Consider the following 115,343-nt stretch of genomic DNA (forward strand, 5'->3'; position numbering starts at 1 on the left):
CTGTTCGAGACGGGCATCATCGACCCGGCCAAGGTGACGCGTTCGGCGCTGCAGAACGCGGCGTCCATCGCGGCGCTGTTCCTCACCACCGAGGCCGTCATCGCCGAGAAGCCCGAGAAGGCCGGAGCCGCCCCCGCCATGCCCGGCGGCGGCGACATGGACTTCTAAGTCCACGCGCTTTCGAAAAAGAGGCGACCCCGAAGTGCCGGGGCCGCCTCTTTTTGTTTCCGCGCTCAGCCCTGTTTCCGTGCTCCTTGTCGTCGCACTCCGGGTTGTCGTACTCCGGCGCCCTGCGCGGTGGCCCGCACGCGGCCCCGGGGCTAGCCGAGCTGCGCGGGCAGCGGCCTGGAGTGCAGGACGGTCAGGGAGGTGACCGCGCGGGTCAGCACCACGTAGAGGCGGGCCAGGCCGCGGGGTTCGGCGTCGACGATGTCGGCGGGTTCGGCCACGATCACGTGGTCGTACTCCAGGCCCTTGGCCAGGGAGGCCGGGATGACCAGGAGGCGGTGGTCCTCGACCGTGTCGGGGCTCAGCACCCGATGCTCCAGGTGGGCCAGGGCCTCGGACACGGCGCCCACCGAGGCGTCGGGGACGATGACGCCGATCGACCCCTCGCGGGCGAGCGCCTCCTCGGCGGCGCGGGCCAGCGACGCGGCCAGGTCGGGCGCCGGGCGCACCGACAGGGAGCCCGCGCCGGGCCGCAGCGACCGGGGCGCGGCCAGGTCGGGGGCGACGGAGGGCAGCAGCCTGGCCGCGTAGTCGAGGACCTCCCGGGGCACCCGGAAGCCGAGGGTGAGCTCGGTGACCGCGCCGTCCTCGAAGCCGAGATGGGTGAGGACCTCCGTCCAGGAGCGGGCCGACCAGGGCGTGGTGCCCTGCGCGAGGTCGCCCAGCACGGTGGCCGAGCCGGTGCGGCAGCGCCGCCCCAGGGCCCGCAGCTGCATGGCCGACAGGTCCTGGGCCTCGTCCACGACCAGGTGGCCCAGCGGGACGGTCCGCTCGATCATGTCGGCCAGCTCGTCCATCAGCGCGCCGTCGGCCGCCGACCACTTGGCCGAGCGGAAGGACTTGGCGGGCTTCGCCCACAGCAGCAGCGACTGCTCCTCGGCCGTGAGGTCGTCCTTGGCCGCGGCGGCGAGGAAGGCGGGGTCGCTGAACAACCGGTGGAGCACCTGCTGCGGGGTCAGCTTGGGCCAGACCAGGTCCACGAGCTGCCTGACCGGCTTGGACCTGGCCACCGCGTCCTGCACCCGGTCGTCGGGCGACTCGCCGCGCTGCTCCATCCGGACGAGCACCAGGTGGGCGAGACGCTGGGCGAGCGTGGCGCGCCCCGGGCCGTAGCGGGTGGTGCCGCGCAGCGCGGCGACGATCTCGCGGACCTCGTGGTCGGCCACCCGGTAGCGGTTGATCCCCTTGGTGAACAGCACGCCCTCGGTGGGCTTGACGACGTGCATCCACAGGGCGCGCCCGAGTACGGGGACGATCCTCGCGTCCCCCTTGATCGTGCTGGTGGCGGGGTCCTCGGGGGCGGAGTGGTCGCCGAGGATCCCGGCGGCCGTGGTCTGGTCGACCTTGACCTCGCCCAGGGCGGGGAGCACGGAGGAGATGTAGGAGAGGAAGGCCCGGTTCGGGCCGACGATCATCACGCCGGACCTGGCGAGCCGCTCGCGGTGGGTGAAGAGCAGGTAGGCCGCCCGGTGCAGGCCGACGGCGGTCTTCCCGGTGCCGGGGGCGCCCTGGACGCACACCGTCTGTCCCAGGTCCGAGCGGACGATCTCGTCCTGGTCGGGCTGGATCGTCGCGACGATGTCGCGCATCGGCCCCGAGCGCGGGCGCTCGATCTCCTCGGTGAGGATCCTGCTCTGGGCGAGGGCGGGGCCGCCCTGGTCGAGGCGCTCGTCCTCGTAGGCGGTCAGGTCGCCGCCCCGGTAACCGAACCTGCGGCGCAGCGCGACGCGCATCGGGTCGGACGGGCTGGCCTGGTAGAAGGCCCGCGAGACCGGGGCCCGCCAGTCGATGACCAGGGGGCGGCTGCTGTCGTCGTGGACGTGCCTGCGCCCGACGTAGACCGTGCCGGGAAGGTCGTCTCCCGCCTGGCGGTCGAGGCGGCCGAAGAACAGCGGCGTGCCGGAGTGGTCGGCGAGCGCCTCGACGCGCTGGTCCAGCAGCGCCTGCAGGATCTGCTGGGAGACCCAGTCTCCGGCGGCGTCGGAGGAGAGGGAAAGGGCGTGCTCGCGCATCGCGCGGAGCGCCTCCCTGGAGGTGGCCAGGTGCTCGCGCTCGGCGGCGAGGATCAGGGCGGGGTCGTCGGTTATATCGGGGGCCAATTGGTGTGCGGGCACGCTGAAGCGCCTCCCATTCGATAAACGGAGGTGGTGGTCATCGGGCAGCGAATCGACCAGCTTAGCGGCGACTCACCCGTGTCTCAAAAGGATTAACGCCGGACCGGGAGGCGGCGGTCGCGGTCTGTTGCACGGAGGTCGCCCTGCCGGCGCCGGGGAGGCGCGGCGCCGGAAGTCGTTTCACCGTGTTGACGACCGCCGAGGTGGCCGCCCGGGTGGTCGCGGAGGGCGTTCTCCTCGCGGGCGGCCTGATCGTCCGGTCGTCACTTTGATCACCCGGTCGTCAGGTCGCCGTCCCGGTCTTTCGGTAGTCGCCCTGCCACTCTCCGTCATTCTCCGCTGAAATAGCGAAAAAGCGCGGCAAACATGGTGACTCCCTCAGATCATGGGGGTATGTCGCCATTGGCCGCCAGGCCTAGCGAGGGGGTGGTTTGTTTGTCGAAAGCCCGCGGGATTTCGTGGACCTGACACAAAATGACGGCGTGTTCGCCAGGTGGGGTCAATCTCCGGCGAGCACGTCGTCCGCGTCGATGATCTGGTACGCGTACCCCTGCTCGGCCAGGAACCGCTGCCGGTGGGCGGCGAAGTCCTGGTCCACCGTGTCACGGCTGACCACCGAGTAGAACCGGGCCCCGCCCCCGTCTGCCTTCGGCCGCAGCACCCGGCCCAGCCGCTGCGCCTCCTCCTGCCGGGACCCGAAGGTGCCCGACACCTGGATGGCCACGGCCGCCTCCGGCAGGTCGATGGAGAAATTGGCGACCTTGGAGACGACCAGGACCTGGATCTCCTTGTCGCGGAACGCCTGGAAGAGCCGCTCCCGCTCCTTGACCTTCGTCTCCCCCTTGATCACCGGCGCGTTCAGGTGCTCGCCGAGCTCGTCGAGCTGGTCGATGTACTGCCCGATGACCAGCACCTGCTCGTCCAGGTGCCGGCGGACCAGCGCCTCGGTCACCCGGGTCTTGGACGGCGTGGTCGCGCAGAACCGGTAGCGCTCCTCGGACTCGGCCATCGCGTAGGCCAGCCGCTCCTCGTCGGTCAGCGTGACCCGCACCTCGACGCAGTCGGCCGGGGCGATCCAGCCCTGGTTCTCCATCTCCTTCCACGGCGCGTCGTACCGCTTGGGGCCGATCAGGGAGAACACGTCGCCCTCCCTGCCGTCCTCGCGCACGAGCGTCGCGGTCAGGCCCACCCGCCGCCTGGCCTGCAGGTCGGCGGTCATCCGGAAGATCGGCGCGGGCAGCAGGTGCACCTCGTCGTAGACGACCAGACCCCAGTCGCGGGCGTCGAACAGCTCCAGGTGCCGGTAGACGCCCTGCCTGCGGGTCGTCATCACCTGGTACGTGGCGATGGTGACGGGCCGGATCTCCTTCTTTGTGCCGGTGTACTCGCCGATCTCGTCCTCGGTCAGCGAGGTCCGCTTGAGCAGTTCCTGCTTCCACTGGTGCGCGGAGACCGTGTTGGTCACCAGGATCAGCGTCGTCGCCTTGGCCTGCGCCATCGCCGCCGCGCCCACGATCGTCTTGCCCGCCCCGCAGGGGAGCACGACCACGCCGGAGCCGCCGTGCCAGAACGCCTCGGCGGCCTCCCGCTGGTAGGCGCGCAGCTCCCAGCCGTCCTCGGTGAGCGCGATCGGGTGGTGCTCGCCGTCGACGTATCCGGCCAGGTCCTCGGCGGGCCAGCCCAGCTTGAGCAGGTGCTGCTTGATGTTGCCGCGCTCGCTCGGGTGCACCACCACGCCGTCGTCGCCCAGGCGCTCGCCCAGCAGCGGCTGGATCTTCTTGGCGCGCAGGACCTCTTCCAGCACCGCCTTGTCGGTGCTGGTCAGGGCGAGCCCGTGGACCGGGTGCTTCTCCAGGCGGAGCCTGCCGTAGCGCGACATCGTCTCGGCGACGTCGACCAGTAGCGCGTGCGGCACGGGGTAGCGGCTGTGCGCGATCAGCGCGTCGATCACCTGCTCGGCGTCGTGCCCGGCGGCCCGCGCGTTCCACAGCGCCAGGGGGGTGATCCGGTAGGTGTGCACGTGCTCGGGGGCGCGCTCCAGCTCCGCGAACGGGGCGATCGCCTTGCGGCACTCCCCGGCCCGCTCATGATCGACTTCAAGGAGCAGGGTTTTGTCCGATTGGACGATCAATGGCCCGTCAGTCACAGACTTCTCCCTTGGTCACCGCAGGTTACGGCGGATCAGCTCATGGTCGCACTCGTGGACGCCCGCAGGGTCGTCCCGCGCTCCCTGTATGCAACAGACGGGAACGTCCGGGCAGTCCCGTCCGACCCACGCGATCTCCCGGGCCGGTCCTTCACCTGCCCGTATGTCGCGTGTCCGGCCCTCGCGCGCCCGCCTGTCGCGTGTCCGCCCGTCGGGCGTCCGTACGTCGTGTACCCGGTTCGCGCGCGCCCGCCCATCAGGTGTCGTCCGCTCGTCCGGACGGCCGGTCCTCGCGTGTCCGATGCCGCGCGTACGGCTCCGGCGGGCGGTCCTCGGCATGGTCAGCTCGGGCCGAAGGCGCCGTTGAGGCCGGCGATGATGAAGAAGGCCACGCCCAGGACGAGCAGCACGATGTTGGCGCCGTTGCTGATCCAGGCCCACTTGAGCAGGTTCCGCGCGCTTCGCGGGTCGGTGTCGACCCTGCCCAGCGCGAGGCCCGACAGGATGGTGCCGATGAGGCCGCCGGGGCTCACGAAGCAGCTCAGCGCGAGCACGAGGCTGATGACCAGGGCGACGATCGCGTGCGTCCTGACGCTCTCGACCTCGCGGGACGGCGGCGCCCCGTAGCCCTGCCCGTAGGGCTGCTCGCCGTAGCCCTGCCCGTAGCCCTGCCCGTAGGGCTGGTCGGGATGGCCGGGGGTCTGGCCGTAGCCGGGGGCCTGACCGTACTCGGGCTGACCGTATTCGGGCTGACCGTACGCGGGCTGGACGTACTCCGGCTGGTGACCCTGCTGGGTCTGCTCGTAGCCGTACGGCTGCCGGTCGTGGCCCGGGGTCTGGCCCGGCCCCGTGGCGTAGGGGCTCTTCCAGTCGTCCGGGTTGGTGCTGGGGCCTTCGGAGTGACCGCTGCTCACTGGGGATCTCTCGCTTCTATGGAGCTCAGAACGTCAACTGTTATCACGATATGGGTCGTGAGCCGGGTATCAGGGGCGAATGGACTCGGTCGCGTCCCGGCGGCCGGAGCCCGGAGGAGGACCCCCGCGCCTTGGCGAGTGTCCCGATGAACGACGCGGCGGGCGGTGCGCCGCCACCGGACCGTCGGCCGGGCTCGTGGCGGCCCCGTTCCGGAATCTGAGACTACCTCGTGCTCCCGCCCGGCACACCGTGGCCGTACGGGCTTTCCGGCCCTCGGCGGAACCCGGCAGGGGGTGTCTCACACGATGTCGGCTATGCCGGTGATGCGGTGCAGGGCGAAGCGGTGCACCGCCGCCCGCGTCTCGTCGTAGGCGGTGAGATAGCCGCCCTCCATCCGGGCGGGTTCGAGGATCCGGCTGGTGGCGTTGCCCTGGGAGTCGAGGTAGCCGATCCAGACCTGCGATCCCTGCCGGATGGCCTCGCGAAGGGCGGTGATCGTGGCGGTGGCGGGGGAGCGCGGCACCTGGCCGCCGGGGGCGGCCACCGGGGCGCGGCGAGCCTGGTGCGCGGCGTCGCCCGCGCGCACGGCGCGCACGGCGGCCGCCACCACGTCGGCCTCGTGGCCGCTGAACGTGACCGGGGAACGGCCCGCGGAGGTGCCCTCGGTCCGGCGGACGTCGAGCTGGGTGACGATCACGTCACCGTCGAGCGACTCCGCCGCCGGGGCGTAGCCCATCGCGCGCAGCGAGTCGACCAGCGCCGGCCGGGAGGACTTGGAGGCGATCACCGTGGGAGCGAGCCGCCGCAACCGCAGCGGGATCGCCCGCTTGTCGGCCATCACCTCGTCGAGCAGGGAGGGGTCGTCGCACCGCACGTACGCGCTCGCCGTGCCGACGCGCATCCGGCCGTGCCGCCTGGCCACGTCGGTGACCAGGTAGCTGAGCGGCTGCGGCACGGGTGTGGTCGAGTGGCGCTCCAGCATGGCCAGCAGCTCGTCGGCGCCCTGCCCGGCGTCCAGTGCCCGCCGGATCGACCGCTCGTCGAAGCGGTAGACCGTCGCGCCGCCGGTCGACTCCACCTCCGCCGCCATCGCCAGCCATCGCCGCAGGTCGCCGGTGAGCGGCCCGGGGGCGACCGCGGTCAGGTCGGCCTGAAGGAGCACGTGGTCGAGCGGCTCGGGAAGCAGCGGGAGCAGCAGGTGGGCGGCGGACACCGGGCGGCCGCCACCGCCCGGACAGGTCGGGACGGCCGAACCGCCGGCGCCGCCGGAGGGGTCGGGGAGCAGGGCGCGACCGTGGGCCGCGAGCGCCCCGAGCCCGGTGACGCCGATCTGCTCGGCCTCGCGCAACGTGAACTCCACCAGCTGGTCGCGGTGACCTCCGCGACGGCGGGGCTGCTCCCAGGCCAGGCGCTCGCGCACCGCGTCGAGGGTCGGCGCCACCCCCGGCGTCGAGGCGAGCATGCCCAGGGTCGTGGCGCGGACCTCGGCGGCGGCCGGGCGCCGCAGGTCGGGATGGAGGGCGTTGAGCAGCCGGTCGCGCTCGTCGCGCTCGCCGATGACCCCCGGCACCCGGTCCATGGTGAGCCAGGCCGTGGCCAGCATCACCCAGCGGTCCTCCGTGGACTTCACCCGCCAGCCGTCGTAGACGGGGGTGGGCATCCAGTCGCCGTCGACGGTGCCGCTGGACGCGATCAGCCCCGCCGCGTACGACACCTCGATGATCAGCCCTGTCACCCACTCGGGCAGGTCGAGCAGGCCCGCGGTCCGCTTGAGGTCGCGCACGGCCAGGCCGCCGCTGCGGAGCACGCCGGGCGGGTCGACGCTCCAGCGCTCGCACAGCTCCTCCACCGCGCGGGTGAACGTGAACGCCTGCCCGGCGGCCGTGCGGTCGGCGAGCCTCCGGTCGCGCTCGGTGCCCTCGGTCGCGGGCGGGAAGGGGGACAGGTCCCGGTGGACGCGGCCGCCGCGCAGGAACAGGGCGACCTCGCGGGGCAGCACCACGGTCTCCTCGCCGGTGGCGGCGAGCAGGGCACGGGAGAGGAGCTGCTCGATCGGCGACTGCGCGGTGGCGGCGCGCACCTCACGGCGGGCGTTGGGCACCCGGCCGCTGGCCGGGCCCCAGACCAGCTCGTTCAGCGCGGACCGCGCCTGCGGCGAGACCTCCTCGACCAGCCGTCCGACGATTTCCCCGTCGCCGAGCAGCGCGGCGAGTGTCTCCTTGGTGGCGCTCCCGGTGTCGCCGGTGGCGCCGCCCTCGCCCGTGACGTCCTGGACCAGCTCGGCCAGCCGCTCGGCGGGGTGGTGCCTGAACGCCTCCACGGCGGGCGGGCCGAGCCCCGCGGGAGCGTCGAGAACCTCCCGCACCCCGGGCGCCGGAGCCAGGGCGCGGTCGGGCCCGTAGATCAGGGCCATGGTGCGCAGCCGCTCGACCGTCTCCTTGAGGGCGCTCTGGAACTCCGGATCGGCCGTTCCAGGAAGGGCGCGGGCCATCTGGGCACGCAGTGACCTGTAGGCGACCGGGCCGGGCAGCACGGCCAGCGTCTCCACGACCGCGAGCGTGAACCGGTCGAGCCGGTCGAGTGCCCTGCCCACCGCCGACGGGCTGCTCGCCCGCCCGGCCAGCCCTTCCAGGTGGGCGGGCACGGGGGTGATGAGCTCGGGTCGCGCGGAGACGAGAGCCCGCAACCGGTCATCGCTCCGGCCGCGCAGCCACTCGGTGAACTCCGTGCTCATTCCGCCAATGGTAGGAGGCTTGACCGACATCGCGCGGCCTGGGGGATTTCCGGGATCCCGCGAAGAGGGCCGGCCGATCACGTGACGGACGGTGAATGGGGGAAGAAGCTCACGAGCGAGACGATGTCGAGAGAGGATGGCCAGTGTGATCGAGCGTGCGGACCAGCTCGTCCTGGACTACGTCAGCAGGGCGGCCGACGCGGCCCACGGCGTGCTGCCGCCGAGGCAGCGGATCGACTTCGTCGCGGTGCTGCGCAGGCGGATCGACGCCGAGCGGGCCGGAGTGGACGACCCCGCCGCCGTGGAGAGGGTGCTGGCCAGGTTCGGCGACCCGGCCGCGCTGGTCCACCGCGAGTTGCGCCGCCTGGGGAGGGAGGCGCCCTCCCGGGCTTCGGAGAATCCACCGGGGCACCCCGAGCCGCGGGTTTCCGAAAAGGGTTCTCGAGCTTCCCGGGGTTCTCGTGGTTCACAGGGCTCCGGGGGTTCCGGGGGCTCGCGTGAGGACTCCGGCACGGTTCCCCGGCCCCGGGAGGACCCCGTGGGGACCGCCGGTGGCACCGGCCGCTCCGGCCGTGCCGCGGATCCCACCGTCACCTCGGCCGTCGATCCGGTGGCCGCCGTGCCTCTCGCCGCCCCCACCCCGGAAGGTTCCGTCCCCGAGGACCGTCACCCCCCTCGGGGAGGGCACGTCCCCGAGGACCGCGACCCCGTCTCCAAGGGGGCCGACCCCGGGGGTCCCGCTCCCACGCCGCAGGAAGCGGTCTCCGGCCCGGGCGGCCCCGGTCGCACGCCGGAGGGTCCGCCGTCTCCGGCCACCCCCGATCCGGCTGCGCCCTCGCCCACGCCTTCACCCTCGCCCACGCCTTCACCCTCGCCCACGCCTTCACCCTCGCCCAGGCCCTCGCCCTCGCCCTCCTCCGCGCCGGGTGAGGCGGAGACGGCCGGACGTGCCTCGTCGGCCGCCCGCGAGAGCACGCCGGGGGATCCCGGTCCCCCGCCCTCCCGCCGCCCCGTTCGGGGGCATCCGTACGCCTCGACGGGTGCTCGCCCGGATGCCGGCGAACCCGCGCAGGGCCATCGCGCCCCGGACCGTCCCGAGCCGGAGCGCCCGGAGCCGGGTGCTCCCGGGTCCTCGGCCTCGCGCGGGTCCAGGTGGGTGGAGCGGATCTTCCCGGGCCGCGCACGGTCGTCGTCGGCCGCTCCGGAAGAGGACGAGCCCGACATTCCCCTCGGTAGTCGCCCGGAAAGCGGGGGAGACGCCGCGGACGAGTGGGAGGACGCGGTGGAGAGCGACCCGCCGACCGAGGAGATCCCGTCCGTACAGGACCCTCTCCCGCCGCCGGTGGCACGGGGGGAGACACCGGAGCAGCCTCAGGATCCGCGGGAATCGCGGGAATCGCGGGAAGCACGGGAATCGCGGGAATCGCGAGGTGAGCGTGTGGAGGGGCCGAAGGGAGATCGAGCGAAGGCGCCGCTCGGGAAGCCGGGAGGCGCGGAGAGCCGCCCGGGGCTTCCGCCCGGCGTGGCCAGGGGGATGCGGGAGGCCGAGGAGCGGCTGGCCAGGAAGCAGGCGCGAAACCGGCCCGACTGGCTGCGCCGGCGGCGCCCGGTCCGGTCGAGGGAGGACGTCGTCCCCGGCACCCAGGACGCCCGGACGATCCTGCTGGGCCACCGGCGCGAGATGGTCGGTCTGGCCCTGCTCGCCCTGGCCGGTCTGCTGATCCCCTTCCCGCTCGCCCCGATCGCGATCTTCAGGATCCCGGTGCTGGTCTGGGCCGTCGCGGCGCTCGTCGTGATCGCCTGCGAGAACTGGCACACCTCCGACAAGGCGCTCGGGCTGGCCGCTCCGATCGTCAGTTACTCCCTCGGCGGCGGGCTGGTCGCTCTGGTGAGGGCCAGGAACGACCTCGGCACGGTGGTGGACGAGTTCTTCACCATCAGCGGGCTCATGTTCATGCTCGGTACGGCGTGGGCCGTCTTCTGGCTGGCCTACCGCCTGCTCAATCCCCCGGTGCCCGTGGGAAGGGGATTCCGCCGGCCCGGGTGACACCGGTGGAGTCCTCCCGGTCCCCGAAGGGCCGCCGGGTCTGTCAGCCGATGGCCTGGACCGCCGGCCGGGGCAGCAGGCCGAGGGCGAGGCGCACCCAGGAGGCGACGAAGCGGTCGCGCTCCACGCGGCCGGGAGGCTCGCCCACGGTCTCCTCGAACAGCTGGTAATTGATCACCGCTCCGCCGAGCACGGCGCCGATGGCGGGCCAGTCGGCGGCGGCTCCGGCGTACTCGGGCTGGGCGCGGAACCACATGGTGATCGCGTCGAACATGGGCTGCAGCAGACCTTCGCGCACGGTCACGACCAGCTCGGGGAACTGGCTCAGGTCGCGGAAGAAGACGCGCGTCAGCTGCCTCTCCTCACGCACCTTGGCCAGCCCCAGACCGCACAGGTGGGCCAGCCGTTCCTCGACGCCGGTCGAGGTGTCGACGACGCTGAGCTCGGTCAGGGTCTCGGTGATCTGTGCCCGCGTCCTGGCGGCGTGCTCGTTCATCGCCGCGGCCAGCACCTCGTACTTGGACTTGAAGTGCCGGTAGAGGCCGCCGGCGCCGGGAGACAGCCCGGAGGCGGCCTCGATCTCGGCCACCGAGGTCGCCGCGTAACCCCGTTCGGCGAACAGGCGCAGTGCCTCGTCGATGATCCGTTCGCGCGTCGATCTGGTCATTCTCTGCCGATACCTCCTCCGTGACCTTATCCAGTGCCGCCCGGGCCGGGCCGCACCGCACCGCGGCGCGTCGCCTCCCGCCCGTGCCGAGGCGGTTGCGGGTCCACCCGCGAGACGGCCCGCCGCCCGATCTCACCGCCCGATCTCACCGCCCGGAGAAGCGCAGGAGAGGGACGCGCACTCACCTTCCGGATAAGGAAATCTTTTCGCGAAGGCTTCCACGGCGGAGGGTCTCATGTACAACGCTTAGGATTAGCCATGTTTAGGGTGATTTGGCATTCTTTGAGGGCTTCTCGGAGAATCCTCTTCGCGAAGCCGACAAGGAGCGGTGAGTGACCTGATGAACTCCGTGGGATTCGACCTCGATCTGACGCTCGCCGACACGCGCGCGGGCATCGCCGCCGTTTACGACGAGGTGGCGCTGCGTACCGGCGTCTTCATCGACAGCGTCGCCGTCGTGGCCAGGCTGGGGCCGCCGCTGGAATGGGAGCTGGCCAACTGGATGCCCGCCGAGGAGGTCCCCGCGGCCGCCGACGTCTACCGGGAGCTGTACCCGTCGATCGCGATCCCCGTCACCACCCTCATGCCCGGCGCGCGCGAGGCCGTCGAGGCCGTACGGCGGGCGGGGGGCCGGGTCGCCGTCGTGACGGGGAAGAACGCCCGTGACGCGGCGAGCACGGTCGAGTTCCTCGGCCTGGAAGTGGACGAGGTCGCCGGGTCGGTTTTCGGGGCGGCCAAGGGTCCGGCCCTCGCGGCTTTCGGCGCCGCCGCATATGTTGGAGATCATGTCGCGGACATCGACGCGGCACGAGCGGGGGGAGTCGTCAGCGTGGCGGTGGCGACGGGCGTCTATCCGGCGGGAGAACTACGTGATCACGGAGCCGATGTGATCCTGGGTGATCTGACCGAGTTCGTCGAATGGTTCGACGGCTGGCGAACCCCCGCCGCTCTCGTGTAATTCGGGCCCCAATACACGGTCGCCCTCGGCGCCCGCTGGGCATAACCTACATCCATTCCTTTTCACGACAGTCTGAACGAGGTCACCCCTGTGCCGAGTGGCAAGGTCAAGTGGTACGACGCCGACAAGGGATTCGGCTTCCTCACCCGCGACGACGGCGGTGAGGTCTTCGTGCATTCTTCCGCGCTACCCTCCGGCGTGGATTCCCTCAAGCCGGGCCAGAAGGTCGAATTCGGCGTGGCCGAGGGGCGCCGTGGCCAGCAGGCGCTCTCGGTCCGAGTGATCGATCAGCCCCCCACCCTCGCCAAGACCGCCAAGCCCAAGGGCAAGCGCAAGAAGCCCGACGAGATGGTCGTCATCGTGGAGGACCTGATCAAGCTCCTGGACGCGGTCTCCACGTCGTACCAGAGGGGCAAACAGCCCGAGGCCGCGCACGCGAAGAAGATCGCCGCCGTGCTCCGGGCCGTCGCCGACGACCTGGACGACTGACCCCCGCCGAACGCCGAACGCCCGGAGACCCGCGCGGCTCAGCCGTGGGGGTTGGTGAGCGGTCTGGTCCGCTTCTCCGTCGGGGGGTCCCCGTGGTGCACGACCGCGGTGGTCGTCCCGGCGGGTCGCGGCCTGGCCCGCTCCTCCGGCGTCGCGTCCCGTGAGGGCCGTTCCCCGTTCGTCGCGGGGTGCGGCCCGGACGGGGCGGGACGCGAGTCCCTGGCGGCCTCGACCCTGGCGTCCACCTCGCGGACCCGCCTGCGGCGGCGTACCAGCAGCCAGCCGAGTGAGCCCGCCAGCACCGCGGCCATCACGGCCAGCCCCGCCGACCCGCCCGCGAACAGCGAGAGCCAGAGCCCGACCATGCCGCCCAGCACCCAGGCGATCTGCAGGAAGGCCTCCACCACCCCGAACGTGGACGAGCGCACCTCCTCGCCGATCTCCCGCTGCACGATCGCGTCCAGTGCGAGCTTGCCCAGCCCCTGGGCGAACGCGGCGACCAGGGCGACCGCCACCGCGCTCCACAGCTGGAAGACGACGGCCGCGAGTATCGTGATCGCGGTCGTCATGGCGAGCGTGCCCAGCACGATGACCTGCGGGGAGTGGTTGCGCACCCACGAGGCCACGGCGGTGCCCGCCAGCCCTCCGACCCCGGCGGCCACCGCCAGCACGCCGATGGCGACCACCGGCGGCAGGCCGGGCAGGTTCTTGTCCTGGACGAGGAAGAGCAGATAGAAGAGCAGGAACCCGGAGTAGAGGCGGATGGCCACGTTGGCGTGCATCGCCTCGGCCACCACCGGGCCCACGTTCAGCATCGTGCGCCAGCGGGGCGGCCGTTCCTCCCCCTCCTCGTCCAGCCCCTCCAGATCGGGGGAGTCGATGTGGCGCGGGAGCCGTACGGCCAGCACGCCCTGGAGCAGGAAGAGCACCGTCGCCCCGCGCAGCACCCACTCGGCGCCCAGCCAGGCGCTGGCGCCCGCGCCGATCGGCACCGCGACGCCCGCGGTGACCAGCGCGAACAGGGCGACCCGCGCGTTGGCCGTGACCAGCGCGATGTCGGCGGGCAGCACGCTCGGCATGATCGCCGCGCGGGAGACGTTGTAGGCCTTCGACAGCACCAGCACGGCCAGCGCCGCCGGGAAGATCGTGAACACGTCGCCGGGGACGATCGCCGCCGCCATCGCGAAGCAGAGCAGCCCGCGGCCGAAGAGGGTCCCGGCCATCACGAAACGCCGCCCGGAGCGGAACCGGTCGAGGACCGGGCCGACGAACGGCGCGACCACCACGAACGGGATCATCGTGATCAGCAGGTAGAGGGCGACCTGGCCGCGTGCCTCGTTCACCGGAAGCTTGAAGAGGGTGCCGGCCAGGGCGGCGGTGACCAGGGCGTCGCCCGCGCTGTGCGCGGCGGTCAACTCGATCAGCTGGCCCAGCCCGGTGCGGCCCGCGCCCTGCGCGTGGGTCAGCCGTCGCGCGGCCCGGCCCGCCCGCTGGGTGCCGCTGACCGCTCCCCGGCCCGCCCGCGCCGTCGCCCGGCCGGCTCCCTTACCGGCTCGCGCCGTCACCCGGCTCGTGCCGCGGCCCGCGCGCACGGCGGCCCGGCCCGCGGCGGCGGCGGCCCCGCCGACCCGCCGAGAGGCCTCGCCCACCGTCTTCCGCGCCCGTTCCCACCCAGCTGCCACGTATCCAGTCATACCCGAAGGGCGGGTGAGTTGTCCGGTGCGCTAGGTCACTCGGTGGACGATGGGATGTCCACGGTGCCGTTCGCTCCGGTCATGGGCGAGAATGAACTGTGAGCGCAGTGAGCGAGCGAGCCAGTAGGGACAGCAGCCGTCGTGCTGCGAGGCTGACGGGAGACGACTCGTGAGCCGGACTCGATCCCGCGCCGTGGTCCTTGACCAGGCGTGCGTCGCGGCCGTCGACCTGGCCAGAGCCGCGGTCGAGGAGAACGTCAGGCCCGGAGAGGTGGGCGACCACCTCGGGGTCGAGGGCGAGGGAGACCGCGTCGTCACCCATTACTTCGCCTGTCTCGACCGTGCCTACCGGGGTTGGCGCTGGGCCGTCACGGTCGCCCGGGCCTCGCGGGCGCGCAACGTGACGGTCAGCGAGGTCGTCCTCCTGCCCGGCGCGGGGGCCCTGATGCCGCCGCAGTGGGTGCCGTGGAGCGAGCGGCTCCTGCCCGGCGACCTCGGCGTGGGCGATCTGCTGCCCACCTCCGACGACGACGACAGGCTCGCGCCCGGTTTCACCGAGACCGACGACGACTCCGACCACCAGATGATCTTCGAGTACGGCCTCGGACGGGCCCGGGTGCTCTCCCCGATCGGCCGCGACCGCGCCGTGCGGCGCTGGCACTCCGGCGAGTCGGGGCCGCACACCCCGCTCGCGCACGCCGCGCCCGCCCAGTGCTCCACCTGCGGCTTCTACTGGCCGCTCGCGGGCGCGCTGCGCACCGGCTTCGGGGTCTGCGCGAACGAGTACGCCCCCGACGACGGGCGGGTGGTCGCCGCCGACCACGGCTGCGGGGCGCACTCCGAGGCGGCCGTGCTGCCGCACCAGGTCGAGCCGACCTCTCCGATCCTCGACGACCTCTCCTACGACACCGCGGAGAACGGCGCGGAGCCGGATCTGGCCGGATCGGTGGACGACACCGCCTCCGAGCCGCTCGGTCACTCCTGACCCGGCGCCGCAGGGCCGTTCCCAACCCGGGGCACCGGGTCCATCCCGCCCCGCCGCCGTCCCGGCGGCACACCCGGCCTTCGCGGCCGGGCGCCGCTCCCGTGGAGTCCCGGCCGCCTCGGCCGTCCAGGCCGTTCCGGCCGGGACGCCCGGCCGTTCGGGGCATCGACCTTTGGAAGCATCGCCTTGACTGACATCTTCGGCACCGAACGACTGCGCTCCGCCGTCCTGGCCGCCTGGACCGCCTCGCCGGCCCGTTTCCGCGAGGACGCCAACGCGGAGGAGGACTTCGCGCTCGGCGGCTACCGTGACCGGCTGATCGTCGAGCTGGCCCAGAACGCCGCCGACGCCGCGCTCCGCGCCGGGGTGCCCGGGCGGCTCCGTCTCTCGCTGCGCGAGGGCGTGCTGTCGGCGGCCAACACCGGCGCCCCGGTCGACGGGGCCGGGATCGAGGGTCTGTCCACGCTGCGCGTCTCCGCCAAGCGCGACGACACCCACGCGGCCGGCCGGTTCGGCGTCGGGTTCGCGGCCGTGGTGTCGGTCTGCGACGAGCCGGTGATCGGCTCGCTCGGTTCCGGGGTCGTCCGCTGGTCCCGCGACCAGACCGCCGCCCTGGTGGCCGCCGAGCCCGAGCTGGCCAAGGAGCTGGCCGAGCGCGGCGGGCACGTCCCGCTGCTGCGCCTGCCCTTCCCCGCGGGCCCGGTCGAGATCCCCGCCGGGTTCGACACGCTCGTGCGGCTGCCGCTCCGTGACGAGGCGGCCGAGGAGGCCGTACGGGGGATGCTGAGGGAGACCAGCCCCGCCCTGCTGCTCGGCCTGCCCGCCCTGGAGTCGATCGAGGTCGACGTGGACGGCGAGACGCGGACCGTCACCTCCGAGGGCTGGAAGGTCGTCTCGGCCTCCGGCCGGTTCACCCCCGAGCAGGTGGCCGAGCTGTTCGCCGACCGTCCGACCGAGGAGCGCTCCCGGCCGCACTGGCTGGTCCGCTGGGCCGTACCCGTCACCGGTCCCGGGTCCGCCGGTTCCGTCACCGGGTCCGGGTCCGTCACCGGTTCTGGATCCGCCGGGTTCGCGCCCGCCGCCGGTTCCGCGTCCGCCGGTTCCACGGGCGGCGCCCCGGGCGGGACCGCGGCCGCTTCGCGCCAGGCGACGCCGGTCGGGGAGCCCCGGCCGCTGCCCGCCCTGGTGCCGCCCGTGGTGCACGCGCCCACGCCGAGCGACGAGCCGCTGGACCTGCCCGCGCTGCTGATCGCCTCGTTCCCGATGGCCACCGACCGGCGGCACGTCGCGCCGGGTCCGCTGGCCGACTTCCTGGTCGAGCGGGCCGCCGACACCTATCTGGAGCTGCTCGCCGGGCTGCCCCGCACGCCCCGGCTCCTCGACCTCGTCCCCGGCATGATGGGCAAGGGCGAACTCGACGCCCGCATCCGCCGGGCGATCCTGCGCAGGCTCCCCGACGCCCCGCTGCTCCCCGCGCTCTCCCCGCCCGCCGACCCGGCCTCGACGGGCAGGGCGGGCGGTTCCGGTGCCTCGCTCCTGCTTCCCGACCCCTCCGAGGCGGCCGCCGGAGCCGGCGGGGCCGGTGGCGCCTCCCCGGCCCCGCTCTCCGACGGCGAGGAACCGGTCGTCTCCGGGCGGCAGGCCTCCGTGGTCGCGGCCCCGGCCGAGCTGCTGGAGCGGGTCGCCCCCATGATCCCCGGGCTGCTGCCCGCGGGGTGGCCGTCCCGGCATCCGGCGATCACCGCGCTCGGTGTCAGCCGGGTGCAACTCTCCGAGATCGTGGATATGCTCTCCGGCGACGCCGTCAAGGACAGGGACCCGGCCTGGTGGCGGTCGTTGTACGAGGTGCTGCCCGCCGACGACCCCGAGGCCCTCGGCGCGCTGCCGGTGCCGCTGGCCGACGGCCGCCTGGTCAGGGGGCCGCGCGGCACGCTGCTGCTCACCGACGGCTCCGCGCTGGACCCGGCCGTCCTCGGCCCGCTCGGGCTGCGCGTGGTGCACCCGGACGCGGCCCACCCCCTCCTGCTCAGGCTCGGCGCGGGCGAGGCCACTCCCCGCACCGTCCTGGAGGACCCGCTGACGCGTTCCGCCGTCTCGGAGTCGCTCGACAGCCCCGACTCCGAGCCGGTGGCCCAGGCGGTGCTCGCGCTGGTCGACGCCGCAGGGCTGACCGCGGGCGACGCCCCCTGGCTGTCCGAGTTGGCGCTGCGCGGCGCCGACGGCGAGCTGTACCCGGCGGGCGAGCTGCTCCTCGCCGACGGGTCGCTGGCCGGGCTGCTCGACACGGAGACGCACTTCGGCACGGCCGCTCCCGAGCTGGTGGAGCGGTACGGCCCCCGGGTGCTCGCCGCGGCGGGGGTGCTCGACGGCTTCGCCGTGGTCAACGACTCCGACGTCATGATCGACCCGGACGAGTGCGACCACGACCTGGATCGCGAGGACGAGTGGCTGGAGACCGTCCTCGACCTGCTGCCCGAGATGGACGTGCCGCCGGTCGCCCGGGAGTTCTCCGCCGTACGCGACCTGGAGTACGTCGCCGACTGGCCCGCCGCCCTCGCCCTGCTGTCGCGCCCGCCGCTCCGCTCGGTGCTGCACCCGCTGCGGATCCTGGTGGCGGGGGAGGTCGTGGAGGTGCCGTCCTACACCGCCTGGTGGCTCTCCACGCACCCTGTGCTCGCCGGCAGGCGTCCCACGGAGCTGCGGCTCCCCGCGGGCGACCCGCTGCTGTTCGGCCTGTACGGCGACGCTCCGGCCGTCGTCGACGAGGCCGCGCTGGCGATGATCGGCGTCCGGAGCACGCTGGCCGACCTGCTCGCCTCCCACGGCGGTCCCGACGAGCTGCTCGACCTGCTGGGCGACCCCGCGGTGGAGGTCGACCGTGCCCAGCTCCGCTCCCTGTGGGTGGCCCTCGCCGGTGTCGACCCCGCCCGCGTCGGGCCCCCGCGCGCCGTGCGCGCCGTCCTCGGTGACGCGGTCGTCGCCGTCGACGCGGAGGACGGCCGGGTGCTGTCCACCGGCACCGAGGTCGAAGGCGCGGGCGAGCCGGTCGTGGTCGAGGCGCCGGACCTGCTGCCGCTCGTCGCGGGCCGGCCGCTGATCCTGGCCCCGTTCGACCTGGCCGAGGCGCTGTCGGAGCTGCTCGACCTGCCGCTGGCGGGGGAGGAGGCCGCGGGTGAGGTGACGTCCTCGGGCGAGACGCGCGACGTCCCGCCCGCCGTACGGTCGCTGCTGCCGACCGCGCCCGCGACCTACGTGGAGCACGAGAGGCTGCTGGTGGACGGCGTCCCCGCGGCCTGGCGGTTCTTCGAGGGCACGGTGCACGCCTCGGGGGTGGAGGGACTGGCGCGCGGGCTCGCCTGGGCGTCCGGCCAGTGGGGTGACCGGCTCGCGGTGGCGGCGCTGCTGCGCGATCCGGCGGCGGTGCCGCTGCTGCTCGCCGAGGCCGACCTGGACAGCTGGACCGCCTCGACCTAGACGATCGCCCGGCCGCGCCCGGGACTCACAGGATCGCGGTGGTCGGCTCGATCGGCTCTTCGGGCGGGGGCGGTGGGCGGCGGTTGCGGCGGCGTACGTACCAGAGGCCGAAAAGGCCGCCGCAGATGCCCGACACGCAGGTCCAGATCCACCAGCGGTACTCGGGATCCGGCTGCGCGACCAGGAGCACGACCAGGGCGATGACCCACAGGCCCGTACCCGTGAGGATCGTGAGCGTGTCGTTGGTCTTCAACGGCTGCAGATCCGGACGTCGTGGCTGGTTCACGCGCTCCAGACTAGGCGACGACGTCTCACTGTTCGCAAAACGGATTACGTCAAGACGCGAATCCATCTCGAAAGCATCACCATCACCAGCCGGGTCTTCCGAGACGGGAGGCCCGCTGTCACTCTGCGTGAGTGAAAGATGTTAAAACCACCCAAATAAGTGGAATTGACCGTTTCTTCTTCATCTCTGACCGTGGCTCGTCCGTGGGCCGGGAGGTGCGCGGCGGGTTCGCCACGTTCTTCACGATGGCCTACATCGTGGTGCTCAATCCCTTGATCATCGCTACCGTCAAGGACGCCGAGGGCCAGTTCATCGGCGACGGGAGCACGCCCAACATCCCGCTCGTCGCGGCCGGCACCGCCCTCGTGGCCGGACTGCTCAGCATCCTGATGGGGGTCATCGGCAAGGTCCCCTTCGCGATGGCCGCGGGTCTCGGCCTGAACGCCTTCGTCACCTACGGCATCGCCTCGCAGATGTCCTGGGAGTCGGCGATGGGCCTGGTGTTCCTGGAGGGCGTGATCATCGCGCTCCTGGTGCTGACCGGGTTCAGAACCGCCGTGTTCAACGCCATCCCACCCCAGCTGAAGACGGCGATCAGCGTCGGCATCGGCCTGTTCATCGCGCTGATCGGTTTCGTGGACGCCGGCTTCGTCCGCCGGGTGGCGGCCGGGCCGCCGCTGGAACTCGGCATCGCGGGCTCGCTGACCAGCTGGCCGATCTTCGTCTTCGTGGCCGGTCTGCTGCTGATCGTGCTGCTGGTGGCGCGCCAGACCAAGGGCGCCATCCTGATCGGCATCATCGCCACCACCGTCCTCGCGATCATCGTCGAGGCCGTCGCCAAGGTCGGAGCCTCGGTGACGCCGGGCCAGCCGCCGAACCCCGCGGGCTGGCAGCTCGTCGTCCCCCGGCTGCCCGAGCAGATCTTCGGCTTCAACAACCCGCTGGTGCTGTTCAGGGAGTTCGACCCGATCGGCGCCTTCGGCTCCGTCTCGGTCGTCCTGGCCCTGCTGCTCGTCTTCACCCTGCTGATCACCGACTTCTTCGACACCATGGGCACGATCGTGGGCGTCGGCGGACAGGCCGGGCTGATCAAGGAGGACGGCACCCTGCCCAGGACCCGCGAGATCCTCCTCGTCGACTCGATCGGCGCGGCGGCCGGAGGCGCTGCCTCCGTCTCCTCCAACACGACCTACATCGAGTCGGCGGCGGGTGTCGGCGAGGGCGCCCGCACCGGTCTCGCCAGCGTCGTGACCGGCGTGCTGTTCCTGCTGGCCATCTTCGTCTCGCCGCTCGTCGCCGTCGTCCCCTACGAGGCCGCCGCCCCCGCCCTGGTCGTGGTCGGCTTCCTGATGATGACCGCCATCCGCGAGATCGACTTCACCGACTACGAGATCTCCATCCCGGCGTTCCTCACGATCGTCCTGATGCCGTTCACGTACTCGATCGCGACCGGTATCGGCGCCGGCTTCGTCACCTTCGTGCTGATCAAGGCGATCAAGGGCAAGGCCCGTGAGGTCCACCCGCTGATGTGGACGGTCGCGGGGCTGTTCGTGATCTATTTCGCGCTCGGCCCGATCAAGGCGCTGCTGAACCTCTGAGCAGCGAGCCCGAGGCCGTCATGGTGATGGTGGAACCGATCGCCATGACGGCCTCCGACGGGGGATCGGGTCAGTGGATGAACCATTCCCCGGTGGGCCTCAGTCCTTGCAGGGGGGATCGGTGATGCGGGAGAGATCCACGACCGTGTAGCGCCCGCCTCCGCTCTTCCAGAACACGATCGGCCGGTCCGTCACCGTCGCGCCCAATCTGATCTCGTTCCAGTCCTCCGGAGCCTTGGTCCGGTCGGGGAAGCCGAGCAGCGCGGCCCTCCGGCTGCACCGGTCGTACAACTGGGCCGAGGTCCCGAGTTGACTGCCGCCCCACCTGCCGTCACCGGGGACGGTCGGAGGCCAGAGGAAGACGAACCTATCTCGAATCGTCGGCACGAGGGTCAAAGGTTCCCCGGGAACGGTCGTACGTCCGGAGCCGTCCACCCGCTGGATGGTGGCCTTTCCCGCCTCATGGGGCCGGGGCGTGACCTGTCCCACGCACCATACGGGCCCGCAGTTCAGAAACTCGACGTCGTCTCCGCGCTGCGCCTTCCTCTCCTGGCGAGTGACCAGATTGACGACGGTCCGTTGTCGCCTGTCGTACGCCCAGGGCCAGGAAGTGACATTGAGATCGCGATCGGGAAAGATCTGCCTGATCTCGTCTCCGGCGAGGGAAGCACTCCAGATACCCTTGAAATCCCGCCAGATCACAAGATCATCGATGATCTCGAAGTTGTTAACATGGCCCTGCCCGGTGGTCGGCAGCCGGGCCGTCATCTTCATCGGACCGCCTGATCGAGGAATGCTCCAAAGCTCCACGCGGGGTTTCCCCCCGTACTGCGAGCCTGGTCTGTAGCGATTGATCAGCAAGATTATGTGCGTGGCGTTGATGGTCATGGGCGAGAGGTGGATGTCGAAGCACTCGTCGCAGGACGCCCACTTCGGTGTTGTGGCCAGGACACGCTGGCGTCCTGTGCGGACGTCGAGGCTCAGGAACGCCGTACGACGTTCTCCGGCCATTACGAGGATCTCGTCGGCGCTCAACATCGCGACAGGCCGTACGGTGCGGCCGTCCTTGAGCTTGTGGGGCACGGTGAGGAGCGCTTCCGGCCACACGTCCTCGATGGGGGCGAGCGCCGGCACCGTGGGAAGCGGTTCGGGCCGTTCGGGGGGTTGGTGTGACGTGCAGGCGGTTCCCGCACCGGCAAGCAGTGCCAGCGCCAGGACGAACCGTCTCATGCCACGCTGAGGCTTCACCTGGTGTCAGACGGATCAAGGCCGATGATGGTTCCGAAGATGCTCTCGGACACATCGATAGCGACCGGTATCGGCGAGGGATTCGTCACCTTCGTGCTGATCAAAGCTGTCAAGGGCAGGGCCCGTGAGGTTCATCCGCTGAGGTGGACGGTCGCGGGGCTGTTCGTCGTCCACATCGCGCTGGGGCCGGCCAAGATTCTGCTCAACCTGGGCTGAGCAGCAACCCGAAAGTCGTCATGGCGGTCCAGGAAAGTGATGACCATGACGGCCTTCTCGCGTTCTCGTCCACCGTGTCGAAGAGCGGAACCGCAGCGGGCGGATCGTGGTCGCTGAGTGGCGGTCGCGTCAGGAATTCCGTCTGTGGCCCGAGGCCCGTGATTTCCTGGTTCCAGCTCATGCCGGCAGGACGGTGGGTTCCGTTTTTCCGAAGAGGGTTGGCAGGTCCACGAGGAGGACGTCACCACGGCGGCGTGCGATCGTCACGAGGTCGGGGTGGAAGCCCTCCAAGGAGAAGATCGCCAGCCGGGTGGAGGTGACGTCATGCCCCTGGCTTCGGAGGATCTCCTTCAGTCGGTCGAGCCGTTCCAGGTCTACGGGGCCTCGCCTTACAAGAGTGGCCTCCGCCTCCCCGATGAGTCCCACCGTGGCGCGGCCGGACCTCCGGTCCAGGGCGATGACGTCGATCTCGTGTTTGGCCCGGCCGCCTTGATCGTTGATCACTGTCGAGGCGATCGTGCTCGTTCCCGCGCGGAGGGAGGGGTCGGTGTGACGGCGGAGCCATTCGCGTGAGCATTCCTCGAAATGAGGGCCCAGGATGCGAGAGATGAAGGTGGGCTGGGATTCGCGCCATGCCTGGGCGGAACCGCCCGTCTCGATCAGGTCCCGTTTCGGAACGGTGATCAGGTTGTGGAAGCGGATGATGGGATCCGCGACGGTGATCACCGGACGGCGCTCCCAGAGCGGGTCGGTCGAGTAGTCGAGGTATCCCGAACTCGTCAGCATCTCAAGCGGACGGGTCAGGGACGTGCGATCACGTTCGACCAGTCCGCCGATCTTTGTTGGGCTGGTGGCGCCGGTGGCGACCGCGTTGATGATCGCGTAATGGAGTGAGCTCCCGGTGAACCGCGGGTCCTCCCGCAGCAGGTACTCGGCCTCGCTGCGGGAGAAGAGCGCCTGGCCGGGATTGAGAACCGTCGCCGGGATCCAGGTGTCGAACTCCTGCGGGGTCTGAGGCGAAGGTGACGAGGTCAGGTTGCGGTATCCGGGAGATCCGCCGAGCGTGGCGTGCAGTCGCAGGGCCGTCGCCGGATCGTCGACGCCCCAGTGCCGGGCGGTGGTAGCCAGATCGAACGGCTGGAGACGCATGTCGACGGCCGCCCGCCCGCGCAGTGCCTTCGTACCGGAGAGGAGGTCGTTCATCACGGACATGGCCGATCCGCAGACGATCACTCGTCCGCCCTCGTGGCCGTGACCGGTCTGTGAACGGTCGTAGAGCAGTTGGAGCAGGCCGGGAAGCTCCGGAGAGTGCGTCATCCAGTAGGGCAACTCATCGATGACCAGCAGTCCGGAGGCGCCGCGTCGTCGCATGGTCAGGCTGATCGCCGAGTCGAGGAGAGACTCCCAGCCGGCGTCGTCGCGGAAGAGGCCGGAGCTCACTCCCGTATACCGCGCGAGGTCGTCGGCGAATCGCCGCCGCGCGGTCACCGTGCCCTCTTCGGCGACGGCGGAGACATAGAGGCCGTCCATCGCGTCGGCCAGTGTGCGGAGGAGATAGCTCTTGCCGACCCGCCGCCGTCCTGACAGGACCCCCAGCCGCAGATGGGGGTCGGGATGCGTGACGAACTCGGTGAGCATGGACCACTCGGAGTCGCGGGCAAGCAGACGGGACGGCTTGAGCACTAAGGTCTCCTAAACTGTAGGCTTTGAAGCCTACAGTTTAGGAAGCGGTCATGCGTGGATCGTTGAAACGATCTTTCTTGGGAGTGTCTTCCAGTACTTGCTGGGGAGTGTCTTCCCGTACTTGACGGCCATCGGGTCGATGCTCGTCTCTCTGCCTTCGTGCTGGTCAAGGCCGTTAAGGATGGGGCATGTGAGGTTCACCCGCTGATGTGGAGGGGCGTGGAGGTGTTCGTGATCTACTTCGCGATCGACCTGCCACCTGATCTGACGGTGAAATCGATCATCGTTCGCCGGGACAGGCCCCCGCGTCCTCCGGCCGGGTGGTCGCCGCGCCGGGGGCTTTCCCGGCCGGCGGGTGGCTCTCAGTGCCTCGTCCAGATCCAGGCCGTGCTGTTCTCGTCGGCCGCGGGCTCGCCGCCGACCCCGATCACCTGGTTGCTGCCCGGAACCAGCGCGAGGTCGAAGACGGCGGGGGCCTTCTGGGTGCCGGGGTTTTTTTCGTACGTCCAGCTCTCGCCGTCGTAGTGGAGCAGGATCCGGTCGTCCGTGTAGTCCCAGTAGTGGGCGGCGACCCAGGCTCCGTCGTGCCCGTCGGGGGCCACAGCGGAGAAGTGGACGAACCTCGCCGGCCCGTCGACCACGTTCCACCGCCGTCCGTCCCAGCGGACAACGACCGCCGCCGCCCTGTCGCGGCCGATCGCCCACGCCTCGTCCGCGGAGACCACCGCGATGTCCTCCAGCTCGGCCTTCCTCTCCACCAATGGCAGCGGCATCGGCACGGTGTTCCAGCGGTCACCGTCCCAGCGCATGACGACCCCGCCGCCGTCCGGCTCTCGCCCCAGCGCCCACACGTCGCGTGGTCCCACGGCGCCGAACGCGTGGATCCCGACACCGGGTGGCAGGGAGAAGTCCGACCAGCCGGTCCCCGACCATCGTCTGAGGAAGGGGCGCCGGGACTCGGGGTTCGTGGCGTCGGTGCCCTTGGTCGTCCCGGAGATCCACACGTCGCGCGGCCCGGCGACGACGGCCGCTTCCAGCAGGTGCCGGCGGGAACCGCGCAGCCCGCCCATGTTCGCCCACCCGCCACCGGTCCGGCGCCACGCGCCCGCGGCGCCGAAGACCCAGACGTTGTCTCCGGACGAGGCGGACACCGCCTTCACGGGGAACAGCCCCTCGGGAGGGGTGACAGGGCGCCAGGTACGGCCGTTCCAGTGCACGAGGTGCGCGACCGGGTCACCCTCGCCGACGTTGCCCACCGCCCAGGCGTCATCGGGGGAGAGCGCGACCACCCCGTCCATCGTGGCACCCGCTCCGGGCAGTGTGGTCTCCCTCCAGACGCCCATGGTCGGGGCGGGTGTCGGATGGTTCACCCCGGGTATCCACGGCGACGGTTTCACGCCGGACGGCTCCGTCGCCGTGGGCGGGCGTCCGGATGCGCCGGCCGGGCCGGATGCGCCTGCCGGACTGGATGTTCCGGCCTGGTCGGCCGTGCCGGACGCGCCGCACGCCGTCACGGAGAGCGCCAGCAATGCCGACACCAGCGATCGCCTCATGAGAAGAAGATCCCATGGACGGCGGTCGTTATCAGGCGGTCCGGCCGGACGGCGTTATCTGGCGGTCCGGCCGGACGGCGTTATCTGGCGGTCCGGCCGGACGGCGACCTCGCGGCCTTCCCGAATGCCGTCCCGCTCGACGGCCCCTTCCCGTGCGCCGTCTGCTCAACGCCCCCTGCCCGCGCCATTGCCCGCGCCGTCGTGCTCAGCGCCCTCTGGGGCCACGGCCCACGTGCCGCCCCGCTCAAGGTTCTCCGGCCGGACCCGTGTGCCCGTCGTGCTGCTAACGCCCTCTGGGGCCACCGGGGAGCAACCCCGCGGGGCCGACGGGGAGCAATCCCGCGCGGTACGCCTTGAGGACGGCGTCGGATTCGGCCTGGGTGAGCGTGCCGGCGGTGACGGCCGCCTTCAGCCGCTCGGCAATGGCCGCCTCGGCCTCGGCGCCGCGTTGCCGGTGGAGCGTCTCCAGCGCGGCGGTGACCTTGTCCGCCGTGAGACCGAGCTTGGCGGCCAGAGCCTCGGCCTTGTCCCGTACGGCGGCCCGCCCGGCCTCCTTCGGTGGGGCGGCCCGCTCGGCGTCCTTGGGCGGGCGGCCCGGTCCGCCTTCCTCGCGGAGCTCCTCCAGGGCCGCGGTGACCTTGGCCTCGTCGACACCGAGGGCCTCGGCGAGCTTGGCGGCCAGTTCCCCGTGGTCGCCGCGGACGTCGTGGCCGCCAGGGCCGCCGTGGCCACCGTGGCCACCGCGCGGGCCGTGCTCGGCGCCGTCGTGGCCGGTACCGGGGGTCGCCGGGGAGGAGAGCGACGGCGTGGGGGTGGGGCTGGTCGCCCAGGCCGCCACGGGGACGGCCAGCCCGCCGACCAGAGCGGTGCCGGCGCCGACGACGATGATCATGCGCTTGGTGCGGTTCATACGACTCCTAGTCCGATGTGAAGCACCTACCGAACCGATGGTCGGGCGACCAGATGAGACCCCCGTCATCCCTGTCTGAGAATCCGATGAGATCCGGGGCCCGCGCGTCGGCCGACCGCTCCGGCGGGCGGAATCCCGTCCGGCCGGTCGCCCCGGTCGTCCCGGTCACCTCGGTCGCCCCGGTCACCGGGAGCGCGGGGCGGCCGGTCCCCCGCCGGAGCGCGGGAGCACGAAGAGATAAAATGGCGATCCTGGTGTACGAGGCGCCCCGTTGAGGGCCTTCCCGTCGAGGGACCTCGGCCCGTCGAGGGACCTCGGCTTTCGCAAGGGGGAGTACGGCCAGACCCGCCGGTGCTTCCGGCGGGCACCCGCGCGCGGCGAACCCCTGGGTTTCCGGGGGAGGCGCTCGGGGCGGGGTTGGCGATCCCCCATCCGTCTGGCACGCTGTACGGCCCGCGCCGAGAAGGAAACCCGCTGGAGGGAATCACGTGCACACGTATATAGTTAGCAAAGGTAATGACCTACGCTAATGAACAACCCCAGGAAGGACCACGTCGCGAACCTGCGCAGCGACGCCGGTCTGGCTTCGGCTCTGCGCGTGTCGCTGGCACGGCTGAACAGACGCCTGCGCAGGCAGGCCGCGGTGCACTCGCTGACGCCCACCCAGCTCGCGACGCTCGCCGCCGTAGAACGGCATTCCGGGATAACCCCCGGCGAATTGGCCGAGCTGGAGAAGGTCCAGCCGCCCTCGATGACCCGCGTGATCGCCGTGCTGGCCGAGCGGGAGCTGGTGTCACGTACACCGCACCCGACCGATCGGCGCCAGGTGACCGTGGGCGTGACCGAGCAGGGCTCAACCCTGCTGAGGGAGGAGCGTCGCCTCAAGGAGGCGTGGCTGACGCAGCGGCTGAAGGAGCTGACACCCGAGGAGAGGGCCACGCTCCGGCAGGCGGCTCCGATACTGGAGAAGCTCAGCCGGATCTAGCCGACCCCGAGGAACCCGAGGCCCCGGCGGCCCCGCGCGGCGCCGGGGCATCCGCCGCGCCAGGCGGAGAACCGGGGACGAAGTCGCGGGAGAACCCGGGCCGCGAGCCCGGCCGGAAGACCGGGCTGAGGGCGAGGGTCCGGCGGCGGCGGGCCGCGAGGGCCGCGAGAGCCACAGCCACCGCGAACGAGTTCCAGGCCACGGAGAGCGGGACGGCCCAGCCCGTGCCCGAGACGCGGAGCGGGATGTTCCGGTCCCTGCGCGTCTACAACTACCGGCTGTTCGCGGCCGGAGGCGTGGTCTCCAACGTCGGCTCGTGGATGCAGCGCACCGCGCAGGACCTGCTGGTGCTCGACCTGACGAACGGCAGCGCCTTCGCGCTGGGCGTGACCGTCATGCTGCAGTTCCTGCCGTTGCTGCTCTTCGGCCTCTGGGGCGGCATGCTCGCCGACCGCTATCCCAAGCGGCGACTGCTGATCGTCGCCCAGTCGCTCATGGGCCTGCTGGCGCTCACCATGGGCGTGCTCGTCGTGACCGGCTCGGCCCAGGTCTGGCAGGTGTTCGTGATGGCGTTCCTGCTCGGCCTCATCGCCTGTGTCGAGGTGCCGACCCGGCAGTCGTTCGTCGTGGAGATGGTCGGCCGCAAGGACCTGTCCAACGCGATCGCGCTGAACGCGTCGAGCTTCAACCTGGCCCGCGTGGTCGGCCCGGCCGTCGCGGGTGTCCTGATCTACGCGCTCGGCGGCACCGGCCCGATCTTCCTGATCAACGCGCTCTCCTTCGCGGGCGTGCTCGGCGGCCTGATGCTCATGCGCACCTCCGAGCTGACCACTCCGGAACCGGTGCCGAGGGCCAAGGGGCAGCTCCGCGAGGGCCTGCGCTACGTGATGGTGCGGCCCGAGCTGCTCATGCCGATACTGCTGATCGCCTTCGTCTCGCTGTTCACGCAGTCGTTCTCGATGTCGATCGCGCTCATGGCGCGCCAGGTCTTCGGGGCGGGCGCGGCCTCGTTCGGGCTGGCCTCCAGCATGTTCGCGGTCGGCGCGCTGGCGGGCGCGCTCATGGCGGCGCGGCGGGTACGGCCCAGCAGGCGGCTGCTGGTCGGCGGCGCGGTGGCGTTCGGACTGTTCCAGATCGTCAGCGGCCTGGCGCCGTGGTACCCCCTCTACCTGGTCTCCCTCGTGCCCGCCGGCATCGCGTTGATCTCGGTGAACACCGCGGCCAACGCCAGCGTGCAGCTCGCCACCTCGCCGGAGATGCGCGGCCGGGTGATGGGCATCTACGTGCTCGTGTTCACCGGGGGAGCCCCCTTCGGCGCGCTGCTGCTCGGCTGGATCTCGGATCTGGGCGGCCCGCGCGCGGGGGTCATGGTGGGCGGTACGCTCACGCTGATCGGCTCCGGTGTGGCCATAATGCTGACAAAGATGATCAGCAGGAGGTCGCATGCGGCTGTTCGTGGGGTTGCTGCCGCCACCACCGGTGCGCGATGAGCTCATCCTCGCCCTCGAAGCCCACCGGCCGCGCTGGCCGGGGCTCCGCTGGCTGGAACCGGCGAGCTGGCATGTGACGCTGTCGTTCCTCGGGGAGGTGCCCGACCGGGTGCTGCCCGAGCTGCGGGCGCGCCTCGCCGACGCCGCCACGCGCCACCCGCCGCTGACGCTGTCCCTCACCGGTGCCGGGGCGTTTCCCTCGGCGGGTCGGGCGCGGGTCTTCCTGACCGGTCTGGGGGGCGACCGCCCCGGCCTCGCCCGCCTGGCCGACCAGGTGGGGGCCGGGGCGCTGGAGGCCGGAGCCGGGCAGACGGACCGCCGGCGGTTCACGCCGCACCTGAGCCTGGCCCGGTGCCGCGCCGACACGGACGTGAGCGCTCTGGTCGAGGCGTTCGGGGCGTTCTCCGGCGCCGCCTGGGAGGCGGGAACGGTGGACCTGATCCGGAGCGACTTCGGGGGCGGGACCACCGGCGGGGGCGGGGCTCGCTACGAGACGGTCGAGGAATGGCCTCTGACGGCCCGGGCACCCCGTGGACAGAGCTAGGCTCCAGGACGTGGATCGTCCCCGTCGCTGGCTGCTGCCCACGGTGCTCGCACTGCTCGTGCTCCTCGTGGTGATCGGCGCCCTCGTGTCCTAGCCGCCGGGCGGCCGTCTTCCAGCCGCCCGGCGACACCGTTCACCAGGCGTAGTGCTCGGGCGCCGTCTTGAAGCCGGGGAAGATCTCGTCCAGGCGGGTCAGGGCCTTCTCGTCCAGCACGATCTCCAGCGCCCTGGTGACGCCGTCGAGCTGGTCGAGCGTGCGCGGCCCGATGATCGGCGCGGTGACGACCTTCTGGTGGAGCAGCCACGCCAGGCCGACGTTCGCCGGGTCCTCGCCCAGCTCGTCGCAGAACTCCTCGTAACGCTCGATCTTGTCGCGGTGCTTGTCCAGCTGCTTGGTGATCTGCTCCGAGGCCGAACGCCCCTTGTCGATCTTCCGAAGGATGCCGCCGAGCAGGCCGCCCGCGAGCGGGCTCCACGGGATCAGGCCCACACCGTAGTCCTCGGCCGCCGGGATCACCTCGAGTTCCGGTGCGCGGACGACCAGGTTGTAGTGGGACTGCTCGGAGACCAGGCCGACGCTGTTGCGGCGCCGCGCGCTCTCCTGGGCCTTGGCGATGTGCCAGCCCGCGAAGTTGGACGACCCGACGTACAGGATCTTGCCCTGCTGCTTGAGGATGTCCATCGCCTCCCAGAACTCGTCGAACGGGGTGTTCCGGTCGACGTGATGCGCCTGGTAGAGGTCGATGTGGTCGGTCTGCATCCGCTTCAGCGACGCGTCGGCGGCGCGGCGGATGTTGAGCGCGGACAGCTGTCCCTCGTTGGGCCAGTCACCCATCGAGCCGTAGAGCTTCGTGGCGATCACCGTCTTCTCGCGGCGCCCGCCCCCCTTGGCGAACCAGCGGCCGATGATCTGCTCGGTGACGCCCTCGCCCTTCTTCCAGCCGTAGACGTTGGCGGTGTCGAAGAAGTTGATCCCCAGCTCGTGGGCGTGGTCCATGATCGCGAAAGAGTCTTCCTCCGTGGTCAAGGGGCCGAAGTTCATCGTGCCCAGGCAAAGGCGGCTGACCTTCAGGCCGGTACGGCCAAGCTGCGTGTAATCCATACCTTCACACTAGGTACCTGGAGCGCACTCCAGGCGAGCGGAATCGCGGGGAAATCCGTGTCGGCCGGACCCGCCACGTCTGTGACGCCCGCGCGTACCGCCGGGGCATGATGGCTGAATGCTGAGTAAGGCGGGGGAAGTCCTGGTTCGCGGGTTCGCGGTGGCCGGTCTGGCCACGGCCGCGGTCCTCGCGGGACAGGGCGCGTGGGCGGGCGGGGGGCAGGACGTCCGGGGGGACGCGGGACACGGTACGCGGGCGGGGGCGGCGCGAGAGGCGGAGCGCGGCGCACCGGCGGGTACCGGGCGGGCGGACGGCGGGGAGCGGATCCTCTTCCGCTTCAAGGACAGCCGGATCACCGAGTCGAGCGGGCTGGCGGTCTCACCGACCGGCAAGGACGTCTACTACACCCACAACGACAGCTCCGCGGGGCCGGTCTTCTTCGCGGTCGGCCCCGACGGGCGGACCCGCGCCACCTTCACCCTGCGGGGGGCGGCCTCCCGCGACTGGGAGGGCATGGCGGCCTCCACCGACCCTCGGACCGGGCGGGGCGTGCTCTGGTTCGCCGACATCGGCGACAACCTCGAAGGGGCCTGGCCCGACATCTCCGTGTACAAGGTGGCGGAGCCCGCCACGCTGAGCGACGCCGTCGTCCCCGCCGTGCGCTACCGGTTCCGCTACGAGGACGGCGGGCACAACGCCGAGGGCATCATGGTGCACCCCCGGACCGGCCGCCTCTCCATCGTGACCAAGCAGTTCGCCGGTGCCGTCTACCAGGCTCCGAAGCGGCTGCGCGCCGACCGGGTCAACGTGCTCCGCAAGGTCGGCTCCGCGCCCATCATGGCCACCGACGCCGCCTACGCCCCCGACGGGTCGAGCTTCGTGATCCGTACCTACTTCTCCGCCACGGTCTACCACGCGCCGGGGGAGCAGGTCGCCCGGGTGACGATGCCGGAGTTGCAGCAGGCCGAGTCGATCGCCTACACGCGCGACGGCAGGTACCTGCTCACCGGCAGCGAGGGAAGTCGCAGCCCGGTCTACCGGGTGCCGCTGCCCGAGAAGGTTCTGGCGGCTCCCGAGCCCACGTCCGCCCGGCGCCAGGCGGCTCCCACCCCGGCCTCCGGTGCCACCGGCGCTCCGGAGCCCACGCCGGTCGCCGGGGTGAAGGCCGACGAGGACGGCGCCGGCGCGGACACGGGGGTGCCGACCTCGGCCGTGCTCCTCTGGCTGGCCATCGCCGCGGGCGCCATCGGCGTCATCACCCTGATCGCCCGCAGAACCCGCTGAGGTACTCAGAGCCGCCGAGGTACTCAGACCCGGTTGAGTGATCCGACGCAAGCGGACGGCAAGCCGCTTGCACCATCCTTCGGACCATGCATGACGAGAACCCGGCGTCGAGCCCCCGCTCCTCCTCGCCGGTGGGCTGCCCTGAGTGCTCGGCCCCCATCGCGGGGACGTACGAGCGCTGCCCGCGCTGCGCGCTGCCTCTGCGGGGACCGGTGGCGGCCGAGCTGTGGCGGCTCGACGGTGCCCTCGCGGGGCTCCGCGCCCGCGAGGCGGAGCTTCTCATCCGGCGCGGTCGCCTGCTCGGCCTGCTCAGGCAGGAACGAGCCGAACAGGAACCGGCCGAACAGGAACCGGCCGGATGGGAACGAGCTGGACGGGAGCCGGCCGGACGGGAGCCGGCCGGGGATGAGCGGGCCGGGGATGAGCGGGCCGGGGGCGAGCGGGAACCCCTGACCGATGGCGGACCCGCCGGGCGGCCGGAGACGGTGCCCGAGCCCGCCGGGCGGGCGAAGGCGATGTCGGAGCCGGGGAAGGACTTCTCGCCCCGGGCGGTGCAGAACCTGCTGCTCGGCCTCGGCGGGCTCCTGCTGGCCGTCGCGGCCGTGGTGTTCACGGTGGTCAGCTGGGGGAGCATGGGCCTCGGCGGCCGGGCGGCGATCCTGGCCGCCGTCACCGGGCTGACCTTCGCCGCGCCGACGCTCCTGGTGAGGCGCGGGCTCGTCACCACCGCCGAGACCATCGCGATGCTCGGCGCGGCGCTGCTCTTCCTGGACGGCTACGCGGTCCGGCGGACGGGGCTGGCCGGGGCCGACGGCATGGCCGTACTCCATTACGCCGCCCTGCTGTTCGCCCTGGTCGCGCTCGTCATGGCGGGCTACTCGCGGTTCCTCCCGCTGCGACTGCCGCTGCCCGTCGCGATCGTCCTCGCCCAGTTCCCGCTCCCGCTGCTCGCTCTCGGCGAGACGACGCCGTGGATCACCGTCGCGCTCGCCGCGACGGCAGCCGCCGACGCCGCCTTCCTGGTGTTCCACATGGCGGGCCGGAGTCCCGAGCCCGGCATCGGAGCGGCGGCGCCCGCGGGCACGCCCGGCGGCCGCGGACCGCTGACGACGGTCGCGGCCTGTTTCGGCGTGGTGTGGGGGCTGGGGGTGTGCCACGGCTTCCTGGAATCACTCCCGAGGAAGACGTCGAGCCCGTTCCCCGGCGAGGTTCCGGCGATCGCCTCGCTCAGGGACGCCCTGTTGCTGGTCACGCTGGCGGTGATCGGGCTCGCGGTCGCGCGGAGGGTGCGGAACACGGACCGCCTCTTGGTCGTCACCGCGGCCTCGGCGCTCACGCTGACGGCGGGACTGGCGGCCCCCGCCTGGCCGTTGCCGCTCACCTGGTGGGCCGTGCCGTACACGGTGGCGGCCCTGGTCACCGTGGCGGTCATGCTGTACGCGCCCGGTCTGGACGAGCCGCGGGTCCGCTCGGCCGGTGCCGTCTCCGCCGGGGTGCTGGCGGTGCTCACCGCACTGCCCTTCGCGAACGATGTGATCTTCGCCCTGTTCGCCCCGTTCAACCGGATCGGCGATGTGTGGTCGGGATCTCCGGGCTTCGCCGATGCCCGCCTGATCGCGCCGTTCCCGCAGTTCCCGGTCGTGTCGGGGCTGCTGGCCGTCGCCGCGGCACTGGCGGCCGCCCGGGGGCGGGCCTCCATGGGGTTCGCCGCGCTCGCCGCCGGGACGCTCGCGACGGCCGTCGCCCCCGTCGCCTTCGGCTGGGGGCACGGGGTGGACCTCGTGGTCCTGTCGGCGCTGGCCGTCGTCCTCGTGACCGGTATGGCCCTGGCCGGTCGGCCGCGGTGGGCGGGGGCCCTCGCGATCGCCGCCGGTGCGGTGTCCGCGGTGGCGACGGTCACCGCGCTCGCCGAGCGGTCCGGCACGTACGCGACACTCGGCGTCCTGCTCGTCGCGTGGGGCGCGGCGGCGTTCGCGGCCCGGGTACGCGAGGCGGCGGCGGTCTCGCTGGTCGCCGGTGTGCTCTCGGCGACCGGCCTGATGTGGGCGGTCTCCGCCGGGACCCGGTGGCTTCCAGCGGGTGACGGCCTGTCCCTGTCCCTGGCCGCCGGTGCGGTGCTCGCGGCACTCCTCGCTCCGCGCGGCGGCTCACCGGCCAGGCCCTCGTCCGAGGGCGCGCCGGGGAAGAGCGGCGACCTCCGGCGCTCCGCCGGGCTGGTGCTGAGCGCCGTGCTGGCGGTGCTCGCGGTCGTCTCCGCGCACGCCGCCGTCACCGCGGTCCTCGGTTTCCACCGCCCCCTCGTACGGCCGTGGACGGCCGTGCCAGGCCCCGCGGGCGGCCATCCGCTGCTCGCGGTGGTGGTTTGTCTCGTCGCCGCGGCGGCGGTGCTGGTCTCCTGGCAGGTCGCGCGGCGCCGGGGCGCGACCAGGGCGGCGCTGCTCGCCTGGCCCGCGGTGGTGGTGGCACTGCCGGTGTCGGTCGCCCTGCCGTACGGGGTGGAGCTGGGGCTGTTCGTCGCCGGTACCGTCCCGACGGCGTGGACGGCGGCGCGGAGCCGCGCGAACGCGGTCTTCGGCGGGGTGGCGGCGCTGTGGACCGCCTTCGTCGCGATCTCCTGGGCCCTCATGAGCGAGCCCGCGACCCTGCTCGTCCTTCCCTCCGTGGCGGCGGTCGCCGTGGCGGTCGTGCTGGGTGACCGGGCGAGGGCGAGGGGAAGGACCGGCGCGAAGACGGCGGTCGCGTTCGGGGAACGGGCGGTGGCGCCGGTCGCGGCGGGGCTGGCGGCGCTGCTGGCGGGCGGGGAGGCGCTGGCGGCCGGGCTGGCGCTGGACTGGCCGGTACGGCACGCGGCGTTCGGCCCGCTCGCCGTGGCCTGCGCGGCGGCGGCCGTGGCGGGCCGGTTCAGGAGGGCGACGTTCGCAGTGGGCGTGGAGGCGGCGGGGTACGTCCTCGTGGGAGCGGGCCTGCCGCTCGCCTCGGCCGACCTGCCGCTGGCGAGCCTGGCGTGCGCCGTGACGGGTTTGCTGATGGCCGGTACGGCGCTGCGGCCCGATCGCCGATGGGCCGGATACGCCGGAACGGGCTTCCTGCTGCTGGCCTCATGGCTACGGCTGCTCGCCTCCGACATCAGCGTGGTCGAGGCGTACACGGTCCCGTTCTCGCTGGTGCTGCTGGCGTTCGGCTGGTGGCGGGCGCGCGGAGGGGAGAGGTCGTCCTGGGTCGCCTACGGTCCCGGGCTCGTCTCCAGCCTGGTGCCCAGCATGCTCGCGCTGCTCGCCGGCTCGGGCTGGCTCCGGCCGCTGCTGCTCGGCGTGGTCTCGCTGGCCGTGCTGCTGGCCGGTGCCCGGTTGCGGCTCCAGGCCCCGGCGGTCCTCGGCGGGCTGGCCCTGGCCGTCGTCGCCCTGCACGAGCTGGCGCCGTGGATCGCCGAGGTGGTCGTGCTGGTGCCCCGGTGGGTGCCGATGGCGCTGGGCGGGGTGCTGCTCCTGGTCGTCGGCGCGACCTACGAGGCGCGCCTGCGGGACGTGCGACGCCTGCGGGGCGCGGTCGGCCGGATGCGCTGACCGTTCCCAGGGCCGCTTCCCAGGGCCGCTTCTCAGGGCCGGCTTCCTCGGGCCGCTTCCCGAGTCCGCTCGGGGCTCAGCCGGGGGACTGCAGGTCGCGGCGGGCGGCGTGATCGAGGGAGGCCGCCACGTCGGGGTCGACGGGAAACCAGGTGAAGAGACCGGTCACCTGCAGAAGGCGTTTGAGGACATCCGATACCCCGGCGAGGCGCAGCCACCCGCCCGCCTCCGCGGTCAGCCGCGCGCCGCTGAGAAGTATCCGCAGCCCTGTGGAGTCGCAGAAGGTGATGCCTCCGGCGTCGATGACGATCCGCGGGCGGTAGTCGAAGACCAGTTGTTCGATGGTCTCTCTGAGCAGCTCGCTGGAATTACGGTCGATGTCACCCACGACAGTGATCACGGTGCAGTCGACGTGCCCGTGGTGGCCGACGCCGATGGAGAGTTCTCTGCTCATCGCCTCGTATCTCCACCCGGTGACGCGGTCGGTTTCGGCCGCCATCCGGCCTGATCAAGGTATACCCCTCCGTGACACCGGGGTGGGCGACGGACGGGAGACATGTGCGTAACGGCTGCGGACACCCGCCGTTCGCCGCCCGCTCCGGGAGCAGGTGCGGACGGCGATCTCAGATGCGATCTCAGATGCAATCTCATACGTGGTCCCGAGCGCGATCTCATGCCGAAAATGAATGACCGCATCACTCTTTACTGCCCCGACATATTCACGTATTCCTCGACCGGCCTGGACGTATTTCCCGCATAGGCAATGACGGTTAAGAACCAGGCCGGTTATCCCTTCTCTTGTGGTGATGATTGCCGCTAACTTTCGAGCATGCGCGTTCTGATAACCGGGGCATCAGGTTTCGTCGGCTCGCATGCGGTCGCCGCGCTCCTCGCAGACGGGCATGAGCCGCTTCTTCTCATACGCAATCCAGAGAAAACACGCGAGGTGCTGGCCGCCGTCGGGGTGACGGGGGCGATTCCCCTGCACAGGGCCGATATCCGCGACGCGGCGGCCGTGCGGGAGGGGCTCGAACAGTGCGACGCCGTCATTCACGCCGCCGCGGAAATCGGGGTGATCGGCCGGGCCGATGACCTAAACGGTACGAATGTGACCGGGGTCAAGAACGTCCTGGGGCAGGCCGTGGAACTCGGTCTCGACCCCATAGTGCATGTCTCCAGCGTCGGCGTCTTCGTGCCCCCGGCCGGACCGGTGATCACGACCGAGAGCCCGCTCTCCACGCCCAGGAACGGCTACGGCAGAAGCAAGATCTCCGCCGAGCGCTACGCCAGGCGGCTCCAGGAGCAGGGGATGCCGATCACGATCGTCTATCCGGCCGGGGTCACCGGGCCGTACCAGCCCTCGCTGGACGCGATGGTGGAAGGGCTGCGTGCCGGCCTGGAACAGGGTTGGCCGATCACCGCGGGCGGCGTCAACATCGTCGACGTACGGGACCTGGCCGTCGTGCTCGCCCGCTGCCTCGAACCTGGGCGCGGACCACGCCGGTTCATGCTGGGCGGCCACTACCTCACCTGGGCGCAGCTCGCCGACGTCTGCGACGAGTTGACGGGCAACCGCGGCCGGAGGTTCAGGATCCACCGGTCGGTGTTGCGCGGCGCGGCGGCCGTGGGCGACGTGATGAAGCTGATCAAGGAGATCGACTACCCGCTGACCAGGGACGCCGTCGAGATGATGGTCACGATGGTCCGCACGTACGACACCCCGACCCTGGAGGCGCTCGGCGTGGGCCTGCGGCCGGTCCAGGAGACCATCGCCGACTCGCTGCGCTGGCTGGCACAGGAAGGACATCTCACCACCGGCAAGGCCGGGAGACTGGCGGGATGACGTCACGCGGTGGCACGCTTTCCCCCTGGCGGAAGCGATCATCTCGGACCACCCCATGATCACCTTCTGGGAAAGAAACCTCGCGGGAGAGCGGTCTCGCAGGAAAGCGACCTCGCGGGAGAGCGACCTCGCAGGCAGGCGGTCCGGTGAGGCAGCCTCGTAAGAGGCAGGGGAACGAGCAGGGAGGAGCCGGCGATGAAGGTCGGGATCGTCGGTGCGGGGATCGTCGGGCTGGCCGTGGCCAGGGAGACGGCGCTGACCCACGGGGCCACGGTGACCGTCCTCGACAAGGAGGACCGCGTCGGGGCCCACCAGACCGGGCACAACAGCGGTGTCGTCCACGCCGGGATCTACTACCGGCCGGGCTCGCTCAAGGCCACCCTCTGCAGGGAGGGCGTGGCGATGCTCAGGCAGTACTGCGCCGAGCACCGCATCCCGTACGACGAGGTCGGCAAGCTCGTTGTCGCCTCCACCGGATCCGAGCGGCCCGAGCTGCGCGGGATCGCCGAGCGGGCCCGCGCGAACGGGGTTCCCGGCATCGCCGAGCTCGACGCGCTGGCCCTGCGCGAGATCGAGCCGCACGCCGTCGGCGTGGGCGCCGTGCACTCCCCGCACACCGCGATCGCCGACTTCCCCGCCGTCGCCCGGCGCCTCGCCCTGGACGTGGAGGAGAGCGGCGGCTCGGTGCTGCTGTCCCACCCGGTGCGCGCCGTAAGGGAGACCGCGGGCGGGGTGAGCGTCCTGGCGGGGGAGCGGACGCTGAGGTTCGACCGGGTGATCGTCTGTGCCGGGCTCGGCACCGACACCGTCGCGCGGATGGCGGGGATCCCCGGCGACGTACGGATCGTCCCCTTCCGCGGCGAGTACTACGCGCTGGCCGGGGAGGCGAAGGACCTGGTCCGCGGGCTCATCTACCCGGTTCCCGACCCCCGCTACCCGTTCCTCGGCGTGCACCTGACCCGCAGGATCGACGGCGAGGTGCTGGTCGGCCCCAACGCGGTCATGGCGCTGGCGCTGGAGGGCTATTCCTGGCGGGACGTCGACCTCGCCGACCTGGGCCGGATTTTGGCCTGGCGGGGCACCCGGCGGCTGGCCGCCAGGCACTGGCGGACCGGGATCAGGGAGGTGGCCGGTTCGATGGGTAAAGGATCCTTCCTGCGGGCCGCGCGCCGTTACGTCCCGGCCCTGACCGCAACCGACCTGGTCAGGACCGCCGGAGGCGTCCGCGCGCAGGCTGTGGACGGGCGGGGCGGCATGCTGGACGACTTCGCGATCGACGTGCACGGCCGCGTCGCCCTCGTGCGCAACGCCCCCTCACCGGCGGCCACGTCAAGTTTGGCGATTGCCAGGCATATTGTGGGGTTAGCCTCAGTGTTGACCAGTTAACTGCTTTCTCATGTGGGCCGGTGAAAATAAACCAGTGACCGACTCACCCGAGGCCCGCCTGCTGATCGTCGAGGACGAGCCCAACATCCTCGAACTTCTGGCCGCGAGCCTGAGGTTCGCCGGGTTCGGTGTCAACACGGCCGGCAACGGCACGGACGCCGTCGCCGCCGTCCAACGGCACCGGCCCGACCTCATCGTGCTCGACGTGATGCTCCCCGACATGGACGGCTTCGACGTCGTACGGCGCCTGCGCGGCGGCGGCAGCGACACGCCGGTGGTCTTCCTCACCGCGCGTGACGCCACCGAGGACAAGATCCGCGGGCTGACCGTGGGCGGGGACGACTACGTGACCAAGCCGTTCAGCCTGGAGGAGGTCGTGGCCCGCATCCGGGCCGTGCTGCGCCGTACCGGCTCCGGCGACCTCGCGCCCCGGCCGCCCCGGCTCACCTTCGCCGACCTCGAGCTCGACGAGGAGAGCCACGAGGTGTGGCGCGGGGGCAGGGCGGTGGCGCTGTCGCCGACGGAGTTCAAGCTGCTGCGCTACTTCATGGCGAACGCGGGGCGGGTGCTGTCCAAGACCCAGATCCTCGACCACGTGTGGGACTACGACTTCAGGGGCGACGTCGGGATCGTGGAGTCCTATGTCTCCGTGCTCCGCCGCAAGATCGACAATGTCGATCCGAGATTGATCCACACCCTGCGCGGCGTGGGATACGTGCTGCGCTTACCACCGGGCACATGATGCTCGACGCGACCCCCCTGCGGGTGAAGCTGATCGGCGTCATCCTGGTCCTGCTGACGATCGCGCTCGCCCTCATCGGCATCGGCAGCGTCTCGATCATGCGCGGTTACCTGATCGACCGCGTCGACGGCCAGATCGACCTGACCACCGACTCCGCGCTGCGCCGCATGAACAACCGGGGGTCCGTCGCGCTGGTCGGCAAGTCGATGCCGTCCGACGCCAGGCTGGAACTCCGCGGCAGGAACGGCAAGACCCTCGTCCTGCTCAGCGGCATCGACGTGGAGGGCAAGCCGGGGCCGGAGGTGTCCCCGGGACAGGGCGGCCGCTCGTTCGAGAGCGGCGACTGGCGGGTCCGGGTGACCTCGCTGGACACCGGCGGAATCCTCATCGTGGCCGTGGACATGGGCGAGGTACGGCAGATCGTCGGCCAGCTCGCGCTGGTGGAGCTGCTCGGCGGGAGCGGCCTGGTGCTGATGCTCGCCGGGGCCGGCGTGGTGATCATCCGTAGGAGCCTGCGCCCGCTGGAGGAGATCGAGCGCACCGCGGAGGCCATCGCCGCCGGAGACCTGGGCCGCCGCGTCCCCGACGCCGACCCGCGCACCGAGGTGGGCCGCCTCGGCCGGTCGCTGAACGGCATGCTCGCCCAGATCGAGACGGCCTTCCGCGCCCGTTCGGAGTCGGAGTCCTCGGCCCGCAGCTCGGAGGAGCGCATGCGCAGGTTCGTCGCGGACGCCTCGCACGAGCTGCGCACGCCGCTCACCTCGATCCGGGGTTTCGCCGAGTTCTACCGGCAGGCGCCCGGCATCGACGCCGCGCCGCTGATGCGCCGGGTCGAGTCCGAGGCGGTCAGGATGGGCCTGCTCGTCGACGACCTGCTGATGCTGGCCCGGCTCGACCAGCAGCGGCCGATGGTCATGCGACCGGTCGACCTGCTCGCCATCGCCGCCGACGCCGTCCACGACGCCCGCATCCTCGCCTCGGAACGCGAGGTCACGCTCTCGGTGGACGGCTCCGCGCTCATCGTCTCCGGCGACGAGGTACGGCTCCGCCAGGTCGTGGGCAACCTCATGACCAACGCGCTCACCCACACCCCCGAGCGCACCCCCGTACGGGTGGCCCTCTCCGGCGACGACGGCATGGCCGTCATCGAGGTCGCCGACGACGGGCCCGGCCTCACCACCGAGCAGCGCGAGCGCGTCTTCGAGCGGTTCTACCGCGCCGACTCCGCCCGGGGCCGGCGCGCCCCCGAGGACGGCGGCAGCGGTCTCGGCCTGGCCATCGTCGCCGCGATGGTCGAGGCGCACGGCGGCCGCGTCGCCGTGGAGTCGGAGCCCGGCAAGGGCTCGACGTTCCGGGTGATCCTCCCGCTCGCCCCCGAATCCGACTGAACCACGCCTGCGGATCCGGACGGATCGCACCCTCGGGTCGGGGCGGATCGAGCCCTCGAACCCGGACGGATCGCACCCTCGGGTCCGGACGGATCAGGCCCCCGAATCCGGCTGAACCGCGTCTTCGGACCTGGCCTGACAGTGAGGATGGAGGTGAACGCCTCCCGGACCCGGCCGAACCCCACCGGAATCCGCCGGTCCAGCCGGTCCAGCCGGTTCAACCGGTCACCGTCACCGCCCGGTTCAGGGGGCGCCGGTGCCGGGCTCCGGCCAGCTGCTGTCGGGGAACTCCCCTCCGGCCGCGCCGCCGGGCAGTACCACCCGGTCGTTCTCGGACAGCCCGGAGGTGATCTCGACGTACCGGTCGCCGCGGACCCCGGTCTCCACGACCCGCTCGGCGCCTCCCCGCACGGTGACCCTGGAGACCCCGTCCCTGGTCCGTACGGCCTGCGCCGGGACGTAGAGCGTTTCGGCGGACTCGGCGACGGTCACGGTGACCGAGGCGGTCTGGCCCACCAGGAGGTTCGCCGGGGGCTCGTCGAACGCGATCGTGACGCCGTACCTCACCAGCCGGTCGCTGGTGGTCGCGGTGGGGGCGATCCCCGTCACGGTGCCCGTGTACCTCTCCCCCTGCCGGGTGGCCAGGGTGATCGCCGCCTGCTGCCCCGGCCTCAGGCTGCCGATGTCGGATTCGGTGAACAGCGCCTCCACCTGGAGTTCGTCCAGGTCCCCGAGGGTGAGGAAGGTGCCGGTGCCCGCGCTGTCGCCGACCGCCCCGGCCACGGACATGACGGTGCCGTCGGCGGGGGCGACGATCCGCACGCCCGCGAGTTCCTCCGTGGCGTCGGTCAGCTCCGCCCGGGCCTGCTTCACGCGAGCCTCGGCCTGCTCAACGGTGAGCGCCCCCCGCCCGGCTCCGCCGTTCTGCTGAGGGCCCTGCTGAGGGCCCTGCCGGGTGTTCCTGTTCGGGGAGGCACCCCTGTCCGCTCCCGTCCCCGTGCTCGCGCTCGGCTTCGGGGTAGGACATCCGGTGGTGGTGGGCCTGGCGGTGGCGGTCGGTACCGCCGTGCCCGTGGGACCGATGGGACCGATGGGATCGGTGGGAGCAGCGGGATCCGTCGTCGGTTCGGGGTGCTCGCCGGGGCCGGTCGACGGGCCCGAGGGCGGGCCTGTGGGACCGGGGCCGGTGGTCGCGGGCGGCTCGCCCCCGTGCGGCCTCGCGGTCACGGTGACCGTCGCGGTGGCCGTCACGGTCACCGTCGGAGCGGCCGTCACGGTGACGGTGACCGTCGGCGCGGGCTGGGGAGAGCCGTCACCCGTCCGCGCGGCCTCCGGCTCCACGACCGCCGGTGTCGCGGTCGGTGCCGGTACGGACGCGAAGTCCCGCGCCGGGATGGGGGTGGGGGTGGGGGCCGCCGCGAAGCGGTACCCGGCGGGGACGATCCCGCCCGCGGGGACGACCTGTGCCGTGCGCGCCGATCCGGCCGGTGTGGATGGCGAGGGTGGCGAGAGCGTGCGCGCGGGCCCCGGCCTCTGCGTGGGGGCACCCGTCCCGGTGGGGGCGGGCGTGGGGGTGGCGTCCGCCCCCGGAGGTCGTGTCGCCGTGGGCTCGCAGCCCGCCTGCCTGCCGGGACCCGTCCGGTCCCCGGTTCGATCTCCTGTCCGGTCCGGCCCTGTCCGGCCCCCTGTCCGGTCCCCGGTTCGGCCACCCGTCCGGTCCCCGTCCTGCTGCCCGGCCTCGGTCGTCCCCGTGCTCCCCGGCGTGCTCCCCGCCGTGCTCCCCGCCGTGTCCAGCGCCTCCTCGGCCGCCGCGAGCCGCGCCCTCGCCGCGTCGTAGCGCTCGCGTGCGGGGGCGGAACCGATTCTGGCGAGCACGTCCCCCTTGCCGACCCTGTCCCCGGCCTTGACGTAGACCTTCGTGACCGTCCCCGAACCGCCGAAGGCCAGGTCGCGGGTGCCGTCGTCCACGGTGCTGCCCGCGGCCGACACCGCGGCGGTCACCGTCCCGCGCCTGGCGGACGCCAGCTCCACCCGGGGAGCCCGGCCGGAGCCGCCGTCGAACACGACGATCGCCCCCGCGCCCACCAGGACGAGGGCGGCCAGGGCGAGTCCTCCCGCGCGCAGCTTCTTCGGGAGATGGGTCGGTCTCATGGCGGACATCCTGGACCGCCTGATTCACAGCATGCTCACAGGTCCCTGAAGGTTTGCTGTGCATCACGGGCGGTACGACCAGGTCTGCAGGAAATCTTCAGCCTTCGTCGGGGTGAGTCCAAGCCTGATGCGCCAGGGTCAGGCGCTGTGAAGCTGTCGACCAAGCGCGGAGCGCTGATCGTGAACGGGACCCTGGGGGTCCTGTTACTGGGCGGGGTGGTGATCGCCTACTCCTCCCTCGGCGGCGAGGCCACATCAGCCGACGCCGCGGTGCGGACCGTGCCGGTGACCCGTGCCACGGTCTCGGCCTCCGTCTCCGCCTCGGGAACCGTGGCCAGCGCCCGAGCCCGGTCCCTCTCCTTCGGATCGAACGGCACCGTCGAGAAGATCTACGTCAAGGCCGGTGACAAGGTCACCGCGGGGCAGATCCTCGCCCGGCTGGACGACGACTCGGCGCAGGAGAGCCTGGACGCGGCCGCCGCCGCCCTCGACACCGCGGACGACGACACCTCCACCGCCGCGGCCTACGCCGAGTACGTCACGGCCAGGAACACCTACCGGTCCGCGAAGCGCGCGGTGGACGGCACCGTCATCAAGGCGCCGTTCGCCGGTACGGTCACCGCCGTCAACGGCACGGTCGGCGGCTCCTCGGGCACCGCCGCCAAGGCCGCGACCAACGCGAAGAACTCGGCCGGCTCCGGGGCCTCCGCGAACTCGGACGGCGCGGCGAACGCCTCGGGCGGGTTCGTCGACCTCGCCGACACCCGCAAGCTCGAACTCGTCGGCACCTTCACCGAGACCGACGTCACCAAGCTCAAGATCGGCCAGATGGCCTCCATCGGGTTCGACGCGCTCACCGGGGTCACCGCCTCCGGCAAGGTCACCCGGATCCAGCCGACCGCCACCACCAGCAACAACGTGGTCCAGTATCCGGTGACGATCTCCTTCACCGAGGTGCCGGAGCAGGTCAGGCTCGGCCAGACGGCCACGGTCGGGGTCGTCGTCGAGCGTGCCGAGGACGTGCTCGCCGTCTCCTCCGCGGTGATCTCCACGGCGGGCGGGCGGAGCACGGTGACCGTGCTGCGGGACGGACGCCAGGTACCCGTCCAGGTGGAGACCGGGATCAAGGGCGACGCGCTCACCGAGATCAGGTCCGGGCTCGCCGAGGGAGACCAGGTGGTCCGCCCGGTGACCATCGAGACCACCCGGCAGGGCGGCGGGTTCCCCGGCCTCGGTGGCGGGGGCGGCGGTCGCAACGGCGGGGGTGGAGGCGGAGGCATGCGCCCCGCCGGTGGAGGGAACGGCCGATGACCGTCCCCGTCCTGTCCCTCACGGACATCACCAAGGTGTACGGCAAGGGAGACGCCGAGGTCCGGGCGCTGCGCGGGGTGTCGCTCAGCGTCGACCGGGGTGACTACGTCGCCGTCATGGGAGCCTCGGGCTCCGGCAAGTCCACGCTCATGAACATCCTGGGCTGCCTGGACGTGCCCACCTCCGGCGACTACCGCATCGACGGCACCGACGTCGGCTCGCTGGACGAGCGCAGGCTCGCCGTCCTCCGCAACCGGAAGATCGGATTCGTCTTCCAGTCGTTCAACCTCATCCCCCGGATGAGCGCGCTCGCCAACGTCGAGCTGCCCATGGCGTACGGCGGGGTCGGCGCCGCCGACCGGCGGGCCCGCGCCCTGGCGGCCCTGGAGCAGGTCGGCCTGTCCGACCGGGTCCGCCACGAGCCGAACGAGCTCTCCGGCGGCCAGCAGCAGCGGGTGGCCGTGGCCAGGGCGCTGGTCACCGCGCCCGCCCTCCTGCTCGCCGACGAGCCGACCGGCAACCTCGACACCGCCTCCACCGGGGACGTGCTGGGCATCCTCGACCGGCTGAGCGTCGCGGGCCGGACGATCGTGATCATCACCCACGAGGACGACGTGGCCGCCCACGCCAAGCGGGTCATCCGCCTGGTGGACGGCCGGATCGTCGAGGACCGCCGCCAGGCCCCCGTCGACGGTCTCCCGCCCCGCACGCCGGAGGTCACCGCGTGAGCCGGCTCGAGATCCTGAGGTTCGCGCTCCGCGGGCTGGCCGCCAACAAGCTGCGCAGCTTCCTGACCACCCTCGGCATCCTCATCGGGGTGGCGGCCGTGATCCTGCTGGTCGCCTTCGGCGAGGGGGCCTCGCAGAGCATCCAGCAGTCCATCCAGCGGCTCGGCGCCAACACCCTCACCATCTCGGCGTCCTTCGCCGGAGGCGGCGGTGGCGGAGGCTTCGGCGGCGGGGGCCGGGCGGCCGGGGGCCGGAACGAGGGCCCGCGTACCCAGGCCAGGCCGCTCACCCTGGAGGACGCCAGGGCGCTGACCGACCGCGAGCAGGTTCCCTCGGTGCGGAGCGTGTCGCCCGTGGTGACCGCGAACGCGGCCACCGCCGTTCACGAGGGCGCCAGCCACACGATCGCGCAACTCGTGGGCACCTACCCCAGTTACTTCGAAGCCACTAACAGGCCCGTCGAGAGCGGCACCTACTTCGTCAACGACGACGTGCTCGCCGCCAGGAAGGTCATGGTCATCGGGCGGACGGTGGCCGAGGAGCTGTTCGGCACGGCCGACCCGGTCGGCAGGCCGGTCAGCGTCTCCGGGGTGCCGTTCACGGTGATCGGGGTGCTCAGGGAGTCGGGCTCGGCGGGCATGCAGGACGCCGATGACGTGGCCGTCGTGCCGCTGCCCGCCGTGCAGCAGAGCCTGACGGGGTTCGGCGCGCTCGGCTCGATCATCGTGCAGGCGACCGGCGCCGACACGACCGACTCCGCCCAGGCCGAGGTGACCGCGGTGCTCGACCAGCGGCACGGCATCACCCCGGCGGGCGTCGCGGACTACCGGATCCTGAACCAGGCCACCCTGCAGGAGACCGTCAGCTCGACCGTCGGGATCTTCACTGCCCTGCTCGGCGCGGTCGCCGCCATCTCCCTGCTGGTCGGCGGCATCGGCATCACCAACATCATGCTCGTCACCGTCACCGAACGGACCAGGGAGATCGGCATCAGGAAGGCCATCGGCGCGCCCAGGAGCGCCATCCTCGGCCAGTTCCTGCTGGAGGCGACGGTGCTGAGCCTGGTGGGCGGCCTGTCGGGGGTCGCGATCGCGTTCGCCGGCACCCGCTTCACGATCGCCGGGATCTCACCGGTGCTCGTACCGTCCTCGATCGCGCTGGCCCTCGGCGTCTCCGTGGGCATCGGACTGTTCTTCGGGGGCTACCCGGCCAACCGCGCGGCCAGGCTCCGGCCCATCGAGGCCCTGCGTCACGAGTGACCCGTACGGCTTACCCGGCTCAGGCGGCTTAGGCAAGGAGAGACACATGGGCGGCAACGCCGACGAGACGGTCCCGGCGGGGAGAGCGCTGGAGAGTTCCCCGTTCCGGGGGGACCTGGACGGAGAGCTGGCGGCCCGGCCGCCGCGCCGCCTGTCGACGCTCACCCTCGTGCTGGGTGCCGGGGTGATGCTCGTGGCGGGGGTGATCGTGGGCATCCAGGCGCAGAAGGCGATGGGCGGCTCCTCCGGCGTCCCCGCGGGGGCGCGGCAGGGCGGCGCGGACTTCGGCGGCCCCGGCGGTCCCGGCGACCGGCAGGGCGGCCAGGGCCGTCAAGGGGGCCAGGGGCGCCAGGGCGGGCAGAGAGGCGAGGAAGCCGGTCGGGGCGGTGGCGGCCGGGGCGGCATGACCGTCGGCACGGTGCAGCGGGTCGAGGGCGGCAAGGTCTACGTCCAGACGGCGGACGGCTCGGTCGTGACCGTGAACACCACGGACGAGACGTCCGTACGCGTCACGAAGGAGGGCAAGGTCACCGACCTCGAGCCCGGAGGCGCGGTGGTCGTACGCGGGGCGGCGGCCGAGGACGGCTCGGTGACCGCGACCGCGATCAACGAGGGCGCCGGGCGCAGGTGAACCGGCCGAGCCCGGAGGGCGGGCCGTTTCCTGGCAGCGTTTCCTGGCAGCGTTTCCTGGAAGCGGTGGTGGACCGGGTTCCCCGGGCGGCGCGCCGGTCGATGTGAGCGCCGGCGGACCGCTTCCCGGGAGCGGTGCCGAGACGGTTCTCAGGAAACGTTCAGCCCTGGCTGAGCTGCGTTCCAGCGAGGTGGGCGAGCCTCGGGATGTGCTGGACAGAGTGGAAGCCCGATTGCTGGTCGTGGACGACGAACCGAATATCAGGGAGTTGCTCTCGGCCAGCCTGCGCCTGTCCGGGTTCGAGGTGGTGACCGCCGTGGACGGCCGGGAGGCCGTGCACTTCGCCGAGCGCATCCGCCCCGATCTGGTCGTGCTGGACGTGATGCTGCCCGACATGGACGGCTTCGCCGTGGCGGGGCGGCTGCGGGAGATGAGCGGGCAGATGCCCGTGCTCTTCCTGACCGCCAGGGACGCCACCGACGACAAGGTCGCCGGGCTGCGCCTGGCCGACGACTACGTGACCAAGCCGTTCAGCCTGGAGGAGGTCCTCGCCCGCATCCGGGCCGTGCTCCGCCGTACCAGGGGAGACCTCGACCTGCCGGTCCGCCTGCAGGTCGGTGACCTCGAGCTGGACGAGGAGGCGCACCAGGTCTGGCGCTCCGGCGTCCCGGTGCGGCTGTCGCCGACCGAGTTCAAGCTCCTGCACTACTTCATGGTCAACACCGGCAGGGTGCTCTCCAAGGCGCAGATCCTCGACCACGTCTGGAACTACGACTTCGGCGGTGACGCCGGGGTGGTCGAGTCCTACGTCTCCTACCTGCGCCGGAAGGTCGACACGGCCGAGCCCCGGCTCATCCACACCCTCCGTGGTGTGGGCTATGTGTTGCGACCGCCCCACAGTGATTGAATTTTCAGCTGATATTCAGCTTCAGCTGACCCGTTTCTGAGCTTTGTGTGTTCCAATAGACAATGCACGACCCCCGATCACCTCGGAAGCATCCGATGGGCTCGGGCTCGCCTCCAGCTGCGGGGGAGACGAGCTCGGCACGGCCCGCGGATGAGGTCCGAGGGCTGGGCCCCACCGTTTTACCGAGTTCGCCCCCGTAACCCGGTCGAGCGGTGGGGCCAAACGCGTCTAGAGGGCCCCTCGCAGGGCAGGATCGACCGTATGGGTGACAACGACGGTCTTCTGGAGACGCTGCGAGAGCTGCGGCGGCACCTCGACCGCGAGCTGTTCCCCCTCGCGATCGGCGACGTGGTGGCCGACCGCCGGGCGCTGCGCGAGCTGACCGGCCAGCTCGACGACTACCTGATCCCGCGGCTGAGCGCGATCGACGCCCCGCTGCTCGCCGTCGTCGGCGGCTCCACCGGGGCGGGAAAGTCCACGCTGGTGAACTCCCTGGTCGCCGAGGACGTCTCCGAGCCGGGCGTGCTGCGGCCCACGACGATGGCCCCCACCCTGGTCACCAGCCCCGTCGACCGCGAGTGGTTCACCGCCCAGCATGTCCTGCCCGGCCTGCCGCGCGTCACCGGGAGCGGCAGGGGCGAGCCCGGCACGCTCCGGATCGTCACCGCCGCGGCCGTCCCGCCGGGCCTGGCCCTGCTCGACGCCCCCGACATCGACTCGATCGTCACCGCCAACCGCGAGCTGGCCGCCCAGCTGCTCGCCGCCGCCGATCTGTGGTTGTTCACCACCACGGCCGCCCGGTACGCGGACGAGGTCCCCTGGAGTTTCCTGCGTTCGGCCAGGGAGCGGAGCACGGCCCTCGCCGTCGTCCTGTCCAGGGTGCCCCCCGAGGCCATGGGCGTGGTGCGCAAGGACCTGAACCGGCTGCTGGAGGCGAACGGCCTGGGCGGGACGCGCCTTTTCGAGGTGCCCGAGCTGGTACTGCCCGACGAGAACGCCCGCCTGCCGCGCCAGGCGGTCCAGCCGATCGCCGACTGGCTCATGGCCATCGCCGCCGACTCCCGTTCCCGCGCCGAGGTGGTGCGCCAGACCCTGTCCGGCGCGCTGGAGAGCCTCTCCACCCGCGTGCCCGCGCTCGCCGCGGCGGTCGACCGCCAGCACACCGGGGCCGAGGAACTGCGCTCCATGGCGGACGCCGCCTACGCCGTGGGCCTGTCCACCTTCGACGAGGGCATGCGGGACGGGTCGCTGCTGCGCGGCGAGGTCCTGGCCCGCTGGCAGGACTTCATCGGGACCGGCGACCTGATGCGCTCCCTGGAGAGCCGGGTCGGCAGGTTCAGGGACCGGGTCGTGGCCTTCGTCACCGGGCGGCCCGCGCCCGAGAGCGAGCTGCGGACCGCCCTGGAGAGCGGGGTGGAGGCGCTGATCAGGGCCTCGGCCGACAGCGCCGCCGAACGCCTGCTGGAGTCGTGGTCGTCGCACCCCTCGGGGCGGGCCCTCCTCGAGCGCGAGGGGGTCGCCGTCGCCGGACGTCTGGGCCGCGCCTCCGCCGACCTGCCCGCCAGGGCCGAGGAGGCGGTCAGGGGCTGGCAGTCGTACGTGCTCGACCTGGTCCGCGAGGAGGGGGCGGACAAACGGACCACCGCCCGCGTCACCTCCTTCGGCCTCAACGGGGCCGGGCTGCTGCTGATGATCGCGGTGTTCGCCTCGACCGGTGGCCTGACCGGCATCGAGGTCGGCATCGCCGGAGGCACCAGCGTGCTCAGCCAGAAGGTCCTGGAGGCCGTCTTCGGCGACCAGGCCGTCCGCGACCTCACCGTCAAGGCCCGCTCCGACCTGCGCGCCCGCGTGGCGATCCTCCTCGGCCAGGACGCCGACCGCTTCACCGACCTGCTGGACGCCGTCCAGCCCCCCGAGGGCACCGCCCCCGCCCTCCGCGCCACCGCGGACGCCGTACGCGAGCACCTGCGCGAGCTCCCCGTCGCGGACCGCCGGGCCTCCCTCCCTGCGGGTTCCGTCCCGATCGCCGTGGGGGAGTCCCGAAGACCGCCCGACGGCCTCCCGCACGTGACCGGCGCACCTGACGGCGTCCCGCGCGCCACCGGTGCGGGAGAGGCGGGCCAGGCGTGAAGCTGCTACGACGAGAGAAGACGGTCTCGCTGGACGACCGGCTGGCGGCGCTGGCGCGCGCCGCCGACCTGGCCGACGGGAGGCTGGACGCCGAGGCGGTCGCCGCGGCGCGTTCGGTGATCTCCCGCGCCGGTGTACGGGCGAGCCTGTCGGTCGACCACACCGCGGTCGCGCTGGCAGGGGCCACCGGCAGCGGCAAGTCCTCGCTGTTCAACCTGCTGTCGGGCACCTCGCTCGCCACGGTCGGCGTCACCAGGCCGACCACCTCGGCCGCTCAGGCCGCACTCTGGGAGGGCGCCGGGGCGGGACCGCTGCTCGACTGGCTGGAGATCCCCCGCCGCCACGAGCTCCTCGACACCCCCGGCCAGGCCGCGCGGAGCCCGTGGCACGGGAACGGCGAGGAGCCCCGGCCCGGCACCGGCCGGCCGGCCGGTGCGAGCGGGACCGAGCTGAGCGAGCGGGCCGGAGGGACGGCCTTCGGGACGGACGGGGAGGCCGCCGGGCTGATCCTGCTGGACCTGCCCGACCACGACTCGATCGAGCCGTCGCACCGGCTGGAGGTCGACAGGCTCGTCGAGCTGGTCGACCTGCTGGTGTGGGTGCTCGACCCGCAGAAGTACGCCGACGCGGCCGTCCACGACCGCTACCTGCGGCCGCTGGCCCGGCACCGGGACGTCATGGTCGTCGTCCTCAACCAGGTCGACCGGCTCTCCCCGGCCGCCGCCGAGCGGTGCCTGAAGGACCTCCGGCGGCTCCTCGACGAGGACGGGCTGACCGGTGTCCCGGTGGTCGGGGTGTCCACCCGCACCGGCGCGGGCGTCCCCGAGCTGAGCTCGCTGCTCACCTCCCGGGTCGCCGACCGGCGGTCCTGGTCCGCCCGCCTCGCCGCCGACGCGGGGATGGCCGCCGACGCGCTCCTCCAGGCGTCCGGCGTCACCCCCGGGGAGACCCCTCCCGGTGCCGCGAGCAGGCCGGACGGCCTGGCGAGGCCGCTGAGGGACGCGCTGTCGCAGGCCGCCGGGGTGCCGGTCGTCGTCGAGGCCGTGGCCAAGTCCCACCGGCACCGCTCGGTCGCCGCCACCGGCTGGCCGCCCACCCGGTGGATCCGCCGTCTGCGGCCCGACCCGCTCCGCCGCCTCCGCCTGGACGCCACGAGCCGGTCCACCGGAGAACGGGTGGTGCCAAGGGAGCCCGGAGAGCCGGGGAACGTCATCGGAAGGACGTCGATCCCCGTCGCGACCGTCGTCCAGCGCTCCCGGATGGACACCGCGATCCGCGAGGCCGCCGGGGCCGCCTCCGCGGGGCTTCCCGCGCCGTGGGCCGCCGCCGTGCGGCAGGCGGCGAGGTCGCGCGGAGACGAACTGGAGGACGGCCTGGACCGGGCGGTGGCCACCACCTCGCTCGGGGTCTCCAAACGGCCCCTGTGGTGGCGGCTGGCCGGTCTGGCGCAGTGGCTGGCGCTCGCGACGGTGCTCGCCGGGGGGATCTGGCTGCTCGCCCTGGTCGCCCTCGACTATCTCCGGCTTCCGCAGCTCTACATGCCGACCGCGGGGGAGTTGCCCTGGCCGACCACGCTGCTGATCGGGGGCGTCCTGCTCGGGCTGCTGATCGCGCTGCTCTCCCGGGTGGCCGCCTGGCTCGGTGGACGGCGCCGGGCCCGCAAGGCGGCGAAGGCGCTGCGATCGAGCGTCGACAAGGTCGGCCGCGAGCTGGTGCTGGATCCCATGGAGGAGGAGCTGACCCGGTATCAGCACTTCACCGAGGCGGTCACGGTGGCCGGGAACGTCACGGCGGCCGGGAACGGAGCCCGCGGATAGCCCGCGGATAGCCCGCGAACAGGCGGACGGTTTCAGCGGGGATCGGTTTCGGCGGGGATCGAGCGCCTCCCGGGCGAAGGGGGACGGACCCTGGAGAAGGGATTCTGGCGTCCGTCTCTCAGGAGGCGCTCATCCGCGTCCTCTCCCACTGCCGCGCGGAGCCGGTCGGGGCCGGTCGGCGCGTCACGTGGGGGGAGCGCGTCAGGAGGTGAGATTCACGTAGTAGCTCGAATAGCCGTTCATGTCGATCAGCCGGGTGCCGACGAGCCTGGCGGCGGTGCTGCCGATGCCGAGGCAGGAGTCGAAGGCGTTCTGGTAGACGTACATCGGGCCGTAGGCGCCGGTCCAGACGGCTCCGTTGGCCGCTTCGGCGTAGTAGGCGGCGTAGCGGTTGTCGGTGTTGAGGACGAACGCCTCGCCGCCCGGGTTGATGGGCCACCAGCCCCGGGTGCCCCACTGACCGTAGTCGCGGCAGCCGTCGGGGCTGTAGAACATGATCGCGACCCACACCTTGGAGCTGTAGCGATTGCGGAAGTGCAGTTGCATCTCTACTCCTCCGATTCCGTGAATCGCATGGCGAGGGGCCTGTCGTCGATCGGCTGGTCGGCCAGGGGCGGCAGGTGGTCGTCGGTCTTCGCGACCACGGCGGCGCGGTCGGCCGCCCCCGGCCGCTCGTCCGTCTCGCCCGTGTTGGCCGCCGCCGCGTCCGCGAACGCCACCCGGGGGTCGGGAGAGCGTTCGGTGCCGTTGTCCGGCATGTGGCTCACCTACATTCGTTGAGTTCGTAGAGTGATTGCTCGACAACATACAGTCACCTCCAAGGCCATGTAAAGAATCGTTTTCATTTCCAGTCGAGCGGGACGGTTGCGGCGAGACGCGGGGCCGGCGGGAAGGTCGTCGCGTGGTCGGGGCGCACGATGCCGCGACGCGGCGCCTTCGACACCGCCGGGCACGGGGGTCGATCGTCTGGGTGAGGTCATTGCCGCTTCTGCTATATTGCATAACGCAATATAGAGAAAGGCATCACCATGGCGCGACGCCCCGATCTGGTCGGCCTGACCGTGCTGGCCATGCTCTCGGTGCGCGCCGCCCACCCCTACGAGCTCCACCGCTTCATCGTCGACACGCACAAGGACTACGTGACGGGGCTGCCCAGGAGCCTCTACCACGCGGTCGAGAGACTCGCCGGTGAGGATCTGATCGTCCCGGTCGAGACCAGCAGGGACGGTCGCCGGCCGGAGCGCACGGTCTACGAGATCACCGACGAGGGCCGCCAGGAGCTGTCGACCAGGCTCCGCGCGCTCCTTGAGAACCCCGGCCCCGACCGCCGTACGTTCACCGCGGCCGTCTCCCTCATGGGGACCCTGCCGGTGCCCGACGCGATGCGCGCCCTGCGCGCCAGGGCCGCGACGATCGAAGGGTTGCTGGCCGGGACGAACGCCCACCTAGGCGCCATGAGGGAGAGCGGCCTGCCCGACATCCTGATGATCGAGGTCGACTACGAGCGCACGCTGAACGAGGCCGAGCTGGCCTGGGTGCGACGCGTCGTCGCCCGCCTGGAAACCGGGGAACTCGACTGGCGGGGCACCGTCAAGCAAGAACTGCTGTCGCAAATACTCGACGAACCATGAAAAAGCGGCTGCCAGGGTGCGCCAACACCCTGGCAGCCGGACATCCGAACAAGGCGCCTGCCCTGTCTGGACTCGCATCCCCAGGATAGGCGCCGCGACCGTGAGGAATCGCGCCATGTCCGTGAACACGGAGATCACCGGCCTGCTCACCCGCCTCGCCGAGGCGTGGAACGCGGGCGACGCCACCGCCTACGCCGCCCTCTTCACCGAGGACGCCGACTACATCGTCTTCAACGGCGCGCACATCGAGGGGCGGGCGGCCATCGAGTCCTCGCACCGCCCGCTCTTCGACGGCCCGCTCAAGGGCTCCACCATGTCCATGCCGGACGACCGGATCAAGGTCAAACCGCTGGCCGACACGGCGGTCCTGGTGATCTCGGAAGGTGGCACCGACCTGGCGGGCGAGCTCCGCACGTCGATCGTCTCCTTCACCGCCGTCAGCACGCCCGGAGGATGGCGGTTCGCCTCCTTCCAGAACACCAGGGTGGCGCGGTGACGAAGAGGAAGCTGATCACCGAGGTCGCCGGGATCGTCGAGGCGCCGGTCGACGTGGTCTTCGACGACCTGGCCGACGCGCTGCTGCCCGAAGGCCGGCGTGCCGGCCGCTTCACCGTCGAGGATCTCCCCGGTCACACCTCCACCGTGGAGGTCGTCGGTCACACCATCTCCTTCCAGGGCGGCTGGTGGTACCGGGGCGAGTGGAGCGTCGAACCGCATCCCCGGGGCGCGCTGCTCGTGCACCGGGTCTTCAACGTCGCGCGGTCGATGCGGTGGGGCGTGTCGCCGGCCAACCGCTTCTTCATCGGCTTCGCCGACAGGACGCGGCAGGGGTTCGCCGAGAGTCTCGTCCGGACAGGACGGCGCCTGGACTGTCCGACCCGTATGGCCTAGTGCTCCGGTGACGCCTGGCCTGGTGCTCCGGTGACGCCGCACGACCTCGCCGGTCGGGGAGGGCGCCGCCGACGAGCGGACCCGGGGCGCGTGGCTCGAGTCCGTCCGCCCCTGAGCCACCCGGCCTTCGCCGCGGTCCCGTCCGGTGACGGGACCGCGGCGAAGGCCGTCACCGGTAGCGGAAGCCGTCGAAGAAGCGGCGGAAGACGCCGCCGATGCGGGGCAGGGGCTCGGCCGGCGGCGGTGCCTGCGCGCGCTGCCTGGCGATGGGCCGGTCGTAGTCGGTCCGCGCGATGGCGTCGAGGACCTGCTGCTCGTCGAAGTCCTCGGACCCCTCGATCACGGGGACGAAACCGACCAGCATCCCGTTGCGCATCACCTGGGCCTCGAGACCCGCGGTGCCGTCGGTGTCCCACTCCGCCTCGCGCCCGTCGGGCAGCGACACGCGTATCCCGAACTGATACACGCCGACTCTCGCCAGATGGCCGTCTATGCCGCGGTCGCGCAGCGCGTCAACGATCCGTCGTGCCCGGTTCTCTTCCACCTCTCCCAGGATAGGTCGGCCGGATCCCGTCCGCTCATGAGATCGCCGGCGAGCGCGCCGGGCGAGGGAGGTCTCGTGCCGGGGGCGACCCGGGAGATCGTTCTTCCGGTTGAGAGCGTGGTCACGATGTCGTCGAGGCTGTAAGTTCTCAAACGCTTATATTTCTTGATCTCCGTCTCGGTCACCTCGCGTACCAACCGGCCGACTTCCGCCCCCGCGATCCGGAGTACCCCCCCATGCCCGCAGCGCTCGAGATCCATGGCCTGTGCAAGACCTTCGGTGAGAAGGTCGCCGTCGACCATGTGGATCTGAACATCCCCCAGGGCTCCTTCTACGGGCTCGTCGGCCAGAACGGCGCCGGCAAGACCACCACCCTTTCCATGGCCGTCGGCCTGCTCCGCCCCGACGAGGGCCACGCGCGCATCTTCGGCGCCGACGTCTGGTCCGACCCGGCCACGGCCAAGACGCTGGTCGGCGTGCTGCCCGACGGGATGGCCATGCCCGAACGGCTCACCGGCCGGGAGGTGCTGACCTACCTCGGCCTGCTCCGCGGGCTGCCGCGCGAGGTCGTCGACCAGCGCGCCGAGGAACTGCTGTCGGTGCTGGAACTCGACGAGGCGGAGAAGACGCTCGTCATCGAGTACTCCACCGGGATGCGCAAGAAGATCGGCCTGGCCACCGCCCTGCTGCACGCGCCGAGGCTGCTCGTGCTCGACGAGCCCTTCGAGGCCGTGGACCCGGTGTCCGCGGCGACGATCAAGACGATCCTGCGCGGTTTCGTGGCCGGGGGCGGGTCCATCGTGCTCTCCAGCCACGTCATGGCCCTGGTGGAGCAGCTCTGCGACCACGTCGCGGTGATCGACAAGGGCAGGGTGGCCGCCGCGGGGCCCCTGGACGAGGTCCGCGGCACCGGCTCCCTCGAAGACACCTTCGTCGGCCTGGTCGGCACCTCCGACGGCGGATCGAAGGAGCTGACATGGCTGTCGCGCTGACCATGGCCCAGATGAAGGTGGCCGTGCTCCGGCACTCGATGAGCGGGCAGCGGGCCGGCTTCGTCGTCATGGGCGCGCTGGTCGGCCTGGTCTTCGCGGCCGGCACGATCTTCACGGCCCTCTCCTGGCCGGAGCTGCTCCCGGCCGTGTACGCCGTCTGGATGCTGGGCTGGATCTTCGGCCCCGTCTTCGCCGGAGGCGGCGACGAGACGCTCCGCCCCGAGTACTTCACGCTGCTCGGCCTGCGACCCAGCCGCCTGGCCTCGGGACTGCTCGTGGCGGCCTTCGTCGGGATGGCGCCCGTGATCAGCCTGCTCGCCCTGAGCGGGCTCACGGTCTTCGGTGTACGGCAGGGGGTCGCGGCCGCGCTCGTCTCGGTCCCGGCGCTGCTGCTCCAGCTCGCGATGTTCGTCCTGCTCTCCCGGGTCGCGGTCGCCCTGCTCGGCCTGGCGCTGCGCTCCCGCGTGGGCGCGGTCGGCGCCGGGCTGACCAACGGCCTGATCCTGGCCTTCCTCGGCCAGATCTGGGTCGTCTTCATGGCGCTCGGGCAGACGGCGGGCATCCCGCCGGTGGTGGCGACGGCGGCCCGCTACCTGCCCTCCGGCTGGGGTACGGTCGCGGTCGAGGCCGCCGCGTCCGCGGACTGGCCGCGAGTCCTGGCGGCCCTGGGCGGGATGGCGTTGCTGGTCGTCCTGCTGCTGGCCGCGTGGGCGGCGCTGCTCACCCGGCGGGCCGGGGCGTCCAGGGCGGCCACGAGGGGACGCCGGCCGATCCGGGCCACCACCGCCTCCGGCGCCGTACTCGCCAAGGAACTGCGTACCTGGTCGCGTGACCTGGTGCGCACGCACCAGCTGACCTTCGCCCTCGCCTACGGCGTGTCCTTCGCCGTGGCGCCGCTGCTGCTGGGCTGGACGGGGATGCTGCCCTGGGCGGGACCGGTCTTCGTCGTGATGGCCGCCGCCATGTCGGCCAACCTCTACGGCACCGACGGCACCGCGCTGTGGCTCATGCTCATGACGCCCGGCGCGAGCGACGTGCGCGGCCGGCAGCACGCGTGGCTGCTGACCGTCGCGCCCGTCGCCCTGGTGGTGACGGTCTCCCTCGCCGCGGTCACCGGCGGGCCGTGGCCCATGCTGCTCGCCGTCCTCCTCGCCATGCTGGGCGGCGGCGCCGGGCTGGTCCCCCTGGTCTCGGTGTACGGGCTCATCCCCGGCACCGACCCGCACCGGCGCGGCGGCAACCCGCTGCGCTCCACGGAGGAGGACGGCGCGGTCACCGGCATGGTGTACGCGGTGCTGGCGCTGGTGGCCCTCACCGCGGCCCCCGCCGCGATCGCGGCCGGGCTGTTCGGCTGGGCGGGCGTGGCCGTCGGTGCCCTGACGGGGGTGCTCTGCTACTGGTGGTTCGGGCTGCTCGCCGAGCGGCGGCTGCTCGCGAAGGGGCCAGAACTGCTCGACACGATGCGCACCGGCCGCAGGCCCGCTCCGAAGCCGGGCGCGGGCGGACGGCTCCCCTTCGAGTCCCTGCCGCGCCACAAGCAGATCATCATCGGGATCTGTTTCACGGTCGGCGCGATCCCGCTGTTCCCGCAGGGGCTGCTGGCCGGCTACCTCAAAATGTCGGAGAGCCCGACGCGGGCGTGGTTCCTGGCCCTCTACCTGCCGTCGTGGCTGCAGTGGCCAACGATCGTGTTCATGGTCCTGCTGGGAGTGGGCATCTACACGACGGGCGTGGTCCTCTCCTATCGCCGGAAGGAGGCCCCCGCGGTCAGCGATGAACGATGAGCCAGGTCGCGACGGCGGTGACGGTCTCCGAGCGGTTGCCGATGATGTGGGGGCGGCTGCATGGGAAGGTGACGGAGTCGCCCTCGGCGAGGGTGACGACCTCCGACTCGAAGTCGATGGTCAGCTCGCCCCGGGTGACGGTCCCGACCTCGTAGCCCTCGTGCTTGAGGAAGTGGCCGTGGGCGTTGGAGATCGAGCCCGGCGGATAGGTCGACTCGAAGAACTCGACGTCGGGTGACGGCGTGGGCGAGAGCCTGCGGAAGGTGATGCCGCCGCTGAGCAGGATGGGGGCGACCTCCCACGAGCGCCGGACGGCGAACCGGCCGGCGGGCGTGTCCGGCCCCGCCGGGTCGGCGCCGGCCGCCTCCGCCGTGTCGAACACGGCCGCGAGCGGCACGCCGATCGCGGACACGAAGGCGATGAGCCTGCTGACGGACGGCCGCATCGTGCCGAGCTCGATCTGGGAGACCGCGCTGGCCGAGATGCCGAGCTCGCGGGCCAGGGCGCGCAGCGACATCCCCGACCGGAGCCGCAGCTCGCGAAGCCTCCGGCCGAGGTGCTCGTTCGTGATGGCCTCGATCTCCGTGCCGGGTTCCGGGGTCATGCCTGTCACGGCCTCCACACCAATTGTCACAAGGCCTTTACGCGGGTGAAATTAGGGCTCGGGTGTCAAGGCATACATTGACGGCAGCTGTTAAGTGACCACTTAACAGCCCACGCCACAGCCCCTGCGACGACCCCGGCCGCAGCCCATGCCGCGGCCCTTCGCACAGCCCGTCAAGCAGTCCCGAACGGTTGCCGCGGCTCCGCCGACACGCCATTCTCGCCGATCCTCCGAAGCCGATTCCTCGCGCCGAGCCCCGAGCCGATCCCGGGCACCTTCCGCCCCGGCACACCCGCGCGCGGGACACACCGGTCCCCGCACCGTACCCCCCACGGAAGCTGACAATGACCGAACACAGCGCACCGTCCCAGCCGAAATTACACGACGTCGTCGAGGCGGCGGGCATGCCCGTCGGCGCCGGGCTCGTCAAGCCCGGCTACGACCCCCGCCTCGCGAACGAGGACCTGGCCCCGCTCCGCGAGCAGACGTGGTCCTCGTACAACATCTTCGCCTTCTGGATGTCCGACGTGCACAGCGTCGGCGGCTACGTCACCGCGGGCAGCCTGTTCGCCCTCGGGCTGGCGAGCTGGCAGGTCCTGTTCGCCCTGATCGTGGGCATCGTCATCGTGAACGTGTTCTGCAACCTGGTCGCCAAGCCGAGCCAGGTCACCGGCGTGCCGTACCCGGTCATCAACCGGGCGATCTTCGGGGTGCGCGGCGCGAACATCCCCGCCATCATCCGCGGGCTCATCGCGATCGCCTGGTACGGGGTGCAGACCTACCTCGCCTCCCAGTCGCTCATCATCATCTTCCTCAAGTTCTGGCCCGCGTCGGCGTCGCTGAACGAGGGCGGCTTCCTCGGCCTGTCCCCGCTCGGCTACATCTGCTACGCCATCCTCTGGGTGGCCCAGGCGGCCGTGTTCTGGAAGGGCATGGAGGCGATCAGGCGGTTCATCGACTGGGCCGGGCCCGCCGTGTACGTCGTCATGGTCGTGCTCGCCGTCTACCTGGTCAGCCAGGCGGGCTGGGAGAACATCAGCCTCGACCTCTCCCAGGGCGAGAACCTCGACTTCGGCGCGTCCATCCCGGTCATGCTCAGCGCGATCGCCCTCGTCGTCTCGTACTTCTCCGGGCCGATGCTGAACTTCGGGGACTTCTCCCGGTACGGGAGGTCGTTCGCGGCGGTGAGGAAGGGCAACCTGCTCGGGCTGCCGGTCAACTTCCTGTTCTTCTCGCTGCTCACGGTGATCACCGCGTCGGCGACCGTGCCCGTGTTCGGCGAGCTCATCACCGACCCCATCCACACGGTCGAGCGCATCGACACGCCGTTCGCGATCCTGCTGGGCGGGCTCACCTTCGTCATCGCGACCATCGGCATCAACATCGTCGCGAACTTCATCTCCCCGGCGTTCGACTTCTCCAACGTGAACCCGCAGAAGATCAGCTGGCGGACCGGCGGCATGATCGCGGCGGTCGGCTCCGTGCTGCTCACGCCGTGGAACTGGTACAGCAACCCGGACGCCATCCACTACACGCTCGGCATCCTGGGCGCCCTGATCGGGCCGCTGTTCGGGATCCTGATCTCCGGCTACTACATCGTGAGCCGCCAGCGGGTGTGGGTGGACGACATGTTCACCCTCGAACCGACCGGACGCTACTTCTTCCGGGGCGGCTACAACCCCAACGCGGTCTGGGCGACGGTGCTCAGCGGGGTCCCGGCGATCGCGTCGGTGCTGGTGCCGAAGATGCTGCTCGACCTGGGGCTCACCACGGCCGACGCGACCTGGATCGCCGACTACAGCTGGTTCGTCGGCTGCGGGCTCGGGTTCGTGGCGTTCACCGTGCTGGAGCGGATGTCGCCGAGGATCGGCGGCCTCGACCGCGACGCCGAGCGGGTGTCGGACGGCACGGCCCTGGCCGGTTGATGACCCGCATCGACCTCCGAGTGATCAATCCCAACACCGCCCGGGCCATGACCGAGAACATCGGCCGGTGCGCCCGGGCGGTCGCGGCGCCGTCCACCGTCGTCACGGCCGTCAACCCGGCCATGGGCCCGGAGTCGATCGAGAGCCACTACGACGAGGCCCTGGCCGTGCCGGGCCTGCTGGCGGAGATCGCGGCGGGCGAGGCGGCGGGGGCGGACGGGTACGTCATCGCCTGCTTCGGCGACCCCGGCCTCGACGCCGCCCGCGAGCTGGCCTCGGGGCCGGTGGCCGGGATCGCCGAGGCGGCCATGCACGCCGCGACCCTGGTCGGCCGGAGCTTCAGCGTCGTGACGACCCTCGCCAGGACCACGGGCCGGGCGTGGGACCTCGCCGCCCGGTACGGCTTCGCGGGCGCGTGCCGGGGGGTGCACGCCTGCGACATCCCCGTACTGGAGCTGGACGATCCCTCCTCGGACGCGCGGAGGGTGGTGACCGCGCTGTGCGCCGAGACCGTGGAGCGGGACGGCTGCGACTCGATCGTGCTCGGCTGCGCGGGCATGGCCTCGTTCTGCGCGGACGTCTCCCGCGCCGTCGGCGTCCCGGTGATCGACGGCGTGGCCGTGGCGACCAAGCTCGTCGAGTCGCTGGTCTGCCTCGGCCTGCGGACGAGCACCCGGGGCGAGTTCGCCCCGCCCGGCCCCAAGAGGTACACGGGCCTGCTGCGGGACTTCACCGTCTGACGTACGAGACCCGGCGCCCTGTCCTTCGGCACCGCGGCGCGGGGACAGGGCACCGGTCGTTCAGGACCTCTCGTAGAGACGGGCCAGATCGACGAGTTGCACGTCCACGCGGTCCTGCGCGGTCTCCCGCAGCTGGGGCATGAAGCCGGCGGCGCCGAACAGCAGCAGCCGGGTGCCGGGAGTGGCGCGGTCGTCGCGACGGATGAGAAGTTCCCGGAGGCGCTCAAGGCGCTCAAGGTGACCACGGCCGACGACGTCGCCGTACTTCGCCTCGCCGATCGCGAGGATGACCTCTCTGCCGTCGCCGTCACGGCCGAAGACGACGACGTCGATCTCGTGGCTGTTCCTGGCCGCCGGGTCGGGCAGGACACCGGAGGCGACACGGGTGCGTAGACCGCCGAGGGTTTCGGCATCGGCGTACCAGCGCGTCCAGGTGCGGGCCAGGTGTTCGAAGTGGGGGCCGAGGACTTTGCTGCGAAACGCCGTCTGTGAACGATCCCAGACCTGTCCGGCATAACCGGGACGCTCCAGGTCGGTCCATTCCGGCCGCATGATCGCGTGGTAGAAGCTGAGAATGGGCTCGGTGATGCGGTAGGTGGAACGTTTGCCATGGAAGGCGTCCGGATCCCGGGTGATCATGCCGACGTCTTCCAGGAGCGTCAGGGAATGGCTCAGGTCGGTGGATTTGCGGCCGAGGAATCCGGCGATGCCGCCGCGAGTATGGTTGCCGTTCGCGATCGCCGACAGGACACCGTGGTATAGGGCGACGTTCCGCAGCTCTGGCTCCTCGGCGAGGAGGAACCGGGCCTCACGGAACAGGGGACGACCCGGGTTGAGCACGTTGCGCGTCACCCACGGCCCGAAGTCCTCGATGTCGTCAGGGACGTCGCCGAGGGTGAACTCGCGCCGGTAGGCGGGGGTGCCGCCGACGACGGCGTTGACCAGCAACGCCAGGGCCGGATCGGTGATGCCCCAGAAATCCCTGGCCAGCCGGTAGTCGAGGGTGGGAACCACCAACTCCAGGCTCGCCCGACCACGGAGCGGCGCGGTTCCTGCGAGGAGCGAGCCCATGAAGGACAGGGCCGATCCGCACAGCAGAAGCCGTACCGCGCTGCCGTGGCGCTGCCCCTGAGGGCCGAGAGCCCGTTGGATCAGGGAGGGAAGGTGCGAAGAAGCCCTGACCAGATAGGGAAACTCATCGATGACCACGGGGGTCGGCCCGGCGACGGCGATGGTCATGAGGAATTCGATGGCCTCGTCCCAGTTCGCGAACCTGCGGGGGACCGGCTCTCCGAGATGACGGGCGAGCGCCGTGCCGAACTGCTGGAGAGACTCGGTCTCGGTCGCCTCGGTCGCGGCGAAGTAGAACCCTCCCGTGGCCCGGCAGACCGCGTCCAGCAGGAAGGTCTTACCTTGGCGGCGGCGTCCGGACACCACGCCAAGCGTGGCCTCCGGTCCCGAATAACGGACGAAGCGCGACAGTTCCGACCACTCGTAGTCACGATCGAACATCTCTATCGGCTTGTCCATGGTTACCTCCGTCAATGATGAGGACGTTTATTATAAGTCAACTCATCATCGGTTATCCGGGGTGGGGCCGGAGGGCTTCTTCCTTGGGGATTCGCCGTGAGACATGACCTCGGCGAGCGCCCGAAGGACTGATCTCCCTCGTGACCGTCATCCCGCACCCTCACCGTGACGGTCACGGTCCCGCCCTCCTGACCGGCGAGCCGCTCGTCGGCGTGCCGCCGGTCAGGAGGGCCTTTCCGCGCGGGTCGTCGATCACGGGCCGGTCCCGACAGCAGCGAGCAGGAGCGGTCGGCATCACCTCCCCGGACTTCTGGTGGCTCGTCGCGGTCCGCGAGACGGGTGAGGAAACATGACACAAGGTGTCGAGTTTTCGGGCGAGCATGGCCCCACCGGCCGACCTCGACGGCGGCCGTGGACCGGCCCCTACGATGGACAAGGACTTCGATGCGCGAAACGCCAGAGGAGCTCAAAGAGCTTCAGACCCTCCTCGACGCCTCCCTCTCCCGTTCCACCTCGCACCTCCGCTCGATCATCAACGGCGAGCGCACCCTGACCGCGGAGCAGCTCACCCGGGTCCTCACCGGCATGCGCACCCTCGCGCTGTCCACCGTGACGGCGAAGGGCGAGCCGCGGATCAGCGGTGTGGACGGGCACTTCCTGCACGGCAAGTGGCATTTCGGCACGGCGCGCAACGCCGCCAAGGCCCGCCACCTCGCCGCCAGGCCCGCCGTCAGCGCCGCGCACCTGCGCGGTGAGGACCTGGGCGTGTTCACGCACGGCACGGTGGAGATCCTCAACCCCCGGGACGGCGAGCCCGCCGCGGACTGGCCGGACCTGCTCGCGTACCTCAAGGACTTCTACAGCGACGACGCCTTCGACTGGGACGCCGAGGTGGTCTACTACCGGCTGCATCCGCACTGGATGACCGTCTACACCTCCGACGTCGCGAAGCTCACCGCGGCACCCCGGCCCTGATCCGGAGCGGGACGGAGGCCGCTGTGTACGCGGCGATCCTGGTCGGGCGGTGGTTCGACAGCAAGGCGCCGTTAGGAACCCGGCTGGAAAAAGCTTGCCCCGGGTCGCGTGCGGAGCAGTGGCGATACCCGGGGCGTACGTGAGTCAGCGTCACCTGCTCCCCGGTCACAGCGGGCGGTACACGATGAATTGCGAACCTGGTTTCCCCGGCCCGCCCGGCACCCCCGTCCTCACTGTCAGCCGAGATCGCCGTTCTTGATGGTGGTGATGAAGGTTGTCCATTGGTGGGGGTGAGGATGAGGGCCGGACCAGTGCTCTCGTGGAGGTCTCGCGAGCCGAAAGATCAACAGAGCCCGTGACGGCGGATGTAAGGGCCAAACGTCGCGCCCGAACACGGTAGGCGTATGCCTGTCGCTTTGAGCGTGTCAACGATGTTGCCCGCTCCAACCTCACTCAGTTTGCCGTCACGGCAGGCGTTCGCGAGTAGCCACACGGTGCCGTGAACTCTCAGGCCAAGCTTCTGCCCACCGCCACGGCCTCTCGATCATCGGTGATCGCGATTCCGTCGCAGAGCTCGGCAGCCGAGAACACGCTGGCCTCGCCGAGGTTCCGCTCAGAGGAGCCGATTCGCTGCGACCACTTCGCGAAACATCTGATTTCTCGCAGTGAGTCCAGGCGTGCGACACCAAGCCAGTCCGAATTCAATACGTTCAGCAGGGCGGGATGTTCGGCGACGCCCGCGCGTAACTCTTCCCGCACGACATGGGTGGTCAGGCAGCTTTGGCCGATGAGGAGATCTCGTAGAACGTCCAGGCGCTCGGCACGGGCGAAATGGTTGAGACACATCGCGTCGAACACCAGGACGGGATCTGGTTCAGGAGGAATCAAGGTTCGAGGTCCGGTTCCTCGCGGGTCGGGAGGTCCGCCTCCACGATCTGGCCACGCATGAGTTCCACGGCGCGGGAAGTGGTTATCCGGCTTCTCTTCGTTCGGCTTTCTCCGTGCCTCGGTGTTTGGGACCGTTTTTTCGTCGAGCCGACGCTGTCGCGGGACGTCAGTTGACGGCTCACGCGAGAACGGGTCGGTTCAATTCGGTCGGAAGGGGCAACCCCATGGAGCCGGATCTCACCGAGGAATCAGCGTCGCCGTCTCCGGATGATCTCCTCCCCGGAGCGCCGGCCTCCGCTCAGCGGGGGTGACGCGCCGCTCCCAGCACTCATCGGGAGCCGATGAGTCACTCCCGGCGGGTAGTGGCACGCGGGTTCTTCCCCCACGAAAGAACCTGCGGCATGCGCCGCTTCGGCTCCATCTCCCCCGTTGGAGCACCCTGCCGGGGGCTCCTGTCCCGATGCCGGAACCCGCTCGCGAGCCTCGCCGCATGGGAACGATGGGTCGCGTTCGCCCGGACCACGTGGACTGAGGAATCCGCCCTTGGCGGGGGCGATCCGGTAAAGCGCTTTCCAAAAAATGTGCAAGTCACCGCATCCGGGAGCTCGTCGCCCCACGAAAAGCCGCATAAGGAACTTATGGGACGGGGTGGGTGATCGTGGAGCTCGTATTTCAGGCGGTGATCGCCGGGGTGATCGCCGCGGTCGCCTTGGTGGTGGTGATGGGCTGTCGCTGGCGGCGTCGCCGGCACCGGTGGCCCGCTCTGACGAAATCGTGGACGGACGACAGCGAGGAGCTCCCCGAGCTTCCGGAACTCGAAGACCGGAACGACGAGCGCCCTGACGTCCCGTACCCGCCGAGGACCTCGGCGATCTCGTCGAACGTCCAGATCGCGGGGTTCACAGAGGTGACGTCCCGCGCAGTGTCGTCGCGGTGTCCTGGAGGGCGTTCAGCAGGGGGATGAGCAGGGGGTGCCGTTCCGCGCCCCGGCGTACGGCGGTGAAGACGCGGCGTTCGGGGCCGGGCACCGGGCGGATCACCACGCCGGACGGATCGGTGCCACGCAGCGCCAGGCGCGGCACCATCGCCACCCCGGCTCCGGCGGCGGCCAGCGCGACCACCGCGCTGAAGTCGTCGGAGGAGTGGGCGAACTCGGGGGTGAAGCCCGCGTGCTCACAGGCCAGCGCGATCACGTCGTGGCAGGGGTTGCCCGGGTAGGGGCCGATCCAGGTCTCGCCCGACAGGTCCGCGACCGTCACCTCGCCCCCGGAGAGGCGATGGCCCCGGGGAAGCACCAGGTCGAACGGCTCGGAGTAGAGCGGGATGCGCGACAGCCGCCGGTCGTCCTCGGCCGGGGCCCCGCGGTACTCCACGGCCACGGCCGCCTCCACCGCGCCGTCCAGGACCATGGTGAGGCTCTGGTCGCCCTCGGCGTCCAGGACGCGCACCCGGATGCCGGGCTCCTTGTCCCGCAGGGTGCCGACCGCGGGGGCCACGACCAGCCCGATCGCGGTGGCGAAGGAGGCCACCTTCACCTCGCCCGCCGTACCGGCCGTGTAGGCGGCGATGTCGGCCCCGGCCCGCTCCAGCTGGGCGAGGATCTCGTTGGCGTGGCCCAGAAGGATGCGCCCGACGGCGGTGAGCCGCACGCCCCGGCCGTCGCGGTCGAGCAGCCGGTGGCCCACCTCGTGTTCCAGGGCGACGAGCTGCTGGGAGACCGCGGAGGGGGTCAGGTGCAGCGCGGCGGCGGCCGCGGTGACCGTGCGGTGGTCGGCCACCGCACGCAGGGTTCTGAGCCGCCGCGTGTCTATCACCTCTGTATTCTCGCCGAGGTCGCCCGTTAACTACGACAAAAGCCCTTTTGGCGGTTATCGCGTAGGGCCGGCCGCTGTTCAGCCGCGGGCGGCGACGAAGGCCTCCAGAGCGCGGTCGACGTCCTCGGCCGAGTGGGCCGCGGACAGCTGGACCCGGATGCGGGCCTGGCCGTGCGGGACCACGGGGTAGGAGAAGCCGATCACGTAGACGCCCAGCTCCAGCAGGCGTTCGGCCATCGCGGCGGCCTCGGCGGCGTCGCCGATCATCACCGGGACGATGGGGTGGTCGCCGGGCAGGATGTCGAACCCGGCCTCGGTCATGCCGGTGCGGAACCGCTCGGTGTTGGCGCGCAGCCTCGTCCTGGCCTCGTCCGAGCCGCTGATCAGGTCGAGGACGCGCAGCGACGCGGCGGCGATCACCGGGGCGAGGGAGTTGGAGAACAGGTAGGGGCGCGAGCGCTGGCGGAGCAGCTCGCAGATCTCCTTGCGCGCCGCCACGTAGCCGCCGCTGGCCCCGCCGAGCGCCTTGCCGAGCGTGCCGGTGAGGATGTCGACCCGGTCCCGCACGCCGTGCAGCTCGGGGGTGCCCCCGCCGTGCTCGCCGACGAAGCCGACGGCGTGCGAGTCGTCGACCATCACCATGGCCCCGTACCGCTCCGCCAGGTCGCAGATCTCCTCCAGCGGCGCGACGTAGCCGTCCATGGAGAAGACGCCGTCGGTGACGATCAGCCTGCGCCGGGCGTCGGCGGCCTCCTTGAGCCGCGCCTCAAGCTCGGCCAGGTCACGGTTGGCGTAGCGCAGGCGCCGGGCCTTGGACAGGCGGATGCCGTCGATGACGCTCGCGTGGTTGAGGGCGTCGGAGATCACCGCGTCGCGGTCGTCGAGCAGCGTCTCGAACACGCCGCCGTTGGCGTCGAAGCACGAGCTGTACAGGACGGTGTCCTCCTGGCCGAGGAAGTCCGACAGCCGCGCCTCCAGCTCCTTGTGCACCTCCTGGGTGCCGCAGATGAAGCGGACCGACGCCATCCCGAAGCCCCAGCGGTCGAGGGCCTCCTGGGCGGCGGCGACCACCTCGGGGTGGTCGGCCAGGCCGAGGTAGTTGTTGGCGCAGAAGTTGAGCACCTCGCCACCGCCCGCGACCGCGATCCCGGCGCGCTGCGGGGTGGTGATGACCCGCTCGGGCTTGAGCAGCCCGGCCTCGGCGATCTCGTTCAGGGTCGTACGGAAGTCGTCGCGGAGGTTGTCGAACATCAGGCCGTCCAATCCGAGGTGATCTTGTCGGTTCCGTCGCGGTAGCCGGACATCAGGCCGTCCAGTCCAGGATGACCTTGCCGGTCCTGCCTCCGGCGGCGGTGTCGAAGGCCGCGTCGAAGTCGCGGTAGGAGAAGCGGTCGGTGATCACCGGGGAGAGGTCGAGGCCCTTCTCCAGGAGCACGGACATGGCGTACCACGTCTCGTACATCTCCCGGCCGTAGATCCCCTTGAGGGTGATCATCGAGGTCACGATCGTCGCGAAGTCGACGGCGAACTCCTCGGCGGGCAGGCCGAGCATGGCGATCTTCCCGCCGTGCGACATGGAGGCGATCATGTCGCGGAGCGCCTTCGGGTTCCCGGACATCTCCAGGCCCACGTCGAAGCCCTCGCGCATGCCCAGCCCGTCCATGCCCTCCTGGACGGACGTCTCGGCGACGTTCAGTGCCAGGGTGACCCCGAGCTTGCGGGCCAGCTCCAGCCGCTCCGGGCTGACGTCGGTGACGACCACGTTGCGGGCGCCCACGTGGGTGGCCACCGCGGCGGCCATCAGCCCGATCGGGCCGGCGCCGGAGATCAGCACGTCCTCGCCGACCATCGGGAACGTCAGGGCGGTGTGCACCGCGTTGCCGAACGGGTCGAAGATCGCGGCCACGTCGAGGTCGACCGGGACCCGGTGCACCCAGACGTTGGAGGCCGGGAGCGTCACGTACTCGGCGAAGGCGCCGTCGCGGTTCACCCCCAGCCCGATCGTGGCGCGGCACAGGTGCCGCCGTCCGGCCATGCAGTTGCGGCACTTGCCGCAGACCAGGTGCCCCTCGCCGCTGACCAGGTCGCCGGGGGCGATGTCCTCCACGCCCGGCGCCACCTCGACGACCTCGCCGCAGAACTCGTGACCGACGACGAGCGGCGTCCGCAGCGTCTGCCGGGCCCACGCGTCGAAACTCCGGATGTGCAGGTCCGTGCCGCAGATCCCGGTGCGCAGCACCCTGATCAGCACCTCACCGGGGCCGACGGACGGTTCGGGCACGTCGGTCAGCCACAGGCCGGGTTCGGCCCTCTCCTTGACCAGCGCTTTCATAGCGGATTCCCCCTCAGCTCCGACCCTACGCACTGTGCCCGGTCGCCTTCGGGGATGTCCATCGCGGTTTTCTTAACCCCACCCACAGCGTTGCTTCACGCCCGGCCCCCGAGACCTAGAGGGTTACCCAGACATTTGACCGCAAACCGACCAGGGGGCGGTCCTCGCCGTCGATTCCCGTCACGACGTCGGCCCTCCCGCCCGGACACGCAGGGCGGAAGGGCCGAGGGAGATCGAGAATGCCGGGAGGGCCGGGAGAGGTCAGGAGCCGTTCCGGTGGTGCTCCTCCCGCGCTCCCACCGCCGTTCCCGCCCCGGTTCCCGTTCCCAGGAGGTCGTCGCCGGGCAGGTGCGCGGGGGGCGCGCTGAGCTGGCGGGGGCCGCCGCCGAGGCTGTCCGCCTCGGCCGCCTCGGCGACCGCGTCGGCGGCTGCCTGCTCGGCCTGCTTCCGCTCCTCGGCCGCGGCCTCGTTGACCCTGGGGGCCTCGCGGACGGCCGACGACTGCGGCAGCGCCTCGGTGAACGCCTTGGAGACGCCCTGGATCGCGGAGGTGACCTCGCTGGGGATCACCCAGAACGTGTTGTTCGGGCCCTTGGCGAGCTCGGGCAGCACCTGCAGGTACTGGTACGCCAGCAGCTTGGGGTCGGGGTCGTTGCGGTGCACGGCCTGGAAGACCTCGTCGATGGCCTGGGACTGGCCCTCGGCCTTGAGGATCGCGGCGCTCCGGTCACCCTCGGCCCGCAGGATCGCGCTCTGCTTGTCGCCCTCGGCGGTGAGGATCTGCGACTGCCGCTGGCCCTCGGCGTTGAGGATCGCGGCGCGCTTGTCCCGCTCGGCGCGCATCTGCTTCTCCATCGCCTCCTTGATGCTCTTGGGCGGGTCGATGGCCTTGATCTCCACCCGGTTGACCCGGATGCCCCACTTGCCGGTCGCCTCGTCCAGCACCCCGCGCAGCTGGCTGTTGATCGTGTCGCGCGAGGTCAGCGTCATCTCCAGGTCGAGCGAGCCGACGACGTTGCGCAGCGTGGTGACCGTGAGCTGCTCCACGGCCTGGATGTAGTTGGCGATCTCGTACGCCGCCGCCCGGGGGTCGGTGACCTGGAAGTACAGGACCGTGTCGATCTCGACGACCAGGTTGTCCTCGGTGATCACCGGCTGGGGCTTGAAGGAGACGACCTGCTCGCGCAGGTCGATCATCGGGTAGACGCGGTCGATGTACGGGATCACGAAGTTCAGGCCGGGCTTCAGCGTGCTGTGGTAGCGGCCCAGCCGTTCCACGTTGCGGGCCCGGGCCTGGGGGACGATGCGCACCGAGCGGATCACGGTGAACACCGCCAACAGGACGATGAGCAGTCCGGCTATGAGCAGAGCGTCCATGGTGTCACTCCCGTGGATACACGAGCGCGGTCGCGCCCTCGATCTCGATGACGTCGACGGTCGCCCCGGCGGGTATCACCAGGGTCTCGTCGTAGGCCCTGGCGGACCACTCCTCGCCGCCGATCCGCACCCGGCCTTCCATGCCGGTCACCTCGCGCAGGACGTAGGCGGGCTTGCCCACGAGCGCCTGGATCCCGAACCGCTGGCTCCGGGGCTGCCGCATGGTGAGCTGGCGCTTGGCGATGGGCCGGACCACGACCACCCCGGCGACCAGGGAGGCGATGAACACCACGAGCTGGAGCGGGACGGGCAGCCCCAGCCCCGCGGCGACGGAGGTGATGAGGGCGGCGCCCCCGAGCAGGCCGAGGGCGGTGGTCAGGGTGAGGATCTCGGCGACTCCCAGCGCCACCGCCAAGATCAACCAGATGACCCAATACTCCATGCTCCGGCCCTCCTGCCTGTACAACGCGCCGGACGTCTGGGAGGTTCCTTTCCCACCGTATGTCCTTCACCGCATCGCCGACAGGCCCGGCTCTGCCGTCCGGCCCCGGGGCTACCGCGCGGGCTCGATCGTTCCCGACACCTCTCCCAGGGTGATCACGGTTCCCCCGGGTCCGGGGGCGGTCGCGGTGATCGTGACGGTGTCCCCGTCCTCCAGGAAGGTCCTGGCCGAACCGTCGGGCAGCTTCAGCGGCTCGGTCCCGTTCCAGGTCAGTTCGATCAGCGAGCCGCGCTCGCCCGGTCCGGAGCCGGAGACCGTGCCGCTGGCGTAGAGGTCGCCGGTGCGCAGGGCGGCGCCGTTGACGGTCATGTGGGCGAGCATCTGGTCGGGCGTCCAGTACATGTCCCGGTACGGGGGGCGGGAGACGACCTCGCCGTTCACCGAGACCTCCAGCCGCAGGTCGAGCCCCCACGGCTCCTCGCGGCGCAGGTAGCCGAGCGGCTCCGGGTCCTGCGGCCTGCCCTCGGTGCGCGCCTCCGACAGGGCCGCGAGCGGGGTGATCCACGGCGACACCGAGGTGGCGAAGGACTTGCCGAGGAACGGGCCCAGCGGGACGTACTCCCAGGCCTGGATGTCGCGGGCGCTCCAGTCGTTGACCAGGGTCACGCCGAACACGTGGTCCTCGAACCGCCCGGCCCGGTCGCCGAGGGCCGTGGGCGCGCCGACGACGAATCCCAGCTCCGCCTCGATGTCCAGCTTGGCGGACGGGCCGAAGACCCCCGCGCCGCGCTGCCCGCACGGCCGGGTGACCGGGGTGCCGGACGCGACGACCGTCCCGGCCCTGCCGTGGTAGCCGACCGGCAGGTGCCGCCAGTTCGGCTTGAGCGGCTCCTCGTCGGGGCGGAACATCCGGCCCAGGTTGGAGGCGTGCTCCAGCGAGCAGTAGAAGTCGACGTAGTCGGCCACCTCGACCGGCAGGTGCAGCGTGACCTGGTCGAGCGGGACGAGGTGCGGCCCCATCACCGCCTGGTCGGTGCTCAGCTTGTTCTGGATCAGGGCCCGGGTGTCGCGCCACGCCGCCGGGCCCCTGGACATGAAGGCGTTGAGCGAGCCGGTGGCGAACACCTCGTCGTGCAGGGCCCCGGCCAGGTCGACCACGTGGTCGCCGTAGCGGACGCCGACGCGAGGGGTCTCCCCCTCGTGGCGGGAGAAGACTCCGTAGGGCAGGTTCTCCAGGCCCCAAGACATCACGCACTCTCCTCTGTCGCGCCGGGGGGCGCCGCGTCGGTGGTCGCCTCGCCGGTGGTCACCGGGGGCGTGTGGGGGTGCCGGTCGATCAGGCACAGGGCCGCCAGGTCCTCGATCGGGGTGCGCGTGTCGCACGACCCGTACGACACCAGCAGCTCCCTGGCGCGCGCCGCGGTGTCGCCGGGCACGGCCTGCGCCAGCCGTACCAGCTCGCCGACGTCGGTCAGCCTCAGCACCGGCACCGGATCGCGGTCCTCCACGGCCGCGCAGACCGCGAGGACCAGGTTGAGGAAGCCGTGCCGGTCCACGCCCAGCACGGGGTCGAAGTGGCGGACCGCGTTGTGCAGCCCCGCGGTCGCCTTGAACGGCACGCCGTGCCTCGCGCAGTGCGCGATGAGGGCGCCCAGGTCCGCGGCGCCCGGGAAGGCTCCGGCGGTCAGCCCGCCGCAGCGGAACTTCAGGCCGGGGCCCGTGGCGTCGCGCGGCAGGGAGGCGAGGTCGCCGGGGGAGACCTCCACGAACAGCCTGGCACCGCCGGGCAGCCGTCCGGTCAGCCGCTCCGCCACGGTCGCCGGGGTCTCGCCCGGCCCCTGGCGCACCTCGACGAGCTCGACGGCGACGTCGTCAAGGGACTCGAGGGACTCGAGGGACGGTACGCCGGGGGTGTCCAGGATCAGGCCGAGCCGGATCGGGAAGGTCAGGTGGTCGCGAAGCTCCGCCAGGCGTCCGGCCGGGCAGAGGAAGCGGTGGGCGAGCACCGGGTCGTCGCCCGCCAGGTCGTTCCTGTGCCGCTCCAGGGCCTCGGCCATCGGCAGCCCGGTCGGCGGGAACAGCCCGGCGTCGTCGACGAGCCCCCGGAAGAGCGCCGCCGTTCCCGTCCCCACGTCGTTCACCTTCGCGCCCGTCCCCGTGCTCGTGTGTGCGCTCATGGTCCTGTCCCTACCCCGTGGCGGGCCCGTGGTCGTGCCCGCGTCCGTCAACGGGCCCATGTCCACGCGTACGCGGGGTCCTCCACCGACAGCCCGGCCGGGCCCAGGTCGAGGGGGCGGAAGGTGTCGACCATCACGGCCAGCTCGCTCGTCTGCGTGTGGCCCTGCCGCACCGCCTCGATGACGGCCTCGACGGCGCCCGGCTGCGGGCCGTGCGTGAACCCCGCCGGGTGCAGCGAGACCGAGCCGACGTCGATGCCCGAGCCCCTGCGCGCGGTGTAGTCACCTCCGGCGTAGAACATCAGCTCGTCGGAGTCGACGTTGTGGTGGTTGTACGGGATCGGGATCGCGTCCGGGTGGAAGTCGAGCGGCCGCGGGCAGAACGAGCAGATCACGAAGTTGGGACCCTCGAAGGTCTGGTGCACCGGCGGCGGGGCGTGGGTGCGCTTCACGATCGGCTCGAAGTCGTTGATGTTGAACGCGTACGGGTAGAGGCAGCCGTCCCAGCCGACCACGTCGAACGGGTGGTCGCGGTAGACCAGCCGGGTGAGCCCGCCGCGCGTGCGGACCAGCACCGGCACCTCCTCGCCCTCGGCGATCAGGGGCTCCTGCGGGGTGCGCAGGTCGCGCTCGGAGTAGGGGGCGTGCTCCAGGAACTGGCCGTACTTGGACAGGTAGCGCTTGGGCGGCCGGATGTGGCCCGCCGCCTCGATGGTGAAGGCCGTGACGCGGCCCTGCGGCACCCACCGGTGGATCGTCCCGGTCGGGACGACCACGTAGTCGCCCTCCCCGGCCTCGATCACCCCGTACGTCGACTCGAACCTGACCCGCCCGCTCGCGATGTAGACGCACTCGTCGCCCATGGAGTTGCGGTAGAGCCCGCTGGGGGCCTCGCCCGCGGCGTACGACATGCGGACGTCGGCGTTCCCGGCGAGCAGCCCGCGCCCGGTGACCAGGTCGCCCCCGTCCGGCAGGTCCTGGGTGCGCAGGTGGCGGGGGGAGAGGGGCACGTTGGGGGTGAGAAGCCCTCTCGACGCCTCGGGCTCGACGGCCTCGGCCTTGATGATCGCCGTGGGGAGGTGACGGTGGTAGAGCAGCGACGAGTCGCTGGAGAACCCCTCCTCGCCCATCAGCTCCTCGGCGTACAGCCCGCCGTCGGGCCGCCGGAACTGCACGTGCCGCTTGCGGGGGATCTCCCCCACGACCCGGTAGTACGGCATCCGCTTCTCCCAGCTCTGTCCGTTTATCGGACGCATACGTCCTTTATACGAACAACCATCTGTCAGGGGCGGGGAGATGTCAAACGTCGTCCAGGGGCTTCCGCGGAGGTTCGGGCGAAGACGCGCCGCTTCCACGGCGAGGACCCCCACGGCGACCGCCTCGAGTTCCTGGAACCGCCCCCCTGAGCGCGCTCAGGGACGCTCCTGGTAGACGTCGGGGATGCCGTCGTGGTCACGGTCGGCGGTCTCGGCCTCGTGGATGCGCCGGTAGACACGATTGCGCAGCCGGAGGACGAGCGCCGCCGCCAGGGCCGCGACCAGGGAGCCCGTCAGGACCGCCACCTTGACGTGGGCGTCGCGCTCGCTGCCGGCCCCGAAGGCCAGTTCCCCGATGAGCAGGGAGACGGTGAACCCGATCCCGGCCAGCACCGACAGCCCGCCCACGTCGACCCAGGCCAGGTTCTCGTCCAGGTCGGCGCGGGTGAAGCGGGACACCAGCCAGGTCGCGGCCATGATCCCGACGGGCTTGCCGACCACGAGCCCGATGACGACGCCCACCGCGATCGGGTCGGTCAGGGCGGTGGCCAGGCCGCTCATCCCGCCCAGGGCCACCCCGGCGGAGAAGAACGCGAACACCGGCACGGCCACCCCGGCCGAGAGCGGTCGCAGGCGGTGCTCGAAGTGCTCGGCCAGGCCCGGCCCGGCGTCCGGGTCGCCGGCCCGCTCGCTGCGGACGACCGGCACCGTGAAGGCCAGCAGCACCCCGGCGACGGTGGCGTGCACGCCCGAGGCGTGCATCAGCGCCCAGGTCGCGGCGGCCAGCGGCAGCAGCAGCCACCAGGCGCGCACCCGGCGTCGCACCAGCAGGGCGAAGACCGCCAGCGGCACCAGGGTGCCCAGCAGCGGGAGCGGCGACAGGCGCTCGGTGTAGAAGATCGCGATGATGACGATGGCCAGCAGGTCGTCGACCACGGCCAGGGTGAGCAGGAAGGTGCGCAGCGCCGCGGGCAGGTACCGGCCGATGACCGCGAGCACGGCCAGCGCGAACGCGATGTCGGTGGCCGTCGGGATCGCCCAGCCCCGCGCCGCGCCGCCGGCGCCGCTGGAGAGGGTGACGAGCAGATACAGCACGGCCGGGACGATCACACCGCCGAACGCGGCCGCGATCGGCACCGCGGCCCGCCGCGCCTGGCGCAGGTCGCCGGCGACGAACTCGCGTTTGAGCTCCAGCCCGGCCACGAAGAAGAAGATCGCCAGCAACCCGTCGGAGGCCCAGGCCGCGAGGGACAGATCCAGGTGCAGGGCCGCGGGGCCGACCCTGACCGCGCGTAGCGACTCGTAGACCCCCGACCACGGGGAGTTCGCCCAGATCATCGCCGCCACCGCGCCGGCCAGCAGCAGCGCCCCGCCGACGGTCTCCCCGCGCAGGATGTCCGCGACGCGGCGGGCCTCGTCCCACGAACCCCGGCTGAACAGGCGAGGCGTGCCGGGTGAGGTGCCGCTCATGGGTGCTCCACTTCGGGGGTCGGGTCGGACACTGCCGACCAGACTTCCCGGCGCACCAGCGTTCACCCTACCGGCGGGCTCGCCGGAACCCGGCGCGGGGGTGCCGCGCCGAGGGCCGCCGAGGGCCGCCGAGGGTCAGGGCTTGCGGCCCACGGCGCAGAACTCGTCCACCTCTCGGTTGCCGCCGACGACCGACGGCCCGGGACGCCAGAGCGGGCACGAGACCACGCCGGGTTCCACCAGTTCCAGGCCCTCGAAGTAGCTCGCGATCTGTTCGGGGCTGCGGAGGGTGTACGGGACCGAGCCGGCCTCGTTCCAGATGGCGATGGCCTTCTCGAACTCCGCGCCGCGGATCACGTTGGTGCCGTCGGCGACCGCCAGGTAGCTGCCGGAGGGCAGGGCGGCCAGCAGCCGGCGCGTGATCCTCCGTCCCTCGTCGATGTCGGTGAGGTGACCCAGGATGTTCATCAGCATGAGCCCGACGGGCCTGTCGAGGTCCAGGGTGGCCTTGGCGGCCTCCAGGATCGCGTCGGGGTCGCGCACGTCGGAGTCGATGTACTCGGTCGCGCCCTCGGGGGTGCCGGTCAGCAGGGCGCGGGCGTGCGTCAGCACCATGGGGTCGTTGTCGACGTAGACGACGCGCGCGTCGGGGGCCACCTGCTGGGCGACCTGGTGGGTGTTGTCGACGGTGGGCAGCCCGGTGCCGATGTCGAGGAACTGGCGGATCCCGCCCTCGCCGGCCATGTACCGGACGGCGCGGGAGAGGAACGCCCTGGACGAGCGGGCAATATCCACGATGTCCGGAAAAATCCCGACGAACTGGTCGCCGATTTCCCGGTCGACGGCGTAGTTGTCCTTGCCGCCGAGCCAGTAGTTCCAGATCCGGGCCGAGTGGGCCACGCTGGAGTCGATCGGAGTGGGAGTGTGCGGGGAGGGCTCGTCGGGCACGGGGTGCTCTTTCTCTGGCGCCGGAGAGTGAAGATCCTTAGTATTGCCATCTTGCCGGTTCCGCGCCGTTCTTGGGCGGATTTGTCTGGTTATTTAGTGGTTCGCGATGAGGGAGTCGTCAGGTCAGCGAGCCGGACAGCTCCGCCGCGGCCGCGGCGACCCGGGGGCCCACGGCGTCCGGGTCGAGCGCGGTGAAGGTGACCACGCCCACCGACGCCTCCAGCCAGGGCAGGCCGGGCACGGGGGCGGCGACGCCTCTGGCCCCCTCCTGGAGCTGGCCCTCGGAGACCAGATAGCCGGTACGCCCCGCGCGCAGGGCGAGGATGGCCAGTCCGGCGGCGCCCCGTTCCAGCGGGTGGCGGGAGCCCTCGCGGTAGGCGACGTGCATGTTCGTCCAGGAGGGTTCGACCACCGCCACGGCCAGGCCGTCGTCGCCCTCGGCCACCGTCAGGTGCGCGGTCGCCCCGACCTCCTCCGCCAGCCTGCGCAGGGTGGGCAGGGCGCCCTCCCGCAGCAGCGGCTGCACGGCCCGGGCCAGGACGAGGACCCCGAAGCCCAGGTGGACCCGCCCGTCGCCGTCCCGGCGGACGAAGCCCTCGCTCTGGAGGGTGGTGAGCAGCCGGTACACCGCGGGGCGGCTCAGCTCCAGCTCCGCCGCCAGCTCCGTGGGGGTGCGGCCCCGCCGCCCGTCGGCGAGCAGGCGCAGCAGCCGCAGGCCGCGCTGCAGGGTCTGCGAGGATTCGGCCGGCATCTAGGACGCCCGCTGGGCTGGAAGCATGTCCCGATTATCGCGCGCCGCCCCGGAACGCCCACCGGCCGGAGACATGTCCCGATCTCGCCGCCGTCCCCCGCGCCCTCCGGCGGACCCGGGGGGCTCAGCGGGCGTCGAGGAAGGTCAGCACGGCGAGGACGCGGCGATGGTCGTCCTCCGTCCCCGGTATCCGCATCCTGGACAGGATGCTGTGCACGTGCTTCTCGACCGTGCCCTCGGTGATCCATAGCTTGTGCGCTATGCCGGAGTTGGAGCGCCCCTCGGCCATCAGGGCCAGCACCTCCTGCTCGCGTGCCGTGAGAAGTGCCAGCGGATCGTTCCTGCGGTGGGCCCTGATCAGTTCCCTCACGAGACTCGGGTCGACGACCGAGCCGCCCTGGACGATGCGCTCGAGCGTCTCCACGAAGTCGTCCACACCGGTCACCCGGCTCTTGAGCAGGTAGCCGACCCGATGCCCCGTGGCGAGCAGTTCCATCGCCTCCTCCACCTCGATGTGCGCCGACAGCAGCAGGATCCCCACCTCGGGGAACTCCTCGCGGATCACCCGCGCCGCCTCGATGCCCTCGTTGGAGTGGGCCGGGGGCATCCGGATGTCGAGAATGACGAGATGGGGCCGGTGCAGCCGGACGAGGGCGAGGATCTCCGTCGCGTCCCCGGCCTGGCCGACGACCTCGAAGCCCGACCGCGACATGAGGCTCGCGACTCCCTCGCGGAAAAGCACGTCGTCGTCCGCCAGCGCTATTCGTATCCGGTCCGCACCCACGGCTCCAGCCCTTTCGTCATGCACTTCTCTCCCAATTTTGATTAAACAAATGGTCGTGCGGAGTTAAAAGAATGACATCTCGGAGGTTCGGGCGGCCGTACGTGCGGAGTGCGGTCGGGAAACAGCCGCCAAACCCCTTCCTGACATGCGAGTATCTTAGTCTTCATGCGCGAACGGCTTTTGTCGTTATTGCTGCGCACAAAGCGGCCGCCCCTCTGGTTGGGGATCATCTGCGGCGCTCTGTGTATCGCGGCGGAAGCCATGCTGTCCCTTTTCCTGGAGCGCGTGATGTCGGGCGACTTCCTCGGAGGGATCTATCTGCTCGGTGTTCTGCTGATCTCGATCCAGTGGGGACTGGGCCTGGGACTGGCGACCCTGGCGGGCAGCGCCGTCGCCTTCAACTACTTCAACCTCCCGCCAGAGTGGAGCTTCTCGTACGGGACGCGCGGGCTGTGGACCCCGATCCCGATCTTCCTTCTCGTGGGGTTCGCGATCAGCTCGATCGCGGCGCTGGTGCGCTCGCTGAACATCCAGGCGGAGAACCGCCGGCACGAAGTGGATCTCACCGCGCAACTGGCCCACGTCCTGTTGCGCACGAAGGACCTGAAAGCCGCGCTGCAACCGGCCTCGCGTCTGCTGGCACGGGCCATGGAGGCACCGAACCTGGAGATCCGGCTCGAGGAGCTCCCCGGGGAAGAGCACGCGGAGGCGCTGCCGCTCGTGGAGAACGGCGTCAGGGTCGGCACGCTGGTCCTGCCCGTCGGCGTGCCCGAACTCGTACGGAGGCGTCTGCGTGAGCGGATGGTGCCGTCCCTGGAGACGCTGCTGACGGCGGCCCATGATCGCGAGAACACCGAGACGGTCCTGGCGTCGAGCCGTGACGAGATCCACCGGATCGCGCAGGAGCAGGCGGCGTTGCGGCGGGTCGCGACCCTCGTGGCGCGGGGCATCTCCTCGGCGGAGCTGTTCAACGCGGTCGCCTTCGAGATGGGCTCCCTCATGAAGGCGGATCACGTGGCGATCAACCGCTACGACCCCGGCCACGTGACGGTGCTGGGCTCGTGGAGCTGGCAGGACGGCACGGAGAAGGTGCTGCCCCTCGGCTCGCGGTGGCCGCTCAACGAGGTGAGCGTCTCGGCCACCGTGCTGAAGACCGGGCGTCTGACGCGAAAGGGAAGCTACGAACGCGGCGGAAAGATCGCGACATGGGTCCGGAAGATGGGAGTCACCTCCACCGTCGGTTCTCCCATCATCGTCGACGGATGCCTGTGGGGTGTGATGCTCGTCTTCTCCAGCGCCCGGGAGCCGAGGTTCGAAGGGGTGGAGGAACGCATAATGGACTTCACCGAGCTGGTCGCGACCGCCATCTCCAACGCCCAGGCCCGTGCCGATCTCGCCTCCTCCCGCGCCCGCGTCGTCGCCGCGGCCGACGAGACCCGCCGGCGCATCGAGCGCGACCTGCACGACGGAGCCCAGCAGCGCCTGGTCTCGCTCGGGCTGGAACTACGCGCCGTGGAAGACGGCGTGCCACCGCCGATGACCGAACTCAGGGAACAGCTGTCCCGGGCGGTCGAGGGGCTGACCGGGGTCGTGAACGATCTGCAGGAGCTCTCACGGGGCATCCACCCGGCGATCCTCTCGAAGGGCGGGCTCGTCCCCGCGCTGAAGGCGCTCGCCCGCCGCTCCGCCCTTCCCGTCGAACTCGAACTGGAATCCGTCCCGCCTCTGCCGGAGCCCGTCGAGGTGGCCCTCTATTACACGGCCGCGGAAGCGCTGACCAACGTGGCGAAGCACGCGAACGCCTCCGTGGCGTACGTCACCCTGGGCATGGCCGGGGCGTCCGTCCGGCTCTCGATCCGCGACGACGGGTGCGGAGGAGCCGACTACGGCAAGGGGTCGGGGCTCATCGGGCTCAAGGACCGCGCCGAGACGCTCGGCGGCAGGCTGCGGGTCGCGAGCTCCACGGAGGAGGGGACGTCGCTCTCCGTGGTGATACCCATTGTGATGACACCGATTGTGGCGGTTTCTTCTGATCACTCCTGATGTCGCCGATATCAGGAGTGATCTGACATCTCGCGGTCGGCGAGGGGGAGGCGGAGGACGAACCGCGCGCCACCGGTGCTGGAGTCCTCCACGTCGATGGTCCCCCGGTGGGACTCGGCGATGTCACGGGCGATCGTGAGGCCGAGGCCGGTACCCCCTCGGTTACGGCAGCGGGCGGTGTCCAGCCGGGTGAACCGCTCGAAGATCCTCGCCCGGTCGGCGGCGGCGATGCCGTCACCGTCGTCGGTGACGGCCAGCTCGCCGTACCGGCCGTTCCGGCACACCTCGACCAGCACCGCGTGCCTGGCGTGGCGCTGGGCGTTGTCCAGAAGATTGGCGAGGAGGCGGGTGATCTCCGCGTCGATGACGTTCGCCCGCACCCCGGGGGCGAGCCGGAGCCGTACGGGGACACCGTTCTCGCGCCGCGAGATCGCGGCACGGACCATCTCCCCCAGGTCCACGTTGACGAACGCGTCAGGAGTGTGCGCACCCACCTTCGCCAGCACCAGCAGGTCGGTGACGATCGTCTGGAGCCGGCCGACGCCCTCCAGCGCGTCCGCCAGGAGTTCGTCCAGATCCGTCTCGTCGGGGTGCAGCCGTGCCTCTTCCAGGAGCGTTCTGAGCCCGGCGATCGGGGTGAACAGCTCGTGGGAGGCGTCGGACACGAATCGCCGCTGCTGGATCAGCGACTGGTCGACCCGGCTTCTGGCGCTCTCCAGCCGGTCCAGCAGGTTGCCGGTGGCCAGGGCGAGATGCATGATCTCGTCCGCCCTGGGAAGACCGTGGAACCCGTTGCTCAGATCCTTGGCGCGCGGCGACATGAGGATTCGTTTCGAGGTACGTCGATCGGCGCGCTTCCGCCGCCGGCGATGGGATTTCTCGACGGCGGTTCGATGGCCGGGGGGAGCCCTCCCGCCTCTGGACAGTTGTTCACCGAATCATGATGTCGTCTCCGCCGCCCGTCGTCTGCGCTGGCAGCCTCCGTTTGGTCCTTCATGCCAGCGGGGCCTGCGGCATTACCGCCAGCAGCAATGCCCCGGCGCCCTCACCCGGGTACTATCCGCCGCCCGGAGCCGGGCGGGCTCGCCGTGGCACGGCGATGGTGTGAAGGGCGATGGCCGGTACGGGTTCGACGGGAGACGCCAGGACATGGCGGGAGATATCAGAATGCTGAGGATTCCTTGACTGGGACTGTCGAGTCCATCGTGATCTGGGTAAAGTGCGGATCGATCGTTTTGACCAGCTTTCCGGGGAGTTCAGGACATGCGACTTACTCTGCGCCGGGCTCTCGCCATGGGCGCCGCGCTCGCGCTCGTCGGTGTCATGACACCCGGGGCCGCGTACTCGGAGGACGATCCCCGCAGCTGTAACGACCTGATGGGTGCCGACACCCCGGCCTACGTCGTGTGCACCTGGCTGGCCACGCCGGAGGAGGCCCTCGGGGTCGCGCTGTTCTGGGGGGCCGACGACAACGCCAACCTCAAGGGAGCCACCCCGAGCGACGGCAAGTTCCTCGACTGCTCGGCCCCCGGATCGGTCTGCCCGGAGCCGCCCGGCGGCGGTGCCGAGGGCGACGAGAATTCCCCCTTCCCCGAGGGGGCCGGGGACGGCGGCGCGCCCGACTGCGAGGCCGGCCAGCAGTGCTCGGTCGACGGGCACGGCGAGGGCGGTGACGGCACGGTCTCCGGGGCCGAGCGGACCGGCGCCTCCACGCCGGCGCCGACCACCACCCCCACGGGCGCTCAGGACCCCGCGGCCGCGGCCGCGGCGCAGACTCCCGCCGGTCAGGCGATCACCGCGGCGAAGGCCGTGCAGCTGAGGGTCTGGATCGACACCGAGCTGGCCGACGACTGGAAGGCCGGCACCGAGACCTTCACCGCCGCCGTCAAGCGCATCGGCGCGCTGGCCGCGCGCCCGGAGGTGGCGGGCATCCGGTTCACCTCCCAGCTGGGCTACAACACCACGTTCAAGACCGACGCGGAGATCACCGCGTTCGTCACCGCGGCCTCCGACGCCCTCCGCCAGGCCGCGCCCGGCAAGCGGCTGGGCATCCACACGGTGGTGCCCGAGCTCGCCTGCGGCGCGAACGACACCTGCAAGGTCGAGATGCGCAAGCGGTACCCGCTGCTCGCTCCCGAGAAGGTCGAGTCTCCCCTGATCACGGGCCGCGTCGACCAGCTCTCCCTGGACAGCGGCCTGCTGTACGGCGGCTACGACGCCTGGAAGATCAACGCCGAGCAGGCCCACCTCAACCAGTGGATCCAGGTCCGCGCCCGTTCGTGGGACGTCCTGGCCCAGATCGCCGCCGAGGAGACCGGGCTCGTCGGCCAGGTGACCGACGCCAAGATCGCCTCCCGGCTGTCGGCGCCCGTCAAGGACGGCGGCGCCCAGCAGGTGAACGTGTGGACCAGCGTCCAGAACGCCCAGGGCGCGGTGAGCCGGCTGACCGCCTGGGAGCAGCTGAAGAAGCTCCTCCCGATCCAGCGCCGCCTGGCCGGCGTCTACAACCCGGCCAGTCCCGAGACGGACGTGACCACCGACCTCAAGAAGCTCTCCGAGGTCTTCGGCCAGATCTATCTCACGACCGTCTGACGCCCCCGCCGGCGGGCCGCCTCGGGAGTCACCTGCTCCCGAGGTCGGTGAGGTGCTCCATCGCGGTGAGGTCGATCTCCATGGCGCTCGTCCTCGGGGGCAGGCCCAGCGCCTGAACCGTCCCGGCGCGCAACTCGCCCGCGTGGCCCAGCACGGCCTCGCCGACGAGCAGTTCCAGGCAGCGTCCAGGCAGCCAGGGCGCGTACTCGGTGGGCCGGGTGACCAGCCCGGCTCCCATGACGTGCGCCGCCGTACGCGCGGCGTCGACCGCGCGGGCCCATGACGACTCGCCGGTCAGGGCGGCGGCGAGGTGGCGGGGCTGGGCGGGGATGGCGGTGTTCAGCGCGTCGAGCTGGTCGTCGGTGGGGCGGCGGTCCGCCCGGGGGGCGGGCGGGAGGTCGCCGCTCGCGGGCGGCACGAAGACCGTCCCCTGCTCGAAGAGCGCCGGGGCGTGGTTTCCCCGGGTGAGGTTGAGACCCAGCGCGGCCAGCAGGCCGGGGAGAAGCGTGGTGCGCAGGGACGGCTCGCGCGGGCTGATCGGGTTCGTGAGCGTCAGCGCGGCACGACGCGGGTCGTCGGGCGCCAGGCCGAAGGCGTCCCACGCGGCGTCGCAGACGAAGGGAAAACACGGCGTCTCGACGTATCCCGCTCCCGCCAGCGCGTGCCCGATCCGCCGCCGCAGGTTCTGTGACCGGGTGAGCCCTCCGCCGGCCTCCCGTCTCCGCGCGGCCCTGGCACCGTGGCCGCGTGCCAGCGGGATGGTCTCCATGTCGGGCACGGCCCGCGCGGCCGGCACGGCCCGCGTCGGGGGTGTGGCCCGGGGAAGGGGCCGGGGCCGCGGTCTGCCGGGGGCGAACTCGTCCATCCCGAGGGGGAAGCGGATGTCGCCGTCGACGACGTCGCGCATGTCCTTCAGCCCGTGCCGCAGCATCAGCGTTCGCTCGACGCCCATGCCGAAGGCGAAGGCGCCGTATCTGTGCGGATCGACGCCGCAGGCGGCCAGCACCCGGGGGTGGACCATGCCGCACCCGCCCCACTCGATCCATCCCTCGCCGCCGCAGGTCCCGCACGGGTCCGCGGGAACGTCTCCGGCGCCGCTTTCCCGAGAGGCCCGGGCGGGATCCTCCGCGCCGGTGCCACGGCAGACCGTGCACTCCACGTCCACCTCCGCCGACGGGTCGGTGTAGGCGAAGCGGTGGGTGCGGAGCCGGGTCACCGTGCCCCTGCCGAACACGGAGGTGGCGAAGTGGTCGAGGGTCTTCTTCAGGTCGACCATGGTGAGGCCCAGGTCGACGGCGAGACCCTCGACCTGGTGGAACACCGGGCTGTGGGTGGCGTCGGCAGGGTCGGGACGGAAGGCGCGGCCCGTGCAGACCATCCGCAGGGGAGGGGGCGTGTCGAGCATCACCCTGACCTGCACCGGTGAGGTGTGCGTGCGCAGCACGAGACCCGACCTCCGGCCGGGGATCGAGGGGTGCTCGACGTAGAAGGTGCGTTCGGGAGCGCGGGAGGGGTGGCGGTCGTCCATGTTGAGGGCGTCGAAGCTGAACCACTCGGCCTCGACCTCGGGCCCCTCGGCGACACGGTAGCCGAGGTCGAGGAAGACATCGGTCATCTGCTCGGCCATGACGGTCACCGGATGCCGGGCACCACGCGAGTCATGCGGCGCGCTCCCGGCGCGGCCGCTGAATGCGCTCCTCATCGTTCTGCCCTCTTCCTCTGTGAGGCTTCCCGAGCAGGCCGGCTCCCGAGGCGGTCAGGCGAAAGCCGCCGGACCGCCTTCCGGCCGGGACATGACGGGAAGCGAGCGGAAGCGCGGATCGTGGCGACCGGACGACCTCACGCGCGAGACGCGAGATCACCTTCTGGAAAGGGATCGGCGTGCGACGACCGTTCGGGAACATCGGCGTTCACACGTCAATCCGAGCCTTCGCTACGCTGTGCGCTCATATGACTACCCAAAGTTATTGTGCGGTCAATGGCGCGTCAACATGCCACCAGGTCGGTGCCGGAGGATCGGGCCGGCCCGGCCCGCGGTGTCCGGATCGGTGCCGGAGGGTGGGGCCGGCCCGGCCTGCGGTGTCCGGATCGGGGCTGGAAGGTGGGGCCGGCCCGGCCCGGGGCGTCCGGATCGGGGCTGGGAGGTCAGCCCGCCCGGGTCTGGGCGAGGTATCCGGCGAACTCCTCCAGGGAGATGAGGCCGTCGCCGTCCTGGTCGATCCTGGCGACGGCCGCCGCGGCCGCCTCCGGGGTGATCGGCTGGCCGAGCACCTCCATGAGCCTCGTCAGTTCGGGGATCGAGATGAGGCCGTCACCGTCAACATCAACGATCTTGAAAGTCGTCGCGTAGTCGTCCGCCACGATTGCATCCGCCTTCGGCAGCAGGGAAATCAGACGCCAAGCACACTAGCGGGATTCGAGGCGCGGTCTCCTGCTGAAAGCGGAGGATTCCCATCGTTCCGGTCATGACGGGGGCGCCGCCGATCGGATCGGCGGCGCCCCTTTCACCCGCTGTTCCGCCATGTCTCCCCGCGTCCCGTCACGTCATCCCTCTGCCGACGTGGACGGCCCGGCGAAGACCTGCCGGACGGTCGTTCAGGCTCGTGCGCCGACCATGGCCTGGCAGGCCTCGGCGCACATCCGGCACGCGTTGGCGCACTCCTTCATCATGGAGTCGTTGCCCACGGACATGCACGCCTCGGCGCACTTGGTCGCCACCTTCGCGCACATCGCGGCCATCTCCATCGCCATCGGCGACTGGCGCATCATCATGTCCGCGCACATGCGGGTCATGTCGGCGCAGTCCATGAGCGGGCCCATCATCGCCATGTCGGCATGCTGGCCCCCCTGCATGAGGCAGTAGGTCATGGTCTGCTCGCAACGGCTGTGGCTCTCCATGCACGCATCGATGCTCTTCTGCATCTGAGGGCTCATCTTGACCGCGTGGCTCATGCTTTCTCCCCGTTTTCGTGACCGTTCTGCTTCAACGGCCGAAGATCTCGCAACAGTGTTGTGCCCCTGTCGAGGACCCTTGCCAGCCGAGGAGTTCTGCCTTTAGTCGCAGATGGCAATAGTTTTGTGCATAAATTCACCCATCATTTGTAGGATTAGTGGGAAAAGCGGAGGCGGTCAGACCACCGCGCCCGAGCCCTGGCGGGCCGGGGCCGGTCCCTTCCGCTTGGGCCGGGGCGGCCCGGTGGGCTTGCTCCGCTCCAGCTCGATCGCGAGCGGCCCCGCGACCAGCGCGGAGGAGAGCGTGCCGACGACGATCCCGATCAGCAGCGCCACCGCGAAGTCGGTCAGCGAGTCACCGCCGAGCACCGCCAGCGCGGCCAGGATGAACAGCGCGCCCAGGCCGGTGTTGACCGTGCGGGGGATGGTCTGCAGGATCGCGGTGTTCGTCACCTCGGCGAACGGGGCCTTCGGCCGCGCACCCCACAGCTCGCGGACCCGGTCGAAGACCACGACCTTGTCGTTGACCGAGTAGCCGATCACGGTGAGCATCGCGGCCAGGAACACCCCGTCCACCGGCTTGCCCAGCCACGCGAACGCGCCGACCACGATCGCCGCGTCGGCCACCAGGGCCAGTACCGCCGCCAGTCCGAACGTCCAGCGGAACCGGAAGGCGAGATAGGCGAGCTGCGCGGCGAGCGCGACCCCGAGCGCGATCAGCGCGTTGCGGCGCAGCTCGTCCCCGAGGCTCGGCCCGACGAGCTCGTCGCGCTCCTTGGTGACCGACGCGCCCCCGCTCTCCAGCGCGCTCTCGATCCGCACCACGTCGGCGGGACTGATCTGACCGGTCCGTACGGAGATGTCCTCGCCGGAGGACTGCACCACCGCGTTGGGGAATCCGGCGTCGCTGACGAGCCGGCGGGCGGCGTCGGCGGTCATCGGGGTGCTCGTGGAGTACTCCACGAGCCTGCCTCCGGTGAACTCCACACCGAAGTCGAGCCCGCGCACCGCGACCCCCGCCACGGACGCGGCCACCAGCACGCAGGTGACCAGGAAATACACCGCGCGGCGGCTCATCAGGTCGGGCTTGCGCGCGTTCAGCCAGGTGCGGACGCGCCCGATGTCGGACAGGCCGGTCAGCCTGGGCCGCGAGGAGACGGCCTGGAGGCTCACCGCCCACTGGGCGAGGACGCGCGTGATGACCATCGCGGTGATCAGCGAGGCGATCACACCGATGCTCAGCGTGACGCCGAAGCCGCGTACCGGTCCGGACGCCAGGAAGAACAGCAGCCCGGCGGCGAGCAGCGTGGTGATGTTGGAGTCGGCCACCGCGCTCCACGCGTTGCGGAAGCCCTTCTCCAGCGCGCCCCGCAACCCCGGCTCCGCCGCGTACTCCTCCCGCGCCCGTTCGAAGACCAGCACGTTGGCGTCGACCGCCATGCCGATCGCCAGGACGAAGCCGGCCAGTCCCGGCAGGGTGAGCGTGGCGCCGAGCCCCACCAGCGCCGCGTACGAGATCAGCGCGTAGCAGGCCAGGGCGAAGGCGGCGATGAGGCCCACCAGCCGGTAGGTCACGACGATGAACAGCGCGGTGAGCGCGATGCCGATCACCGCGGCCCAGGCGCTGGCCGTGATCGCGGCGGCGCCGAGCGTCGGGCCCACGGTCCGCTGCTCGACGATCTCGACGGGTACCGGCAGCGAGCCGCCCTTGATCAGCAGGGCCAGGTCGGCGGCCTCCTCCGAGGTGAAGGTGCCGGTGATCTGGGTGGAGCCGCCGGGCAGGCCGACGTTGCAGGCCACGTCCTCGTTCACCTGGGGTGAGACGATCACCTTGGAGTCGAGCACGATGGCGACCCGCCGTTTGGGGTCGTTCGGCTGGTTGCAGGCGGCCTGGCCGGTCAGCTTGGCCCACTCCGCCCGGCCGCTGTCGCGGAAGTCGACGGTGACGAACCAGCCGCTGCCCTGCTGGGCGTCGATCCCCGCCTCGGCGCCGCTGACGCCCTCACCGGTGAGGGCGGCCGGTCCGATGTGCAGCGAGCCGCCGCTCTCGTCGGGCAGGATCTGCTCGCCCTTCCCCGGCTTGGTGCCGGTCGCCGGGTCGGGGACGCCGAGGACCGGGTGGAAGGTGAGCTGCGCGGTCTTGCCGATGACCTCGGCGGCCTTGGTCGGATCCTGCACGCCGGGCAGTTCCACGATGATGCGCCGCTCGCCCGAGCGGGCCAGCGGGGCGTCGGCCACGCCCAGGCCGTCGGCCCGGCGGCGGAGCACCTCGAGGGTGCGGTCGGTGGCCGCGGCGTCGGCCTTGACGGTCGGTGAGTCTCTGGTCTCCAGTACGAGCTGGGTGCCGCCACGAAGGTCGAGGCCGAGGCGCGGCGACATGGTCAGGGCGATGAACAGCGAGGTGGCGATGACGGCGAACGCCGCCACCGCGCGTACCACCGGGGCACGCGACATGGGAGCCTCCACAGGCTGGGGAACTGTCCTCGGGTCTGACGGAGGACCCGGCGCGACGGCTTTCCGGCGCGACGGCTCTCAGACACGGGAAAGGCGTTTTCCGGTACGGCGAAGGCCCGGAGCGGCTCCGGGACGGTTCAGCCGGTGGTGGAGGCGGGCGGCGCGCGCCCCGGCCTGACGAGCAGGGCCGCGAGCGGGCGGGTGTCGTCGTCGCGGTCCGGGCGCGAGTCCCGGCCGGTGGAGAGGAAGAGGTGCCGCGGGTCCGCCGGCGGGGTCGCGAGCGGGTGGCCGCCCCCGCCCCCCAGGCCGATCCCGGTGGCGGAGAGGCCGGTGACGAGGGCGTTCCTGTGCCCGCTGTCGGAGGCCGGGCGAGAGAACCGCTGGTGCTCGCCGGAGGACTGGGTGACGGTGGTGTGCCGCAGGAGGACGGTGGCGCCGCCCCCGCTCAACCCGCCGGAGACGAGCAGCGGCAGCAGCAGGGCGAGCAGCCAGCCCAAGGGCGCGCCGCGCCTCAGCTGTCGCATGTCTCCTCCTGGCCGTCCCGTCCACCGTAACGCGCCGGGGGGCTCGCCGACCTCTCCGGAGGCGGCCCAATGTCGGTGTTGTCTCATAAAAACGTCAAGGGAGGGTAGTGCGCACGCATGCGACTCACCTATACGGCTGATCTGTGGTGGAAGAACGCCGTCGTCTACTGCCTGGACGTCGAGACCTACAAGGACGGGAACGGTGACGGCATCGGTGATTTCCGGGGCCTCACCCAGCAGATCGACCACCTGGACCGGCTCGGGGTGACCTGCATCTGGCTGATGCCGTTCTTTCCCAGCCCCAGCCGCGACGACGGCTACGACATCAGCGACTTCTACTCGGTCGACCCCCGGCTGGGCACCCTTGGCGACTTCGTGGAGTTCATGCGCACCGCCAGGGACCGCGGCATGCGGGTGATCGCCGACCTGGTGGTCAACCACACCTCCGACGAGCATCCCTGGTTCAAGGAGGCCCGCTCCAGCCGCGACTCTCCCAAGCGCGACTGGTACGTCTGGCAGGACGAGCCGGGACCCGTCGACCCCAAGGCGATCGTCTTCCCCGACAAGGAGGACAGCCTCTGGGAGCTGGACAAGAAGACCGGCCAGTACTACTACCACAGCTTCTACAAGTTCCAGCCCGACCTGAACACGGCGAACCCGCAGGTCCGTGACGAGATCGCGCGCATTCTCGGCTTCTGGATGGAGCTCGGCCTGTCCGGCTTCCGGGTCGACGCGGTGCCGTTCCTGATCGAGGGCATCGGCGGCGACCCGCACGAGTTCCTCGCCGACCTGCGCGCCTTCATGAACCGCCGCGACGGCACCTCGATCCTGCTGGGCGAGGTCAACCTGCCCTACCCGGACCTGATGAAGTTCTTCGGTGACGCGGACAACGGCGACGAGGTCACCATGTGCTTCGACTTCATCGCCATGCAGCGCTTCCACCTGTCGATGGCCCGACAGAACCCGGAGGCCCTCGCCGAGGCCCTGCGCGACCGGCCGGAACCGCCCGACGACTCCCAGTGGGCGATGTTCGTCCGCAACCACGACGAGCTGACCCTGGACAAGCTCACCGAGGCGCAGAAGCACGAGGTCTTCGACGCCTTCGGCCCGGAGAAGAGCATGCAGCTGTACGACCGGGGCCTGCGCCGCCGCCTTCCCCCGATGCTCGGCGGCGACCTGCGGCGGCTCAAGCTGGCCTACAGCGTGCTGTTCTCCCTCCCGGGCACGCCGGTGCTCTTCTACGGCGAGGAGATCGGTCTCGGCGAGAACCTGAAGGCCGAGGGCCGGATGGCGGTCCGGGTCCCGATGCAGTGGTCGGCCGGAGGCGGCTTCTCGCCCGACCCGAAGACCACCGTCCCCTCGCCCGCCGGCAAGTTCGGCCCGCGCAACGTCAACGTCGCCGACCAGCGCCGCGACCCCGACTCGCTGCTCAGCTGGACCAAGCTCCTGATCGAGCGCTACCGGGAGTCGCCCGAGCTGGCCTGGGGCGCGTACGAGATCCTGGACGCCGGTGACGTGGCCGTGCTGGCCCACCGGGCCGACGCCGAGGGCGGCACCGTGGTCGCCGTCCACAACTTCGCCGACCGCGAGGCGAAGGTGGATCTCGTGCTCGAAAAGCTCGACGGCTGCGAGGTGCTGGTCGACCTGCTGGTGGACGGCACTCTCAACCTGCCCTCCGACGGCCGGGTGAAGTTCACGCTGGAGCCGTACGGCACCCGCTGGCTCCGCGCCTCCGTCCCCGACGCGGCCCCGGAGGACACCTCGGCCAAGAGCGGGTGACCCGGTCCGGAGATCACCCCGGACGCGGTCCGGAGATCACCCCGGACCGCGTCCCGGGGCGCCCGTCCGGCGTGTTTCACCGGACGGGAGGGCGCCCGTCCGGCGTGTCTCGCCGGGTGGGAGGGTGCCCGTCCGGCGTGTTTCACCTGGTGGGAGGGTGCCCGTCCGGCGTGCCCTCTCGTTCCCCCGGCCAGGCGAGCATCGCGAGGTCGGCGATCCGTTCCAGATCCCGCCGGGTCGCGCCGTCGCGGGCCTGGGCGGACATGCCCTGGACCGTGGCCGCGTAGAACAGGGCGAGGGCTTCGGCGTCGGTGCCCTCGGGGAGCAGGCCCGCCGCCACGTCCGAGGCGATGCGCGCCGTGAGCGCGGCCTTGGCGGCCTCCCTGATCCCGCGCATCGCCTCCCGCACGTCGGCCGACTCCGGGCCGACGTTGGCCGCCGCGCTGAAGACCAGGCAGCCCGGCGGGTGCCCGGGGTCGGTGTAGTTGGCCGCCGCCTCGCGCATCATCCTGGAGATCGCCGCCCGCGCGGTCGGCTCCTCGGCCAGCGCCCGCGCGGAGAAGTCGTACCTCCGGTAGCGCTCGACGACCTCCTCGAACAGGCGCCGCTTGTCGCCGAAGGCGGCGTACAGGCTGGGCGGGCGGATGCCCATCGCGGCGGTGAGGGAGGCGATGGAGGTGGCCTCGTAGCCGTGCCGCCAGAACTCCAGCAGCGCTATCTCCAGCACGGTGTCGCGGTCGAAGGCTCGCTTCCTGCTCACCGAAGCATTGTATAGCGAACGCTACAAAACCCTGCTACGGTTCGATTTTGTAGCGGTCGCTATGAAATGTGGGAGGCGATGTGAGAACCGCGTTGGTGACGGGTGCGAGCAGGGGGATCGGCAGGGCGATCGCCCTGCGGCTCGGGCGCGAGAAGGTCCGGGTGGCCGTCCACTACGCCAGGGACGAGGCGGCGGCGGGGGAGGTCGTGACGGCGATCACCGAGGCCGGGGGAGGGGCGTTCCCCATCCGGGCGGAACTCGGCGTGGAGGGGGACGTGGAGACGCTCTTCACCGCCCTGGAGAAGGAGGTGGACGGGCTCGACATCCTCGTCAACAACGCGGGGATCGTCGTCCCCGCCGGTATCTCGGAGATCACGCCCGAGGCGTACGACAGGATGTTCGCCGTCAACGTCAGGGCGCCGTTCTTCATCATCCAGCGGGCGCTGCCGCTCCTGCGCGACGGCGGGCGCGTCGTCAGCATCAGCTCCGGCGTGACCAGGATCGCCTTCCCCCAGAGTCCCGCCTACGTCGCGACCAAGGGGGCGCTGGAGGTGCTGAACCGGACGCTGGCCAAGGAGCTCGGTCCGCGCGGGATCACGGTGAACTCGGTCTCGCCGGGCATCACCGACACCGACATGAACGCGGGCTGGCTGCGCGGCGACGCGCAGGCCCAGGCGTACGCGGCCGGGCAGTCCGCCCTCGCCAGGGTCGGCGCCCCGGAGGACGTCGCCGACGTCGTCGCCTTCGTGGTCTCCGACGACGCCCGCTGGGTCACCGGGACCACCCTCGACGCCACCGGTGGCTCCGTGCTCTGAGCCATCTCCGGCTCCTCGCGACCTCGGGGCTTCGGGTCCCGAGTTTCGCACGACCTCTCGGAAGAAGGACCGTACGAAACGCACCGGCGACATGCTGTGAAAATCGCTAAAATGTTTTTTCCTCCGGCTGTGGCCGATCGGAAGTGAATTGATCGCTGTGGCCTGTCCCGTGCGGCGCGTTCAAGGAACGTGAGGAGCGGAAATGGCCCGTCCGGACCCCGACGACCATCTTCGGCGCCAGCTGCGCACCTTACAGCGGGTCGTGGGCGGACCCACCGACGCGACGCTGGCTCGCCGTAGCGGGGTCGCGGCGGCCACGTTCTCCGAGGTGATGGCCGGCAAACGGCGACTGCGGGACGAATTCGTCGCGAAGGTCGTCGCGGGCTGCGTGGCCTGTGCCCGCGCCGCGGGGAGGGTCGCCCTCGACGAGCGGCACGTTCTGCAAGCACTGCGGCTGCCTGGTCACACCGCCGCGGACAATGGCATCTTCGAACGCGACGACGATCTGAATTCCTGTTCATCGTCGCTCGACGACGTCCGCAGAAGGGCGGGGGCCACGATCGTGGTCGAGGGCCCGGCGGGAATCGGCAAGTCCGAACTGCTGGCGCGGGTGTGCTCGGAAAGCGCCGTGCGCGGGATCACTCCCTTGATGGTGCGCGGCAATCAACTCGATCAGACGATGTCCTTCTGCGGCGTCCGAACGCTGCTCGGCCGATGGGCGGCCGGTCACAGTGGCCAGGATCGCCAGCGTCTGTTCGCCGGCGCCGCCGCGTTCGCGCGGGTACCGCTCGGCCTGCCGCATACGCGGCGAGGGGGCTCGATGATCGGCTTGACCGAAGCCCTGTACTGGCTCCTGGTCAACGCCACCGACCCCGCCGGACGCGACGACGCGCTGCTGCTGGCCGTCGACGACGCGCACTGGCTGGACGAGGAGTCGCTGAACTGGCTGGAGTTCCTCAGTGCCCGGCTGGCCGGACTGCCTGTCGTTTTGTTGCTCGCCTGCCGGCCGGACGAGCCCACGACGTCCCCGGCGCTCACCCGCATCATCCTGCGCGCGACCTCGATCATCCGGCCCCGGCCGCTCAGCCTGGACGCCGTGCGTGCCATCGTCGACCGCAGCCTCGGGCGCCGGAGCGGCCCTCCCGACGAGACGTTCTGCTCGGCCTTCCACCAGCACAGCGGCGGCAACCCGTTCTATCTGCGGTGGATGCTCGATCTGGCCCACGAGCGCCGGCTCGCGCCGACGGCCGGGTCCGCCACGCGCGTCGCTCGCCTCATACCTCGCCAGGTCGTGGTCCACCTCAACGAGCGGCTGAGCATGCTGGGGCCGTCGGCGGAGCGGCTGGCCCGTACGATCGCCGTGCTCGGCCCCGGTATTCAGCTTGACCAGGCCGTACGTCTCGCGGGACTGACCTCTGAGGAAGGTGGGCGCGAATACGACCGGCTCTGCAGGGCCGCGATCCTGGCCGACCGGTCCAGTGTCGACTTCCGGCACCCGATCATCCGAAGCGCGGTCTACGACGCCATCGACCCCTCGCAGCGCAGCGACACCCATCTCGCGGCGGCAAGGCTGCTGCACCATGCCGATGCCGGCCTCGAGACGGTGGCCGCTCACCTGCTGCGGGTCACCACCGCGGGCGATCCCTGGGTGGTCGACCGGCTGGCCGCCGCAGCCGCCGAGGCGATGAGCTCCGGCCTGGCGGGCACGGCGGCCCGCTACCTCGGGCGCGCGGTCGCCGAGCCGCCCCCGCCCGGCCGGCGTTGCCAGGTACGAATGCGCTACGGGCAGGCGCTGGCGCTGGGCGAGGTGGCCACGGCCATCCCTGAACTGCTCGCCGCCCGCAAGCAGGCCGCCGATGACGCCCAGGGCGTCGAGGCGGCGATCGCGCTCGCCAAGGCGTACAGCTACGCCAACCGGCTCGGCGACGCCGTACGGTCCCTCGACCGGGCACTGGACGGTTGCCGTGACGACGCTCTGCGTGACCGCCTGCGGGCAGAGCAGTTGTTGTGGGCGACATGGTGGGCCGACGACCCGCACCGGCCCGACCGCATGCTGCTGCTCGACCGGGCCGCCCCACCGCTGTCTGGCACCGGCCACGTGGAGCGTCTGCTCATCGCCACGCACGCATGGAGCCTGGTGCTGCGCGGCGAGCCGCGGACCGCCGCGGCGGAGGCCATCCGGCCCGTGCTCCGGAACGGTGTGTCGTTCGCCGACCTCGACCAGGGCATGGAGGTGGGTACCATGACCGGATTCGTCCACCTGTACTCCGACGACCTCTCGATGGCCGGACGTCTGTTCGAGCAGGCGATGGAAGAGTTCGACCGCAACGGCTGGCGCGGCACCCACCTCACGTTCACCCGCGCCCATGTGGCGAACGTGGCTCTGCGGGAGGGAAGACTCGCTGACGCGGTCGCCGACGCCGAGATCGCGTTGCGCCTGGCCGACCGCACCGGTCCCGGAACGCCCGGGGAACAGTTCGCCACCGGCACCCTGATCGAGGCATTGCTCGCGCGCGGCGACGTCGATCGTGCGCAGGCGGTGTGCGGCGACCGCGAGTACGGCACGTCCTTGGCCGACGCGGTGGTGCTCCCGGTGCCGAACGCCGTTCGGGGCGCCCTTCAACTCGCGCGCGGTCAGACCGCCGGTGCCGCCGCCACTCTGCGCCGGGTCGGGCAGTGGCTCGAAAACGCGTGCCTGTTCAACCCGTCCGTGTGCCTGTGGCGCTTCGATCTCGGCCGGGCGCTGCGACACTCCGCGCCGGACCAGGCCCGCGAGGTCGTGGCCGTCGGGATGCGGCGAGCGGATCGATTCGGCGGCGAGCTGGCCCGTGCGCGAGCCCTGCGGACCCTCGCCGTGTTGCAGCCGGACTCGGCCGCGGAGCTTCTTGAGGAGGCGATCCGGATCTTGCGCCCTACGCCGCACCGCCTCGAACAGGCCCACGCTCTCGCCGAACTCGGCACAGCCCTGACCCGGAGCGATCACGATGCCCGCGTTCTGCTGTCCGAGGCACTGACACTGGCCGAGGAGTGCGGCGCCGTGTCGCTCGGCGACGCCGTCGCGCGGCGGCTCGGGTCCGCTCCTCGCCTCCGGCGCCGGCGGGTGAACGCCCTGGACCCGTGTCGGCAACGCGTCGCCCGGCTCGCCGCGGACGGGCACTCCAAGTCCGAGATCGCCTACAGCATGGTCCTCGACCTGGACACGGTCACCACGCTCCTCCGCGAAGCACACGACGTCCTCGGAGCCGACTCGCTCGCGGGACTGCGCCGTGCCCTGACGCCGTGAGCGTCATGGCGGGACCGTGATCGCCACCACCCTCCGGCCGGTACGGCCCCTGTCTTCGGGTGCCGGAAACGTTCGGTTATTCGGCGGAGATGGCGGAGCCCCGGCGCGGCCGGTGAAATGAGTCATCCGGTGACCGCGCCCCGCGAACCGGAACTCTTCGAAGGCGAAACGGACCCCGTGACGGTTCCTCCTGTCGTCTCCACGACCAAGGGAAAGTGATGGCAATGGCGAAGCATTACACGAAGACGGTCGGCGTGCTCCTGGCGGCGATGGTCGCGACCGCGGGGATGGCGCCGTCCGCGCCGGCGGCCTCAGCCGCCCTGGCGTCACCCGTGCCAGCGGGGGCCCTCACCTGGATCAGGAACTTCAACAGCTTCAAGTGCCTGGCCATCGCCGGTGCCGACCGGAACGACAACGCCCCCGCCGTCCAGTTCGGCTGTGACAGTCACGGGTCGCGTGTCTGGTATCTCGTGGACAGAGGCAACAACCATTACTGGATCAAGAACAACTTCACCGGCAAGTGCCTCACCATCGCCGCCGGCAGTCCCTACGAGAACGCCCCCGCCGTCCAGTACTACTGCGACGCACATCCGTCACGCCTGTGGTCCTTCGTCGACAAGGGCGATTCCAACTACCACATCCGCAATTACAACAGTGGCAAGTGCCTCACCGTCGCCGGCGGCGGCATCACCGACAACGTCTACGCCAACCAGTACTTCTGCGACAACCATCGGGCGCGTCTCTGGTACTTCGTCACCCGATGACCCTCGGGATCGAAGGCCTGAACGGCTAACGGGCGCCCTGGGGATCGGCGGCCTCCCCCAGCTCGGTGAAGAGCGTGAGCTGGAGCCCGGCGGGCCCCTCGAGGCGGGAGTTGAGCGAGTTCCACGGGGTCCGGACGGGTTCGGCGACCACCGTCGCCCCGGCCCCGGCCAGCTCGGCGGTGACGGCGGCCGAGTCGTCCACCTCGAACGCCACCCGGATGTGCCCGGCCACCCTCCGCCCCACCTCGACCCGGTCGATGAACTCCGCCTGCGACGGGTCGGCGATCTCCAGGGTGGCCCGGCCCGCCTCCAGGATCGTTACCCGTCCGTCGGGCGAGGAGTACGCGGCCCGCTCGGGCAGGCCGAGCACGTCGCGGTAGAAACGCAGCGCCTCGTCGTAGTCGGCGGCGGTGACGACCAGGCGCAACTCTCGAACGGTCATGACGGCTCCCATGATGATCGCGAATCTCTCGACCACGACAGCACGACCGGTCGCGTCCGGCATTCCCGGTTCGTTCGGCATTTCCGATCCGTGCGGGATGCCCGGCCGCCCGGGGACCCTTCAGGCCACTCGCCGGGGTGGGACGCCCCGGCCGCTCCCCGCTTCCCGCGCCCTCGCCGCGTTCGTGGCCTTCGCCCCGGATGGCCGCCTACCGACGGGCGGCGCGGTACTCCCCGCGCCCTCGACTTTCCCCGACACGGCACCGTATCGACGAACCGCCCGGGCGAAGCGTGTTGGATGTCCACCACACGGATCAGATCGTGGAAGGGGAGGTGACCGCGGTCACGGCCGCCGTCACGCCCGCGCACCACCTGATCGTCGAGACCCGGTTCTCGCCCGTCCGACGTCCCGTACCGCCATGATCGGAGATAACGCAGTGACAGCCACCGTCGCGGCGCAGCCGCAGACCTCGGAGTCGTTCCTGGCCGGGCCGCTGCCCGCATACGTCTACGACCTGGTCGAGCTCGGCGCCCACGTCAGGGACATCCGCGCCGCGCTGGGAGACGTCGAGCTGTACTACGCGGTGAAGGCCAATCCCGACCCGGAGCTGCTGCGGACGCTCGCCCCGCACGTCGACGGCTTCGAGGTCGCCTCGGGGGGCGAGCTCGCGCACGTGCGGGAACACTTCCCGCACGCGCCGATCGCGCTGGGCGGGCCGGGCAAGACGGACGCCGAGCTGTTCGCCGACGTGACCCGCCTGCACGTCGAGAGCCCCGGCGAGCTACGCCGCCTGCTCGCGTCCGGCCGCTCGGCGGACGTGCTGCTACGGGTCAACCTGGACGTCCCGATCGCGGGGGCCTCGCTGGCGATGGGCGGCGGCGCCACACCGTTCGGGATGGACCCCGCCGGGATCGCCGAGTGCGTCGCCCTGCTGGAGGCCCAGAGCGCCGTACGGCTGCGCGGGATCCACGCCCACCTGGCCAGCGGGCTCGACGCGCCCCGGATGCTGGAGCTGGCGGCGGCCGTCCTGGACTACGCGCGGACGCTGGGAGCGGTCGAGATCAACCTCGGCGGCGGCATGGCCGTCTCCTACGCCGACCCCGGCGACCGGTTCGACTGGACGGCCTACGGCGCGGGCCTGGCCGCGCTCCGCCGTCCCGGGGAGACGCTCCGGATCGAACCGGGACGCTCGCTGACCGTTTACTGCGGGAGGTACGTGACGCGCGTCATCGACGTCAAACGCGTCCACGGCGAGCTGTTCGCGATCGTGGCGGGCGGGACCCACCACATCCGCACCCCCGCCACCAAGGGCCACGACCAGCCCCTGATCATGACGGAGGCCGGTGAGCCGATCACGATCGTCGGCCAGCTCTGCACTCCCAAGGACACCCTGGCCCGCCGGGTCCCCATCGCGCTCAAGCCCGGCGACCTGGTGGAGTTCACGATGGCGGGCGCCTACGCCTGGAACATCTCCCACCACGACTTCCTGATGCACCGGAAACCGAGCTTCCACTACCTGAGCCGCTAGGAACCGGCGGGGCCGGGCCGGAGAAAGCCGCCGGCGGGCCCCGACCCGGGTACGGGAACGCCTGCCGGTACGCATATGCTGCGCATCGTCGTTTTCATGTCAGGCAGCACCCAGAGGGAGAAGCTCACCGTGTACAAGGAGTTCGCGATCGAGGCCGTGGTCTGGGTGATCCCCGTCGTAGTGCTGCTCGGGCTCGCTTTCATGATCACTGCCTGACCCGGCAGGGCCCCGCCCCGGCGGGTCAGCGTTCGGCCAGGACGATCACCGAGTCGCCGGGGCCGAGGCGCAGCGGTCGCGACTTGTCCGGATTGAGGACGACGCCGAAGTGCGGGGCCTCGTTCACGCGGTCCGCCAGGCGGTAGCCGATCGCGGTCTCGCCGCGGCGCCGGGCCGACTCGATCACCGAGGCGAAGTCGACCGGCGCCCCGGGGCGGACGTACCGCTCCGCCTGGCGCGGGTAGATCTCCGAACCCCCCGAGTCGAAAAGCTGGCCGAACACGTCGGCCAGGTGCCGGTTCTCGGCGAGCTGGGCCAGCAGCAGGCCGATCACCGTGTCACTGATCACGATGTCGTCGGCCCTGGTGACCTCGGCCAGGCTCCGGTTGTTCTCGTCGTGCATCTCGCTGACGATGGAGTAGCGCTCCCCGAGCGAGGACTGCATGTCGCGCAGCTGGAGCAGGGTCATCAGGGTGCGCGTGTCGGCGTGGCCGGGGCTGTAGCGGTCGTCGGAGAGCACGATCACGTGCTGGTAGACGCCCAGGCCGAGTGAGTCCAGCGCGTAGCGGTCGGAGGTGTCGCACTCCTTGACGTTGACCGTGAGGTTGCTCAGCCCCACGAAGCCGGTCGCCGCGTCGGGGTGGTCGGAGGCGATGTCCAGGACCGAACCCGGCGCGACGTACCCGTCGAGATAGCGGACGACCTGGCGGCCCCGGCCGTTCCAGTTGAGGATCAGGGTGCGCTCGGCGCTCTGCCTGGTGTGCTCGACCATGACGATCGACTCCTCGCGGGCCGAGGGCATGCCGGCGGCCAGGTGGATCATCGAGTCGTCGTTGGCGATCACGATGATCTCGTCGGAGTCGGAGATCACGGTGCTCATGGGCGGGTTCAGCATGACCGTCCCGTCCCGGCGCAGCCCGATCACCGTGGCGGTCTGGTACGCCGGGAGCACGTCGCCGTACGTCATGCCGGCGAAGTCGGGGTCGGAGCGCAGGTAGATCTCCCCGTCGCCGAAGTCGAGCAGGTCCATGCAGACCACGGACATGCCCGACTGCCGCGACGACTGCACGATGAGCCTGGAGGCGGTGTCGTCGGAGTCGACGAGGTGGACGTCGGGACCGCCCGCGAGACGCGCGGCGGCCATGTTGGAGCTCTCGGCGATGGCGGCCACCACCGGCGGGTGGCTGCCCGGCCGTTTGGCCAGGGCGAGCAGCGTCTTGATGACGTGCGCGTCGGGGTCCTCGCCCTGCGGGGAGAGGACGACCACCGAGCGGGCCCCGGCGAGGTTCATCAGGTCGAGGTCGGTCGGTTCGGTGGGCCGCCCGGTCCGGCAGACCAGCCTGGTCCTGCCGGTGTCGCCCGCGAACTGCCGGATCTCGTCCTCCATGGCGATCTTGTCCTTGTCGGCGAGGATCGTGATGACCGACCTGCGGTCGCTCGCGTGCGCCTGGACCAGCTCGCTGACGATCGTGAAGACCTGCTCCGACCAGCCCAGGACCACGATGTGGCCGTTTTCGATGATCCGGGACCTGCCCTTGCGCAGCTCCTCGAACCTGCTCTTGAGGTCGTTGGACAGGACGCCGACCAGGGCGCTGACGATGAAGAGCCCGCCCAGTGACGCGACGAACATCAGGGCGACGAACGGCGCGCTGCCGGTGTCGCTGGCCACCTTCCCCGGGCTCAGCGCGCGCATCAGCGTCATCCACAGCATGCCCGGGGCGCCGTGGTTCTTCGCGGCCTCGTTCGGGGTCAGCCACAGGCTCAGCGCCGTGACCAGCAGAATGAGGCCGAGAGAGACGAGGGCGAGCCATCCGATCAGCGCGGGCGTGCCCCGTGACATGGTGTTGTCGAACCAATAACGCAGGCGTTCCCGAAATGTCGCCCTTGGCACGGAATTCCTCCCCCGTTGGTAAAGCAGAGTCAACAATTGTACAAAAACCACGGGTCGCCGAGTGGGGGGTCGGGTGAACGGGCCGAGGGCCGCCGGCATGGGCGTCCGACGCCTCGCCGGCCGGGAAACCCCACGTGCCGGAAAGTCTCATATGCCGGAAAGCCTCACGCGCCCGGAAATCCTCGCGGGCCAGGGGGCGGACGAGGTGCGCGAGCCGCGCCGGCCCCGCCGAGGCGCGGTTCTCGAGGCGGTTCCCGGACCGTGCCGGGGCCTCGTCCTCCGTCCCCGGGGAAGGGGCCGGAGGCGCCACCAGGAAATGGTCGTGGGCTTTATGCGAGGTTTTCTGGAATAACACCCTGATTCGCCGGGAAACCGTATGAAACGGGGGAGTCGGGTTGTTTAACCGGTTATCCGGGTTTCGGTTCGCCGCAACGCCGGAACCGGATCCGTCGCGATCTCCGGCGTCCCGGCCGGTTCCGGTGGCGCGTCTCCTTCACGGCCGGGTCTCGGGTCGCGGATGGCGTGTTTTCGTCCCGGCCGGTTCCGGTGGCGCGTCTTCGTCCCGGCCGGGTCTCCGGTCGCCGGTGGCGCGTCTTCGTCCCGGCCGGGTCTCCGGTCGCCGGTGGCGCGTCTTCGTCCCGGCCGGGTCTCCGGTCGCCGATGGCGTGTCGCCGTCCCGGTCGCGTTCCCGGTCGCCGGTGGCATGCGGCCACCCCGGCCGGGTCTCCGGCTCCCGGCCCGGGCTCGTCAGGGGAGTTTGGTCCAGGGGCCCGGGGCGTGGTCGTCCTTCGGGATCCACAGCGCGGGCTGGAGCTCACGGAGTGGCGGGGCACAGCCGTCGTTCCAGGGGAAGCGGCCCGCGGCGTCCGGCCAGACGATCTCCATGAAGGGCAGCGGGGGCCGCTGGTAGAAGTGCAGTGCCGTGCCGAACAGCGACCGGTACCAGCTCGTGTCCACCGCTCTCGCGACGACCGGATAGTTCCTGATCACGTCGTCCCGCTCCCGGGCCTCGACCAGGTGGCGCCCTGCGGCGATCTCGTCGGCCAGGGTGTCGAGGCAGTTGCCCATCACGTCCACGCGGAGACCGAACATGGCCACCTCGGGGGAGCGGAGCGTGTGCCACAGCCCGACGGTGAACGCCCAGCCCGGCCCGTCCTCGTCCTCCGGGACCATCACGACCGCCCACCCGCGCTCCCGGACACTCCGCATCGTTTCGAGGCCGGCCTCGTCGAGTTCCACCTCCTGCTCGACGCACAGCAGGCAGTGGCACGCGCTCTGGTGGGACATATGCCTGATCGTAGTGCTTTGTGGTCGTTCATGCCTACAAGTCCGACCGTGCCTGCCCCGCCCCGGCCTCACCTCATGCGGGGGCTATTTGTGCGCGAGGGTTGACAGTGGTTATCGCCGATGTAACTATCGCAAAAATCTTACAAATATCTGAAAATAGATTCGAGTAACTCGAATGAAGAGCGGTCGGAAATCATCAAGCGTCGACAAGGCATTTGAGCTCATCAGTGCCGTGTCCGGAAGCGGTCAATCCGGAATGACCCTGGGCGAACTCGCGGCGCATACCGGCGTCGCCGTCAGCACCGCCCACCGCTATGCCATCTCGCTGCTGGAACTGGGCGTTCTGGAGCGGGACGCCACCGGCGCCTTCCGGCTCGGTGTCACCCTCATCACCCTCGCCGGGCGCTACCTGGAGGAGGACGGGCTCCGCGCCGCGGCCCAGCCGTACCTGGCCGAGCTGGTGGAGATCAGCGGGGAGACCGTTCACCTCGGGGTCCCGGTCGGCCACCACATCGTCTACGTCGACAAGGTGGAGAGCGCCAAGTCGGTGCGCCTGGTCTCCCGGATCGGCAGCCGCGTACCGCTGCACTGCACCGCGATGGGCAAGGCGGTCCTCGCCTTCCTGGACGAGCCGCGCCGCGCCGAGATCCTGGCCGTGCGGGCGGAGCCCCGCACGCCCAGAAGCCTCACCGGCGACGCGCTGCTCGCCGAGCTCGACAGCGTGCGCGACCAGGGCTTCGCGATCGACGACGAGGAGAACGAGGAGGGGGTGCGCTGCATCGGTCTGCCGATCATGAACGCCTCCGGCCGCCCGGTGGGTGCGTTCAGCGTGTCGGCGCCGGCCGGGCGGTTCAGCCTCGGCGACTGCCACCGCCTGGCGCCGGTCGCGCTCGGGATGGCCGTGGACATCGGCCGCCGCATCGGCTACGCCGCCCCCAGGACCCGCAAACCCGCCTGATCCCGCCCTTTCTCAGGATCCGCAGCTCGTAACGCATCCCGCCCCTTCTCAGGATCCGCAGCTCGTAACGCAAGGCTCGCATGGAAGGAAGTGCTACGAATGTCCGCTCTCACCTCGCCGGACGCCTCCGTCATCACCGTCCGTAACCCCGGCACCGGCGAGCAGCTCGGGGAGGTGGAGGCGGCGGGCGCGGAACGGGTGGCCGCGGTCGTCGAGGCCGCCCAGGAGGGCCAGCGGGCGATGGCGGCGATGCCCGCCCACGAGCGCGCGGACCTCCTGCACCGGGTGGCCGACCTGATCGAGGCCGAGCGGGACGATCTCGCCACGCTGCTCGCCGCCGAGAACGGCAAGCCCGTGCAGCAGACCCGGGGCGAGGTCGACGCCGCGATCCGGATCTTCCGCGGGTACGCGGGGGAGGCCACCAGGCTCTTCGGCCGCCAGATCCCGCTCGACGCCGTACCCGGCCTGGAACGCCACCTCGCGGTGACGATGCGCGAGCCCCTCGGCGTCGTCGCGGCGCTGGTCCCGTTCAACTACCCGGTCGAGCTGTACGCGCACAAGGCCGCCGCGGCCCTCGCCGCGGGCAACGCCGTCGTCGTCCAGCCGCCCGCCCGCTGCCCGCTGGCCCTGGTCAGGGTGGCCGAGCTCGTCGAGCGGGCCGGCGCGCCCGCCCACGCCCACCAACTGGTCACCGGGGGCGTCGAGGTGTCCCGGGCGCTGGCGGAGCTCCCCGGGATCGCGGCGGTGAGCCTCACCGGCAGCACCGCGGCGGGCCGCGAGATCGCCCGCCTCGGGGCCGCGACCCTGAAGAAGGTCTTCCTGGAACTCGGCGGGAACGACGCGCTCATCGTCTGCGACGACGCCGACGCCGAGGAGGCCGCCCGGGCCGTCGTCCTCGGCCGCCTGGCCAGGGGGAACGGGCAGATCTGCTGCGCGGTCAAGCGCGTCTACGTCCAGGACGGCATCCACGACGCCTTCGTCGAGTCGCTGCTCGGCCAGACGGCCAAGCTCTCCGTGGGCGACCAGCTGCTCGAGGAGACCGACGTCGGCCCCCTCATCGCCGAGGAGGCCGCCGAGCGGGTCGAGGCCGCCGTCGGCAGGCTCGTCGGGGAGGGGGCCAGGCTCGCCGCCGGGGGCGGCAGGCGCGGCGCGTTCGTCGACCCGGTCGTGCTGGTCGACGTGCCCGCCACCAGCCCCACCTTCGCCGAGGAGATCTTCGGCCCGGTGGCGCCCGTCGCCCGCTTCACCGACCCCCTCGACGCGGTGCGGATGGCCAACGAGTCCCCGTACGGCCTGCACGCCGCGGTCTTCACCCGGGACGTCTCGCGGGCGTTCGCCATCGCGCGGCGCCTCGACGTCGGCGGGGTCGTCATCAACGGCTCGACCGCGCTGCGCGCCGAGAACCTGCCGTTCGGCGGTACCAAGGACACCGGCGGCTACCGCGAGGGCCTGCACGAGACCGTCCTCGACTTCACCCGGCAGAAGACGGTCGTCGTCATGGAGGCGTTCGGATGAGCCTGGAGCTCCGGGGCGTCCGCAAGGACTACGGCGGCGTCGAGGTGCTGCACGGGGTGGACCTCGCGGGCCGTCCCGGCGAGGTCCTCGCCGTGGTCGGCGCGAACGGAGCCGGCAAGTCGACCCTGATCAGGATCCTCGCCGGCGCCCAGCCCATGAGCGCGGGCGAGATGTGGATGGACGGCGAGCGGGTCGAGCTGCGCTCGCCGCACGACGCGCACGCCCGGGGCATCCGCACGGTCTACCAGGAGCTGACCCTGGTACCCCAGCTGTCGGTCACCGAGAACCTGCTGATGGGGCACTTCCCCAGGAGGCGCGGCGGGCTCATCGACTGGGCGGCGGCGCACGCCCGCGCCGGGGAGCTGCTGGAGGGCATCGGCTTCGGCGCGATCGACCCGCGTACCGTCGCGGGCCGCCTGACGGTGGCCAGGCAGCAGATGGTGGAGATCGCCAAGGCGCTGGTGGACGAGCCGCGCGTGCTGGTGCTCGACGAGCCCTCCGCGGTGCTGGCCGGAAGCGACCTCGATTCGCTGTTCGCGCTGATCAGGCGGTTGCAGGAGCGCGGGGTGCTGGTCGTCTACGTCTCCCACCGGCTCGCGGAGGTCCTGGAGCTCGCCACCTCGATCGTGGTGATCAAGGACGGCAGGATCGTCGAGACGACCGAACCCGCCCGTACGGGCGAGAACGAGCTGATCCGCCTCATGGCGGGCCGCCGCCTCGAACAGATCTATCCCGACCGGCGCGCGGACCCCGGCGAGATACGGCTCAGCGTCTCCGGGCTCACCCGCGGGGGCGAGTTCGAGGACGTCTCGTTCTCCGTGCGCTCGGGGGAGATCGTCGGGCTGTTCGGCCTGGTCGGCTCCGGCCGCAGCGAGCTGGCCCGGTGCGTCTTCGGCGCCGAGCCCGCGTCCGCGGGCCAGGTGCGCGTCGTCCGGTCCGGTGCCGGATCCGTGGAGCGGACGCGTGCCCGGTCGGGCGCCGGGTCCCCTTCCGCGGACGAGGCGGGTGCCCGGTCCGGGGCCGGGTCCTCTTCCGGGGGCCGGTCACGCGGCCGGTCCGGGGCCGTCGGCTTCCGTACGCCGGCCGAGGCCATCGCGGCCGGGCTCGCGCTCGTCACCGAGGACCGCAAGCGCACCGGCCTGGTGCTCGGCATGAGCGTGCTCGACAACATCGCGCTCACGACCCTGCACTCGGCCACCCGGGGCCCGCTGATCGACACGGGCCTCAGGCGCAGGAACGTCGCCGACATGATCGACCGGCTGGGCATCCAGCCCTCGGGGTGCGCCTCGATGCCGGTGGTCAACCTCAGCGGCGGCAACCAGCAGAAGGCCGTGCTCGCCAAGTGGCTGCTGGCCGAACCGCGCGTGCTCATCCTCGACGAGCCGACCCGCGGCGTGGACATGGCGGCCAGGGTCGACATCTACCGCATGATCGACGACCTCGCCCGGCAGGGCCTCGCCGTCCTGCTCATCTCCTCGGACCTGACGGAGGTGCTCGGCGCCACCGACCGGGTGCTCGTGATGAACCAGGGGCGCATCACCGGCGACCTGCGTTCGGACCGGACCACGGAGGACGAGATCCTCGCTCACTCGATCGGACTCACGGCATGACCCGCACAGCCCCCGCCGGCCCGTCGGCCTCGATCCCCGGAAGGTTCCCCCGGCTGGTCCTGGCGGGCCGGGACCTCACCGCGCAGGTCGCGTTCGTCACGCTCATCGTGGCGCTCGTCGCGGTGGCGGCGCTCACCTCCGACACGTTCCTCACCTCGCCCAACCTCACCAACCTGCTCAAGCAGATGGTCACCACCGGCCTGCTGGCGTACGGCATGCTCGTGGTGATCCTCACCGGCGGCATCGACCTGTCGGTCGGGTCGGTGGTGGCCTTCTCCGGCATCATCACCGCCGGCCTCGTCTCCGACCTCCCCATCCCGATGGCGACGGTCGTGGGCGTCGCCTGCGGGATCGGGTTCGGGCTGGTCAACGGCGTGCTGGTCGCCCGGTTCGGGCTGGCGCCCTTCGTGGTGACCCTCGCGGCGCTGACCACGATCAGGGGCCTGGCGTTCGTCTACTCCGAGGTGCCGATCACCCCCGAGGACCCGGCGTTCCTCACTCTCGGCTCGGCGATGCTCGGCCCCGTCCCGCTGAGCACCGTGATCATGCTGGCCGTGTTCCTCGCGGGCGGCCTGTTCCTGACCCGCTTCCCGGCCGGCCGCTCCATCGTCGCGATCGGCGGCAACGCCGAGGCCGTCCGGCTCGCGGGCATCAACGTGCGCAGGCACGTGATCCTCGCCTACACGATCAGCGGTGCGTGCGCCGGCCTCGCGGGCGTCATCCTGGCCAGCCGGGTGGGCATCGCCCAGCCGAGCGTCGGGGTCGCCTTCGAGCTCGACGCGATCGCCGCGTGCGTGATCGGCGGGGCGAGCCTGGCGGGCGGGCGCGGGTCCGTGAAGGCCACCTTCGGCGGCGTCCTGGTCCTCGTACTGATCAACAACCTCCTCAACCTGTACGGCGTGCAGAGCTTCTGGCAACAGGTGCTCAAGGGACTGATCATCATCGCCGTCATCCTCGTCCAGCGCGCCAACCAGACGCGTACCTGACGTACCCGCTCCACGACACCCCCCGAGGTATACCGAAATGAACGCCAGAAAACTCAGCGGCCTGCTGGCCGCCGGCCTTCTCGCTCTCAGCCTTGCCTCCTGCTCGTCCAGCGAGGGCGGGCCCTCCACCGCCGCCTCCGCCTCCGGCGACGGCTCCTACACGATCGGCGTCGCCAACTTCATGCTGAGCGGCCCCTACTTCAGCGGCATGGACAAGGCGATCGCCGCCCAGGCCAAGAAGAAGGGCAAGATCGAGATCATCAGCACCGACGCCAACGGCGACGCGGCGAAGCTCGCCTCCAACGTCGAGGACCTGCTGAGCAAGAACGTCGACGCCATCATCATCTCCGGCGGCCCGCTGGAGTCGGCGCCCGCGGCGCTCAACGCGGCCAAGACGGCGAACAAGCCCGTAGTCCTGGTGGACCGCAAGTTCCAGACCGGCGAGTACACCAGCTGGATCGGCCCGGACAACAAGGCGATCGGCGTGCAGAACGGCCAGTTCCTCGCCGAGAAGCTGCCCAAGGGCGGCAAGGTCGCGATCATCAAGGGTGGTCCCGCCGACAACAGCATCGGCCTGGCCCGTACCGAGGGCGTGAAGTCGGTGCTCGCGAGCACCGCGGGCATCACACTCGTCGAGGCCCCCGACTTCGGCAACTGGGGATCCGACGGCGGCCTGACGGTGATGGAGGGCCTGCTGGCGACCAACCCCGACCTCGTCGCGGTGTTCTGCGAGAACGACGCGATGTGCCTGGGCGCGCAGCGTGCCATCGCGGACGCGGGCAAGGCCGAGCAGATCGTCATCGCGGGCGTCGACGGCCAGGCCGAGGCGCTCAAGGCGATCCTCGACGGGACCAACTACCTGGTGACCGGCCTGAACGACGCGGACATCATCGGCGCCATGGGCCTGGACCGGGCGGTCGAGATCCTGGGCGGGGCCAAGGTCGAGAAGGACACCGTGGTGCCCTCCCCGAGGGTCACCAAGGAGAACGCGGCCGAGTACCTCGACCCGAAGGGCGGCTTCTGACGCGCGGCCGTCCGGGGGGACGGCTCGTGGAGTAGGGCCGGTTGTGAACGGCACCCGGGTGGCGGTCGGCGACGCCACCCCGTGGTCGCCCGGTATCGGGAACGGAGGTGCGCACACCCGCGAGGGCGCGGGTCGCGTTCAGGCACGAGCAATGCCTTACTCGTCGAGTGAAGGGCACGTAACCCATGCGAAGAAACGTCAGAGGGGCCGCGCGCAGGGCGGCCCTCGCCGCGGTCACCACGACCGTCGTGGCAATCACCTCGTTCGGGGTCGGCACCCCCGCGACGGGCGACGCCGCGGCGCCGGCCGGGGCCCGTACTCCCGGTCCGAGCACCCCGAGCACCCCGAGCGCGTCCGGTACGCAGGGCAAGCCGGCCACGCCGAGCGCGCAGGCCAAGGCGGGCACGGAGAGCAGGGCGGGTGTGGCGAAGAGCGCCGCCGCCTGGACCTTGCTGCACTCGGAGAACTTCTCGGCTCCCATCAACACGGGCAACGCGCCGTGGGTCAGGGAGAACTACACCACCCCGTTCGACACGATCATGGACGACTCCGGCCAGTGGTACCGCAACGACTACGGGCCGGCCTGGACCACCGCGTTCAACTCCTTCGCCACCTACCGCAAGGAGTTCCCGGTCGGCCAGGGCGGCTGGCTGACGGCTTCGCTGTCGGCCCGCGACTGGAACAAGGACGGCGTCATCGAGTCGCCGCCGTCGATCACCACCGCGACGGTGGGCGGCGCGCCCGCGGCGGTGCTCAACGTGCCCGACCACACCGGCGGGGCGATCTTCCGGCCCACCGACAAGCTGCCCGACCAGTACCGCGTCGAGTACAAGCTCAAGACCATCGACTTCGGCGGCAAGCGGAACGGCTCGATCGAGTACGACGGCAAGGTCAACGGCTACAGCACCCAGGGATGCAAGACGCAGCACCCCTGGGGCGAGGGGTCCAGGAGCCCGGGCTGGAGCGGCAACGCCGCCGCGCCCTACTGCGAGTGGCAGGACGTGCGGTCCGGGCCGTACGGCTACAACGGCTTCCACTTCATGTCGATCGTGGACTTCGCCAACCCCGCCCCGCGGAACAACCACTTCTGGCACTACCGCCGCAAGGTGCTGATGGACTCCTTCTCCCAGCACCCCGACCGGGTCGGCAGCGGCACCGGCGGGCGGGTCTGCAACTCCACCACCAACCAGTACTACAACTACCGCGACGGCAACTTCAACACGGTCAACATGTGGATCAGCGGCCTGCCCAACTGGACGCCGGGGCCCGGCGGCCTCGCGGGCAACTCCCAGTGGTTCATGACGAGCTGCTCCGGCGGCGTGGCCGAGCAGCAGCTGTCGTCGGCGGCCGAGCTCCAGCCCGAGCTGATGCCCAACCAGTCCTACACCTTCGCCATCGAGCGCGACGCCACCGGCTACGTGCTCGAGGCCAGCGGCAACTTCGCCCGGGTCGGGCAGAAGACGATCCGCTTCCACCGCCCCTTCATCGTGAACAACGCGCCGATCTGGCACTACAACGTCAAGCCCGGCGAGTACGACGGCCGCTACAACGCCACCCTCGTCCAGAACGACGTGAACGGCGGCGCGTCCTGGCCGAACCAGTGGCCGGCCGGCTCCCAGTATCCCGACTACTTCGTGATCGGCGACCTCTACACCAACGTCTACGAGGGCAGCGCGAGCCTGACGGACATCCGCCTCTACGTCCCCGAGACGACGCAGCCGACCACCAACCTGGCACTGAACAAGCCGGCCACCGCCAGCAGCCAGTGCGCGGCCGACGAGGCTCCCGCCAAGGCCGTGAACGGCAGCTGGACGGCCGGAAACTCCGACAAGTGGTGCGCGCTGGGCACCGGCAAGTGGCTCCAGGTCGACCTGCAGTCGAACACGCAGGTGGGGCGGTTCGTGGTGCGCCACTCCGGCGCGGGCGGTGAGAAGACGGCCTGGAACACCCGCGACTTCGACCTCCAGGTCAGTACCAACGGCACCACCTGGACGAACGTCGTGAGCGCCCGGGGCAACACCGCCAACGTCACCACCCACACCGTCACACCCGTCAGTGCCCGGTACGTCCGGCTCAACGTCCTCACCCCGACCAGCGACAGCGATACCGCGGCCCGCATCTTCGAGCTGGAGGCCTATGTGAGCTGACGAGGCCCCGCCCGGCCGACGAGCCCCCGTCCGGTGGGCGTCCCGTCGGCCGGGCGCCTGACCCGGCCGATGCTCGTTCGGCCGGCGTCTCGTCCAGCCGACGTCCGGTCATGTCCGGTGTGGATCGCCGGTGCATGTCCGGTGTGGATCGCCGGTCCGAATCCAGCGTGGATTGCCGGTGCATGTCCGGTGTGAATTACCGGTCCGAATCCAGCGTGAATTGCCGGTCCGAATGCTGCCAGCCCGAGCTCGCGTGCCCGCCATAGCTTTGCTCACGTGAAGGGCCCCTCCCTCCGTACGGGGCCCGACGACGAAAGGGCATTCCATGGACCTGCAGCTTTCCGGCCGTGTCGCGGTCGTCACCGGCGCCTCCAAGGGCATCGGCCTGGCCGTCACCCGTACCCTGCTCGACGAGGGGGCCCGCGTCGTCGCCGCCTCGCGCAAGAGCTCCCCGGAGCTGGAGGCGCTCGACGGTGCGAACCTTCTCCACGTATCGGACGACCTGACCGACCCCGAGGCTCCGGGCCGGATCGTGGCGCGGGCCGTGGAGGTGTTCGGCGGGCTGGACATCCTGGTGAACAACGCCGGCGGCCCGCCGCCCGGTGTGGCCCTGCCGCGCTTCTCGTTCCTCGCCCCCACCGACGACGACTGGCGGGCGATGTTCGAGTTCAACCTGTTCTCGGTCGTACGGGCCGTCCGTGCCGCCGTGCCGGTGATGCTCCAGCGGGGCGGAGGCTCGATCGTCAACGTGTCCTCGGGCAGCGCCCGGCTGCCGGCTCCCATGAACGTCGACTACAACGCGGCCAAGGCGGGCCTGAACAATCTCACCAAGGCGTTGTCGGAGGAGTTCGCGCCGCAGGGCATCCGGGTGAACACCGTGTCGCCGGGGCCCGTGCGGACGGCGTGGTGGACCGAGGAGGGCGGCGCGGCCGACATCATCGCCGCGCAGGCGGGCACCGACCGCGACACCGTGCTGAACGGTGTCGCGCCGGAGATGATGAAGCTGACCACCGGCCGCCTCGTCGAGCCGCAGGAGGTCGCCGACGTGATCGCCCTGCTCGTCTCGCCGCGCTCGGCGAGCACCACCGGCGCCGACTTCGCCGTCGACGCCGGTTTCCTCAAGGAGATCTGAGGTCGCTTTCCGCGAGGAGAGGCGAGGTCGCTTTCCTCAAGGAGATCCGAGGCCGCGCGGGCCCGTGGCCGCCGGCCTCTTCGCGGACCGGGTCCTGGTCCTCTGGCCCTGGCTCCAGAAGACCAGAAGGCCAGAAGACCAGGGCCCCGGGCCCCGGGCCCCGGGTGCCGGGTTCAGGCGGGCAGGCCGACCAGCTCCACGTCTCCGGTCAGGAAGGCGGTGAGGAACCTCTCCCGGCCGACGATCTGGAAGATCTGGTCCGCGTACCGTCCATCCACCCCGTAGCCGAGATCCTTCTTTTTGATCGGAGGCACCAGGGTGCCCTCCACGCCGACCATGAGCCTCCTCGTGGACTTCTCGCCCCCGTGGTCGACCATCCAGTTGTAGATCTCCCTGGTGACCAGGTCGTTCTCGGTCGGTACGGCCGTGGTCTTGTCGTATATGTTCTTGAAATAGTCGAAGCCCGTCACGAACGGGTTGTCCTCCCTGGCCGCCACGTACGGTTGCAGCATCTCCCAGGCCACGGACTGGGCGAGCTGCGCGATCATCTCGAAGTCGGACATCTTCTGGAACGCGCGCTCCACCCCGGGCGGCCTGCGCCATATCGCGACCTCCCTGATGAGAAATTCCTGCAGTCGCGGGAGCAACTCCTTGAGGAGAAGCGCCCGGTCGAGCGGGGGCCGTTCACCCGGCGCCCCGGGAGGCGGGGCGCCGTAGCAGGCGGCGGCCCGTTGCCGCGCCTCCTCCGGGAGGCGCGGCACCTTCGCGCCCAGGGCCGCCTTCAGTCATCCGGTGCGGCCGAGCACCTGGAGTTCGAAGCCGTCGCGGTCGGAGAGAGGCATCCGAGGCCGCACCGTGGTGACGTTGTTCACCAGCCAGGCCAACGCCTCCTTGACGTTGAAGCCGGGGGCGCCCGTCTGGTTCACCGCCAGCAGGTTGGCCGCGTACAGCAGCCAGTGGCGGAGCTGCGGATCCGTCAGATTCCCGACCAGGCCGGGGTCCTGGCCGACGGCCTTGTGGATGCTTACGAGCCTCTCCGTCACCCCCGCCTCGTCGAGACCCGCCAGGGCGCTGTGCCGGACGTTGATCTGGAGCGGTCCAAGATTGAGCGTCCGGTCGGCCGGAAGGTCTCGCCGGACCACGGCAAGGGCGTCCTCGGTGGTGGGGATCTGTGGCGTCGACATGCCTGCCTCCGTGCTGCGGATCGGTGGTGGCCCCATCAAATCCGCTCGACGCCGGGTTGGGAACGGCGCGACGGCATGGAATTCGAAGCCTCGCGGCGCGGTCGGGGCAGGGCGTCGCGGTCGTTGACCTGTCCGCACCGGATGTCCCGTTCAACCTGATGATCACGGTGTTCGCCGTATGCGTCTCGCCGTTCTGTCGTAGGGGAATGCGAGACTTGCGAAAACGCGCCACGCGTTCCCACGACGCCGGGTTTCCGCGCAGCAGGGTTCCCACGACGTGGTGTTCTCGTGCCGGGGGGTTTCCCGTGGCGCGGGGCGACCCGCTTACCCGTTCCGCAAGGAGGCATCATGACGACCCGCGACCAGAGCGGCCAGGGAGACGCCCTCATCGACATCCCCGCCAACATCGGACGTCCCGCGAGTAGGGCCCTGGCCGCGGCCGGTTACACGACGCTCGCCCAGGTGGCCGCCACGAGCGAGCGGGACCTCCTGCGGCTGCACGGCATGGGCCCCAAGGCCATCGGCCTCCTGCGCGAGGCGCTCGCCGAACGCGGCCTCGCCTTCGCCGAGCGTTAGGCCCGCGGCCTTCGCCGGGCGTTAGGCCCGCGCGTTTCTCGCGGGTGGCGGGACGTCAGCTGTGATGCCGCATCTCGGGCCAGAGCAGCTGCCACGGGCGCAGCGGATCGCGGCAGACGAGGATGGGCAGGTGCTGCTCCTCGTTGGACAGGCCGACGCCGTTGTCGATCCTGCCGCGTTCCTCGCAGGTGGTGAACGCCCGGGAGTAACCGCCGGGGGAGTCGGTCACGACCACGGCGATCCGGGCGGACGGCGACGGCGGGCCGCGCCGGTAGAGCTCGTTGTGCCCGCTGTGGACCTCGGGCAGACCGTAATCCCCGCCGTAGCGGTCCAGCGCCCCGGCCTCGCCGTAGTTGTCGGTGAGGAGTACGGTCCGCGCGCGCTCCTGAGGCGTCAGCCCGCCGACCACCCCCGCGACCCGGGCGGCGAACTCCGGCCAGCCGATCGACTCGCGCGCCACCTCGTTGATCCCGGCGACCGGGGTGCCCTCCAGGGCCGAGGGAGGGATCACCGGCAGCGCGATGACGACGGAGAGGACCGCGTTGACCGCCAGGGCGCCGACGACCAGCGCGCGCCGTCCCGCACCCGACATCCACCGGCTGACCGGGCCGCATCCCGCGGCGAAGAGCAGCACGAGCAGGCCCGCCACGTAGTCGGGGCGCCCGCCGGAGTAGAGCGTCAGCGCGCAGGCCAGCGGGTAGGCCAGGGCGAGGCAACGCAGGCGGGGTTCCCGCCACAGCCGTACGGCGCCGACCACCTGGACGACCGCCTGGGGCGGGCCGAGCAGCAGGAGCTGCAGCGGTACGAAGGCGAGGCGGTTGTCGGCGCCCTCGTCGGCCTCCAGCGCCCCGGCCATCACCAGCTGTGGCCAGCCGTGGGTCGCCTGGTAGACCAGGTTGGGCGCGGCGATCACGAGGGCCAGCAGCGCGCCGAGCCAGAGCCTGCGGTCCCGCAGCACCTCGCGCGGCCCCGCCGCCAGCACGCCCACGCCCACGCTGACCAGGAGCAGCACGATCAGCTGCCGGTTGTACGTCGCCACCCCCGCGACGGCGCCCAGCGCGAGCCACCAGCGGCCGTCGCCCCGCAGCGCCCGTACGGCGAACAGCGCCGCCGCGACCCAGAGCGGCAGGTCGACCCCGAGAGTCAGCAGGGAATGGCCGCCGATCAGGAGCAGGGTCGTGGTGGCGATTCCCGCCGCGGCGACGATCTGCGCCCTCCGGTCGCCGCCGAGTTCCCGGGCCAGGAGGGCGACCAGGACGACGACGAGCGACGCGATCAGGGCGGGAACGACGCGCAGGGCGACCACGGTGTCGCCGAACACGGCGATCGAGGCCCGCGCGATCAGCGGGGTCAGCGGCGGGGTGTCGAAGTACCCCAGGGCGGGCCGCTCACCCAGCATCCGGAAGTACAGCTCGTCCCGGTGATAGCCGTAGCGCGGGCTCGCGATCAGCAGCACGGCGAGCGTGGCCAGCGCGACCGCGCCGACGGGCCACCGGGCGAAGGGGGCGGCCGGGACGGTTGGTCCAATGGTGTGCGAGGCGGCCGGGGCGGTCGTGTCAGCGGTGTGCGAGGCGGAGAGAGAGGACGCGTCGGGGGCGTGCGGCGCGGAGGAAGACTCGGACACCCGTTCATCATCGGCTTTCGAGGCCGTTGACGCGAGGGGTGATCCCGATCCGCCCGCCATCCGGCGACGGGCGCTCGCGTGGCCTCCGAGTGCTGGGAGAAAAATCCCTCGACGTCCTTGATGTCGCACTGAGACACTGGCCGCTGCCGGAGGCCCGGGAGCACCTCGGCCTGGCCGAGACCCGTCCCGGCCGGACCTGACCGGGCTGTGACCTGGCCCGACCGGGCTGTGACCTGGCCTAACCTGGTCTGGTCTGACCTGGTCTGACCGCTCGCCGGTCGGCGGAGGCGCCGATCGCGGGGGCCGGAGCCGGGGTTCCGGCGGCCTTTCCAATGATTGTCATGACAGTAGGTGAACCATGAACCCGGTCGGCGAGCGAGAGATACGCGAATCCTTCGTCAACTGCTCGAAGGGGGAGGCGCGCAGGCTTAACCTGCCCAGGAACCTTTCCGAGCTCCCCTGGGCCGACCTCGACTTCCTGGGCTGGCGCGATCCCGGCGCCCCCGACCGGGGTTACCTGGTCGTCGAGCGGCAGGGCGAGCTCGTCGGCGTCACCCTGCGCGTCGCGCAGGATGTCCGCAGGGGCTTCACCAAGAGCACCGTCTGCTCGCTCTGCCTGACCCCCCACTCCGGCAGCGGGGTCGCCCTGTTCGTCGCGCCCAGGGTCGGCGCCGCGGGCCGCCAGGGCAACACGGTCGGCACCTACATCTGCGCCGACCTGGCCTGCTCCCTTTACGTGCGGGGCACGAAGCGGACCGATTCCGGCGTGCGGTTCGAGGAGACGCTCACCACGGAGGAACGGATCGTCCGGACCGTCGTCAACCTGGAGGGCTTCCTGGACAAGGTCTTCGACGGCGACGTGCGTACGGCGTGACCGGATCGCGGGTCCGCCCGCCTTCCGGAGGTCTCACGGCCCGCGCACCAGCGTAGTGGCCGCGTGGTCGTCGCGGGATGACATCCCCCGGTCTGATCCGCCGTCTCCGGAATCAGACCGGGCTCCGATGTGGCAGGGGTGGCCGTTCGGAGATCGTGGACTCCATGCTGACGTCGATCGCCGTCGCCCTGACCCTCCTGGGCTCGGGCGTGCAGGCACCACAAACCGATTCCCTCGACTGGAGCACCTGCCCGGGTGACAAGATCGGGATGGAGTGCGCCGACCTGCGGGTCCCCGTCAACTGGCAGCAGCCCGGCGGGCGCGAGATCACCCTGAAGCTGGGCCGCCTGAAGGCCACCGGCACCTCCGAGGGCTCCGTCCTGATCGCCTACGGCGGGCCGGGCGCGCCGGGGATCGCCATCACCAGGTCCGGGAACCGGTGGGCCGAGCTCCGCGAGCGCATGGACATCGTCACCTGGGACACCCGGGGCTACGGCGAGCAGATCGGCGGCCTGAGCACCGGCCTGCCGTGCACCTGGACGCGAATCCCGCTGCCCGGGTTCCCCGAGGACGACGCCGACTTCGGGCGGCTCTCCGACACCAACCGCGGCTACGCCGAGGCCTGCCGCACCAAGGATCCTGAGTTCTTCGCCAACATGAGCTCGGCCGACCAGGCCAGGGACATGGAGGCGATCAGGAAGGCCCTCGGCGGTGCCGGGCTCAACTTCTACGGTGCCTCCTACGCCGGGTTCTACGGGCAGGCGTACGCCAGGCTCTTCCCCGGCCAGGTGCGCACGATGGTGCTCGACGGCACGTGGAACCACAGCACCGCCGACTGGGCCGGTGAGCTGGAGGCGATGGCCAGGAGCAACGAGGAGGCCATCGGCCGCTTCTTCGCCTGGTGCGCCGCCGGAAAGTGCCGCGACGTACCCGCGAAGTGGCGCAAGCTGGTCGCCGGGGCCGACCGCACGCCGGTCCCCGCCAGGCAGGCCGGCATCGCGTACGACGGACGCGACCTGCAGGCCTTCGCGGTGAGCTCCGCCAGGAGGGGCGCCGAGGTGTGGCCGAAGCTGGCACGGGACATCCGCGCGGCCGCCGGCGGCGACGCCTCCGGCTTCGTGCCCGAGCGCGGCGCCCGCTATCCCGACCAGTCGACCGGCGTCACCGAGTGCGTCGACTGGCCCCGTCCCGCCGGCCGCGCCGAGCTGGAGGCGACGATCGCCAGGCTGCGCAAGGTCGCGCCCAACGCGGGCACCGCGAGCACGATGGCGACCGCGACCCTCGGCTGCGTCGGCTGGCCGGTAGGGGTGACCAACCCGCC

At 71.3% G+C, this 115,343-nt stretch carries 95 protein-coding genes and 2 pseudogenes (1 of these 97 running past the window's edge); 50 read left to right on the plus strand and 47 right to left on the minus strand.

All coding sequences use genetic code 11. The features are described from left to right. A pseudogene (groEL, locus tag AB0F88_RS38800) lies at positions 1 to 168 on the plus strand (chaperonin GroEL); the annotation flags it as partial. A 152-nt stretch (positions 169 to 320) separates the two neighbouring features. Here the strand turns inward: groEL and AB0F88_RS38805 are convergent. From AB0F88_RS38805 to AB0F88_RS38820, 4 genes are all read right to left on the minus strand, one after another. Continuing rightward, positions 321 to 2,342, minus strand: coding sequence for an AAA family ATPase (locus AB0F88_RS38805; protein WP_362696077.1), 2,022 nt, complete (start codon positions 2,340 to 2,342; stop codon positions 321 to 323). Between the two features lie 499 nt (positions 2,343 to 2,841). Next, positions 2,842 to 4,488, minus strand: a complete 1,647-nt coding sequence (locus AB0F88_RS38810) for a DNA repair helicase XPB (RefSeq protein WP_362696079.1) — start codon at positions 4,486 to 4,488, stop codon at positions 2,842 to 2,844. A gap of 341 nt (positions 4,489 to 4,829) precedes the next feature. Beyond that, complete coding sequence (locus tag AB0F88_RS38815) at positions 4,830 to 5,402, minus strand: DUF4190 domain-containing protein (protein ID WP_362696081.1); 573 nt, start codon at positions 5,400 to 5,402, stop codon at positions 4,830 to 4,832. Positions 5,403 to 5,701: 299 nt separating this feature from the next. After that, entirely contained in the window at positions 5,702 to 8,137 is a 2,436-nt protein-coding gene (locus tag AB0F88_RS38820; protein WP_362696083.1) for a helicase C-terminal domain-containing protein, read from the minus strand. A 1,438-nt stretch (positions 8,138 to 9,575) separates the two neighbouring features. Between AB0F88_RS38820 and AB0F88_RS38825 the strand changes: the two genes are divergently transcribed. Then, the gene (locus tag AB0F88_RS38825; protein ID WP_362696085.1) at positions 9,576 to 10,184 is read left to right on the plus strand and encodes a hypothetical protein; all 609 of its coding nucleotides are present in this window, start codon (positions 9,576 to 9,578) and stop codon (positions 10,182 to 10,184) included. Positions 10,185 to 10,227: 43 nt separating this feature from the next. Here AB0F88_RS38825 and AB0F88_RS38830 read toward each other — a convergent pair whose 3' ends face one another. Next, positions 10,228 to 10,851, minus strand: coding sequence for a helix-turn-helix domain-containing protein (locus AB0F88_RS38830; protein WP_362696087.1), 624 nt, complete (start codon positions 10,849 to 10,851; stop codon positions 10,228 to 10,230). Between the two features lie 328 nt (positions 10,852 to 11,179). Between AB0F88_RS38830 and AB0F88_RS38835 the strand changes: the two genes are divergently transcribed. Both AB0F88_RS38835 and AB0F88_RS38840 read left to right on the plus strand, forming a co-directional pair. Continuing rightward, positions 11,180 to 11,809, plus strand: coding sequence for an HAD family hydrolase (locus tag AB0F88_RS38835; RefSeq protein ID WP_362696089.1), 630 nt, complete (start codon positions 11,180 to 11,182; stop codon positions 11,807 to 11,809). 90 nt (positions 11,810 to 11,899) lie between these two features. Beyond that, positions 11,900 to 12,298 (plus strand): cold-shock protein, encoded by a 399-nt coding sequence (locus AB0F88_RS38840; protein WP_362696091.1) that lies wholly within the window; start codon positions 11,900 to 11,902, stop codon positions 12,296 to 12,298. A gap of 38 nt (positions 12,299 to 12,336) precedes the next feature. Here AB0F88_RS38840 and AB0F88_RS38845 read toward each other — a convergent pair whose 3' ends face one another. Continuing rightward, the gene (locus tag AB0F88_RS38845) at positions 12,337 to 13,980 is read right to left on the minus strand and encodes an MFS transporter (RefSeq protein ID WP_362696093.1); all 1,644 of its coding nucleotides are present in this window, start codon (positions 13,978 to 13,980) and stop codon (positions 12,337 to 12,339) included. A 181-nt stretch (positions 13,981 to 14,161) separates the two neighbouring features. Here AB0F88_RS38845 and AB0F88_RS38850 point away from each other — a divergent pair, with 181 nt between their 5' ends. Both AB0F88_RS38850 and AB0F88_RS38855 read left to right on the plus strand, forming a co-directional pair. Then, a complete protein-coding gene (locus tag AB0F88_RS38850) occupies positions 14,162 to 14,977 on the plus strand; it encodes a DUF3027 domain-containing protein (RefSeq protein ID WP_362696095.1) in 816 nt (271 codons plus the stop codon). Positions 14,978 to 15,163: 186 nt separating this feature from the next. Beyond that, complete coding sequence (locus AB0F88_RS38855) at positions 15,164 to 18,451, plus strand: hypothetical protein (protein ID WP_362696097.1); 3,288 nt, start codon at positions 15,164 to 15,166, stop codon at positions 18,449 to 18,451. 25 nt (positions 18,452 to 18,476) lie between these two features. Here the strand turns inward: AB0F88_RS38855 and AB0F88_RS38860 are convergent, their stop codons facing one another. Further along, entirely contained in the window at positions 18,477 to 18,737 is a 261-nt protein-coding gene (locus AB0F88_RS38860; RefSeq protein ID WP_362696099.1) for a DUF2530 domain-containing protein, read from the minus strand. Positions 18,738 to 18,940: 203 nt separating this feature from the next. Here AB0F88_RS38860 and AB0F88_RS38865 point away from each other — a divergent pair, with 203 nt between their 5' ends. Beyond that, positions 18,941 to 20,335: an NCS2 family permease gene (locus AB0F88_RS38865; protein WP_362696101.1), complete on the plus strand. Its 1,395-nt coding sequence runs from the start codon at positions 18,941 to 18,943 to the stop codon at positions 20,333 to 20,335. A 99-nt stretch (positions 20,336 to 20,434) separates the two neighbouring features. Here AB0F88_RS38865 and AB0F88_RS38870 read toward each other — a convergent pair whose 3' ends face one another. Continuing rightward, complete coding sequence (locus AB0F88_RS38870) at positions 20,435 to 21,469, minus strand: hypothetical protein (protein WP_362696103.1); 1,035 nt, start codon at positions 21,467 to 21,469, stop codon at positions 20,435 to 20,437. A 153-nt stretch (positions 21,470 to 21,622) separates the two neighbouring features. Between AB0F88_RS38870 and AB0F88_RS38875 the strand changes: the two genes are divergently transcribed. Next, positions 21,623 to 21,799, plus strand: a complete 177-nt coding sequence (locus AB0F88_RS38875) for a hypothetical protein (protein ID WP_362696105.1) — start codon at positions 21,623 to 21,625, stop codon at positions 21,797 to 21,799. A gap of 177 nt (positions 21,800 to 21,976) precedes the next feature. On the opposite strand, the gene AB0F88_RS38880 is transcribed toward AB0F88_RS38875, so the two are convergent. From AB0F88_RS38880 to AB0F88_RS38890, 3 genes are all read right to left on the minus strand, one after another. Next, positions 21,977 to 23,482, minus strand: coding sequence for an ATP-binding protein (locus AB0F88_RS38880; protein WP_362696107.1), 1,506 nt, complete (start codon positions 23,480 to 23,482; stop codon positions 21,977 to 21,979). A gap of 362 nt (positions 23,483 to 23,844) precedes the next feature. Continuing rightward, positions 23,845 to 24,852 carry a hypothetical protein gene (locus tag AB0F88_RS38885; RefSeq protein WP_362696109.1) on the minus strand — a complete coding sequence of 336 codons (1,008 nt, stop codon included), beginning with the start codon at positions 24,850 to 24,852 and terminating at the stop codon, positions 23,845 to 23,847. A 466-nt stretch (positions 24,853 to 25,318) separates the two neighbouring features. Next, positions 25,319 to 25,945 (minus strand): hypothetical protein, encoded by a 627-nt coding sequence (locus tag AB0F88_RS38890; protein WP_362696111.1) that lies wholly within the window; start codon positions 25,943 to 25,945, stop codon positions 25,319 to 25,321. Positions 25,946 to 26,474: 529 nt separating this feature from the next. Between AB0F88_RS38890 and AB0F88_RS38895 the strand changes: the two genes are divergently transcribed. The 3 genes from AB0F88_RS38895 (at position 26,475) to thpR (ending at position 28,964) form a co-directional block, all read left to right on the plus strand. Then, positions 26,475 to 26,930: a MarR family transcriptional regulator gene (locus AB0F88_RS38895; protein ID WP_362696113.1), complete on the plus strand. Its 456-nt coding sequence runs from the start codon at positions 26,475 to 26,477 to the stop codon at positions 26,928 to 26,930. A 224-nt stretch (positions 26,931 to 27,154) separates the two neighbouring features. Then, entirely contained in the window at positions 27,155 to 28,420 is a 1,266-nt protein-coding gene (locus AB0F88_RS38900) for an MFS transporter (protein ID WP_362696115.1), read from the plus strand. After that, positions 28,374 to 28,964 (plus strand): RNA 2',3'-cyclic phosphodiesterase, encoded by a 591-nt coding sequence (gene thpR / locus AB0F88_RS38905; protein ID WP_362696117.1) that lies wholly within the window; start codon positions 28,374 to 28,376, stop codon positions 28,962 to 28,964. The genes AB0F88_RS38900 and thpR overlap by 47 nt, the downstream gene beginning before the upstream one ends. A 133-nt stretch (positions 28,965 to 29,097) precedes the next feature. Here the strand turns inward: thpR and AB0F88_RS38910 are convergent, their stop codons facing one another. Continuing rightward, positions 29,098 to 30,066, minus strand: a complete 969-nt coding sequence (locus tag AB0F88_RS38910) for an aldo/keto reductase (RefSeq protein WP_362696119.1) — start codon at positions 30,064 to 30,066, stop codon at positions 29,098 to 29,100. Between the two features lie 118 nt (positions 30,067 to 30,184). On the opposite strand from AB0F88_RS38910, the gene AB0F88_RS38915 reads away from it, so the two are divergent. Beyond that, positions 30,185 to 31,351 (plus strand): hypothetical protein, encoded by a 1,167-nt coding sequence (locus AB0F88_RS38915; RefSeq protein ID WP_362696121.1) that lies wholly within the window; start codon positions 30,185 to 30,187, stop codon positions 31,349 to 31,351. Positions 31,352 to 31,437: 86 nt separating this feature from the next. Continuing rightward, positions 31,438 to 34,914, plus strand: a complete 3,477-nt coding sequence (locus AB0F88_RS38920; protein ID WP_362696123.1) for a hypothetical protein — start codon at positions 31,438 to 31,440, stop codon at positions 34,912 to 34,914. A gap of 76 nt (positions 34,915 to 34,990) precedes the next feature. Here the strand turns inward: AB0F88_RS38920 and AB0F88_RS38925 are convergent, their stop codons facing one another. After that, entirely contained in the window at positions 34,991 to 35,368 is a 378-nt protein-coding gene (locus AB0F88_RS38925) for an STAS domain-containing protein (protein ID WP_362696125.1), read from the minus strand. A 375-nt stretch (positions 35,369 to 35,743) separates the two neighbouring features. Here AB0F88_RS38925 and AB0F88_RS38930 point away from each other — a divergent pair, with 375 nt between their 5' ends. The 4 genes from AB0F88_RS38930 to AB0F88_RS38945 all read left to right on the plus strand — a co-directional run bounded on the left by AB0F88_RS38930 (position 35,744) and on the right by AB0F88_RS38945 (position 40,273). Then, entirely contained in the window at positions 35,744 to 36,757 is a 1,014-nt protein-coding gene (locus AB0F88_RS38930; protein ID WP_362696127.1) for an NAD-dependent epimerase/dehydratase family protein, read from the plus strand. Between the two features lie 195 nt (positions 36,758 to 36,952). Next, positions 36,953 to 38,143 (plus strand): L-2-hydroxyglutarate oxidase, encoded by a 1,191-nt coding sequence (lhgO, locus tag AB0F88_RS38935; protein WP_362696129.1) that lies wholly within the window; start codon positions 36,953 to 36,955, stop codon positions 38,141 to 38,143. Between the two features lie 34 nt (positions 38,144 to 38,177). Beyond that, entirely contained in the window at positions 38,178 to 38,885 is a 708-nt protein-coding gene (locus AB0F88_RS38940) for a response regulator transcription factor (protein WP_362696131.1), read from the plus strand. Further along, on the plus strand, positions 38,882 to 40,273 hold the full coding sequence (locus tag AB0F88_RS38945; protein ID WP_362696133.1) for a HAMP domain-containing sensor histidine kinase: 1,392 nt from the start codon (positions 38,882 to 38,884) through the stop codon (positions 40,271 to 40,273). The genes AB0F88_RS38940 and AB0F88_RS38945 overlap by 4 nt, the downstream gene beginning before the upstream one ends. A 243-nt stretch (positions 40,274 to 40,516) precedes the next feature. On the opposite strand, the gene AB0F88_RS38950 is transcribed toward AB0F88_RS38945, so the two are convergent. Further along, entirely contained in the window at positions 40,517 to 42,424 is a 1,908-nt protein-coding gene (locus AB0F88_RS38950; protein ID WP_362696135.1) for an efflux RND transporter periplasmic adaptor subunit, read from the minus strand. Between the two features lie 147 nt (positions 42,425 to 42,571). Here AB0F88_RS38950 and AB0F88_RS38955 point away from each other — a divergent pair, with 147 nt between their 5' ends. From AB0F88_RS38955 to AB0F88_RS38985, 7 genes are all read left to right on the plus strand, one after another. After that, the gene (locus tag AB0F88_RS38955) at positions 42,572 to 43,735 is read left to right on the plus strand and encodes a biotin/lipoyl-binding protein (protein ID WP_362696137.1); all 1,164 of its coding nucleotides are present in this window, start codon (positions 42,572 to 42,574) and stop codon (positions 43,733 to 43,735) included. After that, complete coding sequence (locus AB0F88_RS38960) at positions 43,732 to 44,463, plus strand: ABC transporter ATP-binding protein (protein WP_362696139.1); 732 nt, start codon at positions 43,732 to 43,734, stop codon at positions 44,461 to 44,463. Before AB0F88_RS38955 ends, AB0F88_RS38960 begins: the two co-directional genes overlap by 4 nt. Next, on the plus strand, positions 44,460 to 45,722 hold the full coding sequence (locus tag AB0F88_RS38965) for an ABC transporter permease (RefSeq protein WP_362696141.1): 1,263 nt from the start codon (positions 44,460 to 44,462) through the stop codon (positions 45,720 to 45,722). The genes AB0F88_RS38960 and AB0F88_RS38965 overlap by 4 nt, the downstream gene beginning before the upstream one ends. A 46-nt stretch (positions 45,723 to 45,768) precedes the next feature. Next, positions 45,769 to 46,353 (plus strand): hypothetical protein, encoded by a 585-nt coding sequence (locus AB0F88_RS38970; RefSeq protein ID WP_362696143.1) that lies wholly within the window; start codon positions 45,769 to 45,771, stop codon positions 46,351 to 46,353. Positions 46,354 to 46,564: 211 nt separating this feature from the next. Further along, positions 46,565 to 47,260, plus strand: coding sequence for a response regulator transcription factor (locus AB0F88_RS38975; RefSeq protein WP_362696376.1), 696 nt, complete (start codon positions 46,565 to 46,567; stop codon positions 47,258 to 47,260). 261 nt (positions 47,261 to 47,521) lie between these two features. Further along, positions 47,522 to 49,390: an ABC transporter gene (locus AB0F88_RS38980; RefSeq protein ID WP_362696145.1), complete on the plus strand. Its 1,869-nt coding sequence runs from the start codon at positions 47,522 to 47,524 to the stop codon at positions 49,388 to 49,390. Continuing rightward, positions 49,387 to 51,207 (plus strand): GTPase, encoded by a 1,821-nt coding sequence (locus AB0F88_RS38985; RefSeq protein WP_362696147.1) that lies wholly within the window; start codon positions 49,387 to 49,389, stop codon positions 51,205 to 51,207. Before AB0F88_RS38980 ends, AB0F88_RS38985 begins: the two co-directional genes overlap by 4 nt. A 201-nt stretch (positions 51,208 to 51,408) precedes the next feature. Here AB0F88_RS38985 and AB0F88_RS38990 read toward each other — a convergent pair whose 3' ends face one another. Together AB0F88_RS38990 and AB0F88_RS38995 are read right to left on the minus strand one after the other, a co-directional pair. Next, positions 51,409 to 51,753, minus strand: a complete 345-nt coding sequence (locus tag AB0F88_RS38990) for a DUF1036 domain-containing protein (protein WP_362696148.1) — start codon at positions 51,751 to 51,753, stop codon at positions 51,409 to 51,411. 2 nt (positions 51,754 to 51,755) lie between these two features. Next, positions 51,756 to 51,974 carry a hypothetical protein gene (locus tag AB0F88_RS38995; protein ID WP_362696149.1) on the minus strand — a complete coding sequence of 73 codons (219 nt, stop codon included), beginning with the start codon at positions 51,972 to 51,974 and terminating at the stop codon, positions 51,756 to 51,758. Positions 51,975 to 52,235: 261 nt separating this feature from the next. On the opposite strand from AB0F88_RS38995, the gene AB0F88_RS39000 reads away from it, so the two are divergent. The 3 genes from AB0F88_RS39000 to AB0F88_RS39010 all read left to right on the plus strand — a co-directional run bounded on the left by AB0F88_RS39000 (position 52,236) and on the right by AB0F88_RS39010 (position 53,729). Continuing rightward, positions 52,236 to 52,838 (plus strand): PadR family transcriptional regulator, encoded by a 603-nt coding sequence (locus AB0F88_RS39000; protein WP_362696151.1) that lies wholly within the window; start codon positions 52,236 to 52,238, stop codon positions 52,836 to 52,838. A gap of 115 nt (positions 52,839 to 52,953) precedes the next feature. Then, positions 52,954 to 53,334: an SgcJ/EcaC family oxidoreductase gene (locus tag AB0F88_RS39005; RefSeq protein WP_362696153.1), complete on the plus strand. Its 381-nt coding sequence runs from the start codon at positions 52,954 to 52,956 to the stop codon at positions 53,332 to 53,334. After that, a complete protein-coding gene (locus tag AB0F88_RS39010; RefSeq protein WP_362696155.1) occupies positions 53,331 to 53,729 on the plus strand; it encodes a hypothetical protein in 399 nt (132 codons plus the stop codon). Before AB0F88_RS39005 ends, AB0F88_RS39010 begins: the two co-directional genes overlap by 4 nt. Positions 53,730 to 53,898: 169 nt before the next feature. On the opposite strand, the gene AB0F88_RS39015 is transcribed toward AB0F88_RS39010, so the two are convergent. Beyond that, positions 53,899 to 54,273, minus strand: coding sequence for a hypothetical protein (locus AB0F88_RS39015; RefSeq protein ID WP_362696157.1), 375 nt, complete (start codon positions 54,271 to 54,273; stop codon positions 53,899 to 53,901). A gap of 236 nt (positions 54,274 to 54,509) precedes the next feature. Here AB0F88_RS39015 and AB0F88_RS39020 point away from each other — a divergent pair, with 236 nt between their 5' ends. Both AB0F88_RS39020 and AB0F88_RS39025 read left to right on the plus strand, forming a co-directional pair. Continuing rightward, entirely contained in the window at positions 54,510 to 55,265 is a 756-nt protein-coding gene (locus tag AB0F88_RS39020) for an ABC transporter ATP-binding protein (RefSeq protein ID WP_362696159.1), read from the plus strand. Next, on the plus strand, positions 55,250 to 57,049 hold the full coding sequence (locus AB0F88_RS39025; protein ID WP_362696161.1) for a hypothetical protein: 1,800 nt from the start codon (positions 55,250 to 55,252) through the stop codon (positions 57,047 to 57,049). Before AB0F88_RS39020 ends, AB0F88_RS39025 begins: the two co-directional genes overlap by 16 nt. Here AB0F88_RS39025 and AB0F88_RS39030 read toward each other — a convergent pair. Continuing rightward, positions 57,033 to 57,653, minus strand: a complete 621-nt coding sequence (locus AB0F88_RS39030; protein ID WP_362696163.1) for a helix-turn-helix domain-containing protein — start codon at positions 57,651 to 57,653, stop codon at positions 57,033 to 57,035. The genes AB0F88_RS39025 and AB0F88_RS39030 overlap by 17 nt on opposite strands. 344 nt (positions 57,654 to 57,997) lie before the next feature. Between AB0F88_RS39030 and AB0F88_RS39035 the strand changes: the two genes are divergently transcribed. Together AB0F88_RS39035 and AB0F88_RS39040 are read left to right on the plus strand one after the other, a co-directional pair. Beyond that, positions 57,998 to 59,578: an NCS1 family nucleobase:cation symporter-1 gene (locus AB0F88_RS39035; protein ID WP_362696165.1), complete on the plus strand. Its 1,581-nt coding sequence runs from the start codon at positions 57,998 to 58,000 to the stop codon at positions 59,576 to 59,578. Continuing rightward, positions 59,578 to 60,318, plus strand: coding sequence for an aspartate/glutamate racemase family protein (locus AB0F88_RS39040; RefSeq protein WP_362696167.1), 741 nt, complete (start codon positions 59,578 to 59,580; stop codon positions 60,316 to 60,318). Before AB0F88_RS39035 ends, AB0F88_RS39040 begins: the two co-directional genes overlap by 1 nt. A 60-nt stretch (positions 60,319 to 60,378) precedes the next feature. Here the strand turns inward: AB0F88_RS39040 and AB0F88_RS39045 are convergent, their stop codons facing one another. Then, positions 60,379 to 61,848, minus strand: coding sequence for an ATP-binding protein (locus tag AB0F88_RS39045; protein ID WP_362696169.1), 1,470 nt, complete (start codon positions 61,846 to 61,848; stop codon positions 60,379 to 60,381). A gap of 140 nt (positions 61,849 to 61,988) precedes the next feature. Here AB0F88_RS39045 and AB0F88_RS39050 point away from each other — a divergent pair, with 140 nt between their 5' ends. Continuing rightward, the gene (locus AB0F88_RS39050; protein WP_362696171.1) at positions 61,989 to 62,201 is read left to right on the plus strand and encodes a hypothetical protein; all 213 of its coding nucleotides are present in this window, start codon (positions 61,989 to 61,991) and stop codon (positions 62,199 to 62,201) included. A gap of 91 nt (positions 62,202 to 62,292) precedes the next feature. Beyond that, positions 62,293 to 62,823, plus strand: coding sequence for a pyridoxamine 5'-phosphate oxidase family protein (locus AB0F88_RS39055; protein ID WP_362696173.1), 531 nt, complete (start codon positions 62,293 to 62,295; stop codon positions 62,821 to 62,823). A 507-nt stretch (positions 62,824 to 63,330) separates the two neighbouring features. On the opposite strand, the gene AB0F88_RS39060 is transcribed toward AB0F88_RS39055, so the two are convergent. From AB0F88_RS39060 to AB0F88_RS39125, 14 genes are all read right to left on the minus strand, one after another. Further along, positions 63,331 to 63,681 carry a hypothetical protein gene (locus AB0F88_RS39060; RefSeq protein ID WP_362696175.1) on the minus strand — a complete coding sequence of 117 codons (351 nt, stop codon included), beginning with the start codon at positions 63,679 to 63,681 and terminating at the stop codon, positions 63,331 to 63,333. Positions 63,682 to 64,383: 702 nt separating this feature from the next. Continuing rightward, positions 64,384 to 64,614 (minus strand): hypothetical protein, encoded by a 231-nt coding sequence (locus AB0F88_RS39065; RefSeq protein WP_362696177.1) that lies wholly within the window; start codon positions 64,612 to 64,614, stop codon positions 64,384 to 64,386. Further along, positions 64,611 to 65,525, minus strand: a complete 915-nt coding sequence (locus AB0F88_RS39070; protein ID WP_362696179.1) for a LysR family transcriptional regulator — start codon at positions 65,523 to 65,525, stop codon at positions 64,611 to 64,613. Before AB0F88_RS39070 ends, AB0F88_RS39065 begins: the two co-directional genes overlap by 4 nt. 78 nt (positions 65,526 to 65,603) lie before the next feature. Further along, a complete protein-coding gene (locus AB0F88_RS39075; RefSeq protein ID WP_362696181.1) occupies positions 65,604 to 66,776 on the minus strand; it encodes a glycine C-acetyltransferase in 1,173 nt (390 codons plus the stop codon). Between the two features lie 52 nt (positions 66,777 to 66,828). Next, positions 66,829 to 67,857, minus strand: coding sequence for an L-threonine 3-dehydrogenase (gene tdh / locus AB0F88_RS39080; RefSeq protein WP_362696183.1), 1,029 nt, complete (start codon positions 67,855 to 67,857; stop codon positions 66,829 to 66,831). A gap of 261 nt (positions 67,858 to 68,118) precedes the next feature. Then, positions 68,119 to 69,234 carry an SPFH domain-containing protein gene (locus AB0F88_RS39085; RefSeq protein WP_362696185.1) on the minus strand — a complete coding sequence of 372 codons (1,116 nt, stop codon included), beginning with the start codon at positions 69,232 to 69,234 and terminating at the stop codon, positions 68,119 to 68,121. A 4-nt stretch (positions 69,235 to 69,238) separates the two neighbouring features. After that, a complete protein-coding gene (locus tag AB0F88_RS39090; RefSeq protein WP_362696187.1) occupies positions 69,239 to 69,676 on the minus strand; it encodes an NfeD family protein in 438 nt (145 codons plus the stop codon). 111 nt (positions 69,677 to 69,787) lie between these two features. Then, positions 69,788 to 70,924: a fumarylacetoacetase gene (gene fahA, locus AB0F88_RS39095; RefSeq protein WP_362696378.1), complete on the minus strand. Its 1,137-nt coding sequence runs from the start codon at positions 70,922 to 70,924 to the stop codon at positions 69,788 to 69,790. Further along, a complete protein-coding gene (locus AB0F88_RS39100) occupies positions 70,924 to 71,853 on the minus strand; it encodes a hypothetical protein (protein WP_362696189.1) in 930 nt (309 codons plus the stop codon). The genes fahA and AB0F88_RS39100 overlap by 1 nt, the downstream gene beginning before the upstream one ends. A 47-nt stretch (positions 71,854 to 71,900) precedes the next feature. Continuing rightward, positions 71,901 to 73,073, minus strand: a complete 1,173-nt coding sequence (locus AB0F88_RS39105) for a homogentisate 1,2-dioxygenase domain-containing protein (RefSeq protein WP_362696380.1) — start codon at positions 73,071 to 73,073, stop codon at positions 71,901 to 71,903. Between the two features lie 192 nt (positions 73,074 to 73,265). Then, the gene (gene nhaA, locus AB0F88_RS39110; RefSeq protein WP_362696191.1) at positions 73,266 to 74,579 is read right to left on the minus strand and encodes a Na+/H+ antiporter NhaA; all 1,314 of its coding nucleotides are present in this window, start codon (positions 74,577 to 74,579) and stop codon (positions 73,266 to 73,268) included. Between the two features lie 135 nt (positions 74,580 to 74,714). Further along, positions 74,715 to 75,527, minus strand: a complete 813-nt coding sequence (locus AB0F88_RS39115) for an SAM-dependent methyltransferase (protein ID WP_362696193.1) — start codon at positions 75,525 to 75,527, stop codon at positions 74,715 to 74,717. 118 nt (positions 75,528 to 75,645) lie between these two features. Beyond that, on the minus strand, positions 75,646 to 76,278 hold the full coding sequence (locus tag AB0F88_RS39120; protein ID WP_362696195.1) for a helix-turn-helix domain-containing protein: 633 nt from the start codon (positions 76,276 to 76,278) through the stop codon (positions 75,646 to 75,648). Between the two features lie 124 nt (positions 76,279 to 76,402). Beyond that, positions 76,403 to 77,086, minus strand: coding sequence for a response regulator transcription factor (locus tag AB0F88_RS39125; RefSeq protein ID WP_362696197.1), 684 nt, complete (start codon positions 77,084 to 77,086; stop codon positions 76,403 to 76,405). A 141-nt stretch (positions 77,087 to 77,227) separates the two neighbouring features. Here AB0F88_RS39125 and AB0F88_RS39130 point away from each other — a divergent pair, with 141 nt between their 5' ends. Beyond that, positions 77,228 to 79,105 (plus strand): DUF4118 domain-containing protein, encoded by a 1,878-nt coding sequence (locus AB0F88_RS39130; protein WP_362696199.1) that lies wholly within the window; start codon positions 77,228 to 77,230, stop codon positions 79,103 to 79,105. Between the two features lie 11 nt (positions 79,106 to 79,116). On the opposite strand, the gene AB0F88_RS39135 is transcribed toward AB0F88_RS39130, so the two are convergent. Next, positions 79,117 to 79,926, minus strand: a complete 810-nt coding sequence (locus tag AB0F88_RS39135; protein ID WP_362696201.1) for a HAMP domain-containing sensor histidine kinase — start codon at positions 79,924 to 79,926, stop codon at positions 79,117 to 79,119. Positions 79,927 to 80,368: 442 nt separating this feature from the next. Between AB0F88_RS39135 and AB0F88_RS39140 the strand changes: the two genes are divergently transcribed. Continuing rightward, positions 80,369 to 81,697 carry a hypothetical protein gene (locus tag AB0F88_RS39140; RefSeq protein WP_362696203.1) on the plus strand — a complete coding sequence of 443 codons (1,329 nt, stop codon included), beginning with the start codon at positions 80,369 to 80,371 and terminating at the stop codon, positions 81,695 to 81,697. Between the two features lie 28 nt (positions 81,698 to 81,725). Here AB0F88_RS39140 and AB0F88_RS39145 read toward each other — a convergent pair whose 3' ends face one another. The 6 genes and pseudogenes from AB0F88_RS39145 to AB0F88_RS39170 all read right to left on the minus strand — a co-directional run bounded on the left by AB0F88_RS39145 (position 81,726) and on the right by AB0F88_RS39170 (position 87,627). Beyond that, positions 81,726 to 82,562: a hypothetical protein gene (locus AB0F88_RS39145; RefSeq protein ID WP_362696382.1), complete on the minus strand. Its 837-nt coding sequence runs from the start codon at positions 82,560 to 82,562 to the stop codon at positions 81,726 to 81,728. 9 nt (positions 82,563 to 82,571) lie between these two features. Beyond that, a pseudogene (locus AB0F88_RS39150) lies at positions 82,572 to 83,348 on the minus strand (phenylalanine--tRNA ligase subunit alpha); the annotation flags it as partial. Between the two features lie 494 nt (positions 83,349 to 83,842). Further along, positions 83,843 to 84,058 (minus strand): EF-hand domain-containing protein, encoded by a 216-nt coding sequence (locus AB0F88_RS39155; RefSeq protein WP_350969734.1) that lies wholly within the window; start codon positions 84,056 to 84,058, stop codon positions 83,843 to 83,845. A 234-nt stretch (positions 84,059 to 84,292) separates the two neighbouring features. After that, positions 84,293 to 84,619 (minus strand): four-helix bundle copper-binding protein, encoded by a 327-nt coding sequence (locus AB0F88_RS39160; RefSeq protein WP_362696205.1) that lies wholly within the window; start codon positions 84,617 to 84,619, stop codon positions 84,293 to 84,295. A 207-nt stretch (positions 84,620 to 84,826) separates the two neighbouring features. Then, a complete protein-coding gene (secD, locus tag AB0F88_RS39165) occupies positions 84,827 to 87,103 on the minus strand; it encodes a protein translocase subunit SecD (RefSeq protein ID WP_362696207.1) in 2,277 nt (758 codons plus the stop codon). 137 nt (positions 87,104 to 87,240) lie between these two features. Then, a complete protein-coding gene (locus AB0F88_RS39170; protein ID WP_362696209.1) occupies positions 87,241 to 87,627 on the minus strand; it encodes a hypothetical protein in 387 nt (128 codons plus the stop codon). A 117-nt stretch (positions 87,628 to 87,744) separates the two neighbouring features. Here AB0F88_RS39170 and AB0F88_RS39175 point away from each other — a divergent pair, with 117 nt between their 5' ends. Further along, complete coding sequence (locus AB0F88_RS39175) at positions 87,745 to 89,406, plus strand: alpha-amylase family protein (RefSeq protein WP_362696211.1); 1,662 nt, start codon at positions 87,745 to 87,747, stop codon at positions 89,404 to 89,406. A gap of 142 nt (positions 89,407 to 89,548) precedes the next feature. On the opposite strand, the gene AB0F88_RS39180 is transcribed toward AB0F88_RS39175, so the two are convergent. Beyond that, the gene (locus AB0F88_RS39180) at positions 89,549 to 90,166 is read right to left on the minus strand and encodes a TetR/AcrR family transcriptional regulator (RefSeq protein WP_362696213.1); all 618 of its coding nucleotides are present in this window, start codon (positions 90,164 to 90,166) and stop codon (positions 89,549 to 89,551) included. A gap of 80 nt (positions 90,167 to 90,246) precedes the next feature. Here AB0F88_RS39180 and AB0F88_RS39185 point away from each other — a divergent pair, with 80 nt between their 5' ends. The 3 genes from AB0F88_RS39185 to AB0F88_RS39195 all read left to right on the plus strand — a co-directional run bounded on the left by AB0F88_RS39185 (position 90,247) and on the right by AB0F88_RS39195 (position 95,028). Continuing rightward, a complete protein-coding gene (locus AB0F88_RS39185) occupies positions 90,247 to 90,981 on the plus strand; it encodes an SDR family oxidoreductase (protein ID WP_362696215.1) in 735 nt (244 codons plus the stop codon). Between the two features lie 202 nt (positions 90,982 to 91,183). Beyond that, positions 91,184 to 94,264 (plus strand): AAA family ATPase, encoded by a 3,081-nt coding sequence (locus AB0F88_RS39190; RefSeq protein WP_362696217.1) that lies wholly within the window; start codon positions 91,184 to 91,186, stop codon positions 94,262 to 94,264. Positions 94,265 to 94,488: 224 nt separating this feature from the next. Beyond that, the gene (locus AB0F88_RS39195) at positions 94,489 to 95,028 is read left to right on the plus strand and encodes an RICIN domain-containing protein (RefSeq protein ID WP_362696219.1); all 540 of its coding nucleotides are present in this window, start codon (positions 94,489 to 94,491) and stop codon (positions 95,026 to 95,028) included. A 25-nt stretch (positions 95,029 to 95,053) separates the two neighbouring features. On the opposite strand, the gene AB0F88_RS39200 is transcribed toward AB0F88_RS39195, so the two are convergent. Then, positions 95,054 to 95,551 (minus strand): VOC family protein, encoded by a 498-nt coding sequence (locus AB0F88_RS39200; protein ID WP_362696221.1) that lies wholly within the window; start codon positions 95,549 to 95,551, stop codon positions 95,054 to 95,056. Positions 95,552 to 95,906: 355 nt separating this feature from the next. On the opposite strand from AB0F88_RS39200, the gene AB0F88_RS39205 reads away from it, so the two are divergent. Next, complete coding sequence (locus tag AB0F88_RS39205; protein ID WP_362696223.1) at positions 95,907 to 96,998, plus strand: alanine racemase; 1,092 nt, start codon at positions 95,907 to 95,909, stop codon at positions 96,996 to 96,998. Between the two features lie 241 nt (positions 96,999 to 97,239). Here the strand turns inward: AB0F88_RS39205 and AB0F88_RS39210 are convergent, their stop codons facing one another. Together AB0F88_RS39210 and AB0F88_RS39215 are read right to left on the minus strand one after the other, a co-directional pair. Then, a complete protein-coding gene (locus AB0F88_RS39210; RefSeq protein WP_362696225.1) occupies positions 97,240 to 99,105 on the minus strand; it encodes a potassium transporter TrkA in 1,866 nt (621 codons plus the stop codon). Positions 99,106 to 99,852: 747 nt separating this feature from the next. Beyond that, positions 99,853 to 100,392 carry a DUF4262 domain-containing protein gene (locus AB0F88_RS39215; RefSeq protein ID WP_362696227.1) on the minus strand — a complete coding sequence of 180 codons (540 nt, stop codon included), beginning with the start codon at positions 100,390 to 100,392 and terminating at the stop codon, positions 99,853 to 99,855. Positions 100,393 to 100,567: 175 nt separating this feature from the next. Here AB0F88_RS39215 and AB0F88_RS39220 point away from each other — a divergent pair, with 175 nt between their 5' ends. The 7 genes from AB0F88_RS39220 to AB0F88_RS39250 all read left to right on the plus strand — a co-directional run bounded on the left by AB0F88_RS39220 (position 100,568) and on the right by AB0F88_RS39250 (position 109,764). Further along, complete coding sequence (locus AB0F88_RS39220; RefSeq protein ID WP_362696229.1) at positions 100,568 to 101,350, plus strand: IclR family transcriptional regulator; 783 nt, start codon at positions 100,568 to 100,570, stop codon at positions 101,348 to 101,350. A gap of 99 nt (positions 101,351 to 101,449) precedes the next feature. After that, a complete protein-coding gene (locus AB0F88_RS39225) occupies positions 101,450 to 102,865 on the plus strand; it encodes an aldehyde dehydrogenase family protein (RefSeq protein WP_362696231.1) in 1,416 nt (471 codons plus the stop codon). Beyond that, the gene (locus AB0F88_RS39230) at positions 102,862 to 104,475 is read left to right on the plus strand and encodes a sugar ABC transporter ATP-binding protein (protein ID WP_362696233.1); all 1,614 of its coding nucleotides are present in this window, start codon (positions 102,862 to 102,864) and stop codon (positions 104,473 to 104,475) included. The genes AB0F88_RS39225 and AB0F88_RS39230 overlap by 4 nt, the downstream gene beginning before the upstream one ends. Then, entirely contained in the window at positions 104,472 to 105,461 is a 990-nt protein-coding gene (locus tag AB0F88_RS39235; RefSeq protein WP_362696235.1) for an ABC transporter permease, read from the plus strand. The genes AB0F88_RS39230 and AB0F88_RS39235 overlap by 4 nt, the downstream gene beginning before the upstream one ends. Positions 105,462 to 105,498: 37 nt before the next feature. Further along, positions 105,499 to 106,485, plus strand: coding sequence for a substrate-binding domain-containing protein (locus tag AB0F88_RS39240; protein WP_362696237.1), 987 nt, complete (start codon positions 105,499 to 105,501; stop codon positions 106,483 to 106,485). Positions 106,486 to 106,670: 185 nt separating this feature from the next. Continuing rightward, entirely contained in the window at positions 106,671 to 108,632 is a 1,962-nt protein-coding gene (locus tag AB0F88_RS39245; RefSeq protein WP_362696239.1) for a discoidin domain-containing protein, read from the plus strand. A gap of 325 nt (positions 108,633 to 108,957) precedes the next feature. Further along, the gene (locus tag AB0F88_RS39250) at positions 108,958 to 109,764 is read left to right on the plus strand and encodes an SDR family NAD(P)-dependent oxidoreductase (protein ID WP_362696241.1); all 807 of its coding nucleotides are present in this window, start codon (positions 108,958 to 108,960) and stop codon (positions 109,762 to 109,764) included. A gap of 173 nt (positions 109,765 to 109,937) precedes the next feature. On the opposite strand, the gene AB0F88_RS39255 is transcribed toward AB0F88_RS39250, so the two are convergent. Further along, the gene (locus AB0F88_RS39255; RefSeq protein WP_362696243.1) at positions 109,938 to 110,525 is read right to left on the minus strand and encodes a hypothetical protein; all 588 of its coding nucleotides are present in this window, start codon (positions 110,523 to 110,525) and stop codon (positions 109,938 to 109,940) included. Positions 110,526 to 110,549: 24 nt separating this feature from the next. Beyond that, positions 110,550 to 110,948 carry a hypothetical protein gene (locus AB0F88_RS39260; RefSeq protein ID WP_362696245.1) on the minus strand — a complete coding sequence of 133 codons (399 nt, stop codon included), beginning with the start codon at positions 110,946 to 110,948 and terminating at the stop codon, positions 110,550 to 110,552. Positions 110,949 to 111,296: 348 nt separating this feature from the next. Here AB0F88_RS39260 and AB0F88_RS39265 point away from each other — a divergent pair, with 348 nt between their 5' ends. Beyond that, positions 111,297 to 111,524 carry a helix-hairpin-helix domain-containing protein gene (locus AB0F88_RS39265; RefSeq protein ID WP_362696247.1) on the plus strand — a complete coding sequence of 76 codons (228 nt, stop codon included), beginning with the start codon at positions 111,297 to 111,299 and terminating at the stop codon, positions 111,522 to 111,524. A 55-nt stretch (positions 111,525 to 111,579) separates the two neighbouring features. On the opposite strand, the gene AB0F88_RS39270 is transcribed toward AB0F88_RS39265, so the two are convergent. Next, entirely contained in the window at positions 111,580 to 113,148 is a 1,569-nt protein-coding gene (locus tag AB0F88_RS39270) for a glycosyltransferase family 39 protein (protein ID WP_362696249.1), read from the minus strand. Between the two features lie 358 nt (positions 113,149 to 113,506). On the opposite strand from AB0F88_RS39270, the gene AB0F88_RS39275 reads away from it, so the two are divergent. Both AB0F88_RS39275 and AB0F88_RS39280 read left to right on the plus strand, forming a co-directional pair. Continuing rightward, positions 113,507 to 114,022: an FBP domain-containing protein gene (locus AB0F88_RS39275; protein ID WP_362696251.1), complete on the plus strand. Its 516-nt coding sequence runs from the start codon at positions 113,507 to 113,509 to the stop codon at positions 114,020 to 114,022. Positions 114,023 to 114,186: 164 nt separating this feature from the next. After that, positions 114,187 to 115,343, plus strand: the 5' portion of a protein-coding gene (locus tag AB0F88_RS39280; protein WP_362696253.1) for an alpha/beta fold hydrolase. The gene runs 217 nt beyond the window's last position; 1,157 of the gene's 1,374 nt are visible here — the first part of the coding sequence; it begins with the start codon at positions 114,187 to 114,189; the stop codon falls past the right edge of the window.

The sequence above is a fragment of the Streptosporangium sp. NPDC023963 genome, assembly GCF_040639135.1.
Classification (GTDB): domain Bacteria; phylum Actinomycetota; class Actinomycetes; order Streptosporangiales; family Streptosporangiaceae; genus Streptosporangium.

Excerpts from the sequence above, each read along its gene's own strand:
- AB0F88_RS38820 (WP_362696083.1), bottom strand. The coding sequence starts at position 8,137 with ATGAGCACGGAGTTCACCGAGTGGCTGCGCGGCCGGAGCGATGACCGG.
- AB0F88_RS38830 (WP_362696087.1), bottom strand. The coding sequence starts at position 10,851 with ATGACCAGATCGACGCGCGAACGGATCATCGACGAGGCACTGCGCCTG.
- AB0F88_RS38875 (WP_362696105.1), top strand. The coding sequence starts at position 21,623 with ATGCTCTCGGACACATCGATAGCGACCGGTATCGGCGAGGGATTCGTC.
- AB0F88_RS38890 (WP_362696111.1), bottom strand. The coding sequence starts at position 25,945 with ATGAACCGCACCAAGCGCATGATCATCGTCGTCGGCGCCGGCACCGCT.
- AB0F88_RS38895 (WP_362696113.1), top strand. The coding sequence starts at position 26,475 with ATGAACAACCCCAGGAAGGACCACGTCGCGAACCTGCGCAGCGACGCC.
- thpR (WP_362696117.1), top strand. The coding sequence starts at position 28,374 with ATGCGGCTGTTCGTGGGGTTGCTGCCGCCACCACCGGTGCGCGATGAG.
- AB0F88_RS38910 (WP_362696119.1), bottom strand. The coding sequence starts at position 30,066 with ATGGATTACACGCAGCTTGGCCGTACCGGCCTGAAGGTCAGCCGCCTT.
- AB0F88_RS38915 (WP_362696121.1), top strand. The coding sequence starts at position 30,185 with ATGCTGAGTAAGGCGGGGGAAGTCCTGGTTCGCGGGTTCGCGGTGGCC.
- AB0F88_RS38920 (WP_362696123.1), top strand. The coding sequence starts at position 31,438 with ATGCATGACGAGAACCCGGCGTCGAGCCCCCGCTCCTCCTCGCCGGTG.
- AB0F88_RS38925 (WP_362696125.1), bottom strand. The coding sequence starts at position 35,368 with ATGAGCAGAGAACTCTCCATCGGCGTCGGCCACCACGGGCACGTCGAC.
- AB0F88_RS38930 (WP_362696127.1), top strand. The coding sequence starts at position 35,744 with ATGCGCGTTCTGATAACCGGGGCATCAGGTTTCGTCGGCTCGCATGCG.
- lhgO (WP_362696129.1), top strand. The coding sequence starts at position 36,953 with ATGAAGGTCGGGATCGTCGGTGCGGGGATCGTCGGGCTGGCCGTGGCC.
- AB0F88_RS38945 (WP_362696133.1), top strand. The coding sequence starts at position 38,882 with ATGATGCTCGACGCGACCCCCCTGCGGGTGAAGCTGATCGGCGTCATC.
- AB0F88_RS38950 (WP_362696135.1), bottom strand. The coding sequence starts at position 42,424 with ATGAGACCGACCCATCTCCCGAAGAAGCTGCGCGCGGGAGGACTCGCC.
- AB0F88_RS38960 (WP_362696139.1), top strand. The coding sequence starts at position 43,732 with ATGACCGTCCCCGTCCTGTCCCTCACGGACATCACCAAGGTGTACGGC.
- AB0F88_RS38970 (WP_362696143.1), top strand. The coding sequence starts at position 45,769 with ATGGGCGGCAACGCCGACGAGACGGTCCCGGCGGGGAGAGCGCTGGAG.
- AB0F88_RS38980 (WP_362696145.1), top strand. The coding sequence starts at position 47,522 with ATGGGTGACAACGACGGTCTTCTGGAGACGCTGCGAGAGCTGCGGCGG.
- AB0F88_RS38990 (WP_362696148.1), bottom strand. The coding sequence starts at position 51,753 with ATGCAACTGCACTTCCGCAATCGCTACAGCTCCAAGGTGTGGGTCGCG.
- AB0F88_RS39000 (WP_362696151.1), top strand. The coding sequence starts at position 52,236 with ATGGCGCGACGCCCCGATCTGGTCGGCCTGACCGTGCTGGCCATGCTC.
- AB0F88_RS39005 (WP_362696153.1), top strand. The coding sequence starts at position 52,954 with ATGTCCGTGAACACGGAGATCACCGGCCTGCTCACCCGCCTCGCCGAG.
- AB0F88_RS39020 (WP_362696159.1), top strand. The coding sequence starts at position 54,510 with ATGCCCGCAGCGCTCGAGATCCATGGCCTGTGCAAGACCTTCGGTGAG.
- AB0F88_RS39025 (WP_362696161.1), top strand. The coding sequence starts at position 55,250 with ATGGCTGTCGCGCTGACCATGGCCCAGATGAAGGTGGCCGTGCTCCGG.
- AB0F88_RS39030 (WP_362696163.1), bottom strand. The coding sequence starts at position 57,653 with ATGACCCCGGAACCCGGCACGGAGATCGAGGCCATCACGAACGAGCAC.
- AB0F88_RS39035 (WP_362696165.1), top strand. The coding sequence starts at position 57,998 with ATGACCGAACACAGCGCACCGTCCCAGCCGAAATTACACGACGTCGTC.
- AB0F88_RS39040 (WP_362696167.1), top strand. The coding sequence starts at position 59,578 with ATGACCCGCATCGACCTCCGAGTGATCAATCCCAACACCGCCCGGGCC.
- AB0F88_RS39045 (WP_362696169.1), bottom strand. The coding sequence starts at position 61,848 with ATGGACAAGCCGATAGAGATGTTCGATCGTGACTACGAGTGGTCGGAA.
- AB0F88_RS39055 (WP_362696173.1), top strand. The coding sequence starts at position 62,293 with ATGCGCGAAACGCCAGAGGAGCTCAAAGAGCTTCAGACCCTCCTCGAC.
- AB0F88_RS39075 (WP_362696181.1), bottom strand. The coding sequence starts at position 66,776 with ATGTTCGACAACCTCCGCGACGACTTCCGTACGACCCTGAACGAGATC.
- tdh (WP_362696183.1), bottom strand. The coding sequence starts at position 67,857 with ATGAAAGCGCTGGTCAAGGAGAGGGCCGAACCCGGCCTGTGGCTGACC.
- AB0F88_RS39085 (WP_362696185.1), bottom strand. The coding sequence starts at position 69,234 with ATGGACGCTCTGCTCATAGCCGGACTGCTCATCGTCCTGTTGGCGGTG.
- AB0F88_RS39090 (WP_362696187.1), bottom strand. The coding sequence starts at position 69,676 with ATGGAGTATTGGGTCATCTGGTTGATCTTGGCGGTGGCGCTGGGAGTC.
- fahA (WP_362696378.1), bottom strand. The coding sequence starts at position 70,924 with ATGTCTTGGGGCCTGGAGAACCTGCCCTACGGAGTCTTCTCCCGCCAC.
- AB0F88_RS39100 (WP_362696189.1), bottom strand. The coding sequence starts at position 71,853 with ATGAGCGCACACACGAGCACGGGGACGGGCGCGAAGGTGAACGACGTG.
- AB0F88_RS39105 (WP_362696380.1), bottom strand. The coding sequence starts at position 73,073 with ATGCCGTACTACCGGGTCGTGGGGGAGATCCCCCGCAAGCGGCACGTG.
- nhaA (WP_362696191.1), bottom strand. The coding sequence starts at position 74,579 with ATGAGCGGCACCTCACCCGGCACGCCTCGCCTGTTCAGCCGGGGTTCG.
- AB0F88_RS39120 (WP_362696195.1), bottom strand. The coding sequence starts at position 76,278 with ATGCCGGCCGAATCCTCGCAGACCCTGCAGCGCGGCCTGCGGCTGCTG.
- AB0F88_RS39130 (WP_362696199.1), top strand. The coding sequence starts at position 77,228 with ATGCGCGAACGGCTTTTGTCGTTATTGCTGCGCACAAAGCGGCCGCCC.
- AB0F88_RS39135 (WP_362696201.1), bottom strand. The coding sequence starts at position 79,926 with ATGTCGCCGCGCGCCAAGGATCTGAGCAACGGGTTCCACGGTCTTCCC.
- AB0F88_RS39140 (WP_362696203.1), top strand. The coding sequence starts at position 80,369 with ATGCGACTTACTCTGCGCCGGGCTCTCGCCATGGGCGCCGCGCTCGCG.
- AB0F88_RS39145 (WP_362696382.1), bottom strand. The coding sequence starts at position 82,562 with ATGGACGAGTTCGCCCCCGGCAGACCGCGGCCCCGGCCCCTTCCCCGG.
- AB0F88_RS39160 (WP_362696205.1), bottom strand. The coding sequence starts at position 84,619 with ATGCAGAAGAGCATCGATGCGTGCATGGAGAGCCACAGCCGTTGCGAG.
- secD (WP_362696207.1), bottom strand. The coding sequence starts at position 87,103 with ATGTCGCGTGCCCCGGTGGTACGCGCGGTGGCGGCGTTCGCCGTCATC.
- AB0F88_RS39170 (WP_362696209.1), bottom strand. The coding sequence starts at position 87,627 with ATGCGACAGCTGAGGCGCGGCGCGCCCTTGGGCTGGCTGCTCGCCCTG.
- AB0F88_RS39175 (WP_362696211.1), top strand. The coding sequence starts at position 87,745 with ATGCGACTCACCTATACGGCTGATCTGTGGTGGAAGAACGCCGTCGTC.
- AB0F88_RS39190 (WP_362696217.1), top strand. The coding sequence starts at position 91,184 with ATGGCCCGTCCGGACCCCGACGACCATCTTCGGCGCCAGCTGCGCACC.
- AB0F88_RS39195 (WP_362696219.1), top strand. The coding sequence starts at position 94,489 with ATGGCGAAGCATTACACGAAGACGGTCGGCGTGCTCCTGGCGGCGATG.
- AB0F88_RS39200 (WP_362696221.1), bottom strand. The coding sequence starts at position 95,551 with ATGCCGAACGAACCGGGAATGCCGGACGCGACCGGTCGTGCTGTCGTG.
- AB0F88_RS39215 (WP_362696227.1), bottom strand. The coding sequence starts at position 100,392 with ATGTCCCACCAGAGCGCGTGCCACTGCCTGCTGTGCGTCGAGCAGGAG.
- AB0F88_RS39220 (WP_362696229.1), top strand. The coding sequence starts at position 100,568 with ATGAAGAGCGGTCGGAAATCATCAAGCGTCGACAAGGCATTTGAGCTC.
- AB0F88_RS39225 (WP_362696231.1), top strand. The coding sequence starts at position 101,450 with ATGTCCGCTCTCACCTCGCCGGACGCCTCCGTCATCACCGTCCGTAAC.
- AB0F88_RS39230 (WP_362696233.1), top strand. The coding sequence starts at position 102,862 with ATGAGCCTGGAGCTCCGGGGCGTCCGCAAGGACTACGGCGGCGTCGAG.
- AB0F88_RS39235 (WP_362696235.1), top strand. The coding sequence starts at position 104,472 with ATGACCCGCACAGCCCCCGCCGGCCCGTCGGCCTCGATCCCCGGAAGG.
- AB0F88_RS39240 (WP_362696237.1), top strand. The coding sequence starts at position 105,499 with ATGAACGCCAGAAAACTCAGCGGCCTGCTGGCCGCCGGCCTTCTCGCT.
- AB0F88_RS39245 (WP_362696239.1), top strand. The coding sequence starts at position 106,671 with ATGCGAAGAAACGTCAGAGGGGCCGCGCGCAGGGCGGCCCTCGCCGCG.
- AB0F88_RS39250 (WP_362696241.1), top strand. The coding sequence starts at position 108,958 with ATGGACCTGCAGCTTTCCGGCCGTGTCGCGGTCGTCACCGGCGCCTCC.
- AB0F88_RS39260 (WP_362696245.1), bottom strand. The coding sequence starts at position 110,948 with ATGTCGACGCCACAGATCCCCACCACCGAGGACGCCCTTGCCGTGGTC.
- AB0F88_RS39265 (WP_362696247.1), top strand. The coding sequence starts at position 111,297 with ATGACGACCCGCGACCAGAGCGGCCAGGGAGACGCCCTCATCGACATC.
- AB0F88_RS39275 (WP_362696251.1), top strand. The coding sequence starts at position 113,507 with ATGAACCCGGTCGGCGAGCGAGAGATACGCGAATCCTTCGTCAACTGC.